Raw genomic sequence first — 111,595 nt, 5'->3', positions numbered from 1 at the left:
AAAAAATTATACATTGGGCAAAGTTTATAAAGTTTATATAGGAATGCCTATAATAACAGAAACACATAAAAAAGAGCTAATACACTCAATTAATCCAAGTTCTATATATGAATATAAAGCGTTAATAGATATACCGCCATTTATTAAAAAAGACAAAATATATTATTTATATAGCTATGACAAGTTTGTACCAGAATATCAATATCTGCTTTTGGGAGACTATAACGTACAATACAAAAGAAAAATATTTGTAAAAATAAATAAAAATGGGGATTTGATAGATGACAATATATATGATGTTTTTGGAAATATATTAATTTTTAACGCAATTAATACAAGCAATAATAAAGTTTTTGAAACACTAAGTTCCAAAAAATCAAAATATGTAGTATTAAAAACATTGGAGTCATTTAAAAAAGAGCTTTTATATATGGGGCTTTTAAATAATAATATAAAAATTGTGTATAGAGAATTTTATAACAATATGATAAGAAGCCCATTTACTCAAGAAGTGTTTTATCCTTTCAATAAAAATAAAATAATACGCTATCAAAACTATAAAATAAAAGTTCTTGATGCAAATAATGAATTTATAAAATATAAAGTTATAGAAGATTAAAAAAAGATCAAAGACATTTTGAGATATACGGGAAGGTTGTAAGGTGTATTATATAAATGTAATCCAAAACAAGGGTTAAAGATGAATGAAAGCGAATTTTATAATCTAAAAGAACAGGTAAGTAATCACAAAATATTTATTGAACAACAACTGGAAAAAATAGATATAAAAATCAATCATCTTGAAGAAAAAATTTCTGATATCAAGAATGATATCGGAGATATGAAAGCAATCCTAAAAGAGCTTGAAAATCTTAAAATTGATGTGGGCAATTTAATAAGAGACAATCGTAATGTAGATTATATTATTGATAAAAAAATTAACGACTTTAAAAAAGAGCTTGAAGAAAAAAAATATAAAGATTGGCGATTATGGACAGCAGTGGGTGGAGCGGTTGGTGGGTTTTTGTTTGGTGTTATATCTTTAATAATAAGTATTTACAAATAAGGATTTACAATGTATTACCCGATATTGAAAAATAAAACTAATGAAATGCTTGCCCTTGAAAATGTAAAGTCTCATAATTTCATTCCAATTATAGAGCTTGTAAGCGCAAATCGGATGAAGTATGATGAAGCCAAAAAGATTTTTGAAAAAATAAAACATGAAAATACTATTATGATTGATATACCAAATTATATGAATAACAAAGTTATAGATAAATATGATTTGATTGATCCAAGAAACAGAATAGATTTTTTTGTAAACTTCAAGAAAGAATATAACAATAATATGATTCCAATACTTAGTTTTTACTACACAGATAATATGAAAAAGAGTATAAAAGATAATATTACTGTTCTTAACGGACTGTTAAATGAATTTGATGAAATTGGAATTAGAATCCTTACTGATAAAACATTCAAAAAGGATGATATTGAAATTCTAGAGAACATAGATATATTTATGAATGGTATTTTGAAAAAAATTTACATAATATTAGAGTTTTCCCAAAGCACGGTCAATGAATTGAAATATTTCTTTGATAATTTTGAGATTGATAAATTTAAAAAGGTTATAGTAACTGGAGAGATTCATACCGCAGATTCTTTTTTGGAGAACGATGAACTCCAATGTACTTTGTTTAAAAACAAATTATTAGATTTAGTTCATTTATTGAAAGAAAAATATAGTTCTAAGCAAATAGAATATGGGGATTACACAGTAGTAGATAAAATCAACCAATTTGAAGATGAAGTGAGAGAAGGACCTGTATTTTATGTTCCTTTTTTAAGATGGACTACAAAACATGGAGATATATGTAAATATACAGCTCAAACTGTTGGAAATATGGAACAATATAAAGATCTTTGTAAGCTAATTATAAAACATCCAGATTTTGACCAGAACCATTGTAGTACTTGTAAAGATATATATACATTAGCTAATGGAGGAGATATAAATTATAAAGCAGGTGGAACATGGAAACATAGAATGATAACGCACCATATAACAACTATGGCAGATTACTTGGACTAAGCTTATCAGTGTACTCATATTCGATTTTGAATTTTGTAAATACTGAAATATCGCCAGTTTCTATGTATTTTTTATAGCAGCTTAAATATCGTTGTTTCATAAAAAAACGAAATGTTTTAACAATTTGTGTTTTGGTGCATGTTTTAAGTAAAATTTTCTCTATTTCTTTTCTGTCAAGTTTCTGTAATATTTTCTCATTATTAGATACGATGCCTGCTCGTTTGAAAAAAAGTCTTAATTCTTTCGACCATAATCTTGACAATAATTCGGATAAATCTAAATTTCTATTGATTCTAGCTTTTTTTATAATCTTGAACTCGATTCTATTTCCCTTTTTAAAAGCTTCTATTAAGCCTATTTTTTCATTCAAAAAATCAATTGTAAATTTATCTCTCCAATAAACTACATATATATAATCATAAAAGTTTGAAAAATGTGATATTTGATCCTCTAATCTTTTCAAATTATCTGCTTCACTTTTTAACTCAAATGCATATGTATGACCATTTGTTACTAATACGTCAACGATTCTCATGCGATTTTTATAAACAGTTCCTACTTCTGTAGCAATGCTTTTATTTTGAATTTTTTTGTCTATCCAAGCAATGAAAGCTTCTTTTAGTTCTTTTTCCTTTATCTTCCCCATAATATTATTATAAACAATATTCTATGAAATAATACTTATTCAATTCCTATTGTTACTTTACCCTCCTCACCTCAAACTTCTTATTTATCACAAACACAGCAATTCCATACTTTTTAGCTAATCTCTTTATTTTACCGATATATCTATTATCTCGCCTGGTCTCCTGAATTAGAACTATTCCAGGCTTTTTACCCGTCATCATTGCATAATATAGCGCCTGCCCTATACTCTCAAAAGCTTTTCGCCCAAAATCAACTTCAAAAGCATATGTATTTGTCAAGCAATCTACACGAGAACCTTCATACAGGCGATATTCCATTTTTCCATGCACTTTGTTGCAGAAGATCTCTTGATAGACTTTCTCTTTGTGGAGATGTTTGGCGTGGAGCAATAAACAAAATATAAAAAAAATAATATATTTATACATTATATTTTTGGGAGATTTATAATTAAGTTGTGTGCAAACCAGCTATCTATCCCATAAAAAGTTAAAGGTTTAGCATTGCCATTTTTTTGAATAGTGATCCCATTCTCAAAAGGCTCAGATGTAATTATGCTCTTAATTGGTATTTTTTTCTTTTCACTTTCACCTATAAAAAAAAGATTTTTAGAGCTTATTATAAACATACCATTGTCAACAACTTCTTTTGAAGATACTTTTACACGTTCTCCTTTAAAAGCTCCTTTTCTATAATAAAGTCCTTTTGCAATTCTGATACTAAATCCATCGGTGCCACCTACATATTTTGTTCTTGTTACTTCTTTTATCAATGAAACATTTTCTTTTAAATATAATATAACTTCATTATTTCCCAATATTACAGGAACATTACCTCTTAATTCAATATTAGGTATCTCGTGTTTGACAATTATACTGTATAATATTTTTGCATTATAAAGATCCGAATTATCTTTTAAATCAATATTATAATTTTTAGAAATACTAGCAATTATACACTCTTCATTTTCATCAAGCAATCCATCATTAAGTGATTCTTGTATATAATCATATAAGGCTTTTTTTATAACTTTATCTGGTTGTTTTGCACTAGATACACATTTGTTTATATTGTTTATTATTTCTTCTTCCTTTGTTTCTTTGCATTTATCCACCATCATATTTATAGCATTTTTTACACATTCAAAATTTTTGATATCATCTTTATTTACTTTTGTGTTATAGTCTTTTTTGCTTGCAGTTATACTACTTCCATATACTTTATCATGAGCTATTTTATAAGAAATATATATTAAAATCAGACTTATACCAAAAATCATAAAACTTGCAAAGCTGCTATTTGCTTGTTCTTTTGGAAGCGATTCAACAATAAATACAAGAATTAGAAACATAAATAAAAATAATATTATAAAGTACCACAAAAAAGATAATATTTTTTTTATTTTCTCCATATTCTTATCCTTATCACTTTTTTTATAGTCTATCAAAAATAATAATACGAATTGTATTATATTTAAGCAATATTTAATAATACATATCGTATCATTTCATTAGAGCAACACAAAAACGCTCTAAACTCTTTGACAACTCAACCCCTTTGGCAGGAAAGCACCTGGAGAGATTCCAGGAAGGGGTTAAATAACCGCTGGTAGCCGAGCCACGACAGCGGGACAAATCTTGAATCGCCGACTCTAAAATTAATCTTGCCAATCCATATATGACTCCTTTCTTTCATCCTAGAGTCGGCGCTTGAGGGTTTAATCTTTATCTATCCATTTTTGGATTGTTTTTCCAAAAATATCATGTTTGCGGAATTTTTGAGAATATTTTCCATAAATTATCCCAACCATTGTAATGAGAATATAAAGAGGAAGTAGATGTTTATTACTAAATACCCATATATATATGGCTGTAAGAATTATGGCAATTACAGATATTACAAACAAATCAATTAATAAATTCAGGAAAACGCCGATGAGATATTTTGTATTTTTTTTCATTCTTTTTCTTCTCCCATATATATTTGATTTTCTTGTAAAAGTTTTTGGATTGTCTTTTCTAATTTATCTTTTCTTAGGTTCGGCAGCATTATTAATGCTGATCTTAATGATTTCAGTGTGGCGATGCAAGTTAAAAGTTTACGACTTAAAAATCCAATTGCTCCTAAAAGCGTTGCAATTATTGCAGGAACAGAAATAATCTCAAATAATTCTTTTAACGTCATGATAAGCCTTTAAATTGAGCTAAAAAAATTATATCAAATCAAAGGAGAGAAACCATGAAAGCCACAAAACTACAAAAAACATTGTTAAAAATACTCTCTAAACATAAATTATCAGTAGGACAGGCTGCATGGTATTTCAATTTCTTGTTGAGAGGTGCATCATGTTAGATCTTACGGATTTCAGCTTTGCAGTTGATTATAAAAGAGATTTTAGACTGCAAATAAGAGAGGTGATACGTGAGAATGAACATTATGAAGAGAATGGCGAGGTTATCCAGGATGGATTATCAAAAATGGAAATGCTTGAAATATTCCTTGATGAGCTTGATATTGACGGCAAGGATGAGATTTTAAACTTTGCAAGAAAATATCAGCTTGAAGAGGAATTTAAAAGAATTAGAGCACATTTGGCTTATAAAGGATGAATTATGGAATGGATAGAGATTTTAACTCCGTTAGCAGGAGCAATGCTGTTTCTATATTTATTGGTTTCAGCAGCTGGAGAAAACAGCAATTGTAAAGATTTAGATGTTTATGAGCCATTTGGATATGACAAATGGAGAAAGGTAGAGAGATGAAAAACGAAAAAATAAGAGCTTCAATAGCTCATAAATGCACCAAATGTTTAGTTGATTATCTTTTGAACGGACAGGATGAAAGCCAAAGCGGAAGTGCTTTGATGGGGACGTTAATCCACAATGGCTTCATCCCATACTATGAAAAAATAATCGGTAGGCGTATAGTATATCGTGAAAAAGCTTTAGAAAACGAATATTTTACTGGACATATTGATGGATTTATCAAAGCAGAAAACAAGCTCTTTGAGCTAAAAACAGTAAACAGCTGGAAATTTCAAAAAATAAAAGAGCCACTAGATGAACATATAACACAGGTGCATATCTATATGTATATGCTAGGTATTAAAGAAGCTCATATTGTATATCTAAACCGTGATAATGGCGAACATAAAGCCTTTGATGTTAGTTTTACTCCTATTATATATAAAGCAATTGAGCATAAGGCAAAAGAAGCGATTGAACTTGCAAAGCAAGGAGTAGAACCAAATGAGATAGAACTTGATGAGTTTGAAACTTGCGATCCATACTGCAAATTCAAAACAAAAAGTCTTTATAAAAAGCCAGAGGATGAAAAAGAGTTGCAAGAACTGCAGCATAAAGATGAACTTGCGGAACTTTTTAACAAGCGCCAAACTTTGGCTTCACAAATTGCAGAACTTGATACACAAAAAAAAGAAGCGGAAGAGCGCATAAAACAGATAATGAGCGAGGAAAATGCAAAAAAGATAGTTGATCTAGGTATCAGCTTTATACAATCTAATAGAAGCTATTTTGACAGCAAAACATTTAAAGCTAAATATCCTGAACTTTACAGCAATTTTACAAAAACAAGCGTATCACAATCGCTTAGATTTCCAAAGATAGGAGCATAAAATGGGAGCAGTAACAACAATAACACAAGACAAACTTAATGAATATCTAAAGCTTAGCGGTATGGCTAATCTGCCATCAAAAGTAAAAGCAACTTTTCTTGAATTAGCAGGTTTACATGGATTAAATCCTTTTAAAAATGAGATTTATCTTTTGCCTTTTGAAACATACAACCCTAATACCAGGCAAAAAGAAACACAATATACAATCATTACTGGATATCAAACTTTTATCAAGAAAGCAAATCAAACTGGAAAGTTAACAGGATGGAAAGCTGAGATATTAAAAGATGGGCAAAATATAATAGGTGCAAAAGTAACTATCTGGCGCAAAGACTGGGAACATCCATTTGTATGGGAAGTTGATTTTGAGGAATTTGCAAGAAAGAAAAAAGACGGATCTCTTATGGGAAACTGGGCAACTATGCCTGGTTTTATGATTAGAAAAGTAGCTATTGCGCAGGCTTTTAGGCTCTGTTTTGAAGGTGAAGTAGATATGCACGGTCTTTATGAAGAGGCTGAAGTTGATAAGATGAAAGATGAGGCAATTGATGCTGAAATAGAAGAAAAACAAGATATTAAAAAAGAGTTCGCTAATTATCTTCTAAACAACTCTATACCAAAACAGGCATTGAAGCAATTTAGCGAATATGCAAAAGAAGCAGGTTTTGATTTGACAGATGACAAAGTAAAACAAAAACTTTTAGATGACAAAGAGAGTTTAAATAGACTTATTGAAAACTTTCTTGACAGTGTCTTAGAAGCTGAGGAGACAGCATGAGTTTCAATAAAATAATACTTCTGGGCAATATCACAAGAGACATAGAACTGCGCTACACACCAACAGGCACTGCGATAGCAAAAACAGCTATCGCTACCAATCGAAAGTACAAGACTCAAGCAGGCGAGCAAAAAGAGGAAGTTTGCTTTGTGGACCTCACTTTTTTTGGAAGATCTGCCGAAATTGCCAATCAATACCTTGGTAAAGGTAAGCAAGTATTGATTGAAGGAAGATTGGTGCAGGAGCATTGGGTAGATAACAGCGGACAAAAACGAAGTAAACACTCTGTACATGTTGAAACAATGCAGATGTTGGGAAACAAACAGGAAGCGCAAAAGCAGACAACTCAGCCAACGCAACCTGCTCAACAGCCAAAACAAAATATTCCAGAGATGGATATAGATGATGATTCAATTCCGTTCTGATAAGGCAGCCAATGAAACAAAAACAGATCGGAGGCAATCACTACATCAAACACAAAATCCAGGTGTGGGACATAGTAGATGAATACAACCTCGACTTCTATGAGGGCAACATCCTCAAGTATCTACTCAGATACAAAGACAAAAATGGAGTCGAGGATCTCAAAAAGATGCAGCACTATTTGGAGAAACTGATAGAAAGGGAGAGTAAAAAATAAGTGTGATTAGGATAAAATAAGTTAAATCATTCTGACACAAAATAATAGTTTTGTGTAAAATAAAAAGGAAAAGTTATGGCAGATATGAAAAACATTGAGCTTTTTGATATCTATGTAGGCTATATATTCAACAAGCTCTATGATGATTTTCCTGTATGCAAAGATTTTGATACAACAAAATGTGTAAAAGAAATCAATGGAGCTACTGCCAATATAGATACAAAAAGAAAAGAGTATGTATTTAGTGAAACACTCTTTTGGCTCAAAGAAAATGGAATTATTGAAATAGAAAAGCCACACCAAAGAACAATTACAATTGGTACTGGACTTGAGCCTTTTCCATATTTTACATGTGTTAGACTAACTGCCAAAGGCTTGGCAATATTAAAGAAAGTGCCAGACAGTATAAGCGATAAAAAAACAATAGGCGAAGAGATTACGGAGGCGGTTAAAAACGGCTTCAAAGAACGAGTTACTGATATGGTAAAACTGGCTCTTGAATATATTGTGAGTTAAAGGATGGATAATGAAGGAAAATGAAAGAATAATGCAATACTGGTATAATCACAAGTGTGAATTTTTTGAATTACTTGATAATTTATTAAAAAAATATAATATACACCCAATTCAACATGCAGGTGCAATATTTAATGATTTCCAACATTGGTTGCAATCACGTAACGATATTAAAAATACAAACCCTTATTTTATGGTGGATGAATGGCTTGCTATTAGAAAAAATACTGATAGATTGTTTGAAGAAGGCTATGATTCAACTCCAATTAATAAAATAAAAAGTGAATTTTGCATGGAAGAGAACAAACAAAATAATGAAAACATAGTAAAAAAAGTTTGTAAAGAGCTGGGACTAACCTATAAACAGCTTGGAGAGCGGATAGGTGTAAGCGAAAGTAGTTTAAGAAGTGCAGCTTCAACAGGTAAAATAAGTAATCAAGTAAAAAGAGCAATCGAACTATATCTTGAAAATCTCCAATTAAAACAAGAGCTTGAAAAATTTGAACAACTCAAAAAACTCCTAAAAGAGATAACTTCTTAAAGGTATTGTGTTTAAGCATAATACCTTTTTACAACATATATTTAATATAAATGTTGTAATTTTAAACAAAATCCCTTGACAAATATTGTAATTTTATATTATCATTTCAACTGATGATATAAAATTACAACAAAGGGATTAAAAATGAGTGCAAAATTACAACTTGTCAAATTCCATTCTGATATTATTGAGGTTGTTGAGGCTGAAGTTGTAGAGAATGATTTTGTTTCTATTGCAGCTAATAAAAGTGGGATTGTTAATGAAAAAGGCTATTTTATAGTTGTAAAGAGAGTTTGTGAAAATTTAAAGCTACATTATGAAACTCAGTTCAAAAAGTTAAAATCTAATCCTACATACAAAACACAGCTTGTAGAAGTTTCTACAAAAGGTGGAAAGCAAAAAGCATTTTGTATTCCCCTTTCAAAATTATATGCTTGGCTTTATACTATCAATCCAAAAAGAGTCAAGCCAGAAGTGAGAGAAAAACTTTTAAAATATCAAGAAGAGTGTCAAGATGTTCTTTACAATCACTTCATCCAAAAAGCCACAATGCATTGCCCAGCCTCAGACAACCTAAACACACGCATAGCAGGCTACAAAGGACAGCTTGCGTTAAGGAAAAAAGAGATTGAGCGATTGAGATTTGAGCTGCTTGCCTGTAAAGAAAAAAGTAGAGAAGATATCCTGCTCCAACACTCTATTCTTGATTTAGCAGGCTCACTTGCAAGACAGCAAGAAGAGCTACAGGAGTGGGCATTCCATCTTGAATATGTAGCCAAAAGAGTTAAAGATATAGCAAAAAGCACAGAGCACCATCTAAAAGCATTTGAAAAATATAAAAATGCAAAATCAAATGCAAAAGCTCAAAAGCAAAGAGCTAAAAAAGAAATGCAATGGGAGAGATATTTACTAAAACAAAAATCAAAAAAGGACAAATCTACAAACTAAAGGATAATGTCTATGGCTTTGACAAAGAGGCAAAAGTTGTAAGCATTGATAGTAAGCATATCAAGCTTATAGGACTAAATACTAAAGAAACTATGTTTATCTCAAGAGAAACATTTGAAAGGTGTTATGAGGAGATGAAGCAATGATAACCAAAACTCAACTACTCAATGAAATAGCTAACGAGCTAAGTCAGGAATACAAAGGTATGACAAAAAAAGCTATTAAGACAATAGCCTCTTCTATTTTAAACAAAATAAGCGAACACCTGCAAAATGGCGAAGATATAAGAATTATTGGTTTTGCAAGCTTCAGAGTGAGAAAAAAGAAAGGCGATAAGATAAAAGTTTTTGATTTTGAAACCGCTCAGATGAGAGAAATAACTTTAAAAAGAAACATTATAACCGCAAGAATATCTAAAAAGGCGAGATGATGAAAACACTACCAAAAGATTTTGAAAAAGCATACAAAGAGCTACCAGAAGCAGCAGCTTGCGGTACAGCAGATCCGATTTGGATTTTGTATGACTATATAGCTGAAATACCAGAAGCTGCATTTGAACAAATAGAATATGATGACAGAGTGGAATATAGAGGTGCTGATGATGAGCCAGGCATTTTTTACGCGGGAACTGATGAGCCTGTCAGTGATGAATGGCTCGTTGATAATGGTTATGCTGTTTGGGTGCCAAGATTTTATGGGGCATATACAACTAAAGAAGAAGCCTATAAAGCACTGGAAACAAGACCTTACGCCTTTAAAAAACCAGTAATTTACTGTGAATCTCTCTTTTATAGTGATCCTGCCTTAAAATGGCTAATTAGGAGTATACATTATGATATGCGAAGTATATGACTACTGCCCAATCCAAAAGGATTGCGAAAATTGCCCACAGTGGTATAAAAGCTATATAAAAACATGTAAAGAAGAAGGAAAAGAACCTACCGATATGAGACCGATACAGTTTCACAGCTATGATGTAACACCTACAAAAGGAGATGAGATGACTTGGGAAGAGACTGCTAAAAAAATAGACGAAGAGGCTATGGCTTTAGCTCAAAAATCGCTTAATAGAATCAGCTATGAAGATGCGGCAAAAGAGTTAGGCGTAAAAGAAAAAACAATTTATGACTATATATCAAAAGGAAGGCTTAAAAGCGATAAAAAAGGATATGTAACAAGAGAAAGTGTTGAAAAATATAAAGCAAAAAGAACAAAAAATTTAGAAGCGATAAAACAAAAAGAAATTAAACAAACTAATGAAACAACAGCGAAACAGATAAAGCCGATAGACGAAGCAACAAAAGAAGATAGCGCAGATACCGAATATATAGTAACAAAAGGCGAGCTAAAAGAAGCTCTAAATACAGCTATGAAACTTGGATATGAGAAAGGAAAGAGCGAATGCAAAAGAGAAAAAATAGATCTAAAAGGAATGCTAAATCTAATCGCTTCGTGAGAGAAATTTGTCTGCTTCATTTTGCATATTCGCAATTGATAACCGCATACGAACATGCTCAAAAGACATTCAAAGAGCTAAAAAAGCAAGAAATAGACGAAAAAAGCAAAAAAGTTATGGACCATGACGAGATAGTTTTGGGCTATCTAATGCGTGAAATGGGCATGAAAATGGCAGTATATCTAAAATATGCCGATACTGCCCACAATGTTTTTTTGAAAATTGCAAAAGGAATAACGGCAGATAAAATCTCAAACTTGGAAATGTTTGCAGCTGTGATGATAAAGTACTGGGAGCTTCCAGGAAAAAAACACATACATTTTAGCAAAATCTTTAAAGACTATGTTTACGAGATAGACATGATTGCTTTTGATGAAGTTGAAGATGAGAGAAAAAACATGGCAAAGACTTCAAAAGTCGCAGAGATAATTGTTAGGCAGTTTATGGCTGGGGATTATTTGGAGTTTAGATAAGGGAAGCAAAAAATTAAAAGGATTCCAATATGAATTTAACAAAATTATCAATTAAGTTTGGATTCCAAGAGGATTATTTAGGTTGTTTGAAGCGCAGAAATACAGAAAAATATAAAGCGATAGTCTCGAATCCAAAAGTATATATAGCAAAAGTAGAGAGCATGGTAAACAAAATGATGGAAATACATCAGGAATTGATAGAAAAAGAGAGCCTTTATAAGTTTTCAAAAATACTCGTGAAGCACAAGATAATCAAACACAGACAAAGCATTTATTCTTTTTTTGACAAATTTTACAGGGCAAGAACCAGTGATAGGGAAATTATTAGTATACCATGGAATCAAGTTAAAAAGATGGAGCAAGTGATTAGATTGTATAAAGGAGCAACTGATGATTAAAAAATACGATGATAACTACATTAATTTAAACAGCATAAGCGCGGTTACAAAAATATATAAATTCAAATTAGACAATGTGCAATATTGGAGCTTTGATGTAATTTTGAATGGCAAGAAAATTGAATTTGAAGATTATGACGAAATAAGAATCCAAATATTAAGAGAAAAAATAATAAACGATTGGATAAGGATTACCAATGCCAACTCTTGAAGAACTTTACGGCTGCACACTTGAAGAGTATGCAGTCTATCACGATACAACGATAGAGGTTTTGATAAAGAAAACTGAAAAAGATATAGAGCTTTTATAAGAAAACTATCAAGCAAATTATGCAAGCAGAAATGAAGAGCTAACACCAAGGGAGCTTGATATTGCTCAAGCAATACAACTAAAAATAGCTCAAAAAAGAAAACATCTTGAGAGATTGAAGATGTGGAAAGGATAACCCATGTCCTACGCAAAAAATAGAATGAAAATAGAATTAAACGATATCTATTTAACAATAGAGGAAGCAGCAGACTATATAAGAGTGCATCCAGACAGCATATATAAACTTATTAATGACGGTACTTTTGTCCTAAACAAACACTATTATCGCCCAAAAGGTCTAAAGATTATCCGCATCAAAAAAAGCGCTCTTGATGAATTTATGATGAACGCCGAAAGCGAAGCCGAAAAACTTGCTGAGGATCTTTTAAAGAATGTGTGCTAAAATAGCAAAGTCTGCTGGCACCTTAAAAGGAGGTGCAAAAATGGCTTCCGTTTTCACACGAAACGGCGTTCTTTACATTCAATATATGTTTAATGGGCGGAAAATTCAAAGAAGCACGAAGCTAAAAGATACAAAAGAGAACAGAAAGTATATAGAAAAAGAGGTTATCCCAGCTCTTGAGCGCAAACTTGCTCTTGGCATAACAGATGATAAAAGATTGATTAAGTATGCAAATCTGTATCTCAAAGAAAAGGAGCATCTTAAAACATATCCACAGCTTGAAAGAATAGTGGATGTGATATTGAATTATTTTGGAGCAAATACTGAGATAGATAAAATCAAAACGTCCCAAATAAGAATGTGGTTAAAATCTTTTAACAGAAAAAGATCCACTATCCAAAACTATAAAACTGCTCTCAAGGGTATTTTTGATATGGCTATTGAAGATGAAATAATTGATAGAAATCCAGTAACTGCCATACAAATTAAAACAAATGAACAAAAGCCAGAAATAACTCCATTCTCACCTGAAGAAGTAAGAGCCTTGCTTAAAAATTCTCAAGGCTGGTTTAGGAATTTTTTAGGGATAGCCTTTTATACTGGTATGCGTACAGGTGAGATAATGGGATTGCAAATCAATGATATACAGGATGATTATATCATAGTTAGGCGCTCAATACGAAATGGGATAATTTCTACTACAAAAACAAATAAAGAAAGAGTGGTTCCTATACTTGAGCCTGCAAGAATATTTATTATGGAGCAGTTAAAAATAGCTAAAGAAAAAAGGACTCTTTTTCTTTTTACTGATGAGAATAACAAACATTTTCATTCAGCTTGGCAGTTTAAAGCAAAATGGAAAAATTTGCTTCGTGCTTGCAAAATTGCTGACAGTAAAAGGATGTATAATACAAGGCATACTTTTATAGTTTCAATGCTTAAATCAAATAGTGTCTCAGTTATGGAATTAGCGCAGATTGTGGGACATGTAGGACCAGAAATGATATATAAAAATTACGCAAGATATATCAAAGGCGAACAGCTCAAAATCAATAGAAATTTAGACCCATTTGCTGACAATTTTGCTGACAGTTCAAACCTTAAACGAAAATTCAATGCTTAAGAAGCCCCGTAACACCGTGGCGCGCCCGAGAGGATTCGAACCTCTGGCCTACAGAACCGCAATCTGTTGCTCTATCCAGCTGAGCTACGGGCGCATCGCGATGAAATTATATCATAAATGATTTTTTGATAAAAGTTTCATTGGCCCAAAAAATTTATGAGCACTTCTGTTTTCAACAAAACTTACATTATATGGATGTTCAAATTTATATAATTTAAAATATTTTGAAACATCTAAATTTTCTATCTCTTTTGCTGCATTTCCAAACAGTATAATATCTATTTCATAATCTTTTATCTGATTTAATAAAGATTCAATAAAAGGTTTCCACATTTTTAAGTGCTTTTTGCTATCCTCTTTTTTAGTAAAAATTAATGCTCTATTTAAAAGTAAAACTCCATTTTTTTCAAAATTGCTTTTTAATTCAAAAATTGTATTTATCAATCCACTTTTATCAATTTTTTTAATAGCCTCTTTAGAGGTATCATCTATTAAATACCCTTGAGCTTTTAGAGCCATCTTTATAAAATTTCTAAGACTGACAGCCCTATTTACCTCTTTTGACAAACCATTTTTTTCATCAAAAATCTTTTTAACTTTTGCATCAATAAAAGCATAACCTATTGCACTTTCATATCTTGGATATGGATCTTGGCCAAAAAGTATATATTTAGTGTTTTCAAGAGGCAATGTTTTAAAAGCATTGAACATATTATTAAAATCTGGAAAATATGAACTATCTTTTTCCAAAAAATATCTATAATCTACATCTAATTTTCTATACGATTTTTCAATAATATCTTTCCAGTCATTATTTATATAATCCATAACTATTTACCAAAAATAGAGTCTAAAATTATTAAAAATAGAAAAATTATCCCTAAATATCCATTTACAGTAAAAAAAGCTTTATCAATTTTTCTAAAATCTTTATTTACTATTAAATGTTCATAATATAGCATTATTGCTGATACTAAAACGGCTAGATAACCAAATATTCCAAGTTTTGCTTCTATTGCAAAAAATAGCCAAAATAAAACTGTTAAAAAGTGAAAAATTTTTGAGATAAAAAGAGTACATTTTTCTCCATATTGAGATGGTATAGAAAAAAGTCCCATTTTTTTATCAAATTCTATATCTTGCAATGAATACAATAGATCAAAACCAGCAACCCAAAACATAACACCAATTGCTAAATAGATCGACCACATTGTAATAGCAGCTTTTACAGCAACAACTCCAGCAATAGGTGCTAATCCTAAAGATATTCCTAAAATTATATGAGCAAATTCACTAAATCTTTTAAAATATGAATAGGCCCCTAAAATCAATAAAATTGGAAAAGATAACCAAAAAGCTAAATCATTAATATAATAGGCTGTAATTATAAAAATAAGGGCATTTGCTATTATAAAAGATAATTGCCATTTCTCTTTTATCCTTCCATCTACACTTGGTCTATTTGCAGTTCTTGGATTTAATCTATCAATGTCTCTATCTAGATATCTATTTATCCCCATAGCAAAATTTCTCGCACTTGCAGCTGCAATAAGTCCCAAAAAAAATAGTCTCCAACCAAACCATCCATTTGCAGCAACAATCATGGCAATAAATATAAATGGAAGGCTAAAAATAGTATGTTTAAACATTACAAATTCATTAAAATCATTTAAAATTTTTGCTATTTTTTTCATATCTCCTCTTTTAGATTGTTAAAATAGTTAAAAAATTAAGTTGTTAAGTAATTAAAGTTATTAAGTTTTTTTTATCTACTCATCTACTTATCAACTCAACCACTCAACTAAACTGAAATTATACATTTTTAAAAATTAATAATTCATTGTATAATTTTGGCATGAAAGAGATAGCAATTATTGGCCCAACTGCAAGTGGTAAAAGCGATCTTGCTATAGAAGTTGCAAAAGAGTGCAATGCAATTATTTTATCACTTGATAGTTTATCAATTTATAAAGAGATAGATATAGTCTCTGCAAAACCATCTAAAGATGAATTGAAACAGATAAAACATTTTGGTATAAATGAGATATATCCAAATGAGCATTTCAGTGTTGATATTTTTATTAAAATTTATAAAAAAGCAAAAGAGTATGCTAAAAAATATGGTAAAAATCTAATAATTGTTGGTGGCTCTAGTTTTTATCTAAAAACTTTAATTGAAGGCATTTCACCACTTCCTAATATTTCACAAGAGATAAAAGAGAAAGTAAAATATATTTTAAAAGATTTAAAAAGTGCATATGAGTTATTAAAAGATATTGATGAAAAATTTGCTAAAAAAATATCATCTTATGATAAATATAGAATACAAAAAGCGTTAGAGATATACTTTTCAACCAATTTACCCCCATCAATCTATTTTATTAAAAATCCCAAAAAACCTATTATAAAAAATTTAGATATTTATGAAATAGGTATTGATAGAGATAAATTAAAAGAAAATATTTTAAAAAGAACAAAAAAAATGTTAGATTTAGGTCTTATAGATGAGATAGCATATTTAGAAAAAAAATATGGAAGAGATCTAAATCCAATGAAAGCTATTGGAATTAAAGAGACTCTTTTTTATCTTGATGGATTTATAGATAAAGATGAGCTTATTAAAAAAATTTCATTAAACACTTACCATCTTGCAAAAAGACAAATAACTTTTAATAAGACTCAATTTACTAAAAAAATAGTAGAAAATAAAGAGAGATTAAGAGATACAATTTTAAAAAATTTTTGTTAGTAAAGTGGTTTAAAAACCACTTACACTAACAAGATGAGTAATATAATCCATCATTGGAGAGATCAATATTGCAGAAAAAATAGTTGCAACAGCAGATAAACCTACTATTGTTTTTAATGATAAAGAAGCATTTTTAAAATATATAGTACTTCTATCTACAACTGGCTCTCTCATAAACATATAAACTATTAATTTTAAATAGTAATATGCACTTATAGCACTGTTTATAGCCATAATTAAAGCTAATATTATATATCCAGAATTTACTGCTGCACTCATAACATAAAGTTTGCCCCAAAAAAGACTAAATGGAGGAAGACCAGCAAGACTTAACATAAAAACTGCCATTATTGTTGCACCAACTGGCATTATTTGAACAAGGCCAGAAAATTTTTCATAAGGATGGTCAAATCTTTTATGCCATATTGCACTTTTGTGTCTTGAAATCCAAAGCATAGCAAAAGCACCAAGATTAGTGAATAAAAATAGTACCCAATATAAAAATAGAGCACTATTAGATTGAGTTGTTCCTATCATAATTGCGGCCATAACAAAACCAGCATGACTTATTGAGCTGTATGCAAGCATCCTTTTTACATCATCTTGAACTAAAGCCACAATATTAGCAAATGTCATAGTTAAAACTACTGCTGCATATAAAATATCTCTAACCCAAGTAATATCACTATGAATTAAAAATTCAAATAATCTCATAGCAACTATAAAACCAGCGATTTTTGGAACAACAGACATATAGCCTGCAAGAGCTGCACTAGCTCCCTCATATACATCTGGAGTCCATGTATGAAATGGAACCATAGATAACTTAAAACCAATAGCAGCTATCATAAAAGATACTGCAGCTAGTACTGCCCAAATTGGCTCATAACCACGTGCAGCTAATACTTCAGCTATTTTATAAATTTCTACACTACCAGTTAGTCCATATAAAATCATCGAACCCATTGCATAAAAACCAGCAGCTAATGCTCCCATTGTAAAATATTTAATTGCTGCTTCAAAACTCTTTTCTCTGTTATGCATTGCAATTAATGTATATAGCGCTAAACTTGCAGTTTCTAATCCAACAAATATTAAAATTAGATTATCTGTAGCAACCATAAATTGAAAACCTGAAATCATGAATAAAAATAGTGCAAAAAATTCTGGCAGACTGAATTCATGAAATCTTTTAGATGTTAATGCTAATGGTATAAAAAGCATAGATGCTACAACAATAATTATTTGTGAAAGAATTGCTATTCCATCTACAAGCATAACATCAAAAAATCCTCTTTGATTAACTTCTAGGCCTATAATTGCTCCTAAATCAATAAATAAAAACAGGATTGAGAGCATTACATATAAAGTTTTATGTAGATTTTTTGCAATCAAATCAATACATAAAATAACTAAACCACCAGCTATTGCAATTAGCATAGGTGCAAGGGTTATAAGATTTAAAGATTCTAAACTTACATTAATCGGGCTCATTTTCTTGCCTCCGCTTTAACTCTATTTGAGCTAAGAATATCTTTAGCCTCTTTTGTTACTGCTTTTTTCTCCATAAGAGATAGCATATTTTTCACACTAGTATCTATCGGTCCAAGGACAGGTTTTGGATAAACACCTAACCATATTACAACTAAAACCAATGGTACTAATGAAAATAGCTCTTTTGCATTTAAATCTATAAGTTTTTTATTCTCTTCTTTTGTGATTGGACCAAAAAAACTCTCTTTATAGAGTCTTAGCATATAAACAGCACCTAAAATTATTGAAGTTCCAGCTAACAGTGTTAATCCTGGAGATATTTTATAAAATCCAAGTAAACTTAAAAACTCACCAACAAAGCCTATAGTCAAAGGAAGTCCCACTGAAGCCATAAGCATTATTCCAAAAATAGTTGCATATTTTGGCATTACTGAAGCTAAACCTCCAAACTCACGAATAAGTTTTGTATGTTTTCTATCATAAATATTACCAACTAGCATAAATAGTGCACCACTTACAATACCGTGACTTATCATTAAAAATATTGAACCTGCAATTCCCTCCACATTCATTGCAAAAGTACCAAGAACTATAACACCCATATGAGAAATAGAGCTATATGCTATAACTTGCTTCATATCTTCTTGGGCATATGCTACCATAGCTGTATAAATTATCATTATTAAAGATAAAATTGCAACAGGTAAAATTGCTGCAACAGATGCATCAGGAAAAATTGGCAATGATAATCTAACAAATCCATATGTACCCATTTTAAGCAATACTGCAGCAAGTATAACTGAACCTATTGTTGGTGCTTGTCCATGTGCATAAGGAAGCCATGTATGAAATGGAAACATTGGCACCTTTATAGCTAGACCAATAAAAAAAGCGATGAATAGCCAAATTTGAGTATCATAAGGAAGAACTAAATTGTGCCAATCTGTAATAGCAAAACTTATACTTCCAGTAGCTTGATAGTATAAATAAGCAAGATATAACATACCAACTAACATTATCAATGATCCGGTAAAGGTATATAAGAAAAATTTAATAGATGCATATATTCTTAATTCACTACCCCAATATCCTATAATATATAACATAGGAACAAGTGAAAGCTCCCAAAATATATAAAACATAACTGCATCTAGAGCAACAAACACTCCAACCATTGTCATTTCTAAGAATAGCAAAGATACAATCAGATTTTTAAGATTTTTCTCAATTGTTAATGAAATCAATCCTATTAATGTTATAAAAGTTGAAAGTACAATTATAAAGAGTGATATACCATCTACTCCTAAATAATAATTAATACCATATTGTGGGATTAACGGAAGTAGCTCAACAAATTGAAAACCTCCATTTGTTCCGTCAAAACTAAACCATAGCCAAAGAGATAATAAAAATTCTATAGCAGCAACTGTTATACCATATGCTCTTATGCTATCTTTGTTTACTATAAAACCTAGCATTCCAGCAAGCGCTGGGAAAAATACCAGTATCGTTAGAATATGATCCATTTAATTTCTCCTTACCTTACCGGACTATATACGATAACTAAAACTAAAAGTGCAATCAGACCGATAACCATCCATCTAAGCATATTTGAAAGGTTACCACTTTGTACAACTCTACCTTTAAATCCAGATTTATAAATTACATTAGCAATAAAATCAACAGTTGCATCCACAACTCTTAAATCAAGTTCTTTCCATGCAATCTGAGATAACTCTTTATAAGGTTTTGCAAAAACTTTTTCGTAAATTATAGGAATATAATATTGATTAAAAAGAAGTTTATATATAAAAGTCTCTTTCCATTTTGGGCTAAAGCCACCAGTACTATATTTATAAACAGCAAAAATAATACCGCTAAGCGCAATTAATGTAGTAACACCTATTAAAGCAACAGTAGCTATACCATGTGTATGAAAATGATACTCTGGTAAAATCATTGTAACAAAATGTTCAAAGCTCTCTTCAAAAAATCCAGCAATAATAGCAAGTATTGCTAATGGGGCCATTGCAAGAAGCATATACCAATAAGCTTCGTGTGGGTGAAAACCAAATTTTTTATATCTCTCTTCACCAAAGAACACAAGCATAACAAGTCTAAAGCTATAAAATGCTGTCATACCTGCACCTGCCCATAACATAAACCATAATATGTAATGGTGAGAATCAAATGCTACTTCTAATATTTTATCTTTTGAGAAAAATCCTGCAAATGGATAGATACCTGCTAGGGCTAAAGATGCAATTATCATCATAATGGCAGTCCATTTCATAGTTTTTCCAAGACCACCCATTTTAAAAATATTAAGCTCATCATCCATAGCATGCATAACATTACCAGCGCCTAAAAATAGTAGTGCTTTAAAGAATGCATGTGTCATTAAATGAAAAAGTGCTATCCAATAAGCACCAAGTCCAGCTGCAACAAACATATATCCAAGCTGACTCAGTGTTGAGTATGCAATGATTCTTTTTAAATCTTGATTTACTAAAGCCATAGAAGCTGCAAAAACTGCTACAAATGCTCCAAGTGTTGCTATAAATAGTCCAACATCTGGTATTGTAGAATATATAGGATTTGCTCTAATAACCAAATATACACCAGCTGTAACCATTGTAGCAGCGTGTATAAGAGCTGAAACTGGTGTTGGACCCTCCATTGCATCTGCAAGCCATGTATGTAATGGAAACTGAGCAGATTTACCCATAGCACCTATAAATAGGAAAATACCTATAGATGTAACAAGAGCTATATTTAATGTAGATACATCTTTAAAAACAACATCATACTGTAAACTTCCAGTATTCCAATAGATTAAAAATAGGCCAATTAACATGCCAAGGTCAGCTATTCTATTCATAATAAAAGCTTCATTAGCTGCCCATGATGGACTTATTGAAGGGTTTATATCTCTTGTAACATCACCTTTTTGATACCAAAATCCAATCAATAACCAAGAACAAAGTCCAACACCTTCCCAACCTATAAATAATCCAGCAAAATTATCACTCATAACTAATATCATCATTGAAAAAACGAATGCTGAAAGGTATGAGAAGAATCTATTAAATCCTTTATCATGGTCCATATATCCAATAGAGTATACATGTACCAATGCTGAAACTGTAGTTACTGTTACCATCATGATAACAGATACATTATCTACAATAAAACCAAAAGGAATATCAAGACCCCCAACTGCTATCCAATCAAGCATTCTTACATGAATAATATTTCCTGTACTATTAATATAATATAAAAGATACAGTGAACTAAATAGTGATGCAAAAAGCAAAGCTGATGTAACTAAGCCTGTAAATATTTTTTTTGGCTTTGCACCAAAAATGGCTGCAAATAGTGAGCCAACAAGTGGTGAAAATAGTGCCAGATATAAGAATTTTTCCATGTTCTTCCCTTATCCGTGCATTGATTGCATCGTATCAAGATCGATGCTTCCAACTCTTTTATACCAAATTATCAATAGCCCTAAACCAACTGCAACTTCACTTGCTGCAATAGCTATAATAAAAAAGGCAAACATTTGTCCTGTAAGATCACCATAATATTTTGAAATTGCAGCAAATCCAATATTAACTGCATTTAAAAGCATCTCTGTTGCAAAAAAAAGCATAAGAAGATTTTTTCTTCTTAAAATACCTACCAAACCTATACAAAAAAGTATAGCTGATAAAATTAGGTAATGATTTAATGTAATCATTGTGCAACCTTTTCTTCTATTTCTTCATCCTCTTTTAGTGTTAAACTCTCATCCATTCTCTTGCTTGCTAAAACTATTCCTGCAATCATTGCAACTAAAAGCATAACTGCTGCCACTTCAAATGGAACTAGATATTTTGTAAAAAGAACAATACCAACGGCTTCAGCGTTACCCACATCCTCTTTCATAGGATATAGTGCTTGCACTTTTTCAGAAATAATTGGAGAAACAAAAATAACAACTAAAAGTACAGCTGCAATTCCACTTAATAAAAATACAATTTTATTACTTGTATTTTTTTCTTTAACATCTTTTAATGTGTCAAAAAACATCATACCAAATGCATAAAGAGCCATTACTGCGCCTGTATAAACTATTATTTGTACAACACCTAAAAAATCTGCATCAAGTAAAAAGAAAAAACCTGAAATGAAAATCATACCAGCAGCTAAAGCACTCATTGAATATAGTGCATTTTTACTCATTACAGTTATTGTAAACATTGCTATAGTTAAAGCTGCAAATAGATAAAATGCTATTGCTTCAAACATATCTATCCTTTTTAATATGCTAATGGTGTTTTTTTGATAAGCTTATCAGCTTCTGGTGTAGGAGCACCAAAACCTTGAAACTCTTTTTGCTCTTTTAACTTATCAATAGGAGTTAACATATCCTCTTTTAGTGCAAAATGAGCTCTTTGATCACTAGCATTTTCATAATCTGGTCCATGAACGATAGCAAGTTCAGGACATACTTCAGCACAATATCCACAAAAAATACATCTACCAAAATTTATTGTATATTCTGTTGGAACTTTTCTTCCATTTTCATCAAGTTTTGTATCTATTCTTATACAGTTAGCAATACATATCTTTTCACAAAGACCACAACCTATACATCTTTCATTTCCACTCTCAAGAAGTCTAAGTAGTTTATGTACAGCTCTGTATCTTGGTCCAATAGGCAATTTTTCTTTAGGATATTGAATTGTATGAATATTAAATCTCACCATCTCCATAAAAACTATTTTTAATCCAACAAATAGCTCTAATTTAAATGTTCTTTTTACAACTCTTTTAAATTTTTCCCATGGCGTTTTAGGATACTCTTCTATTTGAACAATTTTATAATTCTGTGATCCAACATATCTATTTTTAAACTGCTCTAAACTCATACTATCCCCCTCATATCATTAGAACAATACCGGTAATAACAACATTTATAACTGCTATAGGCATCAATACCTTCCAACATAACCACATAAGTTGATCTGGTCTGATATGAGGCCAAGCCGCTCTTGTCCATAAAAACAAAAATATAAAGAAAAATACTTTAATTAAAATAGCAATTGCTCCAGGAATAAATCCCCAATCATTAAAACCACCAAGGAAAATAATACTTGCCAAAAAGCCAACTGTAAACATATTTGCATATTCACCTATAAAAAACATTCCCCATCTCATTCCAGAATACTCTGTTGCATAACCTGAAACCACTTCTGCTTCATGCTCTAATAAATCAAAAGGTGTCCTGTTTGTTTCTGCATAACCAGATATAATAAATAGTAAAAATGCTACAGGTTGTGTCCATATAAGCCAATTTTGCATTCCACCTGCTTGATAATTGTTGATATCAATTAAAGATAAAGAACCTACTAACATTAATGGTGCTAAAACAGAAAGACCTGTTACAACTTCAAAGCTAAGAAGTTGAACAACTGTTCTTGCTGCACCAAGCAGTGACCATTTATTTCCAGAAGACATACCAGCTAATAGTGGTCCATACATACCAATTGCCATAACACCAAGAACAAAAAGAAGCCCAACATTTACATCAGATATAATTGGTCTTACAGTATATCCATTAACTGTAAACTCAGGAAACATTGGAATTGCTGCCATTGCTATAAAAGCTGTTGCAGCTGTAATTACTGGAGCTATCTTAAAAATTGGCTTTACTGCATTTTGAGGTATAAAGTCCTCTTTTGTAAAAAGCTTTATACCATCTGCTAATACTTGCAAAACTCCATATGGACCAACATGCATAGGCCCTAATCTTCTTTGCATAAATGCAAGCACTTTCCTTTCAACATATGTCGCAAATCCTGCTAATGCCGAAAAAAGGCCAAGAACAATTAATATTTTAATTATAGTCTCTATGATAAATGCACCTGTACTCATAGCTTACACCTTTTTAATATTTACTTGAGTAAATCTATAACCATTACCAAAAATCTTTTCACTTTCTATATTTTTATCAAAAGTTGAAATATAAGCACCACTTCCAATTTTGTCATCTAATTTGACTTCTAATGTAATAGTATTGTTTTCTTTTTGAATTTTTACTTTATCTCCCTCTTTTAATTCAAATTCATTCAAAAATGTTTCGCTTGCATACAATCCACCATTTTCATTCAACTGATGAGCTTTAGCAGTAAAAGGGCTAAATTGCAATACCGGCTCACATCTATATACCACTGTGCCATTAAACTCTGGCAACTCCTCTATCTCTTCTATCTTCTCTCTTGATTTATTAACTTTTTTTGTCTCTAATATATATCCTCTATTCTCACTTCCATCGTTTAAAAACTCATTTGGCAACTCATCAAAATCAACTTCTTTGTAACCTTTTTCTTCTGGCAACTCTTTTGTAAACTCTATTGTATACTCTTTATCACTAACTCCAAGAACCTTTGCTATATCATTTAATACATATCCATCATATGGCAAAGCCACATTTGTAGGTACAACTCTTTTATCTATATTTGTAAATGTCCCCTCTTGTTGATTTAATGCCGGCATATCTAAATCGCCATCACCCAAAGCACTCAATACAAAATCGCCCTTGCAGTTATACCCTATTGTATATTCACCTGCTTCTTCATCTAAATCGCATATTAAACTAACTCCAAGTGTATTTGTCCTTGGTGGTATTATTATTACTTTAAAATCTGTATATCTATCTATTAACCCAGCAAGTTTCGCAATATTCTTTGCCCTTGGATGTGTGTATAAATCCTCCCCAAGGATTAGAGTACTTGTTTCTCTTTTTGATAGCACTTTTTCTAATCTATCCATTAAATCTTCTGGAGCATCAAGCATATCAAGAAGTTTTGTATAATCAATCTTGATTGTTTTTTTAACTTTTTTAGGAACTAATTTCTCCTCTTCAACTTCTACCTCTTTCTCTTCGCCAGTCTCTTCATCTTTAATTTTTTTCTTAACTTTTTGTTTAACTTTTTCTCTTATTGTCTCTTCAATCTCTTTATCTTTTTCATAATGTAAAGATTCTAAATATTTAGCAATATTTTTTGGAAGCTTTTCATTATCGCCAAACATATCAAGAATTAGATATAGTGCAGCTTCCTCTTTCAAAGGTTTATGATTAACACTTACTACAGTTTTTCCAATAGAGTCAATAATTGGATCTTTTATTGGATGAAAATATATTCCTCCACCCTTATTCATTTTAACTGCATTATTAAATGCATATCTTACTCTTGGATTGTCACTTTTTAGTTGAGAGCCGATAGATACTACAAAATTTGATTTATGAACATCTTTAACATCACCACTATATAAAGACTCTCCACTATATTTTGAGTAGTTTTCTAAGAAATCTTTATAAGCTTTTGCCTCTTCATTTATTAGTTTATATCCAAATTTTTCTTTTAGCTTTTGTAATATTAGAGCCTCTTCATTTGTAATATATGAATTAAATCTAATTGTATCTGCCTTTTTAAAAGCATCAATTGCTTTTTCAAAAGCTTTTTTATCTTTTTTAGCTCTATTTTCAAAATCAAATCCAAATCTTCCAGCACCACATAATGGCTGATAATGAAACTCATTTGTAACTCTATATAATTTTGGTTCAGGATTTGAAATTGATGTGTGTTTTGTCTCATAATATAGATGGCAAGTAGCGCTACAATGTGCACATGAAGCTGGTATTTTATTTAACTCCCATGAATTTGTTGTATACATATAATCTTTACTAACTAACGCTCCAACAGGACATACAGATATACACTCTCCACACCATGTACAATCTAGTTCTTCTCCTGCAACTGCTCCGATAATAGACTTTTGCAACTTATTCCACATTGCATAAGCATCTTTGGGCATCTCATTTTTTAACTCTTTTGGAAGTTTATCTCCACCTCTTGGAACAGTTTTTAGAGCAGAATCTCCAATCATATCTTTACATGTTGTAACACATCTTTCACAAACAATACAAAGTGAAGCGTCATAATGAATAAAATTCCAATCCTTTATTGGGCGCATTGTATCTCTTATCGCATAATGCTGCTCATCTACACCCATCTCAAGAGTATAATTTTGCAGTTCACATTCACCGCTTTGATCACATACGCCACACTCAAGTGGATGGTTTACATCATAAACCTCCATAATTGCACGGCGCTCTTTTATAATATTTTCTGTTACAGTAACTATACTCATACCATCTTTTGCTTTTGCATTACAAGCATAAACCTGTTTACCGTCAGCTTCAACAAGGCATAATCTACAAGCAAGAGTCGGCGAACAACCTGTTAAATAGCATATTGCAGGAATAAATATATCATTTGCTCTAGCAATATTTAATATATATTCACCTTCCTTTGCTTCGCACTCTTTGCCATCAATAGTTATTTTAATTTTTTCGCTCATTTTCCGCTCACTTTTTCGATTTTTGTTACTTGATATCTATAAGCCGATAGTATATTAAAATAGCTTAATCCCATATCAAAACTCCCTAAAAGTGCAACTGTACCTTTTAGATTTGTATCAATTTTAAACACCCTTTTTAACTCTCCAAAACTGCTTTTTATCATAACTTCATCACCATCTTTAAGCTTTGCTGCAATAGCAAACTGTTCAGAACCAACTAGTTTTGATTTTTCATTCAACTGATGAGCTTTAGCAGTAAAAGGGCTAAATTGCAATACCGGCTCACATCTATATACTACTGTGCCATTAAACTCTGGCAACTCCTCTATCTCTTCTATCTTCTCTCTTGATTTATTAACTTTTTTTGTCTCTAATATATATCCTCTATTCTCACTTCCATCGTTTAAAAACTCATTTGGCAACTCATCAAAATCAACTTCTTTGTAACCTTTTTCTTCTGGCAACTCTTTTGTAAACTCTATTGTATACTCTTTATCACTAACTCCAAGAACCTTTGCTATATCATTTAATACATATCCATCATATGGCAAAGCCACATTTGTAGGTACAACTCTTTTATCTATATTTGTAAATGTCCCCTCTTGTTGATTTAATGCCGGCATATCTAAATCGCCATCACCCAAAGCACTCAATACAAAATCGCCCTTGCAGTTATACCCTATTGTATATTCACCTGCTTCTTCATCTAAATCGCATATTAAACTAACTCCAAGTGTATTTGTCCTTGGTGGTATTATTATTACTTTAAAATCTGTATATCTATCTATTAACCCAGCAAGTTTCGCAATATTCTTTGCCCTTGGATGTGTATATAAATCCTCCCCAAGGATTAAAGTTTGATTTTTTGCTCTAAGTCTTATTTTTCTATTTAATCTTTTTAACAGATCTTGTATCTCTTCTTCACCAACATTACTCTCAGCACTCAAATATCCAATATCTAAATCACTAAACCAATCTTTATCTATACTTTTTTTACTTTCTTCATCCAATAGGGCATCAGCTATCATTGCCATAACCCCTTCTTCTGTTCCTACTTCATATCTAATAAATTTTGTTACAACATTTTTCATTAGATCATCTTCAATTGGATGAAGATTTATAATTTCAGAATTTCTTCTTCTTTGAGATATAGTCATAGCATATCTAACTGCAGGGTTATCAGTTGCAACCATACTTCCAAAGACAATTATAAAATCACTATTTTTTACATCCTCTAAATTAGCACTATATAAAGATTCTCCACTATTTTTTGAGTAGTTTTCTAAGAAATCTTTAAAAGCTTTTGCCTCTTCATTTATTAGTTTATATCCAAATTTCTCTTTTAGCTTTTGTAATATTAGAGCCTCTTCATTTGTAATATATGAATTAAATCTAATTGTGTCTGCCTTTTTAAAAGCATCAATTGCTTTTTCAAAAGCTTTTTTGTCTTTTTTAGCTCTATTTTCAAAATCAAATCCAAATCTTCCAGCACCACAAAGATTTGAAAATTCATACTCATTTTTTACTCTATAAATTTTTGGTTCTGGATTTGAAATTGAAGTGTGTTTTGTTTCATAATATAGATGGCAAGCAGCGCTACAATGTGCACATGCAGCTGGGACCCTTTTTAATTCCCATGCATTAGAAGTGTATTGAAAATCTTGACTAATCAAAGCTCCAACAGGACATACTGCTATGCACTCTCCACAAAATGTACAATCAAGAGTTGGTGAATCTTTTGGAATTATTTGAGATTTATATCCCCCATATTCAATCTCAATAGCATCATCACCTATTACCTCGTTACAAACATGAACACACTTTTCACATAAAATACATAAAGATGGGTCATATTGGATAAAATTCCAATTCTTTATCTTTCTATTTTGATCACGTGCAGTAAATTCTTGAGAATTTACCATAAATTCTAAAGTTTTATTTTGAAGATCACATTCACCACTTTTATCGCAAACGCCACACTCAAGTGGATGGTTTACATCATAAAGTTTCATTATATTTTGTCTATGTAAAAAAAGTTCATCAGAATTTGTTTTAACTTTTATATCTGGTGTTGGTGGAGTCTGGCAACTTAAAACAAATCCATCAACTCCTTCAACTTCAACAACACAAAGGCGACAAGATTCAATTGGTTTAACTTTTGGCAAGTAGCACATTGTTGGAATATAGATTCCTTCCCTTCTTGCTACTTGTAAAATCGTTTCACCTTTATTAGCTGTAACTTCACGTCCATCTATATAAAACTTTATCATCTGCTCGCCCCTAAATAGCTACCATAGCGATATAATAACATCTCATACATCTCTCAGCTTCAGCAATTGCTTCTTCTTGAGTAAATCCTAAATTAACCTCTTTATTATTATCTTTTCTTTCATTTACATCTAATTTTTCACTAACAACTCTTGGAAGTCCTGGAAGCCAACCAGTAATTTTCTCTTTTTTGTCATAAACTTTCAAGTTTCTTAAATGGTCTTCCATTATCTCTTCATCTGTAAGAGTAATTTCTCCTGTTTGAACATATCTGCTAATAACTGAGGCTGCTCTTTTTGCTTGTCCTACTGCATTAACAATTGTCATAGGACCATATTCACAATCTCCAGCAGCAAATATCCCTTTTCTGGAAGTCATATATGTTTTACCATCAGTTTTAATTGTTCCCCAGCTAGTCATCTCTATCTTCCACTCCTCAGGAAGCAGTGACAAATCAGCACTTTGACTAACTGCAGGAATTAAATAATCACACTCTATTTCAAAATCGGCACCCTCAATTTTTACAAGATTAGGACGTCCGCCTTCTGGATTTGGAACAAGTTCAAATCTATTTACTTTTAGTTTTTTTAATCTATCCTCTTCATCAGTAATAATCTCTTCTACCGCTGAATAAAAAATAAATTCTACTCCCTCTTCTACTGCCTCATGATACTCTTCATATGTGGTATTTCTTATAATAGTTGCCTCATCTCTACGATAAAGCATTATAACTTTTTTAGCATTTGCTCTAACAGCACATCTAACAACATCCATTGAGGTAAAACCACCGCCTACACAAACAACAGTCTTTCCTGTTAAATCAACATAATCTTTATCAAGCATCTGCTGTTTTTTTACTTCTTCTGGAATAGTTATTCCATATTTAACATATAAATTTACACAATCTAAAAAGTTTATTGCTCCCCAATACCCTTTTATCTCATCTCTTTCATTTTTTGCTCTAACTTTTTTACTGATTCTTGTACCTGTTGCTACTAAAATTGCATCATACTCTTTTTCAAATTTTCTCATATCATCTGCAGTTACTCTTTTGCCAGTGATGAATCTAACACCTTCCAATGAGTTGACAAGTTCAATATCTTTATTATATTTATCTATTGGCATTCTATATTCAGGAACACCAACTGCAACTTCACCACCTAAAACAGGAAGCTCTTCATAAACATCACAAGCAATACCTTCAAGAGCTAAATAGTATGCACCTGTAAGTCCAGCAGGGCCGGCTCCAATAACTGCAACTTTTTTACCATTTAGCGGTTTTTGTTTCTTTGGATGCAACCAAAACAGAGAGTGATCATCTTCAAAATCTGCACCAATTCTTTTTAACTCCATAATAGAAATAGGCTCATCTAAATTTGCTCTTCTACAAGCATCTTCACATGGATGTGGACAAACTCTTCCACAAGTATGAGCTAAAGGCATAGTTTTTCTTGTGGCAGTTACGCTATCATCAAATCTTAAATCTCTAACACCTTCAATATATGCAGGAATATCTACATGAGCGGGACATGCATCCATACATGGAGCTGTAACTTTTGCTATATAATTTATATCTTTATCATAATGTTTTGATTTTTTCTTATTTTCTATTAAATCATTAATTTCATTTTCAAAATGCTCTAAAATATCTAAAAGAGGTTTTGGAACAGTTCTTCCAATTTCACATTTACTTGTTTGCATCATAGTAGAAGCAACCTCTTTTAGATGTTCTACATCACTTTTTTCACCCTCGCCTCTTGCGATTTTATCAAATAGATCATATAAAATTCTTCCACCCCAACGTCCTGGAGCGCATCTTCCGCAAGCTTCAGAATAAATTTGATACTGTTTTGCATATTCTGATGCAAGTTTTGCTACATCTACATCTTCATCAAAAAGTGCAAAACCATCCCATCCTATAAAAGCTTTTGAATTAATATCAATATTATAATTTACTGGAAAATTATATGCTGACTCAACCCATTCCTCTTTGGGCTTTCCTCTGTTGTCGATAAATTCATCTCTCCAACATGAAAAATAAACTCTGCTCACTATTTCACCTTTAAGCTTTTCTTCTAACCACTATAGTCCAATCTACTTGATTGAACTTTAATGAATTTAACAGTTCGTGACCAGCCTCTTTTACTAAATCAGCACTTTTTTGAATAGGTGAAAAATCTCCTACCTCAAAAAGAAATATAGCAACTTCACCAGGTTTTACCTCATTTTCCAATAGTTCCATCATTCGATCATAAAAACTGTCTTTTAAATGTCTCAAATCATATCTAACCATTTTCATCCTTTAGTTGAGTGTGGTGAATATGGTGAGTATGGTGAGTAAGATTTCATTACATACTCACCTTACTCAACTTACTTCCCCTACTCACCTTATCTATCAATTTCACCAAAAACAATATTTGTAGAACCTATAATTGTTACAACATCAGCCAAATAGTGACCAGGAAGTAGATCTTGTAAAATTCCTGTATGCCAAAAACTTGGAGCTCTAATTTTAAGTCTATAAGGATATGGTTCACCCTCGCTTCTTATATAAAATCCAAGTTCTCCTTTTGGAGATTCAGTTGGAACATATACTTCACCAACAGGCGGTCTCATTCCTTGAGTCACAAGTACAAAATGCTGCATCAAAGAGTAGTTTTGTGTCATAATATCCTCTTTTGGTGCAGAAATATATTGAGGAACATCTGCCATTAATCTTGGCTCTGTATCTTTATACATAGGAATTAACTGTCTTATTATTCTTATGCTTTGTCTCATCTCTTCCATATATAGCAAATATCTTCCATAACTATCACATGTTGTACTTATTGGAATATCAAAATCAAGCTCACTATATAGCTCATAAGGCTCTTCTTTTCTAATATCCCACTCTATTCCACTACCTCTTAGCATTATTCCACTACATCCCCAACTTTTTGCCATTTCTGGTGGAACAACACCCACATTTTCAAGCCTCATTCTCCAAATTCTATTCTCTGTTAACAAACCTTCATAAAGATCGATTTGACTTGGAAGATTATTTAAAAATACAGATAATTTTTCAAGCCATCCAGGAGGCAAATCCAAAGGAACACCACCAATCCTAACAGCACTATGGGTTAATCTTGCACCACAATAATCCTCCATCAAATCCATTGCATATTCACGCTCTCTAAAGCAGTATAAAAATACACTCATAGCGCCAACATCAAGTGCATGAGTAGCAAGCCAGAAAAGGTGTGAAATAATTCTGTTTAACTCAAGTAGAATAGTTCTGATAACTTTAGCGCGTCTTGGAACTTTATCCTCTATTCCAAGAAGTCTCTCAACAGCAAGTGCAAAGGCATAATTATTTGAAGTAGCAGCAATATAATCCATTCTATCTGTTGTTGGTAAAAATTCATTATATATCATATTTTCGCCCATCTTCTCCATTCCACGGTGAAGATAACCAATATCTGGAACTGCCTTTACAACTTGTTCTCCATCAAGTTCAAGTATAAGCCTTAATTGACCATGAGCTGATGGATGTTGTGGACCAAAGTTAATAACCATTGTATTATCATCTCTATCAAAAACCAGGTTTTCAAAAAATGGTTCTAATCTATTTCTTTGCTGCATCAAATTCTCCTATCTGTCTCTACTGACAATTTTTGACTTTTTAAGATCAAAAGTTTCTACAAGAGGTGCATCTTCATTAAATTTTTCTATCTCTATTGGCTCACTATCATATGGAGCACCTTTTGGTACTTCATGTTTAATTCTTGCAAAATTTATTGTATCTTTTACATCTATGAATGCAGAGTCTCTTTGCTCTGGCCCAATAATTTCTCTATACTCTTTTCCAAAAATTTTATCTACTTCATACCACTGAGCAGCTTCATCTCCATGAAGAGGATATGTTTTTCTAAGAGGATGTCCAACCCAATCTTCAGGCATAAGTATTCTTTTTAGATATGGATGGTTATTTACTTTTATACCAAACATATCATACATCTCTCTTTCGCTCCAGTCTGCACTTCTAAAAACTGGATTGACGCTCTCTATTGCTTCATCTTCTTTAATTCTACATTTAACTCTTAATCTTTTTCTCTTTTTCATAGATAGTAACTGATAAAATATCTCAAACTCTCCATCTTGAGCCAAATAATCTACTGCACTCATCTCCATGAGCATATCATATTCAAGCTCATCTCTTAAATAAAAAAGAAGCTCTTTATTGATAGAAGGATCAATATATATAACAAGTTGTCCTCTTTGTAAAAAAGCCTTTTTTATCTCAAATTTCTCTTTTATTTTTTCTAAATCTGCTGCAAAAACCTCATCATTAGAAACATCATCTTCAGGTATTTTTGGAGCAACCCAAAATCTATCGGTATAATAAGCCTTTTTTTGAACATTTTTCTTTGGTCTATATGGTCTCATCATATCAACCTTTTTGGTTTTTGTTTTTTAAATATTGTCTGTTTTCTAACCTTTTTTTGCAAAAGCATAACAGCATACTGCAATGTTTCTGGTCTTGGAGCACAGCCAGGTAGATATAAATCCACTGGAATTACTCTATCAACTCCTTGAACTGTTGCATATGTATTAAACATTCCACCAGTGTTTGCACAACTTCCCATTGAGATTACCCATTTAGGCTCTGCCATTTGATCATATAATCTTCTAATAAATTCAGCATGTTTTTTTGTCAAAGTACCAGCAACAATCATAACATCAGCTTGTCTTGGACTTGCTCTAAAGATAACACCAAATCTATCAAAATCATATCTACTTGCACCACTTGCCATCATCTCAATTGCGCAACATGCAAGACCATATGTTAAAGCCCAAAAAGAGTTTGTTCTACCCCAATTTACAATTTTATCTACTGTAGTTAATGCTACTGGAAGACCTCCACTTGCAGCATAATTTACTTGATGCTGTGCCATTCCAATGCTCCTTTCTTCCATGCATAAATAAATCCAATTGCAAGTAATAAAATAAACAAAATCATCTCAGCAAAACCAAACCAACCAAGAATTTTAAAATCTATTGCCCATGGAAACATAAATATAATTTCTACATCAAATAGAATAAAAAGTAAGGCAATAAGATAAAATTGAGCAGAAATTCTATTTGGCTGTTTTGTTACTTCAGGACCACACTCATAAATAGCAGCTTTTAATTTTTCAGTATCAAGTCTAGCTAGACTTCTACTTACAAATCTTGCTGCAGTAGTTGTGGCAATAAAAGCTACTGAAGTTATAACAAAAAGCAAAAAAGCCCCAAAATAGGGATGTGCCACATCCATATGACTCATCATAACAACTCCTTTAGTTTTCAAAAACAAATAACATTTGAAACAGACTAATACTCATTCTATTTGCAACTATATCAGAAAAAATTTAAAACCATTTTTATATTTTTAAATAGAAAAACTTAACTAAATATTTGTTTCTATAAGAAACAATAAATTGATATTTTTAACTTTCTAAAATTATCTATTAAATTCAACTTTTTTACTATTTTAAAAATCCCATAGATTTTTCATCACCAAAAGCTGAAGTTTTCTCTTTTTCAATCTCTTCTATAAAATCTTCTATTGTAAAAATAGGGATATCTTTTACAGCCACCTTATAAGCAGTATTTTTTATAATAAGATTTATCTGTCCACCAGTTAGATTATATTTAGCTAATTTTTCTATATCAAAGCCATTTTCATATTGAGCATTTTTTGGAAGCATCTTTTTCCAAAGAAGTACTCTATCTTTAAATGAGGGTTTTTGAAATTCAATCTTATAGTTAAATCTTCTTGAAAAAGCACTATCGATTGTCTCTAAAAGATTTGTTGTTGCAATCAATACACCTTCAAATTTTTCAATCTGTTCTAAAAAGATATTTTGCATCTGATTGTGCATTTTATCTGCACTACTTCCTGCACTTGTGCTTCTTGCACTCAAAAACTGGTCAGCTTCATTTAACAAAAGTACTGGTTCAATTTTTGCTTTTTGGCTTAAATCTTTATATGTATCGAAAATTTTTCTAACATTTTTTTCACTCTCACCTACATACATAGATAAAATTTTTGAGCAATCAAAACTAAGTATTGGTTTTTTTAAAGATTTTGCTAATGAAAGAGCTGTCATAGTTTTTCCGGTACCCGGAGGACCGTAAAATATTATTCTTGCATCTACACCTTTTTTCTTTGGCTTAATTCCCCACTCTTTTAATCTATTTGCTACTTTTTTATCCATCTGTTTTAAAAGAGCTGTTAAAGTTTCTCTTGTTTTGGGATGTAAAACAACATCATCAAGTGAAGTTTTTGGCTCAATCAGTTCAAAAATATCTTGATCTTTTATAAGCATATCTAGTTTTAACTTTTTGCTTTTTTTCTTTTTTTGAGGATGAATTATTCTTTGCAAAATATCTTCAAGAATAAAAAAAGATCTACTAATTCCTCCAAATGGTGTTAACATCTCATCATAATCTATAATTCTCTCTTCAATAAGTTTAGATCCATCTTCAAGAAGTGCTCTATTTTCAATCCTTTCATATTCATCAAAACTTACCATATCAATAAGAGTGTTCATATCTCTTAAATTTTCATCAGTTCCTGAATACTCCTCTTTTAAAAGAGCTAAAAATATAATTTTTTCTTTTTCATTAAATTCATACTCTTTAAAAAATTTCTCTATCTCAATCTCATTTTCTGTAACTTTTAATCTCTCTTCTATTCTTTTTTCTAAAAGTTTTAACTTGTTCTTTAGCCTATTTATATTTGGAGAATTTATATTAAAACTCTGTTTTGATATAGTAAGTTTTCTATATAGGTCAATTCTATAAAATTGATCTTGAAGATATTCAAGATGGTCTGTGTATGGTTTTATCTCTGGAAGAACTACTTCTAAATTTCCCTCTTCTAAAAGTTTTAAAAATGGTACACTTAAAGTTATATTTGAGTGAAGTATTTCAAGTTTTGTAGAATCACTCGTTTTAATATTTGAAAAACTTCCATGAACAATCCAGCCAAGGTCTAAAAGATTTTTTATAAGATCAAGCTTTATAATATATTCATACTCATTTTCATCATAAAGCTCAGTTAAAAGCTCATAAACATTTATCTCTTCACTTCCCTCAATATATTTTTTAGCCATTTTTTGTAAAATTTTTGCTTCCTCTTCACTGCATTTTAAATGAGGGAAAATCTTACTTTTTTTAATATCTTTCACCTTTATAAAATCGATTAAAAATTTCACTCATTTTCTCCTATAAAACTATATAAAAGTTCTATCTCTTTATCCCAAATAGTATCATCAATAGTTTCAAGTATCAATGGAATATCATCCATTCTTTTATCATTCATTATAAATCTAAATGCATCCAAACCAATTTCACCCTCTCCTAATGAGTGGTGTCTATCAACACGACTAGCAAATTTTGCTTTTGAATCATTTATATGCATACCTTTTAGATATTTAAATCCTACTATCTCATCAAACTCTTTCATAGTTTTATTATATGAATCTTTATCTCTTATATCATATCCTGCAGCAAACATATGGGCAGTATCTAAACATACACCGATTCTTTCTTTATCTTCGCACTTATCTATCAGATACGCTAAATGTTCAAATTTGTAACCAAGGTTGCTTCCCTGTCCTGCTGTATTTTCTATAACCAAAATTACACCTTTTGTAACATCTAAGGTTTTATTTATAGAATCTGCTATAAGATTTAAACACTCCTCTTCGCTAATCTCTCTTAAATGGCTTCCTGGATGGAAATTTAATTTATCTAAACCAAGGAGTGAACATCTGTTAACCTCATCTATAAAAGCATTTAAACTCTTTTCTCTCTTTTCTTTATCTGGATGTCCCAAATTTATAAGATAGCTATCGTGTGGCAAGATATGCTTTGGGTCAATGTTTGACTCTTCTAAATTTTTTAAAAAATTATCAATTGTTTTAGAATCATAAGGTTTTGCATTCCATTGTCTTTGATTTTTTGTAAAAAGAGCAAATGCACGTGCTCCTATTTTTTTTGCATTTTTTGGAGCGTTATATACTCCACCACTTGCACTCACATGAGCCCCAACAAATTTTTTCATTAATTTCCCTTCATTTTTTTTATTTTTATCAATATTTTATTTATTCTATCTTTAAAATAGACACTATCTTTATATACTTTATAAATTATATCCAAACTATTTTTTCTATATATTTTTTGTATAAAACCACTATTTTTTTTAATCAAATTTTCAGAATTAAATATGGGCTTACCCAAAACAACATTTTTTAAAAGTCCAGGCGGATAAAATTTTGATAAATATAAATTATTAAATTCCTTTTTAGAAAGACAACCTTCATCTGAACATATCTTATCATCAATAATTATCTCTTTTACTAAAACTCCGGTATTAAAAACCTTTATTTTAACCTCTTTATTACTATACTTTTCCAAAATTGCATAATCGCTAAATCTAAATTTTTTACTTTTAATTGTAATAATATAAGGTTCGCTTACAACAACTTTTTTAACTGTACAGCCAGTAAAAAATAGTATCATTATAAAAAGAAAAGTTTTTAACAATTTTTTCCTTTAAGGATATAAAATGTTTGAATATATCTTTTATCTGATTATTTTTAGCGCCATTTTAACATATATTGTTTGGGGATTTATAATCAGTTTTGAATCAATGCTTGCTTTAAATGATACAAAAAGTGCGATTGATTGGATAAAAAAACACCACAAACCAAATACATATAAAACACTTTTAATTATCTTCTTACCAATGCTTCATCTTGGATATATTTTCTTAGAACTGATTCCTTATTTCCTAGGAATCAATAAAAAATTAAGATCCTTTGATTTAGAAAAATTATATAAAAAGATATTTTATAAAAATGAGAAGCAATAAAGAGTTAGTTGAACATTTAATAAAAAGAGGGGTTTTAAAAACACCAAAGATTATAGAAGCATTTAAAAAAATTGATAGAAAAGATTTTGTAAAAGAAGAGTTTTTAGAAGAGGCATATTTTGATACTCCATTACCTATAGGTTTTGGTCAAACAATATCACAGCCATACACTGTTGCTTTTATGCTTGAATTACTAGAACCAAAAGAAGGAGATACAGTTTTAGATATAGGATCAGGCTCAGGATGGACAACTGCACTTTTGGCATATATAGTTGGTAATAAAGGAAAAGTTATTGGAGTTGAAAGAATTAAAGAACTTGTAGAGTTTGGCAAAAAAAATTTAGCAAAATATAAATTTAAAAATGCTCATATTGAGCTTGCAAAATCTTAAGGCAAACCGGGTTTTATATTTGACAAGATTTTAGTTTCAGCATCTGCCCCATATATTCCAAAAACATTAATTGAACAGCTAAAGATAGGCGGTATAATGGTTATCCCAGTAGTAGATTCAATTTACAAAGTTGAAAAAATTTCAAATGAAAATATAAAAAAAGTTAAATATTATGGTTTTTTATTTGTTCCATTAATAATCTAAAAGCTCTTTTATAAATTTTTCCATTTTTTCATAATGGCTTCCAAGCCAATATATTTGATGACATTTTGGACATATTTTAAAACTGTTATAAAATTTTTTAACTTTTGGAGGAAGCTTGTCTTCAATTTTACTTTTTTCAATATCTTCAAGTAAAGCATTATCTTTTATACATCTTGTAAAAGGTTTTGCATATTTTTTAAGATCAAAATGTTTTGCAATCTCTTTTATTTGCTCTATCGGTTTTTTTGATTTTACAAGATAGCAGCTTTTTTTTAATCTTTCGCAAAGTATCTTATCTTTAGTTAATACAATTCTATTTTCATTTTTTGCTATTTCTATAATCTTATTATCTTCAATATTTGTAAAATATAGAGTATCAAATCCAAGAAGTCTTAAATATTTTGCAACTCTCCCTAAATGAACATCTGCTAAAAATTTTATATCAGCCACGGTTTTTCTCTTTTTGCATAAATATTTTTTGCTTTAACTGATTCAAATCTATATGAAGGAATTATAACTTCATCATTTAATATATTAAAAATAACTGCAGTTAATCTGTTACCATAAACACATCCAGTATCAATTCCTATTGAAAATCTATCTATTTTTGGTTTTAAAAATGGTTGATGTCCATAAACTATAAAACCATCATGCCCATCATACACTTCACTCCAATAGCAGCAAGCTTTTTTAGAAATATCATTTAAGGAAACAAAATTTCCATATTCATCAACAAATCTTAATCTCATAACTTTTGCAAAATCTTTTTTCGTAGCATTTTCCAAAAAAATAGTATTTGTCACTCCTGCATGAACAACCGTTAAGTTTTTTATCTTTATGAAAAAAGGCTGTGATTTTAAAAATTTAATATCTTCAATTTTTAAATTTTGAAAAATTTTCTCTTCCAAGGAGTTTAATTTCATTGGATTTTTTTGACCAAACTCTTTTTTTAACTTTTCATGATCAAAATATCTTATAAATTTATCTTCATGATTTCCTCTAATAGCAGAAATATTATTAGATTTTATAAAATGAAGAGTTTCTATCGAAAAGGGGCCTTTATTTAAAAAATCTCCAACTATTATCTCAATATCATCTTTTTTTATTCCTATCTTTTCCCTAAGAGTTACAAACTCATCTAAACATCCGTGAATATCTCCATATATTATTAATCTTTTTATTTTTTCACCTCAACTCTGTTTCTACCATTTTCTTTTGCATAATAAAGGGCTTCATCAGCTCTTTTTATAAAACTCTCTATTGTATCATCATCTTTCAATGGTGTTACTCCAAAACTTGCAGTAACTTTTTTAACTTCAGGAAAAATATGATTTTCTATAGCTTTTCTTAATTTTTCTGCTACCATGGTACCATTATAAAGTGTTGTATTTTGAAGTAAAATGATAAACTCTTCACCACCCCATCTAACAAAAATTTCTGATTTTCTTATATTTCTTCTAATAACAGAAGCAAATTCAGATAAAACTTTATCCCCTACAGGATGTCCATATGTATCATTAATTTTTTTAAAAAGGTCTATATCAAAAATAATCATTGTAAGAGGCGTTTTAAAATGTTTAGATTCCATTATTTTATATCCAATTATCTCATTAAAAGCTCTCTTATTTAAAGCTCCTGTAAGAGCATCAAGCTTTCCTTTAATATTTAGTTCATGATTTTTTTGGATTGCTCTATCTCTTAATTTAATTCTTTTTTTATTGATATTTTCAATTTCCTCTTTTAAATCTCTATTTTTATATTCTAATATTGCAGGAAATATTGCAAGCAGAGCTGCTATTAAAATAGGAATAATAAAATAAATATATTTTATATAAAATGGAGGGTATAAAATATATTGCTGGATAAAACCAAGCATAAAAACAATTAAAAGATTGATAATAAAGTATTTAAAATATATTTTAAAAATCATAAGAAAATTTTACCTTTTAAATGTTACAAAAACGTTTCAAATAAAACTATTTAAAGCTTTTTTATAAAAATAAATATAGTTTTATAAACTATTTTACTATTTAAATCTTAAATATATTTTATAATTTTTCAACAGAACCTACGACCTTTCCTAATATTATTATTTCATCTATATTTATATTCTCCTTTGGATAGAGAGGATTTTCAGATATAAGTTCAACACTTCCATCTGTTTTTAAAACAACTCTTTTTATAAACACTCCTCCATTTGTAGAAATAACAAATACTCCACCTTTTTTTATATCTTTTTGTGTTCTATCTATAAAAACAATACTTCCATCTTTTAGCATAGGCTCCATTGAATCTCCAATAACATTTAAAGCCTCTATATTTTTAATATTCTCTTTTCCTAAAATCTTTATAATATTTTCATCCAAATAGAGTTTCTCCTCTTCTGAATCATAATTTATTGCACCTCCTCCAGCACTTGCATTTATATCTTTAAAATATTTTACATAAGCATATTTTTCTGTGGAATTACATAAACTTTTTGGATTTTGGTCAAATAAAATCCAGTTTATACTTATATCTCTTTTTGCACAAAAATTTGCAACTTCCTTTAAAGGAATCTTGCCTCTTTTTTTAAGCACACTAAAATGCTCTTTTGATAATCCAAGTATTTTTGCAACATCCTTATCATAAACCTTTTTATCTCCCATTTCACTTGATAAAATATCTTTTATCCTATCCATAACTTCAATAAAAGAAAGCATTGTTCTCCTTTTAACATTAGTCATTAGATATTGGTATATTGGGAATTGGCCGCTTCACAGCTTCACTGCTTCACACCTTCACAGCTTCACTGCTTACCTCCTTACCTCCTATTCCACTATACCTCTTCTCCACTTTCTAACTCTCCTACTTTCTCACTCACCTTACTCAATTAAATTTGACCGAAATCCAAATAGTTAACAAATTATTAACTTTTTTAGACAATTTTCATAATTATATTATTATTTTGTTAATTATTTATTAATAAATTATAAATTTTATAAAGGAGTTCTCATGAAAATACATCTTGATTTAGACTCCTTTTTTATATCAGCAGAAAGGATAAAAAATCCTAAACTAAGAGATATTCCAGCAGCGGTGGGAGGAAGAGGAGACCCTTTTATCTTTGATAAAAAAGGACAGAAAAAGGTTGAAATTGAACAAAAAAATGAAGGCGCCTTTGTGCCAAATATCTTTTATAACTCTAATACAACTTTTAAAAACTATTTTGTAGAAGGAAAAAAAATAAGAGGCATCATTATAACAGCAAGTTATGAAGCAAGAAAATATGGCATAAAAACAGGTATGAGTATAAAAGAGGCACTAAATATTTATCCTAAGTTAATTGTTGTACCACCAAATCATCTTTATTATCACTCTCTTTCTCATGAATTGAAAAATTTTTTAGAAAAAAAGATTCCTCTTGTTGAGCAATTTAGTATTGATGAATTTTTTGGCGATTTAAGTGGCTATATTGAAGAAAAGGATATTGAAATATTTTTAAAATCTCTCCAAAAAGAGATAAAAGAAAAGTTTGAGCTTCCTATATCTATAGGAGCCGCTAAAAGTAAATGGATAGCAAAACTTGCCACATCTTTTGCCAAACCAAATGGTATAAAAATTGTTAAAGATGTGGAAAATTTTATTAGAGATATTCCTATAGAGGAGTTTCCAGGAATTGGAAAAGGATTTGCAAAAAGACTTAATAGATTAAAAATATTTAATCTTGGAGATATTAAAAATGCAAAATCTCTTTTTTATAGCTGGAAAACTCCAGGTATCACACTATATAAAAGAGTTTTAGGTATTGATAATGAACCAATTTTAACTTCTCATCCAAGAAAATCGATAGGAATTTCAAGAACAATTGACCCTTTAAAAAATAGAGAAGAGATAAAAAGAAGAGTTATAATAATGAGTAGATTTTTAGCCTACTCTATTGAAAAACTAAATCTTTTTCCATCATATTACTATTTTTCTATAAAATATGATTTTAAAGAAAAATCAAAATCTCACAAAAGGGTATTAAAACCTTTTAATGAAAAACTTTTAAAAGATATTATGATAGATCTTTTTCAAAAAAGTGATATATATCCATACTCAAATATTATAAGATTGAGTATGAGTTGTTCAAAATTTTATGATAAAAAAATTTTTGATATTTTAAGTTATAAAGAAGATATAAAACAGCACAATCTATCGATACAAAATATGAAGATTAGAAATAGATATGGAACTGATATTTTAAAATGGGGGATTGAAATGATATGAGCGGAATAACCGCTCATACTAATGGAGAATATTAGTTAAATTCTCTTCTTGGTCTATTTTCTCTAGGTCTAGCTTCATTAACTCTTAAAGTTCTACCTTCAAACTCTTTACCATCAAGCGCTTCAATTGCTTTTAAAGCACCATCATCTTCCATCTCAACAAAACCAAATCCTCTTGGTCTTCCTGTTTCTCTATCTGTTATCAATTTAACAGAATTAACTTCACCATATTGAGAGAATAGTTCTCTAACTTCCTCTTCACCTGATCTGTAAGGTAAATTACCTACATAAATTTGCTTCATTGCGTTGTCCCTTTGAAATAAAATGCGTCTCTTTCAAAGATCAAAAGCCCAAGGGACTTTCAAAATTAAAAGAGTAAAACATTATACCACTTTTTAGTTAAATGTCAAAGCTTTAATTTTATAAATATTTAAGACTTTTTCTTTTTTTTGCTTTTTTTAGATGAGAAATCTTCAAGCATAGGTAAAAAAGTCTCTATAAGTTTTCTAGCTTCTATATGAACTCCCTGCGACAGTTTGGTACTTTCTCTTAAAGCCTCTTTTACTTCATCTTGAAGCTTTTCTATTTTTTCATCCTTCTCTTTTATTATGTTTTTTAACTCTTCAATCTCTAAATCTTTTTTCTCAATCTCATCCATAAAAAATTTAAAAAACATCTCATAATCATCAGCTTGCATTTTTTTATCACTATCATCTTCCAAAATTACATATATATGACCATTTTCTTTTACAGAATCTAATGTTCCTCTGCTTATTCTTTTTCTTACAGCTTGCTCTGAAATACCTAATATTTTTGAAGCCTCTTTTATTGATATTTTTTTCATTATAGCCCTTGCTCAAAATTAAAATTATAATTTAATATTATTATAATTTTTTATAGAAAATCCTTAAATTAGCAAAGGCAAATAATAATAAATATCAATAAGATACAGTTACATATATTTTTATTCTATTTAATGGTCTTTTACTAAATTTTACTATCTCTTTTCCATTATAATATGCATAATTTTTATATCCTCTTTGAACTCTCTCTTCATGTTCATCATACCTTGTTCTACATTTTCTTACTCTTTTATACTCTCTATCATAATATCTTCTCTCTTTTTTTGATAAATTTTTACCAACAATAGTACCAACTATCGCTCCTCCTATTGTAGCAGCAGTCTTTCCGCTTCCTTTTCCTATCTGATGTCCTATAACACCTCCTGCAATCCCACCTATTAATGGACCAATATTATCTTCTATTACATTTACATCTTCATCTATATCATATTCTACCGGTACATCTTCATACCAACACTCTTGATATGGTACTCTTTTTATAATGGTTCTAAAAACTGGTTCACTTCTTGAAACTTTTATATGTTCAACATAGCTAAAAGATTCTGCAAAAAGATTTATTGAAGCAAACAGAATCAAAAAAGTAAAAGGTATCCTTTTCATTTATCACCTCCTAAAACTTTTCTTTAAGAGATGATAAAAAAAAATTGGGGAAAAATTGTGGAAAAGTTAGGTTTTAAAATTAGAAAGAATTTGATTAAGATTTTGGGCGACTCTATTTATCTCTTCCACCATATCTTTCATTTCATCAACACTTTCTATATTCTCAAAAGATACATCTTTAATTTTTTCTATTTGTGAGAGAATCTCTTCAACTTCATTTGCAAGATTTTTAGATAGATTTAAAGACTCTTTACTAATTTTATCAACTTCATCCATAAATTTTGTTGTATTAACCATACTCTCTTCACTCTTTTTAGAAACTTCAGTTAATAGATTTAACTCTTTTGCATTTTCATTCATCATTTTGGATGTTTCTAAAATATCCTCTATTATTAGATTAATTGTCTCTTCAATATCACTTAAACTATCTTGAGACTGCTCTGCAAGTCTTCTAACTTCTTCAGCAACAACTGCAAAACCCTTTCCATGCTCTCCACTCCTTGCAGCCTCTATGGCAGCATTTAAAGCTAAAAGGTTTGTTTTATTTGCTATATCTGAAATTACACTAAGTATCTCTTTTACTGAATCTGCTCTATTGGTTAAATTGTTTAATTTTTCTGCCAATTTGAGACCATATTTTGATTGATTGTTTACTTTAGCAGATAGATTTGAAATCTCATTTTTAATATTTTCTATCTCTTCTTTTGCTCTATTAACATTTTCTTGAGAATTTTTTATACTATTTAAGCTATCATTTAAACTTATGTGAACACCTTTTCCTTTTTCAACACTTTTTTCTACAAGCTCAATTCCAAATTTAAGTCTATTTTCTATATCTTCAGACTCTTTTTTTAATTTTTGAGATATCTCTAAATTTTTACTGCTTGTATTTTTCGCATTTATTATTACATTTTGTATCTTTTCTATGAATCTATCTATCCAATTTCCAGCTTCAGCTATTTCATCTTTTTTTATAAAATTTAATCTTTTTGTTAAATCTCCTTCGCCACTTGCTATATCTTTCGCTCTAACAGTCAATATTTTCAAAGGTTTAAATACATTTTTATTAAAAAAATAGATAAAGATTAAAACAAGAAGTATTATTGCTCCAGCTATCCCAGAATATAAAGCAATTTTAAGACTATTTAATTGTGATTTTATACTACTAAGAGAAATATCAAGATCAATTACACCTAAAACATCACCTACTTTACTATTTGCATGGCAGCTTAAACACTCTTTTGTTGCAATGATTGGTTTTAACAGCCTTATCTCACTTTTTTCTTTATTTTCAAAATATTTAACTTTTTTTGTTTTAAAAATTTCCTTAATCTCTTTTGGATAACTTTCATATTGTGATTTTAATCCAAAAAGTTCTATAACTTTTTTTGATTTTGCTATATCAATATCTTTAATTCCCTTAATCTTTTTAATAGTTTTTAATGTTTTTTCTACCTCTTCACTGCTTCCAAGATTCATACTCGCTCTAATAGCTACAAATACGGAATCGCTTAAAGTTTTTAGATTGTCTTTTGCATTATTATTTATTATAGAATTGAAACTATTTAAAAGATATATAGAAAGAATTAAAAAAATTGTTATTAATGAGGAAAAAAGCATAAAAATAAATTTTGATCTTATAGTAGACAACATTGAAACCGACCTTTTGGATTTTATTAATTATAATTATAATCGTTTTATTTTAAATTATTTTTAATTTTAGCTGGTGTCCCGAGCGGGATTCGAACCCACGGCCTTCGGATTAGGAATCCGATGCTCTATCCAGCTGAGCTATCGGGACATTTTAAATAATATGGTATAAGTTAAAAAGAGGGAAAATTGTAGAATAGAAGTGTGAAGGAGAAAAAAAAGTAGTAAAAATTAATTGTTTTTACTTAACTCCTTCACTGCTTTTTAGCTTATATTAGCCGTGTCTTTTTTTGATAATCTCTTCAGCAACGTTTCTAGGAACCTCTTCATAATGATCAAATTCCATAGAATATGTTCCTCTACCTTGAGTAAAAGATCTTAAATCTGTTGAATATCCAAACATTTCAGCAAGTGGAACCATAGCAGTAACTATTTTATTACCTGCTCTATCTTCCATGCTTTGAACTTGACCTCTTCTTCTATTGATGTCTCCGATAACATCACCCATATACTCTTCAGGAACTTCCACTTCAACTTTCATAATAGGCTCTAGAAGAACTGGATTTGCTTTTTTTGCTGCCTCTTTAAAAGCCATAGACCCTGCAATTTTAAATGCCATTTCACTTGAGTCAACTTCATGATAACTTCCATCATAAAGTGTAGCTTTTACATCAACAACTGGATATCCAGCAACTACACCATTTTGCATAGCCTCTTGAATACCTTTATCAACTGCAGGAATATACTCTTTTGGAATCACACCACCAGTAATTTGATTAACAAACTCATAACCTTTTCCTGGCTCTTGAGGTTCTAATTTAATAAATACATGACCATATTGACCGCGTCCACCTGACTGTTTTGCATATTTATACTCTTGATCAACTGCTGATCTAATTGTTTCTCTGTATGCAACTTGCGGTGCTCCAACTTCAGCTTCTACTTTAAACTCTCTTTTCATTCTATCTACAATAATTTCAAGGTGCAATTCACCCATACCTGAAATAATTGTCTGACCTGTTTCTTCATCAGTATGAACTCTAAAGCTTGGATCCTCTTCTGCAAGTTTTGCTAAAGCAACACTCATTTTTTCTTGGTCAGCTTTTGTTTTTGGCTCAACTGCAACACTAATAACTGGCTCTGGGAATTCCATTCTCTCTAAAATTACTGGAGATTTTTCATCACATAAAGTATCACCAGTTAATGTATATTTTAGACCAACTACTGCTCCAATTTCACCAGCTGGTAGTTCTTTAACCTCTTCTCTTTTATTTGCATGCATCTTTAGAAGTCTACCAACTCTTTCTTTTTTCTCTTTTGTTGAGTTAAGCACATAGCTTCCGCTTTCTATTTTTCCTCTATAAACTCTTATAAATGAAAGTTGTCCAACAAATGGGTCAGTCATAATTTTAAAAGCAAGTGCTGCAAAAGGACCATCAACAGTTGATTCAACAGATACCTCTTCATTTGTTTTTGGATCAATTCCTTTTATCCAGCTAACTTCAGTTGGAGCTGGTAGAAAATCAACAACTGCATCTAAAAGTGTTTGAACACCTTTATTTTTAAAAGCACTACCACAAAGCATCGGAGTAATGCTCATATCAAGAGTTCCTTTTTTGATACCTTTTTTTATCTCTTCAACTGTTAACTCTTCGCCACCAAGATATTTTTCCATCAATTCATCATCAGTTTCTGCAACTGCTTCAATAAGTTTTTCTCTATACTCTTCAGCTTGATCTTTTAGCTCTTCTGGGATATCAATAACGTCGTATTTTGCTCCCATTGTTTCATCATCCCAGACAATTCCTCTCATTTCAATAAGATCAACAACACCTCTAAAATTATCTTCAGCACCTATTGGAATTTGAATAGGAACTGGATTTGCTTTTAATCTATCTCTTATTTGGTTTTCAACATTAAAAAAGTCTGCACCAATTCTATCCATTTTATTTACAAAAACTATTCTTGGAACATGATATTTATTTGCTTGTCTCCACACAGTCTCACTTTGTGGCTGAACACCACCAACAGCACAAAATACTGCAACTGCACCATCAAGAACCCTCATACTTCTTTCAACTTCAATTGTAAAGTCAACGTGTCCTGGAGTATCTATGATGTTTATTTGATGATCTTTCCAAAAACATGTAGTTGCAGCAGAAGTAATTGTAATACCTCTTTCTTTTTCCTGTTCCATCCAGTCCATTGTTGCTGCACCTTCATGAACCTCACCTATTTTATGAGAAATTCCTGTATAAAACAAAATTCTTTCTGTTGTTGTTGTTTTACCAGCATCGATATGTGCAGCGATACCTATATTTCTAATCATCTCTATAGGAGTTTTTTTCGCCATTTTCTATCCTTTGATTTTATAATTTTGAAGTAATAAGAAGGTAGGGGAAAACCCTACTTTCAAGAAGTTTTGTAAACTTATGTTTACAAATTTTAAATATTTTTCTAATTTTACCATCTGTAGTGTGCAAACGCCTTATTAGCTTCTGCCATTTTATATGTATCTTCTTTCTTCTTAAATGCTGCACCTCTTTTATTTGCAGCATCCATAAGCTCATTTGCTAATCTTTGTGCCATTGTTCTTTCATTTCTATTTCTTGCAGCATCTACAAGCCATCTAATAGCTAAAGATTGCTGTCTTACTGGTCTTACCTCAACTGGTACCTGATAAGTTGCACCACCTACACGTCTACTTTTAACTTCTAGTAATGGTTTAACATTTTCAATAGCTTCATTAAATACTTCTATACCTGGCTTTTCGCCTTTTTCATCAATTATTTTTAAAGCATTATAAAATATTTTTTCAGCTGTACTTTTCTTTCCGTCCCACATCAATTTGTTGATAAACTTTGTAACTACTTTACTGTTATAAATCGGATCAGGTAATACTTCTCTGACCGGTGCTCTTCTTCTTCTCACTTTTAGCTCCCTTCAATTTTTTTTAGATGTATACACATCCATTTACTCAAGCGATAAGCTCGCCTGTGGCTTGAAAGTGAGAAAGCAAAAAGTTTTTAAACTTTCTAACTTTCTAACTTTCTAACTTTCTAATTAATTACGATTATTTTGGTTTCTTAGTACCGTATTTAGATCTAGATTTTTTTCTATTTGCAACGCCTGCTGTATCAAGCGCACCCCTAACTATATGGTACTTAACACCTGGAAGGTCTTTTACCCTACCACCTCTTACAAGAACAATAGAGTGTTCTTGAAGATTGTGACCTTCACCTGGAATATAACTAATAACCTCATATCCACTTGTAAGTCTAACTTTTGCAACCTTTCTAAGTGCAGAGTTTGGTTTTTTTGGTGTTGTTGTATAAACTCTTGTACAAACACCTCTTCTTTGTGGACATTTAACCAAAGCAGGTGACTTTGATTTTTTAATTACCTTTTTTCTCTCTTTTCTTACCAACTGATTGATTGTAGGCACTTTCTTTCCTTTCTTATAAACTAATCGAGATTTTAGTGGCTAATAATACTAAAACAAAGCTTTAATTAAGCTTAATTTAAAGTTTATTTAATGTTTATTGAGTGGTGATTTTTTGTTGAGTCGTTAAAATTGTTAAAATGGTTGAGTGGTTTTATAACTTTTAGTCCTTCTCAACTACTCAACCACCCAACCACTCAACCAATCTTACCCTTCTTCTTTAATTAAATCTATCTTTTTCTCTCTATACATTCCAGTTCCAACAGGAATCAATCTACCGATGATAACATTTTCTTTTAGGTCTTCAAGTTTATCAATTTTTGCAGAAATACTTGCTTCAGTTAATACTTTTGTTGTATCTTGGAATGATGCTGCACTAATTACCGAATCTGAACTAACAGCTGCTCTTGTGATACCTACAAGTACAGGTTCTGCAATCGCAGGCTCTCCACCAAGTCTTAATATTTTTTCATTCTCTTCCATAAATGCTCTTTTGCTCACTAAATCACCAGCAATAAATTTTGTATCTCCACTTTCTACAATTTTAACTTGTCTTAGCATTTGAGAAATAATTATCTCAATATGTTTATCACTAATATTAACACCTTGTCTTCTATAGACTTGTTGTATCTCACTAACCATATAATATTGAAGTGCTTTTTCACCAAGAATTCTTAAAATATCATGGCTTGATACTGTACCATCAGTCAATACCTCACCAGCATGAACATATTCACCTTCATGAACAAGAATCTGTCTATTTTTATCTATTAAATACTCTGCTCTTTGGCCAGTTTCAGAAGAGATAATAATTCTTTGTTTTCCTCTGCTTGGTTTTCCAAAGCTTACAAATCCATCAATTTCTGCTACAACTGCTGGATTTTTTGGTCTTCTTGCTTCAAAAAGCTCGCTAACTCTTGGAAGACCACCGGTAATGTCTCTTGATTTTGCAACAGCTTTTGGCGTTTTAGCTAAAATATCTGCAAGAGCCACCTCTTGACCATTTTGTACATAAATCGCTGTTTTTGGCTCTAATGGATAAGTAATAATATTATCGCTTCCATGCTCAGCAAGGAGTATTTTTGGTTTATATTCAGGTGGAATATATTCATTTATTGTTAATCTACTCTCTCCCGTTAACTCATCAACCATTTCAACAGCTGTTACTCCTGGTATTACATCTTCTAATGTTATCACTCCAGCAGCTTCAGCGATTATTGGAATAGAGTATGGATCCCATTCAGCAATTACTGTTTTATCGCTCTTTGATGGAACAGCCAACAATGTATCTCTTTCTACCTCTTCATTATCATTAACTTCTATTATTGATCCTCTTGCAATATAGTGTCTAATAGCTTCTCTTCCTTCATTATCAGCTATTACAGCAAAAAGACCTTTTTCATCTACTTTTTGTCCTTTTTGGATATTTTCATATCTTTCTAGATAGTCACCTTTTAATAAGAAGAATTTAACTGTTCCTTTTGCACGAGCAACAATTTTTTGTGTTACTGGTGCTCCATCTTCTACTTTAAGCTCAGCAGCATAAGGGATTCTATTTGGAATATTCCAACCCTCTTTAATTATTTCAACAATTGAGTCACCCTCTTTAACACTATCTTTATCATTAAAAGGTAGATAAAGCTTACCTTCTATTTTACCGCTAACTCCTGCAAGCTCATTTGGTTTTGCTACATCAGACTTTCTTATTGAGTATCTAACTTTTTCTTTTTCATTTGTTAAAGTTATAAGTATCTCATCATGAACTGTTTTAATTTCTATTTTTCCATCATAAAGTGCTTTAATTTTTGGCTCTACAAGCAATACTGCCGCATTTCTTCTATTTGCTACAATAATTTTTCCATCTCTATTTTTATATGTTTTTAGATTGTAATATCTAATAAATCCCTCTTTACTTGCAGTAACTTGTCTCTCCTCTGCTGTTCTGCTTGCTGTACCACCAATATGGAAAGTTCTTAGTGTTAGCTGAGTTCCTGGCTCACCAATTGATTGAGCAGCAATGATTCCAACAGCTTCACCAGGTTTTACAAGTTTTCCTTCAGCCATATTTAGACCATAACATTTTGCACATACACCTTTTTTTGCTTTACAAGTAATAGGTGTTCTTATTACAACAGATTTAATTCCAGCCTCTTTTATTTTCCTTGCTTTTTCTTCATCAACTAAAGTTCCTTCACTATATAAAATCTCATTTGTTATTGGATCAATAACATCTTCAGCAAGAACTCTTCCTAAAATTCTATCTTCTAAAGGCTCAATCATCTCATTACCAATAGAGATATCAGTTACTTCAATACCTTCATGAGTTCCACAATCTTCCATTGTTACTTTTACATTTTGTGCAACATCAACAAGTTTTCTTGTTAAATATCCAGCATTTGCTGTTTTTAGTGCAGTATCTGCTAAACCTTTTCTTGCACCGTGAGTTGAGATGAAATATTCAAGAACATTAAGTCCCTCTTTAAAGTTTGAAATAATCGGAGTCTCAATAATTGTACCATCAGGTTTAGCCATAAGACCCCTCATACCCGCAAGCTGTCTAATCTGAGCTGAACTTCCTCTTGCTCCAGAATCAGCCATCATATAGATAGAATTAAATCCCTCTTTATCCTCTTTGATAAGCTTCATCATTGCTTCAGCAACTGCATTTGAAGTATCTGTCCAGATATCTATAATTTTATTGTATCTCTCTTGTTCTGTTAATAAACCAGCTTGGAATTGTTGCTGAATTTCTCTTACTTTTCTTTTTGCCTCTTCTATTAATGCTTTTTTCTCTTCAGGTACTTTTATATCATATTCACTTATAGAAATACCTGCTTGTGTAGCATATTTAAAACCAAGATTTTTTAGATTATCTAAAAATTCTGCTGTTATTTGAGGACCGCCATGTTTATAAACATAATCAACAAGTTCTGCAATATCTCTTTTTTTCATAACTCTGTTCCAAAGATTTGTTGGAACAAAATCTGGCAATATATTTTTAATAATTATTCTTCCGGCTGTTGTATAAATAATTCTATTATCTACTCTTGTTCTTATTTTTGCATTGATATGAAGATAACCACTCTCAAGTGCAGTCATTATTTCATTAACATCAGCAAAAAGTTTATTTGCACCTTTTACATCATCTTTTTCTTTACTTAAATAGTAAATTCCTAAAACCATATCTTGAGATGGAACAGCTATTGCACGTCCTGATGCTGGAAGTAAAATATTTAATGAGCTAAGCATCAATATTTTACACTCTGCAATAGCTTCCTCACTTAAAGGAACATGTACAGCCATCTGGTCACCATCAAAGTCTGCGTTAAATGCAGCACAAACAAGAGGATGAAGCTGAATCGCTTTTCCATCAATCAAAACTGGATGAAAAGCTTGAATTGACAATTTATGAAGAGTTGGAGCCCTGTTTAAAAGAACTGGATACTCTTCAACAATCTCTTGTAGACACTCCCAAACCTCATTTGCTCTATCTTCAATCAACTTCTTAGCAGCTTTTAAAGTTGTTGCATAACCTTTCTCTTCAAGTTTTGCTAAAAGATGAGGCTTAAATAGTTCTAATGCCATCAGTTTTGGAAGTCCGCACTGATCCATTCTTAAATTTGGTCCAACAACAATTACTGAACGTCCACTAAAATCAACCCTTTTTCCAAGAAGATTTTGTCTAAAACGTCCCTGCTTTCCTTTAATAATTTCACTTAAAGATTTTAGAGGCCTTTTATTTGCACCTTTTACTGCATTTCCACGTCTACCATTATCAATAAGTGCATCAACTGCTTCTTGAAGCATCCTTTTTTCATTTCTTACAATGATTTCTGGCGCATCTAGCTCCATTAATCTTTTTAATCTTTGGTTTCTATTTATTACTCTTCTATATAGATCATTTACATCACTAACTGCAAATTTTCCACCATCAAGAGCAACTAGAGGTCTAAGATCAGGTGGAAGAACTGGTACAACCGTTAGCATCATCCATTCAGGTTTATTGCCACTATTTAAAAAGCTCTCAATTACTTTTAATCTTTTAACGAGAGTTTTTCTTTTAGCTTCAGAAGTGGTCTCTTTCATCTGCTGTTTTAATTGGTTAAAAGCTTCAATTAAATCAAACTCTTCAAGCATATCTTTAATTACTTGACCACCCATATAAGCTTCAAAACCGGTATCTCCAAAATGCTGTTTTAATTGTTGATACTGCTCTTCATTTAAAACATCATATTTTTTAACTGGATTTTTCTTTTCAAAATCATAATATGCTTCACCTGGCTCTTTAACAATATATGCTTCATAATATAAAACTCTCTCTAAATCTTTCATTTTTACACCAAGCAGTGTTCCTATTCTACTTGGAAGAGAGTTTACATACCAGATATGCGCTACAGGTGTAACAAGCTCAATATGACCCATTCTAACACGTCTAACTTTGCTTGTTGTTACTTCAACACCACACTTTTCACACACTACACCTTTATAGCGCATCTTTTTATATTTTCCACATAAACACTCATAATCTTTAATAGGACCAAATATTTTTGCACAAAAAAGACCATCACGCTCTGGCTTTAAAGTCCTATAGTTAATAGTCTCAGGCTTTTTAACCTCGCCATGAGACCAACTTAAAATTTTTTCAGGACTTGCTAATCTAAATTGAAGTGCCTTAATATCTTTTGGTCTTTGAGTTTCTGCTATTTCAATTGGTACCAGTCTCTTCATCTTCTTTTTCCTCATCTAAAATTTCTACATCTATTCCAAGTGATTGAAGCTCTTTTGTTAAAACAAATAGTGTTTCTGGAATACCTGGTTCAGGAATAGGCTCACCTTTGGTAATAGCTTTATAAGCTTTTACCCTTCCTTCAACATCATCAGATTTTATAGTTAACATCTCTTTTAATGTATGAGCAGCACCATGAGCTTCAAGAGCCCAAACTTCCATCTCACCAAATCTTTGTCCACCAAATAGAGCTTTACCACCAACTGGCTGTTGTGTCACAAGTGAATATGGTCCAGTACTTCTTGCATGCACTTTTTCATCTACAAGGTGATGAAGTTTTAGCATATACATATATCCAACATTTACTCTCTCTTTGAACTTCTCACCAGTTCTTCCATCATAAAGCTCCATTTTGCCATCCATATCAACTTTGGCAAGTTCATAAAGCTTTTTAAACTCTTCTGCTGTAACACCTTCAAAAACAGGTGTTGCAAATTTTATTCCCTTACTCCAATCTCGTGCATACTTAATAAGCTCTTCATCGCTCATTTTAGAAATTGCCTCTTTTGCATTCATAAGTTTAGCAACATCGGCAATCTCTATCATTTTTTCTCTTAACTCTTTTATAAAATCAGCTCTTTTTGATTCAAAAATCTCTTGAATCTGCTCACCAAGTTTTTTACCAATCAAACCTAAATGAACCTCTAAAATCTGTCCTATATTCATACGAGAAGGAACCCCAAGAGGGTTTAATACAATATCAACAACTTTTCCATCTTTTGTATATGGCATATCAATTTCAGGGACTATCACTGAAACTATACCTTTGTTTCCGTGACGACCTGCCATTTTGTCGCCAACTTTAAGTTTTCTCTTTGTAGCAATAAAAACTTTTACAAGTTTTACAACACCGCTTGGCAGGATATCCTCTTTTTCCAAAATAGCTAGTTTTTCATCATGCTCTTCTGTTAGCTTTCTTTTTTCATTTTGGAAATATGTTTTTAATCTATTATATTCATCTTGTACATCTTGTGAATATGATTTCACTAAGAAATTTAGCGCAAATCTATTTATAGAAGATAGTTCCTCTTTTGGGATAAATTCACCCTCTTTATACTCTTTATCTTTTACTTTTGCCTCTTTTTGCAGTGGATGTTTTGAAAGTAAAGAGATAATTCTTAACATCTCTTCTCTATCAACCATTAAAAGTTTATCATGGTGTTCTCTATCTAATCTCTCTTTCTCTTTTTCGTATGCTTTTATAGCCCTTGGGTCTTTTTCATAACCTTTTTTTGTAAAAACCTTTACATCAACAACAACGCCTTCCATTGAAGGAGGACAATATAATGAGTTATTTACAACATGTCCTGCTTTTTCACCAAAAATTGCTCTTAATAGTCTCTCTTCTGGAGTTGGTTTTACTTCTCCTTTTGGAGATACTTTACCAACAAGAATCATTCCAGGCTTTACATATGTTCCAATTTTTACAATACCACTCTCATCTAGATGAGCGATATCTTCTTCTTTAACATTTGGTATATCTCTTGTAATCTCTTCTATACCATGCTTTAACTCTCTTGCTTCTATCTCTTTTTCATAAATATGAACTGAAGTGAATTCATCATCTCTTAAAATTCTCTCGCTCACAACAATAGCATCTTCAAAGTTATATCCATTCCAAGGCATAAATGCAACAAGCATATTTTTACCAAGTGCAAGTTCGCCTTGGTCCATATTTGGTCCATCAGCGATTATTTGGCCAGCTTCTACGAAGTCACCTTTTTTTACAATAGGAACTTGATTAAAACATGTATTTTGATTTGTTCTTAAATTTTTTTGTAAAGAGTAATGATCAATATAAGCTCCATTTTCATCTTCGCCAAGTATATATATATTGTTTGCATCTATTTTTTCAACAACACCGCTTCTTTTTGCTTTTACAGATTCCCATGCATCTCTAGCAACAACTTTTTCCATACCGGTTCCAACAATAGGTGCATCTGTTTTTAAAAGTGGAACTGCTTGTCTTTGCATGTTTGAACCCATCAAAGCCCTGTTTGCATCATCATGCTCTAAAAATGGGATTAAACTTGCTGCAACGCCAACAACCATTCTTGGTGTTAAGTCTATTAAATCTACTTTATTTTTTTCTACTAAAATTATCTCACCATCTTTTCTTGCTTCTACATAATCGCCTTTTATCTCATTTCCATCAATAATTTCTGTATTAGCAGGAGCAATAATTAAACCTTCTTCCTGGGCAGCAGTTAGATAAACAATCTCTTCACTGATTTTTCCATCTATAACTTTTTTATAAGCTGCTTCAATAAAACCTAAATCATTAACTTTAGCATAAGTAGATAGTGTATTAATAAGACCAATATTTTGACCTTCTGGTGTTTCAACAGGACAAATTCTTCCATAATGTGTTGGATGAACATCCCTTACTTCAAATCCGGCTCTCTCTTTAACAAGACCACCTTCACCTAAAGCTGAGAGTCTTCTTTTGTGAGTTATTTCACTCAATGGATTAGTTTGGTCCATAAATTGAGAAAGCTGACCAGTTGCAAAAAATTCTAAAATTGTATTTGTAATCATTTTTGAATTTATTAAATCATGCGGCATCAATTCATCAAGATTTCCACTAATTGTGGTCATCTTATCTCTGATTGCTTTTTGCATTTTTACAAGACCAGAATGAAGCTCATTTGCTAATAATTCACCAATGGCTCTAATTCTTCTATTCCCAAGATGGTCTCTATCATCTATATGGCCTTGCCCATTTTTAACTTTTATTAGATATTGAACAGATTTGATTATATCTTCACTTGTTAAAACAGTTACATACTCTGGAACTTTTAGTCCTAGTTTATGGTTCATTTTCATTCTACCAACACGGGTAATATCATATCTTTCAGGATCAAAAAATAGCTGTTTAACAAAAGCTTTTGCCGCCTCTTTTGTTACAGGCTCTCCTGGCCTCATAACTTTATAAATTCTAATAGCAGCTAAATCATTCTCATCTTCAATACCTTCAGTCTGCTTTAATAGTTTCAAACTCTCTTGGTCTGCAATAAAAGAGTTTATTATAGATCTATCTTTTCCGCTTGCAAGATCATTTGCTATATAAAGTTCTTCTACATTTAAATCTATTAATTTTTTAAGTTTATTTTCATCAAGTTGAGTTAAAGTATCAAATAATACTTCGCCGCTTGTTTGATCAATTATAGGCGATGCTAAAAATCTATCTATTAAAATATCTACAGGATATTCAACAAATTTTAATCCCTCTTCTTGGAGTTTTTTTGCTTTTTTCGAAGTTAATCTTTTTCCTGCAGCAATAATTAGATTTCCATCTTCATCTCTAACATCATAACTAACTCTTCCAACAAAATCTTCAGGATTAAATTCAGTAAAAAATTTGTTGTCTTTAATTATTATTTTTGTTATAGGATAAAAAAGTTTTAATATATCTTGCTTACTATATCCTAAAGCTCTAAAAAGAATCGTTGCAGGAATTTTTCTTCTTTTATTTATTCTTACATAAAGAATATCTTTTGGATCATACTCAAAATATAACCATGCACCACGGTCTGGTATAATTTGAGCGGTATATACAAGTTTACCACTAGCAGTAGCAGACTCTTCCTCTTTGAATATTACTCCTGGACTTCTGTGAAGCTGATTAACAACTATTCTTTCAACACCATTAATAATAAATGAGGTTCTATCTGTCATTAGAGGAATATCTCTAACATAGATAGACTGCTCTTTCATATCTTTTACACCAATTTTCTCTCCGGTCTTTTCATCTCTTTCCCAAAGAACCAATCTTATTTTCATCTTTAAAGAGACACTATATGTAAGACCTCTCTCCATACACTCACGAATTGTATATTTAGGCTTAGTAATTTCACTGCCAACATACTCTAATGTAAGTCTATTTTGAGCATCATGAATAGGGAAAATTGATCTAAAAACTTTTTCTATACCGCTACCACTTCTATCCTCTTTGTCAATCATCAAAAAGTTTTCATAACTGTTTTGTTGAAGTTGTAACAAATGAGGAATATCGATTTCTAATGGGATTTTTGAGAAATCTACTCTTAATCTATTTCCGGATTTTATACTGTTTAGCATAGGCACTAACCTCTGTCAAAGTAGTTTTAAGCCGTAGTTGGCTTTTTGTAGGGGGCAAGATAATATAATATCTAACTTTTTATTAAAGAGAGGATAAACCTCTCTTTTAATTTTATTTTGCAAAATTATTTAATCTCTACTTTTGCACCAGCTTCTTCAAATTGTTTTTTAATCTCTTCAGCTTCTTCTTTGCTTACACCTTCTTTTATTGTTGTAGGTGCACTTTCAACAGCTTCTTTTGCTTCTTTTAATCCAAGACCTGTAATAGCTCTAACAACTTTAATTGCATTTATTTTTTTAGCACCTGGATCAGTTAGAACTACATCAAATTCTGTTTTTTCTTCACCAGCAGCTCCACCTTCAGCTCCACCTGCAGCAACAGCTCCAGCTACAACAGTTGGCTGAGCACTAACACCAAATTTTTCTTCAAATTCTTTTACTAATTCACTTAATTCTAATACAGATAGATTAGATATATACTCAATTACATCTTCTTTAGTTATTGCCATTTTTCTCTCCTTATTTTTTTAAATTTTAAGCATTTTCTTTTTGTTGTTTAATATTTTCAAGCACAGTAACAAAATTTTGTTTAGGTGCATTCCATACATAAAGAAGGTTGCGCATTGGTGCTGTCCAAACAGATAGAAGCATACCAAGAAGCTCTTCTTTGCTTGGAAGTTTAGAGTATGCTTCAATTTTTGCAGCATCCGCAACTTCACCCTCAAAATATCCCTGTTTTATTTTAAATCCTTCAGGAGCTTCTTTAGCAAATTCAGTAACTGTTTTTGCTAATGTTACTAAATCATCTCCCCAAACAAGGATATTTGTATCTTTTAGTTGAAAATCTTCGATGCCAGAGTTTTTAAGAGCTATCATTGCAAGAGTGTTTTTTACAACTTGCGCTTTTAGCCCATTTTCTTTGGCTTTTTTTCTCAAAGATTCCAACTGTGATACACTCATTCCTTTATAATCACAGTCTATTATAGCTGCTGCATTTTTAAACTCTTCAGAGAGTTTAGCAACAACCTCTTCTTTTTGGGCTCTAGTCAATTTTTTAACCTCCTTTCCGACAGAAGACTTCAAGCAGGTCTTATCAAAATGCCCGCTATCTTCAGTCTAAGATAAAGTTTGAAAAAATTTTAAACTATTTTAAATCCATTAATTCTTGTGTATTTAATTCAATTGCCGGACTCATAGTTAGAGACAAAGCTGCATGTCTTATATATTTTCCTTTTGCAGCAGCTGGTTTTAACTTATTTATAGCTCTTATAAACTCTTCTAAATTCTCTTTTATTGCTTCTTCAGAAAAACTCACCTTTCCTATACCAGCGTGAATATTACCTTTTTTATCAACTCTAAAATTAACTTGACCACTTTTTGCATTTTTAACTGCTTTGCAAACATCCATAGTTACAGTACCAGTTTTAGGGTTAGGCATAAGCCCTTTTGGTCCTAAAATTCTACCTATTTTACCAACTAGACCCATCATATCTGGTGTTGCAATAGCTATATCAAAATCAATTTTTCCATTTTGAATATCTTCAACTAAATCTTCTGCTCCCACAACATCTGCACCACACTCTTTTGCTTCGTCAGCTTTAACACCTTTTGCAAATACTGCTACTCTTACTTTCTTTCCAGTACCATGTGGTAATACAACAGAGCCTCTAACCATTTGATCTGCATGTCTAGGATCAACACCAAGTCTTAAAGCAACTTCTACAGTTTCGTCAAATTTTGCAGATTTTAAATCTTTTACTTTATTTACTGCTTCTTCTAAAGAATAGATTTTACCTTTTTCAATCTTTTCTAATAATTGTTGATATCTTTTTGAATGTTTTTTTCCCATATTACTCTCCGCATTTTATTTGCTACCGCTTTATCCAAGCGGTCAGGATTATTAGTCAACTATCTCAACACCCATACTTCTACATGAACCAGCAATTGTTCTTTTTGCTGCTTCTAAATCATCAGTATTTAGATCTGGCATTTTAGTTTTTGCTATCTCTTCAAGTTGAGCTTGAGTTATTTTTCCAACTTTATTTTTAAGTGGGTTATCACTTCCTTTTTGAATACCTGCTGCTTTTTTGATTAAATCAGATGCAGGCGGCTGTTTTGTAATAAAAGTAAAGCTTCTATCAGCATATACAGTAATAATTACAGGGATATTAAATCCCATCATATCTTTAGTTTTTTCATTAAAAGCTTTACAAAATTCCATAATATTAACACCTCTTTGACCAAGAGCTGGTCCAACAGGAGGTGATGGATTTGCTTTTCCGGCTGGAATTTGCAGCTTTATTTCACCAACAACTTTTTTAGCCATCTATTTTCCTTTCTTGTTTGATTAGATTATTTTTTCAACTTGAGAATATAAAATTTCTACTGGCGTACTTCTTCCAAATATAGAAACATTTAATTTCAGTTTTCCATGTTCCATATCATACTCTTCAACAACACCAGTAAAATTTGCAAATGGACCTTCTATAATTCTAACAACTTCACCAGGTTCAAAAGAGATTTTTGGTTTTGGCGCAGTTTTTTGTTTTGCTTTTTCAAGTATTACTTTAACATCCTCTTCACTTAGAGGGGTTGGTTTTTTTGATTCTCCGATAAATCTTCCTACTTTAGGCATTGACTGAATTTTATGCCAAAGATCTAAATCCAAATCAATAAGTGCAAAAACATATCCAGGATACAAAGCACGCTGTGTTATTTTCTTTTTACCTTTTTTTACCTCAATAACATCTTCAGTAGGTACAATTACTTCTTTTATTTTGTCTTCTAAATGCTCATCTTTCGCTAAATTTTCAATAGCTTTTTTTACTGCTTGTTCACTTCCAGCGTAAACCTGGATTGCATACCATTTATGTGCCATCTAATTTTTTCCTTAAATTACATTATATGTGAAAGAGAAAATGACATTGTTAAATCTATCAATGCTAAAAATAGTGATACAATTAATACTACAACAAATACAGCTATATAAGCATTTTTTACTTGATCTTTAGTAGGAAAAATAACTTTTTGTATCTCTAACTTTGCTTCATTAAAATATTTTAAAAATTTTTCCATCATTTTCCTTTAGTGGCAGGGCAGGAGGGACTCGAACCCCCAACACGCGGTTTTGGAGACCGCCGCTCTACCATTGGAGCTACTGCCCTATATTAAGGTTGAAGGATGAAGGATTTGTTTCCTTCTACCTTCTTCCTTTATTAAAGTTTTGCTTCTTTATGAATTGTATGTTGTCTACAAAATTTACAATATTTTCTTATTTGAAATTTTTCAGTGTGTGTTTTTTTATTTTTAGTTGTGTGATAATTTCTTCTTTTGCACTTCTCACAAGCTAAATGAATAATTTCTCTCATTTTTTTGCCTTTTAATAGGGGCAAAGCCCCTTATAATTATTCGATTATTTTAGTTACAACTCCAGCACCTACAGTTCTACCGCCTTCTCTGATAGCAAATCTTGTTCCTTCTTCAAGAGCAATTGGTGCAATAAGTTCAGCTGTAATTTTTACATTATCTCCAGGCATAACCATTTCAGTTCCCTCTGGAAGGATAACACTACCAGTTACGTCAGTTGTTCTAACATAAAATTGTGGTCTATAACCACTGAAGAATGGAGTATGTCTTCCACCCTCTTCTTTTGTTAAAACATAAACTTCTGCTTCAAATTTTGTATGAGGTGTAATTGATCCTGGTTGGCAAAGTACCATACCTCTTTCAACATCCTCTTTTTTAGTACCTCTTAAAAGAACACCAACATTATCTCCAGCTTCACCTTGATCAAGCTCTTTTCTAAACATTTCAACGCCGGTAACTGTTGTTTTTTGAGTTGGTCTAATTCCAACTATTTCAACTTCGTCACCAACTTTTACAATACCTCTTTCAATTCTACCTGTAACAACAGTACCTCTACCAGAGATAGAGAAAACATCTTCAATTGGCATTAAGAAAGGTTTATCAATATCTCTTTCTGGTGTTGGAATATATTCATCAACAGCTTCCATTAGTTTTAAGATTTTTTCAGACCATGGTCCAATTTTTCCCTCTTTAGCTTCTTCTAAAGCTTTAAGAGCTGATCCAGCAATAACAGGAACATCATCGCCTGGGAAATCATATTCATTTAAAAGCTCTCTAACTTCCATTTCAACAAGTTCAAGAAGCTCTGGATCATCAACCATATCTTCTTTATTTAAAAATACAACAATGTAAGGAACTCCGACTTGTCTTGCAAGAAGGATATGCTCTCTTGTTTGTGGCATAGGACCGTCAGCAGCAGAAACAACTAATATAGCTCCATCCATTTGTGCTGCCCCAGTAATCATATTTTTAACATAGTCTGCGTGTCCTGGACAGTCAACGTGTGCATAGTGTCTTTTGTCAGTTTCATATTCAACGTGAGAAGTTGCTATTGTAATACCTCTTTCTCTCTCTTCAGGTGCATTGTCTATTTGGTCATAATCTCTTTTTTCTGCATAACCTTTTTCAGCAAGAACTGCAGTTATGGCAGCAGTTAGAGTAGTTTTACCATGGTCAACGTGACCGATTGTACCAATGTTAACGTGTGGCTTGGTTTTGACAAATTTTTCTTTAGCCATCTTTTCCTCCATTTAATTTAGATTAAAATTCGGGCTAATTCTACTAAAAATTACCCAAATATTTTCTTAAGAATTTATTTAATTTTGGATGGAGCCCAGAAGCGGGATTGAACCGCCGACCTCTTCCTTACCAAGGAAGTGCTCTGCCACTGAGCTATCTGGGCACACCTTATTATGTGACACTGATTTTCAATAACTATAATAATCTATTGGGAGGTGAAACTAATAAGTAGGAATGGAGTCTTTTTAGTTCAGCTCCCAGTTTATGGAGCGGGAGACGGGACTCGAACCCGCGACCCTCAGCTTGGAAGGCTGATGCTCTAGCCAACTGAGCTACTCCCGCATATGACACTAATGGTGGTGGGAGGAGGATTCGAACCTCCGAAGGCGAAAGCCAGCAGATTTACAGTCTGCCCTCGTTGACCACTTGAGTATCCCACCAGTGTCTTACTGGTCAAACACTGATTTAAAATGGAGCCGGTGAAGGGACTCGAACCCCCGACCTGCTGATTACAAATCAGCTGCTCTAGCCAACTGAGCTACACCGGCACATAATTTGGACTGAAATTTTACTAATTTTTTTCTAACTTGTCAATATTTCATAAACAATTTCTTGAAATTTTTTTCCTTTTTTTATCTCTACTATTGATAATTTTTCAATGTTAAGTCCCATAAATTCATCTATTGATTCAATTTTATTTTTTGCTAATTCTCTTAAAATAATTCCTCTATATGCTTTAGCAAAATGACTAACTACTTTTCCGTTTTTAATAAATTTCAGTTTTGTATAGTATTTATTTGGTATATAAAATTTCTCATAAAATCCTGCCCTAAGATCTAAAATATCTTCATCTTCTAAAAATTTATCTAAAATACTGCTACAACTCTCTTTATATATTTTTTCTATTTTTAGATCTTTTAATTTAGCACCCTGTTTAAATTTATAATTTGGTATTTTATCTTTTGCAAGTAATGGACCAAATAGGTTGGAAAAAATAATAACATTTTCATCAATAAAATTTTTCTCTTTCTCATTTAATGATTTATAATCTAAATATTTATAAGCTACGCCCAAATATCTCTCAATTGCCTTAGTTGTTTTTTCATTAAAAATATCAATTTTATATTTTTTGCATTCATTTATATCTTTTAGGCCAAAAAAATTACATAATTCTTCTATACAACTATTTTTTAAATAATTGTTATATTTTTCCAGTATTTCTAGTCTAGATTTGTTACACTCATTAAACTTAAACGAATCAATATTTAATTTTTTAAAATCTCCTCCACTTATTTTTGCTTCGCTTGGTGAAAATAGTATTTTCATAAATTCTCCTATGTTAAAATTATAAAAATATAAAGGTAGATATATGAAATATATAAAAATAATAATTTTAATATCTTTTATTTTAACAATTACTCTTATTTCAAAACATTTTCTAAAAGCTTCTAATCCTTTAGAAGAAGCACTAAGAAAAAAGGAGTATGCTCCAAAAAATGATGTGATTATAACAAAACCTTGCGATATTAATGATACATATTGTCAAATTGATCTGTTTAAAAATAGGCCAAAGGATCTTGATTCTCTTTTATTAGAAAAAAAATTAAAACAACCAATTCATTCATTAAATCTTGGTGTAATTAAAATAAAAAAGACTCAAAGAAAAATAGAAAAAGAGGTTAGTAAAGATATAAAAAAGCTGTTCTTTTTACCAAAAAAGATAAAAGTCAAATCTGAATTGAAAAAAGATAAAATTTATACAAGATTTATATATAGATTTGAAGATTAGTTTAGAACACCTATAGTTATAAATATTTAGAATAGTTGAGTAGTTAAAAAGGTTAAAATAGTTGAGTGGTTCAACCACTTAACCACCCAACTAATCAACCACTCAACTTCTCAACAACTTTTCAATTCTATCAATCACATTTTGTATAGTAAAACCATACTCTTTAAAAATTTCACTTGCCTTACCGCTTGCACCAAATCTATTTTCTATTGCTAAAACGTCATCGGCAAATCTATACCACTCAACTCCTGAAGCTGCTTCAATAGCCAAAACTTTTGTATTTTTATCAATTACACTATCTTGATACTCTTTTGACTGTTCTAAAAATAGCTCCATACAAGGCATACTAACAATATTTGCATTTATGCCTCTCTCTTCTAAATGGCATCCAGCCTGAAGCGCAAGCATTACTTCGCTTCCAGTTGCTATTAATGTTATTTTAGCATTATCTCTTTTTTTAATAATATATCCACCAAATTTTGGATCACCATAATCTCTTTGAGGTTTTAAAGTTTTCAGTTTCTGACGGCTAAGAACAAAACCGCATGGTTTATTTAGATTCAATGCAGCTTTCCAACATTCAACATTTTCAGTAGCATCTGCTGGCCTAAAAACATAAAAATTAGGCAAAGCTCTAAATTGGCTTAAATGCTCAATTGGTTGATGTGTAGGTCCATCTTCACCTACACCAATACTATCATGAGTCCATACAAAATAGTTTTTTAAATTTGATAAAGCAGCAATTCTAACTGCTGGTTTTTGATAATCGCTAAATACAAAAAATGTAGCATTAAATGGAATAACTAATCCATATGCAGCCATTCCATTTGAAATTGCTCCCATTGAATGCTCTCTTATTCCAAAATGAAAATTTTTCCCTTTTGGAAAATCTCCAAAGCCTTGAAGATATGTTTTATTTGATGGTGCTAAATCCGCGCTTCCTCCTACAAATCCAGGAAGAGCTTTAGCAATAGCATTTAAAATTTTTCCATTACTATCTCTTGTAGCAATTTCGCTTCCAGGCTCAAACTCAGGCCACTCAATTGAGCTAAAATCTGGATTTTGTAAAATATTTAAGAGTTCATTTTGCTCTTTATATGGCAATTCTAAAAGAAGTTTTTTCCACTCTTTTTCTGCAAGCTCGCCCTTTTCAACTGCACATCTAAATCTAACCAGTACATCTTCTGGTACAAAAAAGTGTTTATCTGGATCAAAACCCGCTTTCTCTTTTGCACATCTAATATCATCTTCTCCAAGAGGAGCACCATGAGAGTGTGGATCACCCTCATATTTACAGCTACCTTTTGCAATAACTGAATGTGATATTATTAAAACAGGTTTATCTCTTCTTTTTGCCCAATTTAAAGCAGAATCAATATCATCATAATTATGACCATCAACTTCAATAACATCCCAATTTTGAGCTTCAAATCTATCTCTAATATTTTCATTCCATGCTATAGATGTATCGCCTTCAATTGTAATATGATTACTATCATAAATCATTATCAAATTATTAAGTGCAAATCTTCCTGCAATGGCACATGCTTCATAACTTATTCCCTCTTCTAAATCTCCATCTCCACATAAACAGTAAACTTTATGATCAATTACTTTAGCACTTTCACTGTTTAAAAGATATTCTAAATATCTTTGTGCCATAGCCATACCAACAGCATTTGCAACACCTTGTCCAAGAGGACCGGTAGTGATTTCAACTCCTGGCGTATGACCATATTCTGGATGCCCTGGAGTCTTTGAACCAAACTGTCTAAACTCTTTTAAATCTTCTAAGCTTATATCATAACCCCAAAGATATAAAAGAGAATAAATTAAACCGGTGGCATGGCCTCCACTAAAAACTAATCTATCTCTATTTATCCATTTTGGATTTTTAGGATTATGTTTTAAATGCTCACTTAAAACTACAGCAACATCTGCTAGACCCAAAACTACTCCTGGATGCCCGCTGTTTGCCTTTTGTATCATGTCAAGACCTAAAAATCTTATAGTATCAGCCATCTTTTTTCGCATTTTATTATCCATGTTTACCTCACTTTTATTAGTCAATAGTCAATAGTCATTAGTCATTAGTTATTAGTTATTAGTGACTATTAGGATTTAGTGTTAGTGAATTAGTAATTATACTCTTATTTGTACTTAACTGTTAACACACTGATTCCCAATTCTCAATGACTAATGACTAATAACTATTTATTCATAAACTTCCGATGTCTAAAAATATATTCAGTTAAAAGATTTTCTAAACTCTCTTTTAGATTTTTATCAAAACTATTTAACTCATTTTCTAACTTCAATGCTAATTTTTCCGCTTCATTATATGCTCCATCAACACCAAGCAGATTTACAAAACTGTTTTTATTAGTATCATTGGAAGTTGTTTTTCCAGCACTCTTTTCATCTTCTAAAGAATCAATCAAATCATCTTGAATCTGAAATAAAAGTCCAAGGTCTATTCCAAAATTATAAAGCCTATTTTGAAAATCTTCATCTTTTTCACAAATAATTGCACCCATTTTCAAACTCGCAGCAATAAGTTTGGCAGTTTTATGAATATGTAAAAATTTTAATTTTTCAATATCTAATATTTTATTTTCAAAGTAGCAATCTATAGCTTGACCTAAAACCATTCCATATATTCCACCATTATATGATAATTCATAAGAAAGCTTCGTTTTTACATCTGAAGATAATGGTGCAGTTGAAATAAGATAAAATGAGTGTGTATTTAATGCATCACCAACTAATATTGCTGTAGTTTCATCATATTTTTTATGTAAAGTTTTATATCCTCTTCTAAGATCAGCATTATCCATACTTGGCAGATCATCATGTATTAAAGAGTAAGTGTGTAAAAATTCTATTGCTGCGGCTATTGGATATGAGTTTTTTAAAAGAAGAGGTTCATATGCTTTTACAACATTCAAAAGCAAAAGAGGCCTAAATCTTTTTCCCCCAGCTTTTAGCATATAATTTAAAGCTTCATTGAAATAGGGATGAAAACTCTCTACATTTATAAGATTTGACAGAAGATATTTTTCAAAATTTTCTTTTAGACTCATCTATTGTTGTCCAAAAGGATTTTGTCCACCCATAAGATTCATTGCAACTCTTTTCTTTTCTTCTTCAACCATTTTAAGAACATCATTTATTGCACTTATTAAGAGTATCTGTAAAGATTCTTTATCTTCAAGTAGTGAATCATCAATATCTATATCTATAATTTCACCTTTACCATTAGCACTTACTTTTACTAATCCACCACCACTTTTTGCAACAAATACTTTTTTTTCACTCTCTTCTTGTATTTTTTTGGCTTTTTCTTGTATCTCTTCTAATACTTTTCCTAAATCCCCAAGATTTAGTTTATCAAACATTCTTTCCCTTCTTTTATAATTAGTTGAGTAGTTAAAAAAGTTAAAATAGTTAAGTGATTCAACAAATACCACTTAACCACTCAACTATATCACATATAATTTAATATTTCATCAATATCATTATTTTCATTTACCAAAACTATTGTAGGCTCATAATTTTCCAACTCTTCTTCATTAAAAAGTGCATAGGCTACTATAATTATTTTATCTCCTGGATGAGCCTTTCTTGCAGCTGCTCCATTAAGACAAATATCTCTTTTGCCTCTTTCACCTTTAATTACATAAGTAGTAAATCTTTCTCCATTATTTATATTTAAAATTTCAACTTTTTGACCTACTCTTAGTTTTGCTGCTTCAAGAAGCTCTTCATCGATAGTAATTGATCCAACATAGTTTAAGTTTGCATCAGTTACTGTTGCTCGATGAATTTTGCTATAAAGCATCTCAATTTGCATATTATGCTCCACTACTCATTTTTATCATATCTGCTACACTTATTGGCTCATCCCAATACTCTTTTGGAATCAAATACTCTTCTACTGGTTTTCCACCAATAATATGTTCATCTATAATTTTATCAATTTTTTCCTTATTTAGTCCAACATACATAAAATGACCCGGTTCAACAAGCATAACAGGCCCTAATTGACATCTATTTAAACATCCAGTTCTTACTGGCTGAACAGTTGCAATAATTCCTTTTTCCATCAATTTTTGTGCCATATATTGAAAAAGTTGTTGAGATTCAGGATCATTTGCATTTACACAACTTGGCTTTGGAAAACCTGGAGGTGCTGATTGCTCACATTTGAATAAATAAAAAGCTGGTTGAGGCATTCCCATTTTTTTCTCCTTTAAATCATACTAAATTTGTCTGAATTTTAGCAATAATTCTTTAAATAGTTATTAGTTATTGGCAATTAGTTATTAGTAAAAGTTTCATTTAAGCCATTTAATAACCAATAACCAATAACCAATAACCAATAACCAATAACTAATGACTAATGACTAATGACTCTCTCACAATTTCTCTATCATCAAAAGGAATTTTTTTACCATTTATCTCTTGATATGTTTCATCCCCTTTTCCAAGAATAAGCAAAATTTCATCACTTTTTAAATTTTTAATTGCTTTTTTTATCGCCTCTTTTCTATCTTCAATTAGCTCTGCTTTATTCTTATCCACTACACCTTGATAAATATCATTTATAATATCAATTGGTTTTTCGCTTCTTGGATTGTCACTTGTAATATAAATTTTTTTGCAAAATCTTGAAGCAATATCACCCATTTTAGCTCTTTTATCTCTATCTCTATCTCCACCAGCACCAAAAACACAAACCAAATCTTTACCAGGAAAAGATTCAAAAACCTTTTTCATTCCATCAGGTGTGTGAGCAAAATCGATTATAATTAATGGTTCATAATTTATTACTTCCATTCTGCCACTAACACCTGCAAAATTTTCTACATTTTCGCAAATTTCATTTAATGGCATATTTTCTAAAATTTTAACTGCACTAACGGCTGCAGCGAGGTTATATACATTAAAAAGACCAATAAGAGGAGAGTGAAAATCTGCAATTTCATCTGCAAATTTTATAGCAGCACTAATACCATTTTCTAATGAGTAAGCCAATATTTGAAAAGTTGATGGATTATCAAGTCCATAACTATATGCATTTTTATAATTAAACTTTATTAATGGGTCATCTTTGTTTATAAGTTTTTTTGAATCGTCTAAAAAAAATGAATTTTTTATATCTACATAATTTTTAAAAGTTTTATGATAATCTAAATGGTCTTGAGTTATATTTGTATGAATTTTTAATGAAAAATTTAAATCTTCTATTCTATTTTGCTCAATCGCATGTGAACTAACTTCCATTACAAAATATTCACAATCTCTCTTTTTAGCTTGATATAGATGTTTAATAGTATTTAATATCGATGGTGTTGTTAATGATTTATCCTCAATTTTTTCATCATTTATAAAAAAACCTCTTGTTCCTTGCAAAGCACACTTTTTACCACTATCAATTAAAAGAGAATAAATTGCAGCACTTGTAGTTGTTTTACCATTAGTTCCAGTAACACCAATAATTTTTATATCTTCTAATGATAAAATTTTTATAAGCTCTTTTGGAGTAATAAAGTTTTTTATATTTTTATCTACATATTTACTATTTTGAGATGTTTTTAAAAAATAAATATTTTCATTATACTCTTTTGTATTATCTGTTACAGTTATATCTTTAAAATTAATTTTCATGATGGTCTATTCTTGGTTTAATTTTTTCAAACATTTCTCTGATTTTTGTATCTGTAGGATATAAAGAAGAGGCATCTTCAAGATAACTCATTGCCATCTCTTCATAGCCATTATCTATTAACTCTTCTAAAAAATCTAAAAAATCTTTTTTTTCATGAATTATAACTTTTGTACTAAACATTATATCTTCAAAGGCTCTTTTAAAACTTCCTCTATATTCTATATGTTTTTTAAAATCTTTATAGCTTATTCCCTCTTCAAACTCTTCATTATCTTCATTTATAAATTTAGAAATTTGATCAAGTGTTGTATCATGAGAATTTATAATATCTTCTATTATTTTTTCTGCATCTTTATTTTTCTCTTTTTTTAATGAATAGTAATAATCATAAAGAACATTTGCTTCATCATTCTCTTCAGTTGCTAAATCGCTAAGCAAAATTCCTATTTTTGCCTCTCTATTTTCAGGATCTTGTTTTAAAATTAAAGAGTAATAAAAAATTGCTTTTTTATAATCTCCATTCAAAAATGCTCTATTTGCTTTAGAAAAAAGTTTTTTAAACTCTTTTTTACTCATTTTCCCTCTTCTTTTGTTAACTGCTGTGCAATCTCTTCCCATTTGTCAATCATATCTGGAGCAATATTTATAACTTCTATTTCCGGATGTATATCAATTTTTAATTGTCTCTCTACTCCATATTTTAAAGTATTTCCACTTGCTGCACAACCAACACAAGCTCCTCCAAGTGAAACAAATACTTTTCCATTTTTTACACCTAAAAGTTTTATATCGCCACCATCTAAAGCTAACATTGGTCTTATTTTCTCAATAGATTTTTTTACTGCAGGCAAAAGATCCTCGTCACTAAAAGGTATCATTTTTACTCCTATAATTTTATGTAAAAGGAATATATGGTAAGTATGCTTTAATAAAGATTAAATATTTATTTTAATTGAGGAGAAAGTTCAGGCAAAGCCTGAACTATGATTATACAAGTTCTATGAAAGCCATAGGGGCAGCATCACCTCTTCTAATTCTTGTTTTTATAATTCTAGTATAGCCACCATTTCTTGACTCATACTTAGGTGCAATCTCATTAATAAGTTTTTTTGTTGCTTCTTTATCCTGCAAATAAGCAAAAACTTCTCTATGAGCATTAAAATCGCCCTTTTTAGCTTTTGTTATCAGTTTTTCTATATAGCTTCTTAAAGTTTTTGCTTTTGCAACTGTTGTTTCAATTTTTCCATTCATAATTAAAGCAATTGCTAAATTTTTTAGCAAAGCTTTTCTATGTGAACTCGTTCTTCCAAGTTTTCTGTAACCATGTTTATGTCTCATAAAACATCCTTTAAGACTTTAAATTTTCCAGCTTTTTCTTTAATTTTTCTAAAAGTTCTTCACTTAAATTTTCAGCTGTATAGCCTAATTCTTCAAGCTTTTCTTTAATTTCATCTAAAGATTTTTTTCCTAGATTTTTTATATTTTTAAGTTCATCTTCACTCATTAAAACAAGCTCGCCAACATATTTTATCCCTGCTCTTTCAAGACAGTTATGACTTCTTGCACTCAAATTCAAAGTATCAATTGAATCTAAAAATTTTTTTATCTCATTAGAACTTTTACTGTTTGTATTTTCTTCACTTACTTGAACATTAAGCTCATTATTAAAAACAGACATTTGGTTATACATAACGGCTAATGCATCTTTAAATGCAGTAAGTGGATCAACTTGTCCATCAGTTTCAATATTAAAAACAATCTTTTCAAAATTTGGATTATCTTCTACCAAAACTTTTTCTATATCATAAATGGCTTTTTTAACAGGTGTAAAAAATGCGTCAAGTGGAAGATAGCCTTCTGGCAAACCTTCTCTTATCTCTTCACTTGGCACATAACCTATTCCTTTATGGATAATTAAAGAGAATTTTAGATTCGCATCTTCATTTAGAGTTGCTAAAAAAGCATCAGGTGTAACAATCTCAATGTCCTCATTTTCAAGGTCTTTGCCATAGATCTCTTTTGGACCATTAAATTCGTAAGAAACCTCTTTTTTATCACTATCATCTCTTATTTTAAATCTTATATTTTTTAAATTGATTATAAAAACTGCAACATCTTCTAACATTCCTCTAACGCTATCAAATTCATGAGCAACTCCATCAATTTTGATAGCAACAGGCGCATAGCCTATAGAGCTACTAAGTAACAATCTTCTTAGAGGATGTGCAACAGAAATAGCAAATCCACTCTCATATGGATAAGCCTCAATTCTTATACTATTTTTGCCAGTTTGAAAAACTTCAACCTCTGTAGGCATATAAGGTGACGTTTTAATTTTTTTCATGCTTACTCTCTCTTTTTGAATTTTTTATACAGGATGAAGGTTGAAGGATGAAGGATAAAGGCAGAAGGAATATTATCCTTCCACCTTCTACCTCATTTCCTTCTACCTATTATTTAGAGTATAGCTCAACTATTAATCTTTCTTCAACAGGTATAACTACCTCTTCTCTTTCTGGAAGTCTTGTAAATATACCAAAAACTTTTTCTTTATCAACATCAACCCAAGGAACAATTCCAGTTTGATTAGAAAGTTCTATAGATCTTTGAATTTGAGGATTATTTTTGCTTTTCTCTCTTATTTCAATTTTTTGACCTGGTTTTACTCTGTATGAAGGAATATCAACTCTTTTCCCATCTACTAAAACATGTCCATGATTTACAAGCTGTCTTGCAAATCTTCTAGTTGAAGCAAAACCCATTCTATATACTACATTATCAAGACGTCTTTCAAGTAAAATTATTAAATTTTCCCCGGTATTGCCTTCCATTCTTGCAGCTTCTTTAAAAAGATTTCTAAACTGCTTTTCAGCAACACCATACATAAATTTAGCTTTTTGTTTTTCTCTTAATTGTAATCCATATTCACTAATTTTTGCTCTTCTTTGTCCATGCTGTCCTGGTGCATATGGTCTTTTATCAATTGCCGATTTTCCAGCTAATCTTCTTTCACCTTTTAATGCAAGGCTTACACCAAGACGTCTTTCAATCTTCTCAACCGGACCTCTATATCTTGCCATAGTTTCTCCTAACTTTAAATTCTATAACTTTTGCGTACCGTAATATTAAACTCTTCTTCTTTTTGGAGGTCTACATCCGTTGTGTGGTAATGGTGTTATATCTTTAAAGAAAAGTACTTTTATACCTTCAGTTGCACCTACAGTTTTTACTGCTGTATCTCTACCACTACCTGGCCCTTGTACTTTTATACCAACTTCTTTAATACCATGCTCTTTAGCTTTATTTAGAGCATCTTCAACTGCTTGTTGAGCTGCAAATGGAGTAGATTTTTTACTGCCTTTAAAACCAAGGCTACCAGCACTACTCCATGCGATTACATTACCCATTTCATCAGTTACAGTAACAACTGTATTATTAAAAGTTGCGTTTATATAAACTATACCTTTTGCAATATTTTTTTTAACTATCTTTTTTCTTACTCTTCTTTTTGCCATTTATCAATCCTTTATTTAGAACCTACAGTTTTCTTTTTACCTTTTCTTGTTCTGGCATTAGTTTTTGTTCTTTGTCCTCTTACAGGAAGACCACGTCTATGTCTTAAGCCTCTATAACAGCCTATATCCATAAGTGCTTTTATATCCATAGCAACTTTTCTTCTAAGGTCTCCCTCTACCATATAATTGTCTCTTATCTCTTTGTTTATTTTTGCAACTTCATCTTCTGTTAATTCATAAACTCTTTTATCATAGCTGATACCTGTAGCATCAAGAATTTTTCTAGAAGTTGCTAAACCTATACCATAAACATATGGTAATGCATACTCTATTCTTTTGTTTTTTGGTAAATCTACACCAGCAATCCTAGCCATTTACTATCCTTGTCTCTGTTTATGTTTTGGATTTACACATATTACTCTAACAACGCCTTTGCGTTTAATGATCTTACACTTTTCACACATCTTCTTAACAGATGGCCTTACTTTCATTGCATCTCCTTCAAAATAGGTAGAAGGGCGAAGGATGAAGGATGAAGGATGGAGGATGAAGGAATATTTTCCTTCTATCTTCTACCTTCTACCTTCTACCTCAACCCTAGTAACTGCACTTTATTACGGTACGCTTAGGTTTAATAATTTTATTAAACCAATCCTTGTAAAAAGAGTGCAACTTTTTACAAAGATTTTTCACTAGACTCCCAAAAAGGGACATAATTATACTGAAATAGAGCTTAATTTAAGATAAATTTTAAATTTTTAACTATTTATATCTAAATACTATTCTACCTTTATCAAGACTATATGGTGTTAATTCAACTTTAACTTTATCACCAGGTAATATTTTTATATAATGCATTCTCATCTTACCAGCAATATGACATAATACTGTATGTCCATTTTCAAGCTCTACTCTAAACATTGCATTTGGTAAAGCCTCTTTTACTATACCATCAACTTCAATTACATCATCTTTAGCCATTTATCCTCCTGATTTGATATATTAGTTAAAATGGTTAAAATGGATGAGTTCTTAAAAATGTTAATATATAGCCTATAAAGCCTTTTAACCACTCAACTACTCAACTACTTAACCACTCAACCACTTAACTACTTAACTTACTCAATCTTACTCAAAATTTCTGCTTTTCCATCAATTACAGCAACGGTATGCTCATAATGTGAGCCATTTAAACCATCAACACTTACAACAGACCATTTATCATCTAATATTTTTGGTGTTGAATCTTTTTGACAAATCATAGGTTCAATACAAAAAACCATACCGTTTTTTATTTTAGGTCCACTTTTAGGTGAACCATGTTCTAAATAGTTTGGAATTTCAGGTTCTTCATGAGGTTTTCTTCCTATTCCATGACCACAAAAATTATGTAAAGGAACAAAACCTCTTTTTTTAATAAATTTTTCAAGTTCATAACTTAGTTCTTTAAATCTAAGTCCAGGTTTTATAATATCTATAGCAAAATAAAGAGCATCTTTAGCACAATCTATAAGCTCTTTATCTTTTTTGCTTATTTCACCGACACCAACAGTTATGGCAGCATCACCATACCAACCATCCAATTCAGTCCCAATATCCAGACCTATTATGTCTCCCTCTTTCAATCTATAATCAGTAGGAATTCCATGAATAATTACTTGATTAACAGATGTACAAACAGAAGCTGGAAAGCCATATAAGCCTTTAAATGAAGGGCGTGCCCCATGGTCTTTAATAAACTCTTCACCAAGTTTATCCAACTCTTTTAAAGAGATACCAGGGACACATTTAGTTTTCAAAAATTCAAGAGTTTTAGCAACTATTATATTGGCTTTTCTTAAAGCCTCAATTTCACTTTTTTTTCTTATAGCTATAGACATTAAAGACCTACAGCACTTAATGTTTCATATTTGCTCATATAAATTTGAGCTTCTATTTTTCTCATTGTATCTAAAGCAACCTGCACAACAATCAATACAGCTGTACCACCAAAATAAAATGGCACTCCCATACCTTTTACTAATATCCAAGGAAGTGTTGAGATGATACCTAGATAAATTGCACCCCAAAATGTTAACCTACTTGCAACCTCATTTAAAAACTCTGCTGTACTTTCTCCTGGTCTAACTCCAGGAATAAATCCACCTTGACGTTTTAGATTTTCAGCAATATCTTTTGCATTAAATACAATAGAGGCATAAAAGTATGCAAAAAATATAACAAAAAAGAACATCAATATATTAAAAAAATATCCATTAGGATTTAAAATATCAGATATTTTTTGAATAATTGGATTCGTACTTGCTTGTAAAATTGTAGATGGAAACATTAATATTGCTGATGCAAAAATTGGTGGAATAACACCACTTAAATTTACTTTAATTGGAATATAATTCATTACTCTTTTTTTCTGATTTTGCATCATTACTTTTCTTGAATAAGAGACTGGTATTCTTCTTTCTCCAAGTTCTACATATATAATAAAACCTACTGTAATTAGGATAATAGCAAATATTGCTATTAGAACTAAAAAGTTTAATTCACCTGTATTAACAAGATTTACAGTACCAGCAATTGCAGATGGAATACCAGATACTATACCTGCAAAAATAATTAATGAGATACCATTACCAATACCTCTTTGGGTAATTTGCTCTCCTATCCACATTAAAATCATTGTTCCAGCTAACATTGATATTGCTGCAACTGTAACAAATGTAGGCATATCAATCATTATTGCACTCTCACCACCTTTTCCTGTAAGACTATTTAAACCAATTGATACACCTATAGCTTGCACTAAAGTAATAGCGATAGTAGCATATCTGATTATTTGCATATATTTAACCATTCCATCTCTCTCTTTTTTCATCTGTCCAAGAGATGGAAATGTTGCAGCAAGCAGTTCCATAATAATTGAAGCAGTAATATAAGGCATGATTCCCAAAGAGATTATACTTAATCTTCTAACAGCATTTCCACTAAACATATTAAACATTCCCAAGGCATTTCCAGCCTGGGAATCAAAAAACTCTTTAACAACATCTATATTTACGCCTGGAACTGGTATATAAGCCAAAACTCTATATAAAAATAGAAAACCAAGCGTGATAAGTATCTTATTTATAAGAGCTTTATTCATTATTTTTGTCCGCTATAAGTGATATTTTCATCTTTGATTTTATTAACTATATCTTTAACGGATGTTCCTATTAATTTAACTTTTTTAACAGTTTTAGCCATTTTATGAACACTTCTAATTGAATCTATTGTTATCTCATCTAATTGAGCAACTTTTTTAACTTTGTCAACATTAATTACATAAGGTTTTTCCACATGAGATCTAAATCCAACTTTAGGTAATCTTCTTTGAAGCGGCTGTTGTCCACCTTCAAAACCTCTTTTTTGTTTATAACCTGTTCTACTTTTTTGACCTTTTTGTCCTCTAGTAGCAGTTTTCCCCATACCGCTACCTTGTCCACGTCCAACTCTTTTTATTTTATGCGTACTTCCAGCTGCTGGTTGTAAATTATGAAGCGCCATATTTAATCCTTATTTTAATTTTGACTATGCTTTAATTCTACTAAGAGCTTCAACTGTTGCTCTTACTAAGTTTGAAGGATTGTTTGATCCAAGAGACTTAGTCAAAATATCTTTTATTCCTGCAAGTTCAATAACTGGTCTTGCTGCACCACCAGCAATAACACCAGTACCTTCACTTGCTGGCTTTAATATAATTTTGCTTGAATTATATTTATGTGTAATATCGTGGGCGATTGTTGAACCTTTAATATTAACTGTTGTAATATTTTTAAATGCATTATCGACTGCTTTTTTTATTGCGTCTGGAACCTCTTTTGCTTTACCGATTCCAAAACCAACATGTCCTTTTCTATCACCAACAACAACTAATGCACTAAATCTAAATCTTCTACCGCCCTTTACAACTTTTGTCACTCTTCCTATATTAACAACAACTTCTTCAAACTCTTCTCTATTCCACTTTTCCATGTGAACCTACCTTTAAAACTTAATTCCGTTTTCTCTTAATGCATCAGCAAATGATGCAACAACACCATGGTAAAGATATCCGTTTCTATCAAAAACGATTGTTTCTATACCTTTTTCTTTAAGTTGTTTAGCAAGTACTGCTGCAACTTTTTTAACATCTTCTCTATTGGCTTTTAAGCCCATTTTAGCACCATCAGCATAAGCTAATGTATGACCTTTGCTATCATCAATAGCTTGAGCATAAAAGTGTCTATTTGATTTAAAAACACTAACTCTAGGTCTATTTTCTGTACCTAGGATTTTTCCTCTTACTCTTCTTTTTCTTTTTATTCTAAGTCTATTTTTTCTTCTTTGAATTGATTCTCTCATGAGACAAGCCCCTTACTATTTCTTAGCTGTTTTACCAGCTTTTCTAATGATAACTTCATCCACATATTTAACACCTTTACCTTTATATGGTTCAGGTGGTCTAAAGCCTCTAATTTTTGCAGCAACTTGTCCAACTTGCTGTTTATCATGACCTTTTACAACTATTATATTTTTTTCAACTTTTATCTCAATTCCTTCAGGAATCGGGAAAATTATAGGGTGTGAAAAACCAAGTTGAAGTTCAAGGTTTTTTCCACTTACCTGAGCCCTATAACCAACACCATTGATTTCTAATCTTTTTTCAAAACCTTTTGTCAAACCTTCAATCATATTATTTGTTAAAGCTCTGTAAGTTCCCCAAAAAGCTCTGCTTTGTCTGTCATCTCCTTTTGGAGAAAAAACTACTTTATTATCTTTTATCTCAACATTAACAAAGCCTCTTGTATCTACTTCTTTTGTAATGTTACCTTTTTTAGCAACAATTTTATTACCATCAATCTTAACTTCAACTCCTGCAGGAATCTCTACAGGCTGCTTTCCAATTCTACTCATTTTTTTTCCTTTTACGATATTTCTACAATTAATGAATGGATATCGTTATTACCATACACTAAGAAGTACTTCACCACCTACACCGAGTCTGTAGGCTTCATCATTTGGAAGTACTCCTTTTGAAGTACTTACTATTATAGTTCCATATCCGTTTTTAAATCTTTTAATTTCATCTTTGCCTTTATAGATTCTTCTTCCAGGCTTAGAAATTCTTTTGATCTCATTAATTACATGTTTTTTAACTTTTCCGTTTTCTTCATATTTTAAAACAACATTTATAAATTTTTTGTTTCCCTCTTCAACAACTTTATAACTTTCTATATAGCCTTTATCTTGTAAAATTTTTACAATAGATTCAACAATTTTAGAGTATAAAAGTTTTGTTACTTCTTGTTTTCTCATTCCAGCATTTCTGATTCTTGTTATTGAATCTGCAATCATATCATTAATCAATTTTTTCTCCTTACTTAGAATATCAAATAGGGTTCGGAATTTCCGCTACCTATTTGTAAGTTACCAGCTAGCTTTTCTAACGCCTGGCAACAAGCCTTCGCTAGCCATTTTTCTCAAACAAATTCTACAAAGACCAAAATCTCTATAAACAGAATGTGGTCTACCACAAATTCTACATCGTGTATAAGCTCTTACTTTAAATTTAGGCTTTCTTTTAGCCTTAGCTATCATACTTTTTTTAGCCATTATGACCTTCCTTTAGCAAATGGAAATCCAAGAAGCTCTAACATTTTAGCTGCCTCTTTATCATTATCAGTTGTTGTAACTATTGTAATATTCATACCGTGAGTTTTTATAATGTTATCATAATCAACTTCTGGAAACATCAACTGCTCATCTAGACCGAAGTTATAGTTTCCTCTTCCATCAAAACCATTTCTTGGTAGACCTCTAAAATCTTTAACTCTTGGAAGAGCAATATAAATTAATTTTTCCAAAAAGTTCCACATTCTATCGCCTCTTAGTGTTACTTTTACACCAACAGGCATACCTTCACGGATTTTAAAACCAGCTTCACTCTTTTTAGCTTTTGTTACTACTGCATGCTGGCCAGCTATTAAAGAGATAGTGTCTTGAATATTTTGCATCAACTTACTATCTCTACTAGCTTCACCTGCACCAACACTAATAACAATTTTTTCAATTTTTGGTGTAAGCATAGGATTTTTAATATCAAGCTCTTTTTTAAGAGCTGGAACTACCTCTTCATTATATTTTTTCTTTAGCTCTAATATCATGATTTGCCACCTTCTACTTTACGTACATTTGAAATATGAATAGGCATCTCTTTATTTATAAATCCTCCTTGAGGATTCTCTTCTGTCGGTTTAACAGCTTTTTTAGCAATTTTGCATCCTGCAACAATAACTGCATCTTTTTTAGGTAAAACTTTTAAAACTTCACCTGTTTTACCTTTATCATCTCCAGTGATGATTTCTACGATATCACCTTTTTTAATTTTAAATTTTTTTGCCATTATAGCACCTCCGGTGCAAGTGAAACTATTTTCATATAATTTTTATATCTAACTTCCCTACTAACAGGACCAAAAATCCTTGTTCCAATAGGTTCACCTTTGTTATCTAAAATAACTGCTGCATTATCGTCAAATCTTATTAAAGATCCATTTTCTCTTTGAATCTCTTTTTTTGTTCTAACAACAACAGCTTTTACAACTTGACCTTTTTTAACTTTACCATTAGGCAAAGCTTTTTTAACAGATGCAACTATTACATCTCCTACAGAAGCATATCTTCTTTTACTTCCGCCTAACACTTTAATACACATAATCTCTTTTGCGCCGCTATTATCAGCAACGTTTAATCTTGTAAAACTCTGAATCATTACTTAACTCCTGTAGAGACTATTCTTTTCAATCGAAAAGATTTTCTCTTAGAGATTGGTCTGCATTCAACTGCTACAATTTCATCACCAACATTAACTTGGTTTTTTTCATCATGAACAAGATATTTTTTAAATCTTTTTACAATTTTATGGTATCTTGGATGTAAAACTTTTCTTTCAACAAGTAGTGATACAGTTTTATCACCACTCTTTTTTACAACAATACCTTGAATTTCTCTTTTATAAGCCATCTTTACGCCCTTTTCTTAGCCGCGATAGCTGTTTTTATTCTAGCAATATCGCGTCTTGTTTTTCTAATTTCACTAGTATCTTGAAGCTGCATTGTTTTCAACTTGGCTCTTAGTTGAAAAAGCAGCAACTTTTTATCCCTTAACATCCCTTCGAGCTCTTGTAAGCTCTTATCTTTAATCTCAGTATATTTCATTTTCACTCTCTTGCGTTACAATTTTTGTTTTAAATGGTAGTTTGTATCTTGCAAGATCAAGAGCTTCTCTTGCTAAGCTCTCTTCAACACCAGCCATTTCATAAATGATACGACCAGGTTTAATATTCATAACCCATTTTTCAACACCACCTTTACCTTTACCCATCCTTGTCTCCAATGGTTTTTTAGTTAAAGGCTTATCTGGGAAAACTCTTATCCAAATTTTTCCAGTTCTTTTTACTTTTCTTGTCATAGCAACCCTAGCAGCTTCAATCTGGCGAGAATCAATTCTGCCATGCTCAACTGCTTTGATTCCAATTGTTCCAAAAGCAAGGCTGTTTCCTTTATAGGCCTTACCTCTATTTCTACCTTTTTGCTGTTTTCTAAACTTTGTTTTCTTTGGCATCAACATGGCTATTTACCTCTCCTTCTTGGAGCTCTTCTTCTTGGTCTTTCCTTTTTCTCAGGCTGAATACCTTTTTGAAGTACTTCACCTTTGAAGATCCAGACCTTAACTCCAATTACTCCATAAGTTGTATGAGCTTCTGCAAAACCATAATCAATTTTTGCTCTTAATGTATGAAGAGGAACTCTCCCTTCAAGATACCATTCTGTTCTTGCCATCTCAGCACCACCAAGACGACCTGCAACAGAAACTTTGATACCTTTTGCTCCAGCTTTTTGAGCTGCTTGAATAACTTTTTTCATAGCTCTTCTGAATGCAACCCTTCTCTCAAGCTGAGTTGCAACATTTTCTGCAGCAAGCTGTGCTGATGCTTGTGGTCTTTTTTGCTCTTTTATATTTATAGAGATATCTTTATTTACAAGTTTTTGAACTTTTTCTTTAATTTTTTCTATATCAGCACCTTTTTTACCAATGATAATTCCAGGTCTTGCTGCAACTATAGTTACTCTAAGTCTCTTTGCTGTTCTTTCGATTATAATATCACTAATGCCAGCATAATAAAGCTCTTTTTTAAGAAAATTTCTTATTTTATAATCTTCTTCTACAAAATCTGGCATTCTATTATAATCTGGATACCACCTACTACCCCAGTTCCTATTTATACCTAATCTTAGTCCAATTGGATTAACTTTTTGACCCATTAGCTATCCTTCTTTTGTGCAACTTCTACATAAATATGAGAGGTTGGTTTTTCAATTCTACTTGCTCTACCTCTTGCTCTTGGTCTAAATCTTTTTAGTACTGGTCCTTTATCTACTCTGCAAGAAGTTATAACTACCTCTTCTGGCTCATAACCACCATTTGCAACTGCACTTGCAATAACTTTAGAGATAATTTTTGCAGCCTTATTTGGCATAAATTCTAAACTAGCTAGAGCTAGCTCTGCATTCATTCCCTGAACTTCTCTTGCAACCAATCTTGCTTTTGTTGGTGAGAGCCTTACAAATCTTAATATCGCTTTACTCATGGCCTACCCTTATTTACCTATCTTTTTCTGAACTGAGCCTTTGTGGCCTCTAAAAGTTCTTGTTGGTGCAAACTCACCAAGTTTAAAACCAACATGATTTTCAGTGATATAAACTGGTACAAACTGTCTACCATTGTGTACATTTATAGTAAGACCTATCATTTCAGGAATAATAGTACTTCTTCTTGACCAAGTTTTGATAGGTTTTTTATCACCACTCTCTTTTGCTTTGATCACTTTTTTCATTAAATGATCATCAACAAATGGTCCCTTTTTAATACTTCTTGCCATTTTGCCCTACCTTATTTTTTTCTTCTTGAAATTATTAATTTATCACTAGCTTTTTTCTTTCTAGTTTTATAACCTTTTGTAGGTACACCCCATGGTGTAACTGGGTTTCTACTTGGACCAGTTTTACCCTCACCACCACCGTGTGGGTGATCAACAGGGTTCATAGCAGAACCTCTTGTTTGAGGTCTTATACCTCTATGTCTATTTCTTCCAGCTTTTCCTATTGTCACATTTATAAAATCTTCATTTCCAACAGTTCCAACTGTTGCCATACACTCACCAAGTACATATCTCATTTCACCACTTGGAAGTCTTAAAATAACATATTTATCTTCTCTACCCATAATTTGCGCATAGCTTCCTGCACTTCTTGCTAATTGTCCGCCATGGCCTGGGCTTAGTTCAATGTTATGTACAAGTGTACCAACTGGAATATTTTTAAGTTTCATTGCATTTCCTGGCAATACATCAAGACCACCTTCTGCGGCCATAACTGTATCACCAACTTTTAAACCTTTTGGTTGAATGATATATCTTTTATCACCATCTTTGTAAACAACAAGACAAATTCTACAGTTTCTGTATGGATCATATTCAACTGTTGCAACTCTTCCTGGTACACCAAACTTATTTCTTTTAAAATCTATTATTCTATAAAGCTTTTTAGCACCAGCTTCTTTATGTCTTGATGTAATTCTTCCATAACTATTTCTACCTGCTTTTGCAGGAAGTTTTTTAAGTAGTTTTCTAACTGTTGGTCTACTTGTTATATCGCTATTATCAAGCGTAGTCATAAATCTACGACTAGGTGTATACGGTTTATATGTTTTTATCGCCATTTTCTATCCTTACACCGCTAAACTTTCTATCTGAGTGCCCTCTGGCAACTTCACATAGAATTTTTTATAGTTTGTTCTTCTACCTTCAATCCCTCTAAATCTTTTCTTTTTTCCATTTACTTTTAAAGAATTGATTTTAACAGGATTGACACCAAAATACTCTTTTAATACCTCTTTTAGTTGATTCTTTGTCATCTTTTCAGATGTTTGAATCACTATATATCCCTCTTCTTGAAGGCCCAAAGTTTTTTCTGTATATATTATTGATTTGATATCTGTTATATCTGCCATCTTAGCCCTCTTTTACTAAATTTTCCCAAACAGCTTTCTCAATAACAATCGCATTATATGCTGCTGCCAAATATGCATTCAATTCATTTGGCTCTATTAAGTAAGCATTTGGAAGATTTCTAAATGCAAGAAATGTTTTTTCATCAATTAAATCTTTTACAATTAAAGCATCTCTTACATTTAACTTTTTCATAATTGCTGCTGCATCTTTTGTTTTTCCAGACTCTACATTTACTGAATCAACAACAAACAGTTTTCCATCTTGTGCTTTTTCAAAAAGAGCATACTCTAATGCTAGTCTTTTCTGTTTTTTATTGATTTTTTGAGTATAGTTTCTATCATTGCTTGGACCAAAAACAACACCCCCACCTACAAATAATGGAGATCTAATTGATCCTGCTCTTGCTCCACCTCTACCTTTTTGTTGCCATGGTTTTCTACCACCGCCGCTAACTGCGCTTCTATTTTTTGTTTGAGCATTGTTTGCTCTTAAAGAAGCTGCATATGATTTTACATATAGGTAAAGATTATGCGGATTTATTTGTGCATATTTTTCAGGTAATGCTATATCACCAGATTTTTCATAATTTTCATTCAATACTATAGCTTTACTCATTTTACTATCCTTATTCTTCCTAGTGCCCCATTAGGACCTGGGATTGAGCCTTTTACAACCAAGATTTTATTTTCTGGATCAAAACTTACAATCTCATTTTGAACAGTAATCTTTTCATTTCCATAATGTCCAGGCATCTTTTGTCCAGGCTGAATTCTTCCTGGCCATTCACAGTTACCAACTGAACCTGTACGTCTATGAAATCTTGAACCGTGGCTTCTTGGACCACCACCAAAATTCCATCTTTTCATAACACCAGCAAAACCTCTACCTTTAGAGGTAAAAGAGCTTTTTATCTTTTTTGCATTCTCTAAAACGCTTATATCAATATCACCAGCTTCGCTATTTGCAACTTTTAGTGTCGCAAATCTATTATATTCTGGAGATAATCCATATTTTTTTTGCTGTCCCTCAATAGGCTTATTTTTTCTTTTTCCATGCGAATAAGCAACTATAGCTCTTCCATCTTCAAAAATTTCGCAAACTTTTGCATCTTTTACTTTTAGCAGTGTAACAGGTACACTTGGTACACTTATTGTTCTGCTCATTCCTATTTTTTCTACTATAAATTCCATCTACTACTCCCTTATTGACCCATTGACCTAACTTCTACATCCACTTCAGGAGCCAAGTCTAACTTCATTAGCGAATCTACCGTATCTGGTGTCGCCGACACTATGTCAATAAGTCTTGAATGAATTCTAATTTCAAATTGTTCTCTTGAATCTTTATTGATGTGTGGAGATCTAAGAACTGTATATCTTCTTATTTTTGTAGGTAGTGGAATCGGACCACGAATCTCTGCACCTGTTCTCTTAACAGCCTCTACAATCGCTGCAACACTTCTATCTAAAACCCTGTGATCATAAGCGCGTAGCTTAAGTCTAATCTTTTCCATTAACTTCCCTTGTAAAAAGAACTCGGCATTAAATGCCCAATTTTGGAGTGGAAATTATAAGAGTTTTTTTTCAAATAGTCAATATTTTATGGTAAAATTTTTAAAATTTATTTCCTTCTAAAAAGGAAAGGATTACAAATGGAGCAATTAGAGTTTCTTTTTGAGAAAAAAATTAAAAAATTACCATATATAGAGAGAAAAATCAAACTATCTGATAATAAAAATTATATTATTACAGGTGTAAAATTTTGTGGAAAAAGTTTTTTAATCAAAGATTATATTTATAGATCTAATAAAAACTATTTATATATTGATTTAAATGATTTTAGAATAGATTTAAATTCTCTACAACAAAATCTTCAAAAATTTATAAATGATAATAATATTAAATTAGTTGTATTAGAAAATTTGAAAGATAAAAATTTTAAAATACCAAAAGCTGAACAGATAATTATTTCATCACAAGAAAATATTGATATAAATGGTTTTGAAAAGATAAAATTAAATCTTTTAGATTTTGAAGAGTATATTGCTTTTGATAGAGCTACAGATATAAAAACTGTATTTAATAATTTTTTGAAAAATGGAACTTTTCCCGAAATTTCAAATATATTAGAATATAAAAAAGAGGAAAGATTTTTTGAAATTTTACACTTAACATTTTCAAATGATGAATTGATGATATTTAAAGAACTCTCACAATTTCAGGGACACAAAACAAGTGCATACCATATTTTTACAAAGTTAAAATCAAAAATGAAGATTTCTAAAGATAGATTTTATGAAAAATTTGAAAATCTACAAAACAGATATTTTTATTTGATACAAAAATATAAACATCCAGCAGCAGCAAAAAAGATTTATCTATACGATTTTGCAATCAAAAATTATCTTAGTTTATCAAAAGAGTTTCCAAAAATTTTCGAAAATATGGTTTTTTTAGAGCTATATAAAAAAATTGAGGATATATTTTATTATGATCAGATAGATTTTTATATTCCTTCAAAAAATGAGGCAATTTTTTCTATTCCCTTTGGAAATGAAGTAACAATAGAAAAAAAAGTAATCAAAGCTTACAAATATCTAAAAGAACTGGATGTGCAAAAAATAAAAGTTGTATCAGTAACAAATAGTTTCTCTTTTTATGAAAAAGATATAAAAGTTGATGTTGTACCTTTTTATGAATGGGCATTAAGTGAATTTGAATAATAGATTTTGATATAATCAACTAAAAAGAATAATAAAATGATTATCTGTGGTATAGATGAAGCTGGACGTGGACCACTTGCTGGACCTTTAGTTGTTGCTGGTGTAATTTTGAACAATGATATAGATAATTTAAATGATTCAAAAAAAATCACTCCAAAAAAAAGAGAAGAGCTTTTTGAAAAGATAAAAAAATCTTCCAAATATAAAATCGTAATAATTGAAAATCAAGAGATTGATTCCTTTGGACTTTCAGCATGCATTAATAAGGCTTTAAAAGAGATTATATCTTCATTAAAAGCTCATAAATATATATTCGATGGAAACTCAAAATTTGGTGTAGAAAAAGTTGAACCAATAATAAAAGCAGATTCTAAAATAAAAGAGGTTATGGCAGCTTCAATCTTAGCCAAAGTTACTAGAGATAAAATAATGTGTGATTTAGAAAAAAAATATCCAAATTTTAAATTTTGCAAACATAAAGGGTATGGAACAAAAGAGCATATAGACGAGATAAAAAAGTATGGATTAACAAGCGTTCATAGAAAAAGCTTTAAGCCAAAATCTCTTCAACCCACACTTTTTTAATTTAATATTAAAGATATATTTTTTTTATATTTTCAAGTTTTGAAGTGGTATTTAATAAAAGCATATCTACCAAAACCAAAGCCATCATAGCCTCACACACAACACTTCCTCTAATCGCAACACAAGGATCATGTCTTCCTTTTAGTTCAAATTCAACTTCATTTCCATAAATATCTATTGTTTTTTGTTTTTTAAATATGGATGGAGTTGGCTTAAAATATACTTTTAACTCAATTGGCTCTCCATTACTAATACCACCTAGAATTCCTCCAGCATTATTGCTTAAAAAACCATTTTTGTTTATTTGATCATTGTTTTGACTGCCTTTTATCCTTGAACTCTCAATTCCTAATCCAATCTCTACAGCTTTTGCTGCATTAATACTCATCATTGCTTCAGCTAAGACTGCATCAAGTTTATAATAGATTGGCTCGCCAAGGCCAATTGGGACATTTTTTGCTCTTACAAAAACTGCTCCACCAACACTATCATGCTCTTTTTTCGCTTCAATTATAGCTCTTTTTTGCTCCTCTTCAACATCTTTATCAAGTGCATATATTTCACTTTTTTTTGCATACTCAAAATCGAGTTTTTTTGCTTTTATTCCAGCAATCTCAAAAATACCAGCTTCAATCTCAACACCAATCTCTTTTAAAATAAGCTTTGCAATAGCACCAGCAGCTACTCTTGCAGCTGTCTCTCTTGCACTGCTTCTTCCTCCACCCCTATAATCTCTGATGCCATATTTATGCCAATATGTAAAATCTGCATGACCTGGTCTAAAAATATCTTTTATATTTGAGTAATCTTTGCTTTTTTGGTTTTTATTGAAAATAACCATAGCAATCGGAGAACCTGTAGATTTTCCTTCAAAAACTCCACTTAAAATTTCAACTTTGTCTTCTTCTTTTCTTTGGGTTGCAAACTCATTCTTTCCAGGTCTTCTTCTATCAAGCTCACTTTGGATAAAATCTTCATCTATATTAAGCCCTGCAGGAACTCCATCAACAACACATCCAATTGCCTTGCCGTGTGATTCTCCAAAAGTTGTAAATCTAAAACGAATACCAAAACTATTCATAATTTCCTCTCAAAAATGCATATTCACTATCACTAAAACTAATCTCTTTTCTTCAAAATTTCAAGTGCTTTTTTAGCTGCTTCTTGCTGGGCAGCTTTTTTACTTTTTCCTTTTGCTACAGATAGCTCTTCACCATGTAATAAAACTGCAACTTCAAACTCTTTTTTATGATCAGGTCCATAAGAGCTAACAAGTTTATATTCAGGAGTTGTTCCAAATTTTGCTTGCGTTAATTCTTGCAATGAAGTTTTATAATCTTTAAACAAAGAGTCAAGATCAATTTTTGGATAAATCTTTTCAAGAAGTTTTAATGTAATCTTTTTTACCTCATCTAAACCACTCTCAAGATATATAGCACCCATAACAGCTTCAAAAGCATTTGATAATAAAGATGGCTTATTTCTACCATTATTATTCTCTTCTGCAGCTGAAATAAAGATATATTTTCCTAAATCCAGCTCTTTAGCAAGCTTAGCAAACCCTTCTTCATTAACTAAAGAGGCTCTCATTTTAGAAAGCTCTCCCTCATTTGCATTTGGAAATTTAAAATAAAGATATTCTCCAACTACAAGGTCTAATACTGCATCGCCTAAAAATTCAAGTCTTTCATTATTATAAGGCTTTTTATAGCTTTTGTGGGTTAAAGCTTCTATTAATAGCTGCTTATTTTTAAATCTATATCCAAGTTTCTCTTCAAAATCTTTTAAATTTTGTGGCATTTTTTCTCCTCACACTATGTGAGAAAGTAAGAGAGTTAGAGAGTGAGAAAAAAAATTTCTAACTTTCTAACTTTCCAACTTTCTAACTTTTATATTTTGCTGCAATCTCTCTTGCAATTTTATCACATATTTCATTCTCTGTATGACCACTATGTCCTTTTACCCAATATGCTTTGATTTTATGGGGTTTACTATATTTTAAAAACTCTTTCCACAAATCAACATTTTTAACATTTTTAAAATCTTTTTTTATCCAACTATCAAGCCACTCATTAATTGCTTTAACAACATAATTTGAATCACTATAAAGCTCTATTTCACAAGGCTCTTTTAGCTGCTTTAAAGCTTCAATAACTGCTTTTAGCTCCATCCTATTGTTTGTTGTCTCTTTCTCTCCTCCTTTTATGATTTTTTCATGATTTTTATATCTTAATATTGCACAATATCCTCCAGGACCAGGATTTCCTAAAGAGGAGCCATCACTAAATAGATATATTTTCTTCATTTATTGCTCTTTTTTTTGTTAGGATAAATTCAACTGTTGGACTCTTTGGACTTAAGCAGTTAGGACATCTTGTAAAAGAGATTGGAAAGATACTTTTACACTCATTGCAAAGATATTCAAAATCCAAATCTGCAATATCATTTTTTAAATTAAGTAAAACATTTAATTCAAATATTTTACTGCTTTTTTTTGTATCAATATACCCTTTTGCACTATAAAGCTCAGATAAAAATTGATCTTTTTTTACATATTTAAAATCTATTTTTTCAAAAGGGAGATGCCATAATATGTCACTTATATAAATCAAATCTTTACTTTTAATATTTTTCCATGCAATTTGTGGATAATAATCAAAAAGATATTTAAAAACAACCCTTACAAGCTCATTGCATTCATTATATATATTTATAAGTTTGTCTGTATCTGAAGTAGAATTTTTTACTAAATAAAGTGCTTTTATATATTCACTCTCATATTTTTCAATTCCAAGCTCTTCTAAAGATTCTAATATTTCAATAGCTTTATCATATTGTTGAAGTTTTTCATAAATAACCATCAAATATTTTAAAGACTCTTTATCTCTTGGAAAGAATTTCAATGTTTTTATAAATATCTCTTTTGATTTCTCTAAAAAACCTATTTTAAAATATATAAATCCCAATCTTTTCAAAATCTCTTCTTTTTCAAAACTATCTTTTGATAATTTTGAAAGATTAAGATATATTGCGATAGCCTTTTCAAAATCACCACTTTTTTCAAATGCATTTGCCAAAAGTAAAAAAGCCTTTTTTGTATCTGTTTTTTGAATATTTAAAATCTCTTCATCTGCATTTTCTTCAAATTTTGAAAAAAATTTTGATATTTCGCTCTCTTGCTCTTTTCTTTTATAATAAGCCCACCAATAACTGAAAAAAGAGACTATAAAAACAAGAATAAAAAATATCAAAATTCCAAAAAGCGGGTCTCTATATTCAATCAAAAAATTATCCAAATATCACCTTTGAATTTTTTGATTTAATTATACAATGATTATGCTATAATCTATATATGATAGATAAGACTTCAATTGAACAATTAAAAAATCGTATAGATATTGTAGATGTTATTGGAAACTATATTGAGCTGAAAAAGAGTGGAGCAAATTTTAAAGCACTTTGCCCTTTCCATGATGAAGATACTCCAAGTTTTGTAGTAAGTCCATCAAAACAGATTTTTCACTGTTTTGGATGTGGTGCTGGAGGAGACGCTATAAAATTTGTAATGGAATATGAAAAACTCTCCTACCCTGAAGCGATAGAAAAACTTGCATCTTTATATAATATTCATTTAAATTATACAGATGAAAAAAATGGCTCTAAGGATTTATATAAAGTATTAAAAGAGATAAACAGATTTTATAAAAAAATGCTTGATAGCAATAAAGAGGCTCAAAAATATCTAAAAGAAAGAGGAGTATATGAATCAAGCATAGAAAAATTTGAAATAGGTTATGCACCAGATTCACAAAAAACAATAAACTATTTAAAAAGCCGTCATATTCCTTTGCAAGAAGCGATAGATAGCGGAATATTAGCACTTCAAGACAATAGAGTATATGCAAGATTTATAGAAAGAATCACATTTCCTATATACACTCCAAATGGACAAATTGTTGGATTCGGAGGAAGAACTATATCAAATCATCCTGCAAAATATATCAACTCGCCGCAAACCAAACTTTTTAACAAATCCAAGCTTTTATATGGCTACACAAAAGCTAAAGAGAAAATTTTCAAAACAAAAAAAATGATAATCACAGAAGGATATTTAGATGTTGTAATGCTCCATCAAGCAGGTTTTACAAATGCAGTTGCCACTCTTGGAACAGCTTTAACAAAAGATCATCTACCTCTTTTAAGAAGAGGTGAGCCAAAAATAGTACTAGCATATGATGGAGATTCAGCTGGAATTGCAGCTGCAATTAAAGCAGCAAAACTGCTCTCTTCATCTGATATAGAAGGAGGAGTTGTTCTTTTTGAAAATGGAATGGATCCAGCTGATATGGTAAAAGAGAATAAAATAGATGAACTTGAAAAAATTTTTAGAAATCCTAAACCTTTTATAGAGTTTGTTATAGAAAAAACTATATCTTTATATGATATAAAAAATCCTATCGAAAAAGAGAAAGCATTAAATGAAGCTATAAACTATTTAAAATCTTTATCACCTATTATTCAAGAAGAGTATAAAAGCTATGTTGCAGCACTATTAAATATCCCTTCAACATTCATAAAGCTCAGCAGAAACTCTTTTCAACAACAAAAAATAACACAAAACAAAGATACAAAAGAGATAACTATAATAAAAACAATTCTGGAAAATCCAAAACTTATTGATACCGTGCTTGATTTTATAAGTCCAAAACATTTTAAATATCATCAAGAAGAGTTTAAATTGGCAATAGAAAAAAAGAGCGATCATCCCCAATTAATGAATATTCTTCTTGATGAAGATATAAAAACATATAATGAAGAGGAGTTAAAAAGCGAGTTATTAATTTTTTTGATAAAATTCTATGAGCAAAAATTAAAAAATCTTATCAAAGAAAAAAATATATCATTTTCTCAAAAAAGCTTTTGGATAAGAAAATATAAAGAGATAATAAATAGACTTAAAAAAGGAGAATTGGTAATTGAAGAAGATTAGAGCATTAGCACTTTTTAGTGGCGGGCTTGATAGCCTTCTTGCAATGAAACTTATAATTGAGCAAGGAGTTGAAGTAATTGGATTATATTTTGATACAGGATTTGGAGGCAAAGCTGAAGAGGAAAAAAAGAGATATTTAAAAGATATAGCTGATAAAATTGGAGCTAAACTCGAGATAATAAATATAAAAGAGCAATTTATAAAAGAGATTTTATTTAATCCAAAATATGGATATGGAAAAAATTTTAATCCTTGTATAGATTGTCATGCAAATATGATTAGAGTAGCTAAAGCGCTACTTCCAAAATATGATGCACATTTTATTATAAGTGGCGAAGTTGCAGGACAAAGACCAATGAGTCAAAGAATGGATGCACTTAAAAAAGTTGAAGAGTTAAGCACAGCTGATAGATTAATACTAAGACCACTTAGTGCAAAACTTTTACCTATCACAATTCCTGAAGAAAAAGGGTGGGTAGATAGAGAAAAACTTCTTGATATTCATGGAAGAAGCAGAGAAGTACAGATTAACTTAGCTAAAAAATGGGGGATAGAAAATTATGAGTCTCCAAGTGGAGGCTGTTTATTGACTGATGAGAATTTTTCTAAAAAAATCAAAGATCATATAAAATTTGACAAATTCGAAACTGAAGATATTGATGTTTTAAAATGGGGAAGACATTTTAGACTACCAGATTCTGCAAAATTGGTTGTTAGCAGAAACAAAGATGAAAATGAAAAAATAAAGGAGTTAAATTTAAATAAATATATAAAATTTTCTCTGCCACTTCCTGGACCACTTAGTTTAATAAATAAAGATGCTTCAAATGAAGATAAAAAAATGGCTGCAAAAATTGCTCTAACTTACTCAAAAGCAAAGCCAGATGAAGTTTATGAAGTTGAAATTGGAAATGAAAAATTTAAAACAAGCCCATTTGAAAATAAAAAAGAGGCTCAAAAATATTTTGTAAAATGATAAATAAACCAAAATATTCACTTTTTAAAAATGCAAAATATGCAATAGATGGACTTATTGAAGCATTTAAAAATGAAGTATCTTTTAAAATAGAAATTGTTTTTTTTACTATTTTAACAATTGTAATATGGTTTTTACCCATTTCTCTTTTATCAAAAACTATATTGCAAACATCTATATTTATTCCATTAATAGTTGAGCTAATTAATAGTGCAATTGAAAGAGTTGTAGATTTAGTAACAAAAGATTTTCATCCTTTAGCAAAATATGCAAAAGATGCAGGCGCAGCTGCAGTTTTACTATCTCTATTTTTAACTCTTGGAATATGGATAGCTGTTTTTATATATGAATTTTTTTGATATAATTTTTCTAACCAGAAACCAAAAACTATAAACCATAAACTAATTTTGGGGCATTAGCTCAGCTGGGAGAGCGCCACGCTGGCAGCGTGGAGGTCGCCGGTTCGAGCCCGGCATGCTCCACTTATGTAAGCCATCTTTTCCTCTTTTGATATAATCTTTTTATGAATTATTATATAAAACTTATTATTTTTTTATCAATTATCATTTTTATCTATTTTCTTATATTACTTTTCCAATATATAAAAACAGATTTTTTATACTATCTATATCAAAAGAGAAAGCTTCCAAAACATATTGAAGAGATACTTTTAAAAGAGTTTCCTTTATATAAAAAAATCCCAAAAATTTTAAGAAAAAGATTAATAGCTTGTATTTTAGTTTTCATAAAAAATAAAGAGTTTATAGGAAAAGGAGTAGTTATTGATGATAGAAAAAAGATTTTAATTGCTGCAAATGCATGTATTTTAACAATCGGTCACAATAGATGTGAATACAAAAATGTAAAAACCATATACATATATCCTGATACAATTTTTAAAAAAGAAAATATTCAAAATGGCTGGATAGTAACTCAACAAAATGAGATATTACTCGGTGAAGCTTGGCAGGGTGGAGAAGTAGTCATATCTTGGAAGGATCTTGTTTTAGGAGATAAAAATCCAAATGATGGAAAAAATGTTGGTATTCATGAATTTGCTCATCAGCTTGATTTTGCTGATTTTGTAGCAGATGGCACACCTGAGCTTCCGCCAAAACTTTATCCAAAATGGACAAAAATTATGAAAAAAGAGTTTAAAAAATTAAAAGAGTTATATAAAAAACATAAAAAAGGATTTTTAGACTATTATGCTATAAATAGTGAAGCAGAATTTTTCGCTGTTGCAACAGAGGCTTTTTTTGAAAAACCTATAAATTTAAAAAAAAGCGAACCAAATCTTTATAATATTTTAAAAGAGTATTACAAATTAGACCCAGCTACCTGGGTCTAAATTTAGGAGTTTTCTATCAATTCTTTAACAGCTTTTGGCAGTTCAGCTTCCATATCTTTAACTTCGCCACTGCTGATATGTTTTTTTAGAAAATGAAAAACTTTTTTCACAATATCATTTGCTTGCTCTTCGTCACCAAAATCATTCTCTGATGCTCTTTTATCTTCATCCATAACCGCTTTTATAAAATCTTCAGCACTTTTTATATTTTTATCAGGAAAAGATGATAGCTTCCAACCATCTACTGCCATTGCTTTAATACACATTGGTAGCTGAGCTATAAAATCCATATACTCTTCTGGAGAAACTCTTCTTCTTAAAACCCTTAGTACTGCTCTTAAAACTCTTCCAGCTCTTCTTTCATCACCTGCGCATCCTATCTCTTGTGATAACTCTTTTAAAAACTCATGAGCTTTTTGAACATCTTTTTCAAAATTCATCTCTTCCTCCTTCTTTTTAATTTATATATATTTTAACTCATTTTTATTAGTTATTAATTAATTTAAAAAATTAACTTTATCTAACTTTTAAACTTAGTTTAACTTTATTCTATTTTTATATTATTTTTCTCAATATCAATCTCTAAATTCAAATACAGCCCAATAATGGCATAATATAGATAATATTTATTAAGAACAAGGAATTATGAAAGAGTTAATTATTATTTTTCTTTCTGCTTTTGGAGCAGCTACAATTCTTCCTATATATAGCGAAGCAACTGTTTTATATTATTTAAATAGTGGCTATCCTAAAATATTAATATTAATTAGTGCAGGCTTTGGAAATACACTAGGTTCACTACTTAATTTTTTTATTGGTAAAAAAGGAGTTGATTATCTTCTAAAAAAGGGTTATGTAAAAGAAAAAAATCTTTTAAAAGCTGAAAAATTTTTTAAAAAGTATGGCGGTTTTGCACTTCTTTTTTCTTGGGCTCCAATAATTGGCGATCCATTAACTTTTATAGCAGGCTCTTTGCATTATGATATAAAAAAATTTATAATAATTGTTGCAATTGCAAAATTTGCAAGATACTATCTTTTAATAGAAGGGTTTAATATATTTATAAAATGAATACTAAATTAGAAAAATTTTTAGAAAGCCAACATATAATGACAATTTGTACTTCATCTGAAAATATTCCCTATTGTGCAACATGTTTTTATGTGTATGATAAAAAAAGAGATATTTTAATTTTTGCATCAGATGAAGATACTCTTCATATAAAACTTCTTAAAAAGAATATTTATGCAAGTGGCACAATTTTTTTAGATACAAAAAAAGTATCAAAAATAGAAGGTGTGCAATTTCAAGGTAGTCTATTAGAAGATATTGATAAAGAGAGTCAAAAAATATATTTTGAAAAATTTCCATTTACAAAAGCTATTAATCCAAAACTTTGGGGAATAAAAATAAAATTTTTAAAATATACAAATAACAGTTTTGGTTTTGGTAAAAAGATAATTATTGGTAAAACTTTTTTTGAAAATAGTTAAATATACTATACATTTTACATCCTACACAATAGCTAAAAACTGCTTCTAAGAATGCACATATTAAAAATATTAAAATTAATAAATCAGAGATATTTTTATCCAATTTATAAAATATTAAAGATAATAAAATTATTACAATCCCTATCTTTGATGCAAATTTTTTAGGGGCATTATCTTCATAAATTGGTTTTAGGTTTAAAATTTTAGAAATAGTACTTGATACAATAAATATAGGAGCATATCTTTTATCTATATTTTTAAGTACTAAATCTAATAAAATTAAAGCTAAAAATAATGCATTTTGAAAAATAAAAAAATAGATAATTAAAAAAGAGTAAATAAATGCGCTTATTCTAACTTTTATCGAATCTACCTTAGAAAATGATACTGGACAACTTTGATTCATTATAAACTTTTCTTATTTTTTGAAAGAATGTTATCATAAGAAAATATTATTGTCAATCGTTTTCTACAAGTCTATCTAAAATATATCTTTCTAACTCATATTTTGGAATATCTTTATCAATTGCCTCAGCATATATTTGAGCTACTTTTTCTTTATATTTATCATAATCAAAATGTGGTAAATGATTTTGCCAAGCCTTTTTTATAACTTTTTGAGATACTCTATCAATAAGCCACTCTTTAAAAATTTGTAAAGTTCCAAAAAATAGTAATGTAAAAATAATTGCCAAAATTATAGACAAGTGACAATCAAGTTTTGCTAAAAAATTGTGAAAAATCAAAGATGCAGGTATTATAATAATATTCCATAACACAAAATATACAATATATAATCTAATAATTGAGAGTTTAAAACCTGGTATTGTATATGATGGGTCAAGACCATCAACAAAAGCCTTATTTGCCTTTAACAATTCTAGAAATCTCATTGGATGAGAAGAGCATGTAAATACATAAGGAATTATTTTCTTATCTACAAACTTCTCCCACATTTTTTTAATCATTGTATAGCCTTTTAAAATAATCTATCTCTTTTTTGCCCTCTTTCAAACCTATATCATATATCTTATCAAAATTTTTCATATCAAAAATACTAAAATTGCCACACTCTTTAAATTCTAAATATTTATGTGCTTTTTGTTTTGAATATTTTATATTGTTATTTAACATTATATATCCGGCTTTATAAAAATTACCAAAAAAACTATTTTTGACTTTTATAGGTGGGTTAACATTTATAGCACATATAAAATCTGCATCTAGACATGGTGCTGTTGGAAGATTATCTGTAAATCCTCCATCTATATAATATTTCCCATCTATATTATATGGCTCGAAGATTGGAATTAATGAAGAAGATGCAAGCAAAAAATGAGATAGTTTTCCGCCATCTATATATAAAGTTTCATAAGTATCATAATCAGTTACACAAATATATAGTTTTTTCTCAAGATTTGAAAAATCATCTAAATTAAATGAGTCTAAAAGTTTATCTGCATTTTTAAAAGAAAAAATTGATCTTTTAAAAAAGTTAAACTTTATAAATTTTTTAAAATCTATATCTTTTAAAATTTCAAATATCTCTTTTGGTCTATATCCTTTTGCCAAAAATGCAGCAATTATTGCTCCACCACTAGAACCACTAAAAATATCAAAAAAAATTCCATTTTCATATAAAACTTCAATAAATCCAAGTTGAGCAATACATCTTGCCCCTCCCCCACTTAAAACCAAAGCTTTTTTCATATAGGTTTTATTACAACCATTATCACTATTATTATCATTAAAATTGTAGGTACTTCATTATAAACTCTAAAAAATTTCCCGCTTTTTGTACATTCATCATTTAAAAGTTTTTTTCTAAAATATCCCAAACTTAAATGGTATAAAATCAAAAAAATAACTGCAGTAAGTTTTATATGAAGCCATATTCCACTTTTAAAAAGAGCAGGATTTAAAACTATTAAAGCCCCTCCACTTAATATTGTAGCCCAAAAAGCTGGAATACCTATAAATTTATAAAGCTTTTCTTCTTGAATTTTTACAACCTCTACAAAATCATAATTATCTTTAAATTCTGTATGATAAACATACAATCTTGGCAGATAAAAAAGCATAGCCATCCAACTAATAAAACTCATAACATGAAATGCTAAAATCCAATTGTAATACTCCATAAGCCTCCCCTATTTTTTTAAAAATTATAACAATATTTTTATAAATTAACTAAATTTGATATAATTTCATCCAAATTTTCACAAGGAGACTAAAATGCCAGGCATTGTAGTAAATCCTAATGAGAGTTTTGAAGAAGCATATAGAAGATTTAAAAAACAGGTTGATAGAAACCTAATAGTTACTGAGGCAAGAGCAAGAAGATTTTATAAACCTCCTACAGAGATAAGAAAAGAAGAAAAAATTAAAGCAAGAAAAAAAGCTTTAAGAAGACTTTGGATGCTAAGAAGATACGAAGCAAAACTTTAATAGATATCGGGCTTTTATGTTATAATTATTTAGCCTTAGAATTCATAAAAGCCCGAGGTCTTTATGTCTTTAGAAATTGAAAAAAAATTTCTCCTAAAACCTTTCAATATTAAAAACTTTCTAAAAAAATATAAAATTCCTTATAAAAAAATCAAAATAAAGCAAATTTATCTTGCAAAAAATCCCCCTATTAGAATCAGAAAATATGGGAAAAAGTATATTTTAACAACAAAAAAGGGATCTGGACTTATTAGAAAAGAGTATGAAAAAAATATAAACAAAAAAGAGTTTTTGCAATATCTAAAAAATTATAAAAAAATAGGAGAACTAAAAAAAATTAGATATATTTTTAAAATAAAAAATTTTACTTACGAATTAGATATTTTTAAAAAAGATTTAAAGGGACTCTTTTTTTTAGAGGTTGAATTTAAAAATAAAAAAAGTGCAAATAAATTTAGAATTGATAAAAGATTTAAAGATTTTCTAATTGAAGATGTTACAGAAAATAGAGAATTTTCAAATTTTTCATTAGCAAAAAATAAAAAAATTCCATCAAAAAATTGTAATAATATATTAGAAGTGGAATTAATTGATCCTCTTTGTTCAACAAAAGACTCTTTAAAAACTCTGTTTCATTCATTTAATAGGAATATTATCTATTATCAAAAAAAATTTTTAGAAGATAATGATCCAGAACATATTCATAAGATAAGAGTTAATTTAAGAAAAACAAGAGTATTTCTAAAAGAGTATAAAAAATATTTAAATGAAGAAGAAAATAAAAACTTTTCAAGTTTTTTCAAAAATTTTATGCAAAAAAGCAATAAAAAAAGAGATATTGATGTTTTAAAAGAAAACTTTTTTAAATATAAAATATCAATTCCAAAAGATTTAAAAAAATATTTAGAAAATCTACTATTAGAAGAAACCAATAAAATTAAAAATCTATTAAAAAGTGATGAATTTGAAAAATTAAAAGAGATCTATTCTAACATGCAAAAAGAGTCTTTTTATAATCAAAATAGTAATGTCCCAATAATAATTTCATCTTATAATATTATAGAAAAAAAGATTTCTAAAATATTTGATATTACAAAAAAATTAAATCAAAATAGTCCAGCAGATGAATTTCATAAACTAAGAATTGAATTTAAAAAATTTAGATACCTTTTAGAAGCTTTTAGCCATTTTTACAATATAAAAGAGATTGAAAATCTTATAAAAAAGACAAAAAATATACAAGATATATTGGGCTCTCTTCAAGATATCGAAACAGGAATAAAACTTCTAAATGAAATAGCCAATACAGCTTTTCAAAATGAAAATAAAATTATTGAAGATATTACAATTAGATTAGAAGATGAAAAAATCATAAATAAAAAACTTTTTTTCAAAAAGTATAAAAATTTAAAAAAATATCTAAAAAACTCTATCATATTTTAAAGGTGCCCTAACTCTATATATCTTCCTGCTCCACCTAAAATAAAATTTTTTCCAAACTTTTTCTCAAATATTTTTATAGCTGTTTCACCACTGCAGTGTGTTGGAGTAATATACTTAACTCCTAAACTTTTTAGCTCTTCAGCTATTTTTTCAATATGAGCCAAACTCTCATTATATAAATGAAAGCCACCTATTACATAAACAATCTCTTTATTGATAATATTTATTGCTCTTTTTACAATATTAACAATACCAGGATGAGAACATCCAACTACCAAAACACCTCCATCAATAGTATCAATTATCATAGACTCTTCACCAATTTCTCCCATTGAGCCAGTTGAATATATTCCATTTTCTATCTGTAAAGGGTGACTTCCAACAACTATTACCTCTTTAGCCATTGATTTTAAATCATCTATCAATTTTTTAGAAAACGACTCCGGAAGCACTATTGTTAAATCACTATTTTCTTCCAAAACTGTATCCAATCCACCAATATGGTCCCAATGAGGATGAGATAAAAACAGCAATGATACATCTTTTAAATTGAGTCCTAATTTTTTAATGTTTTTTAATAAAACTCTACCATTGCTTCCTGTATCAAAAAGTATATTTTTTTTCAAAATATTTATAAAGCATGAAAAGCCCCATAATGATTGAAAATCATCTTTATAACTATAATTGTCAAAGGGAATATAAAATTTTATTGCAGAAAGTTTCATATATTTTCCTTTAAAAATATTCTACCATAATATAAATTGATGATATTTATGAAAAATTTTTATAAGCTTTTTATTATATAAAAACTTTATTGATTGAAAAATATTGCGGTTTTGAAAGAAATAATTAATACACATTAAATTAAAGATATATAAACTAAAAGAAATTATTTTTATGCTATTGCTATATTTTTTGAAGATTAAAATATTTTACAAGCTTATAACTAATAAAGAGAGGATAAATTTAAAATTTCAGTGGTGCGGGAGAGACGCACCGAATTAAGGTTTATCTAAGTTTCCTTAAGGATATTTTACCCCTTTATAATTCCTATTTTATGGTACTTTTAAACTATTGTGGTTTATTTAAGTTTATTATAAGTAAAATTTTTATGCGGTACATTATGCGGTACAAAATTTCGGTACGCGATAAAAAATAAGCGAGGTAACTAATGCCAAAAAAGATAAATGCTCTTAATGATTTGCAGATTAAGAATGCAAAGCCAAAAGAAAAAAATTATAAATTAATTGATGGTGAAAACCTCTATATCCTTATAAAAAGTAATGGCAAAAAAATTTTTAGATTAGATTATAGTTACTTAGGAAAAAGAAATACCTACACTATTGGAGAATATCCCCAAATAACTCTATCACAAGCAAGAAAAATAAAATATGAACTAAAAGAGATGATAAGACAAGGAATAGATCCAAACAGACATAAAAAAGAGCAAAGAATAAAACAGCAATTGCAAGCCAATAAAAAGAGCTGCAAATATGTAATAGATAAATTCATTGAGCATAAAGCAAAAGAGGTAAGTGAAGCAAGATTAAAGAAAAATTATATTGGTACATTTAATAACTACATCATCCCTTTTATAGGAAATTTACCAATAGATGAAATTAATAAAGAGGATATTTTAAAAATAGTCAAAAATACATATAAAACAAAACTTCCAAATGATTATAGAAGCAATGATAAAACCTATAAAGCAAGAGAAGTTTTTAGGATTATTAACAATCTTTTTGATTTTGCTATCCATAACGATTTTATACAAAGCAATCCAGCCAGCAAGATAGATATTGATAAAGTAATACCAAAGCACAAGCCAATTAAATTAAAAGCTATAACCGATGACAGGATAAAAACGATTTATAAAAAGATAATCTCTTTGAAAAATCCTTATATATCTTTGCCTCTTCAATATTTGGCACTAACTGCGGTTAGATTTGGGAATGTATCCAATTTAAAATGGAGCTATATTGATTTTGATAAGAAGGTAATAATATATCCAGCTGAAGCAATGAAAACGAAAAAAGAGCCTTTTCGTATTCCTATAACTGATGAAATAAAAAAGGTACTAAAAGAAGCTGCGAAATTAAATAATTATAGCGATATTGTTTTTTGCAGCCCTATCAGTATTTACAAGCCAATTTCAAGTAATACTTTAAGAAAAACCCTAAAAATAGATTTAAACGAACCTCAGCAGGACTTACATGGCTTTAGAAGCAGCTTTGAAACTATTGCATTAGAAAGGCAAAAAGAGCATAAATTTAGCTTTGAAGCAATAGAGGCACAACTGCACCATAACATAGGAAATAAAGTTACACAAAGCTATTTAAGAAGCGATTTTTTAGAGGAAAGAAGAAAACTTTTAAAATGGTGGGAAGAATATTTAAAAGGTTAAATACTATTATATACTTTGATATAATATTATAAACAATACGATTAAAAGGATAGATAATGATTACTGCAAACGATTTAAAGGTAAAAGGAATAAAAGCTATTGAGAGTGAATTACAAGCTAAAGATGAAGCGGTTATTACCTTTAGAGGAAAGCCAAAGTATATTGTTTTAGATTTTGAAAGATATGAACAGATTAGAGCAGCTGAGCTTGATGCTGCATACCAAGATCTAATGGAGAAAAAAAGAGCTGGAAAAGTACATGTAAGCAATGCAGATGAATTAATGAAAAGAATAGAGAATGAGCTATAAGCTAATCTATGATGATACATTTGTTAAAAAGGCTGCAAAAATTATAAAGAAAAATCCCTCTATGAAGGATAGAATTAATAAAACTCTCCACTTATTAGAGGATAATCCCTACCATCCCAGCCTTAGACTGCACAAATTACAAGGCAAATTAAGCAGATACTATTCAATATCAATATCTATGAGCTATAGAATTATTATAGATTTAATTATCACCGATAAGGAGATAATTTTGCTTGATATTGGAAGTCATGATGAGGTTTATTGATGGTTATAAAATATAGTGATTTTATTTTTATATGTGAAAACCTCTATATTCAAACAACACTTATAAATCAAGCAAAGAAGCATATAACGAGATAGAGAAGATTTTAGATGTAAATTTTATTTAATAGCAACAAAATTAACAAGCGAGGTAAGAAATGAATAAAAACAAAAATGAAAAAGAAAAAGCAATATATGAAACAATGAATAAAATTTTCACTCATAAAATTTTAGATGATTTTTTTGATAGAACATATTATAGAAATTTTATTATATATGTTAGCAGCGATGAAGAAAGTGCAAATTATTATCTTAATGAGGTTAAAAGCTTTTTTATTGGAAAAGAGATAAATAGAAAAAATCAAAATACCCTTTATCGTTTTTTGAACCATAGCTCTTTATATATCTTAGAAGAGTTTAGAAATATTAATATAAGAAAAAAAGCAAAAAAAATTTCTTATATTAATAAATCAAAAAAAGAACAAATAGAATGGATTAGAAACAAAGCAAAAGATTTTAAAGAATTTTTATCATTGTTTGATTTTGATATGTTTTCAAAAAATAAGCTTTACCATTTATTTGAAATTAAAGACTTTTTAGATTTTATGATAGAAAACCCAGAAAATTTTGTTCATACTAAATATAGCCCAATTACAAAAAAATTTTTAAAAGAAAATCTTTTAGATTTACAGCCAGCACCATTAAAAAAAGATATAGATGCTTTTTTAACTATTACTTTAGATAGTGTCATTAATATAAATAAAGATTTTAATAATGTAATATTCAAGGCTTATAATATACAAGACGCACTCTTTACTACTCCACTTATACAAAAATAATTACACTACCAAATTTTTGGTAACTATTTGTTGCCACTATCAAGGTAAAACATTAATGCCTTTTAAACTACAGATAAAAAACACCATAAAATTGACATTTTAATATTTTTATTTTGCTCTATATTTATTTCATAATTACTCCAATAAACAAAAAAATCCATAAGGAGCAATTATGATACTACCATCTACTACACAGGACAAGCTAATCACAATCAAAGAGGTTTCATCTCTTATTGGTATGAAAAAACCAACTATCTATAAATACATCCGAGATGGCAAGTTTCCTAAACCTATAAAAATAGGAGTTAGAGCTTCGCGCTGGAGTTTTAATGATGTTATGAACTGGATAGAAGAGCAAAAGAGATAAAAATTTCATACTTTGATTTTAAGAGCTTTTTTCTTTAAAAGGATAAATAACTCAATTGAAATTAAAAAATTCAAATATAACTAAATTTGAAAGGATTTTGATGGATTTTTACAAGGCAGACAATATTAATAATATATTAGGCAAAGAGATTTTTAAAAATAGATTGAATGTAAGCAATGATGAGGTTAAAAAAGTGACAGGCTTAACGATTAGCGAACTTTTAAGAGCTTTTATCTTTAGCAGGAAAAACAACTTTAAACAAGAGCTTAGAAAATGGCAAGAGACAAAAGAGCCAATGAACATAGAAGCCATTTTTAATAAATAGTTACATTATAACAAGTTTTTAATAAAGCTCATATTTTGATTTTAAGCGAGGTTTTGAATGGGAAGTATATTTATATTAGATGATGTTAAAGAAAACAATAGAGGGCTAAATAGAAATGAATTATTTATCATTTTTATTTGCTGGAGAGCTTTTATCAGTAGAAGTATTAGAAGCTTTATCTTCATCATCACATACAACATCTTTAACATTATCAAGAGTTTTAGCTTTGATGTAGTTTTGAAGCCAGCTATCCACCCATTGAGGAACTTCATTTTTAGACTTCCAAGATGTAGAAATAGAATTAGGATTAAGGCCACATATTTTAGCAAACTCTTTTATGGTGAGATTGCATTTTTTAAGAGTTTTTTTAAAAGATTGAAAATCCATAGCAAAACCTTTGAACTCAGAATTATTGAAAATTATAACATAAAAACTAAATATTTCTTTGTTTTATTGTTGACATATTCTAAAATATTATTGTATTATTTTCTCAATAAACTCAACAATTTAGAGTTTATAAATAATTTTCACTACACCAAAAAGGAGACCAAATGACACTATCCCAACTATTAAGAGAGGCTTTAAGAGCCAGAGAGAGCAAGGCAAAGAGTGTTTATCTTTTATTAGGAGTAGATGAGTTTTTGGAATTTGTGGATGTCTTGTCCAATAAAGAGTGTGATGACTCCAGCTTAGAAGAGATACTAAAAAATGCAAAAGTTGGAACTATCAAAACCTTAGACAAAGAAGAGATAACAAAAATTCTTAACAACATCAAAAGGGGGCAAAAATGACACTAAAAGATATTAGAAAACAAACAGAACAAAATATAAATAAAAGCAACGAACAAAAAATATCCATCCAAGATTATGAGGCAGATATAGCAACAGTTAGAAAAGTTGCTTCTCAACTATGGTATGTAATTCAATCTTTAGATGATGATATGTTGATTGATGCATTATCATTAATGCAAGCGGATCTATGGATGAGTGCTGAGAGAATAGAAGAGTTGTATAACAAACTTAAAAAAATAGAGAGCAAAAATGAACCTAAAAGATATTAGAAACCAGATAAAGCAAAGTTTAGATAGGGAAAAAGTTAGAGCAATGTTAGAAGCTTTAGGATATGAGATTAACAGAGATTACAAATTTAAAATAAGAGATGAGAGAACGCCATCAACTTCTATTAGAAGAGATGGCTATATTAAAGATTTTGGCAGCGGATGGGGAGGCGATATTGTAGCTTTTATTCACGAACACCATAACACACCATTAAAAGAAGCTACCCTTTGGGTAGCTGAGTGTTTAGGGATAAGATATGAATAATTTACCTCAGCCTATCAACCTATCCCAACCACTGCACAACACATTACCAAGACAAAATTATACCAATAAAGAGGAAAAGCAAAGCTTTAATTTGAATGAGTGGCATATCAACTTTAAAAAAGTATTGAAAAAACAAGAAGAGACAGCAATAACATCTATTGAGTTGCCAGATGGATTTATAAATACAACAACTTTAATGTATGAGCTAATAGATAGAGATATTTGGAGATTAGCAAAAGGAAAAGAAGTTAAGGATAGATATTTGGGATATAGCAGCAAATATAAAAGCTTGACTATCTCACTATTTAAAGATGATGAGGTTAAGACAATCTGTATAAGAGAAGCAACAGATAAAGAAGGAAATCCTATTAAGTGGAAAACATACGGAAGCAAAAGGTTTATCCCTTATAGGATTTTTGATGAAGATGATCCAAGCATATTTGTAGGTTATGGAATAGGAGAATTTTTATTGCTGGAGTTATTAGAGCTAAACTATATGATACTTCAAAGCGATAGCATAGCTTTAAATCTTGCTAATAATCCATATACACCAGATATTAAAGATAGATACATATTTGCTTTGCTTGATAATGATGAGAGTTGCAAGAAAACAATAAATCATTTAAAAGAGCATTTTAAAAGCTGCAAAGTGTATCCAATAGATTTTGAAAATATTTTAGATAAAGAGTTGCCAAAAGGTTATGATTTTAGGGACTTTTGCAATGATGTAGCAAAGAAAGTTAGAAGTGATAAATCTATGGCTAATTCTTTAAAGGTAAAAGAGAGAATTTTAAACTATCTATCAAATGAGATTAAATTAGTTATAGGGGGTAAATAATGGCAAATATTATTAAAGATACATTGAAAGAGTTAGAGGCTCAAGAAAAAACCCTTGAGCCAGTAAGTGAGACATGCGAGGTAACTAATAATATTATACCGAAAAAACGCCCAAATTACCAGCTTTTCAAGGCAAACAATTGGAAAAAATTAAACTCTAATGAATATATAAATCTTATAGATGAAAAAGGCGGAGCATTATGGCTTAGCAATGATGGAGATATTTATTTCCGAACTTCTCCACACATCAAACCAGTTAAAAAAGAGCCAAGCAAAGCCGAAAAGGTATTAAGTAATATCATTAATAAACGCTTGCGACTAATGAGAGCAAGTGAACCTGATATATCCGAGTTAGATTTATTATTGATAAGTGAGGAGGTATTTGACCCGCAAATTAATCAAGAATTTTTTAAAAAAAATGGAATATGGTATCGCAATGTATTTAAACCTACAGAATTTATGAAAATGACTCAAGAGCCTACAAAAGAACCTCTAACTATTTTAAGACTTATAAAACATCTTGTTAGTGATAATGAGAAATATTTTGAACACTTCATAAATTGGTTAGCCTATTTTTGGCAAACGATGGAAAAACCAAATACTGCTATAGTATTAATAGGAGAGCAAGGAACAGGCAAAGGAATTTTTTTTGACTACATTATACGCCCACTTTTTGGAGAAGAACAAACAATCCAAATAAACAATAGTATTTTAAGAAATACATATATTGCCCCATTTTTCAAAAATAAACTTTTTTATAACCTTGATGAAATATCACAAGGAACATTCAAGGAAAACAAAAAGATAAAAAACTTCATTAAGCCACTTATTACAAATCAATCTATTACCCTTGATGAAAAATTTGTCTCGCTTAATAAATCTATACTGATTAAAGGAGCAACACTTATCACTTCTAACGAACATATACCACTTGAAATTGAAATAGGAGATAGGCGCTTTAATGTTTTTCCTTCAAAAATTAAAATAATGCAAAAAGGTTTTTTAGGTTTTGGAACATTTGATAATTTTAAATATCAAATAGAGCAAGAATTGGCAGATTTTGCAAAATATTTATATTACTATCCAGTAGATCCAATCAAAGCAAATACAGCTATTATAACACCAGAGAAACAAGCACTTATAGAAGCCACTAATGATAAATACACACTATTTGTAACATCACTTATACAAAAAAATCTTAAATTTTTTGAAAAAATAGAAGATGATAAACCTATTCTTTATCTTGAATTGAAAGCAGATTTTGAAAAAAATAGAATACGCAAAGAAAATATCAAACTATATTTTAATACAGTATTTGATGAGAATAAAAGCACCCAGCAAATTATGAAAGAACTCAAGCTGCGCTATCCTCAAATTTTTAATCAAACTCCTATAAAAAGTAATGGGCAACGCTTCTATATAATTTCATAAATTTTTCATTTATTACAAAAATGGGCTAATTTTTGCCCTTTTTGATTTAAAAGCCCTATTTTATGGTATATATAACAGGGCTTTTTATTTTTTAATTTTGCCCTTTATATTTTTAAAATCCCTATTTTACCGATATTTACAAAGGGCTTTTTTAAAATAAATTTTGCCCTTATTTTTATATAGTTTTGCCCTTTTTAACTTTATAGGAATTTATTCATAATTATATTAAATTTATAATATTTACTTAAGATAATAGTATTTTAAGATATTTTAGGGCATAAAAAGGGCATTTTTCAAAAAAAAAGCCCTGCTAATCAGAAAAAAAAAGCCCTGCTAAAACTCCATATTTATGGGAAAGTTATCTTGAAAAGGGCAAAAAAACAGGGCTTTTTTCAAAAAAGTACTTTTATTTTTTTTCTCATATTTTTTCTTTTTTTTTGCAGTTTTTCTTAATATAATCTTAATTTATAACCACTTCGATTTTGGAAACTTGCATATATTTAAACGCTATTGCTAAAAAGCACTCTTTTGCTTTTGAAAAAGAAATCCATTAAAAAAGTAAAGTAGCTAACTCAATAACGCATAAAAAGATAGCTTTTATATAAACATACAAAAATAACTCATTACTATAAAATCTATGATACCCTACCCCCTCAAAAATGGATTTTTTGAAAAGTTGACTGCCCGCTCGGTGAAGATGTTAAAAGTAAAAAATTTTAACACTGCCCCAGTCTCCATATATAAATTATCACTTTTACCTTTTATTAGGTATACAAATCTTTCAAGATGTAATTTGATTTATTGATACAATCTTCGCTTAATCAATACTTAGCATGAGTGTAAATCCATACAAAAATATAAGTGTCAACCATGTTGGCGCCCTAAAAACTAAATAAATTTTGAGGTTCAGAAGATCCAATAACAACCTCATCTTAAAGGAGTTATTAAATCCAGGGGGAGTGGGGGCAATATCATAATAACTTCAATCCAGCCAAACTGCTTATAAATAGCTTTTATCATAAAAAAGCTGCAATACTGCCCCATCTCCCTATAAATAAAAAAGCTGCTAGGCTTATAGAGCATTTATTTAAAGCTCAATAATCAAAGTGTAAATAGTTTAAGTTTTAAAAAATTAATTGTATTGAAAATCAGAGTTTTCAATACTAAAAACCGCTGTTTTTTATCTTATAGGAGCTAAAATAATGTAGTTTAAGTTTTGTAACCTTAAAGAGCCTATTTTTTACTTTATACACTTAAGAAAATTAGAAAAATTATATATTTTTTGGCTAAAACTTAAAAGTTTTAATTAACTTCAATATATTATAATAAACTTCTAAATACTTTAATAAATTAATAAAATCTATCAAAATCATTATAGCATTTTCGTCTATAAAAGTATATTTATGTTGATTATTTTTTGCGGTATATTTTGCGGTACAAACGGCTTTTGAGTTTTCTTAAAGTTCGATTTTATGGGGCTTCCGAAGGTTTACATGGTGCGGGAGAGAGGACTTGAACCTCCACACCTTGCGGTACCAGATCCTAAGTCTGGCGCGTCTGCCAATTCCGCCACTCCCGCATTTTGTAAAACAGAAGAAAAATAAAGTGGTACGCCCGCCAGGATTCGAACCTGGGACCTACGGCTTAGAAGGCCGTTGCTCTATCCAGCTGAGCTACGAGCGCATACTCTCTCTTTGGCACGCCCGAGAGGAGTCGAACCTCTAACCTACGGATCCGAAGTCCGTTGCTCTATCCAATTGAGCTACGGGCGCACTGATTAGGTCTTCAGCCACGCCCTAGCAAAAGACCCATAGGTTAAAATTATATCAATTCTTTTATTTACTTTTCAAAGGCTCTCAAACTAATGGGGTGGATGACCGGATTCGAACCGGCGACCCCCAGAGCCACAATCTGGTGCTCTAACCAACTGAGCTACACCCACCATATTTTTAGTGGAAAATGGTCGGGGTGGAGGGATTCGAACCCCCGACCCCCTGGTCCCAAACCAGGTGCGCTAACCAGACTGCGCTACACCCCGAACTCAATTTGGATTGAAATTATATTTAAAAATGTTTTATTTGTCAATAATTTATATAAAACTTTGTTACATAATTTTTTACATTTTATAAAATAGGCTATTTTTTATAAGATTATAAACTCTTTTAAATATAATTTAATCAATATATTAACTAAGGAGACCAAGTGAAAATTCAACGCTTTTCACGAATAGGTTTTATTATGGCTGCAGCAGGTAGTGCAGTTGGGCTTGGAAATATATGGAAATTTCCATATATGACTGGAGAATATGGAGGAGGAGCATTTGTTTTAGTATATCTTATAACCATAGCTTTTATAGGATTTTCTGTTATGGTAGCAGAGATGCTAATTGGAGCTCTTGGAAGAAAAGATACAGTAGGAAGTTTTGAAGAGCTTGCTCCACCAAATAGAAAATATTGGAAATATGCAGGTTTTATGGGATTTAATGGAATTATTATTATGACATTTTATTCAGTTGTAATAGGCTGGATTTTCTATTATTTAGTAAAACTGCTTTTTGGATTACCATCTACAACTGATGAAGCAAAACAGATATTTAACACTTTAGTTGGAGATAACGAAATAATAGCAATAGTCTGTCATACTATATCAGTTATAATCGTTGCATGGATTGTTAATAAAGGTATAAAAAGCGGTATAGAAAAAATAAATCTTATTTTAATGCCATCTTTGATGATTATACTTTTTGGTCTTTTAATATATGCATTCAGTTTGGATGGATTTTCAAAAGCTTTTGCTTTTATGTTTGAACCAAAATGGGAAAAACTAAATTCTGAAGCTATAGTTAGAGCAGTTGGACACTCATTTTTTACACTCTCTCTTGGAATGGGAGCGATTTTAACATATGCTGCTTCACTTCCTAAAGAGGCAAGTATTCCAAAAACAGCTTTTATAGTTACTTTCATGGATACTTTGATAGCCCTTGTAGCTGGACTTGTTATATTTAGTTTTCTTTTCCAGTTTGGCGCAAAACCTGGACAAGGACCTGGTCTTGTTTTTATTTCGCTACCAACAATTTTAAATAATTTCGGAACTTTAGGCATATTTTTTGCACTTCTGTTTTTCTTAGCTTTAGCATTTGCAGGAATAACTTCTGCTATAAGTTTAGTAGAACCTGTTGTTCAATATCTAATCGATAGATTTAATCAAACAAGAACAAAAGCTGTATTTTTAACAAGTTTAATATATTGGGTTATTGGAATAGGCGCACTTTTATCTTATACAAATTCTTGGGGAAAAATTTTCAGTCTTGGTGGAAAACCACTATTTGATATATTAGAATATACAACAGATTCTATTTTACTTCCTCTTGGAGGACTTTTAATAGCAATCTTTGTAGGTTATGAGCTTCATAAAGATAGAGTAAAAGCAGCTTTAGAAAACAGTATGGGAGATACAATATTTCATATTTGGAGATTTTCAATAAGATATATAGCCCCAATTGCACTAATTTTTATGATGTTAAATCTCATGGGAATTATAAAAATATAACATTATTAAAAAATAAATCTTTATATTATAATTTTATATCCCATAATTGGATACTAATATAAATAAAAGAGGTGATAGATGGGGGCTTTATTATCCTTTATATCCCATAATTGGATACTAATATATAGTGATGAGGTAGCTTATAAGATGTAAAATCTTCCTTTATATCCCATAATTGGATACTAATATCTCAAATTCAATTGTATAACCCTTTTCAATTAACA

Annotated in this window: 141 protein-coding genes, 13 tRNA genes, 1 pseudogene and 1 CRISPR repeat array (2 of these 156 running past the window's edge); of the genes and pseudogenes, 48 read left to right on the top strand and 107 right to left on the bottom strand. The window is 30.4% G+C overall.

Going from position 1 to position 111,595, the window contains the following annotated elements; genetic code table 11:
- The 3 genes from QML81_RS04705 to QML81_RS04695 form a co-directional block, all read left to right on the top strand.
- Window positions 1-619: the 3' portion of a hypothetical protein gene (locus QML81_RS04705; protein WP_281952022.1), read on the top strand. It extends 137 nt beyond the left edge of the window; the window shows 619 of its 756 coding nt (coding positions 138-756); its start codon lies off the left edge, out of view; the stop codon is at window positions 617-619.
- Between the two features lie 81 nt (window positions 620-700).
- Window positions 701-1,066 carry a hypothetical protein gene (locus tag QML81_RS04700; protein ID WP_281952021.1) on the top strand — a complete coding sequence of 122 codons (366 nt, stop codon included), beginning with the start codon at window positions 701-703 and terminating at the stop codon, window positions 1,064-1,066.
- 9 nt (window positions 1,067-1,075) lie between these two features.
- Entirely contained in the window at window positions 1,076-2,098 is a 1,023-nt protein-coding gene (locus QML81_RS04695; protein ID WP_281952020.1) for a beta family protein, read from the top strand.
- On the opposite strand, the gene QML81_RS04690 is transcribed toward QML81_RS04695, so the two are convergent.
- From QML81_RS04690 to QML81_RS04670, 5 genes are all read right to left on the bottom strand, one after another.
- Complete coding sequence (locus tag QML81_RS04690) at window positions 2,076-2,744, bottom strand: sce7726 family protein (RefSeq protein ID WP_281952019.1); 669 nt, start codon at window positions 2,742-2,744, stop codon at window positions 2,076-2,078. The genes QML81_RS04695 and QML81_RS04690 overlap by 23 nt on opposite strands.
- A 52-nt stretch (window positions 2,745-2,796) precedes the next feature.
- Window positions 2,797-3,024, bottom strand: a complete 228-nt coding sequence (locus QML81_RS04685) for a hypothetical protein (protein ID WP_281952018.1) — start codon at window positions 3,022-3,024, stop codon at window positions 2,797-2,799.
- A 146-nt stretch (window positions 3,025-3,170) separates the two neighbouring features.
- Window positions 3,171-4,154: a hypothetical protein gene (locus tag QML81_RS04680; protein WP_281952017.1), complete on the bottom strand. Its 984-nt coding sequence runs from the start codon at window positions 4,152-4,154 to the stop codon at window positions 3,171-3,173.
- A gap of 306 nt (window positions 4,155-4,460) precedes the next feature.
- Window positions 4,461-4,703: a hypothetical protein gene (locus tag QML81_RS04675; protein ID WP_281952016.1), complete on the bottom strand. Its 243-nt coding sequence runs from the start codon at window positions 4,701-4,703 to the stop codon at window positions 4,461-4,463.
- On the bottom strand, window positions 4,700-4,927 hold the full coding sequence (locus tag QML81_RS04670) for a hypothetical protein (protein WP_281952015.1): 228 nt from the start codon (window positions 4,925-4,927) through the stop codon (window positions 4,700-4,702). Before QML81_RS04670 ends, QML81_RS04675 begins: the two co-directional genes overlap by 4 nt.
- Window positions 4,928-5,088: 161 nt before the next feature.
- Between QML81_RS04670 and QML81_RS04665 the strand changes: the two genes are divergently transcribed.
- The 17 genes from QML81_RS04665 (at window position 5,089) to QML81_RS04585 (ending at window position 13,963) form a co-directional block, all read left to right on the top strand.
- Window positions 5,089-5,352 (top strand): hypothetical protein, encoded by a 264-nt coding sequence (locus QML81_RS04665; protein ID WP_281952014.1) that lies wholly within the window; start codon window positions 5,089-5,091, stop codon window positions 5,350-5,352.
- Between the two features lie 3 nt (window positions 5,353-5,355).
- A complete protein-coding gene (locus tag QML81_RS04660; protein ID WP_281952013.1) occupies window positions 5,356-5,505 on the top strand; it encodes a hypothetical protein in 150 nt (49 codons plus the stop codon).
- A complete protein-coding gene (locus QML81_RS04655) occupies window positions 5,502-6,377 on the top strand; it encodes a hypothetical protein (RefSeq protein ID WP_281952012.1) in 876 nt (291 codons plus the stop codon). The genes QML81_RS04660 and QML81_RS04655 overlap by 4 nt, the downstream gene beginning before the upstream one ends.
- 1 nt (window position 6,378) lies before the next feature.
- Window positions 6,379-7,155: a RecT family recombinase gene (locus tag QML81_RS04650; RefSeq protein ID WP_281952011.1), complete on the top strand. Its 777-nt coding sequence runs from the start codon at window positions 6,379-6,381 to the stop codon at window positions 7,153-7,155.
- Window positions 7,152-7,580, top strand: a complete 429-nt coding sequence (gene ssb, locus QML81_RS04645; RefSeq protein ID WP_281952010.1) for a single-stranded DNA-binding protein — start codon at window positions 7,152-7,154, stop codon at window positions 7,578-7,580. The genes QML81_RS04650 and ssb overlap by 4 nt, the downstream gene beginning before the upstream one ends.
- A gap of 11 nt (window positions 7,581-7,591) precedes the next feature.
- Window positions 7,592-7,795 (top strand): DUF3310 domain-containing protein, encoded by a 204-nt coding sequence (locus tag QML81_RS04640; protein WP_281952009.1) that lies wholly within the window; start codon window positions 7,592-7,594, stop codon window positions 7,793-7,795.
- Between the two features lie 75 nt (window positions 7,796-7,870).
- Entirely contained in the window at window positions 7,871-8,311 is a 441-nt protein-coding gene (locus QML81_RS04635; protein WP_281952008.1) for a hypothetical protein, read from the top strand.
- Between the two features lie 10 nt (window positions 8,312-8,321).
- A complete protein-coding gene (locus QML81_RS04630; protein WP_281952007.1) occupies window positions 8,322-8,852 on the top strand; it encodes a helix-turn-helix domain-containing protein in 531 nt (176 codons plus the stop codon).
- Between the two features lie 144 nt (window positions 8,853-8,996).
- A complete protein-coding gene (locus tag QML81_RS04625; protein ID WP_281952006.1) occupies window positions 8,997-9,800 on the top strand; it encodes a phage antirepressor N-terminal domain-containing protein in 804 nt (267 codons plus the stop codon).
- A 142-nt stretch (window positions 9,801-9,942) separates the two neighbouring features.
- A complete protein-coding gene (locus QML81_RS04620) occupies window positions 9,943-10,230 on the top strand; it encodes an HU family DNA-binding protein (protein WP_281952005.1) in 288 nt (95 codons plus the stop codon).
- The gene (locus tag QML81_RS04615) at window positions 10,230-10,652 is read left to right on the top strand and encodes a hypothetical protein (protein ID WP_281952004.1); all 423 of its coding nucleotides are present in this window, start codon (window positions 10,230-10,232) and stop codon (window positions 10,650-10,652) included. The genes QML81_RS04620 and QML81_RS04615 overlap by 1 nt, the downstream gene beginning before the upstream one ends.
- A 94-nt stretch (window positions 10,653-10,746) precedes the next feature.
- Window positions 10,747-11,256 carry a helix-turn-helix domain-containing protein gene (locus QML81_RS04610; protein ID WP_281952003.1) on the top strand — a complete coding sequence of 170 codons (510 nt, stop codon included), beginning with the start codon at window positions 10,747-10,749 and terminating at the stop codon, window positions 11,254-11,256.
- Window positions 11,202-11,729, top strand: a complete 528-nt coding sequence (locus QML81_RS04605) for a hypothetical protein (RefSeq protein ID WP_281952002.1) — start codon at window positions 11,202-11,204, stop codon at window positions 11,727-11,729. Before QML81_RS04610 ends, QML81_RS04605 begins: the two co-directional genes overlap by 55 nt.
- A 29-nt stretch (window positions 11,730-11,758) precedes the next feature.
- A complete protein-coding gene (locus tag QML81_RS04600; protein WP_281952001.1) occupies window positions 11,759-12,127 on the top strand; it encodes a hypothetical protein in 369 nt (122 codons plus the stop codon).
- Window positions 12,120-12,338, top strand: a complete 219-nt coding sequence (locus QML81_RS04595) for a hypothetical protein (protein ID WP_281952000.1) — start codon at window positions 12,120-12,122, stop codon at window positions 12,336-12,338. The genes QML81_RS04600 and QML81_RS04595 overlap by 8 nt, the downstream gene beginning before the upstream one ends.
- A gap of 238 nt (window positions 12,339-12,576) precedes the next feature.
- On the top strand, window positions 12,577-12,840 hold the full coding sequence (locus QML81_RS04590) for a helix-turn-helix domain-containing protein (protein WP_281951999.1): 264 nt from the start codon (window positions 12,577-12,579) through the stop codon (window positions 12,838-12,840).
- Between the two features lie 40 nt (window positions 12,841-12,880).
- Window positions 12,881-13,963, top strand: coding sequence for a tyrosine-type recombinase/integrase (locus tag QML81_RS04585; protein ID WP_281951998.1), 1,083 nt, complete (start codon window positions 12,881-12,883; stop codon window positions 13,961-13,963).
- Between the two features lie 17 nt (window positions 13,964-13,980).
- On the opposite strand, the gene QML81_RS04580 is transcribed toward QML81_RS04585, so the two are convergent.
- The 3 genes from QML81_RS04580 to mqnP all read right to left on the bottom strand — a co-directional run bounded on the left by QML81_RS04580 (window position 13,981) and on the right by mqnP (window position 15,657).
- Window positions 13,981-14,057 (bottom strand) — tRNA-Arg (locus QML81_RS04580).
- Window positions 14,058-14,074: 17 nt separating this feature from the next.
- The gene (locus tag QML81_RS04575; protein ID WP_281951997.1) at window positions 14,075-14,791 is read right to left on the bottom strand and encodes a uracil-DNA glycosylase family protein; all 717 of its coding nucleotides are present in this window, start codon (window positions 14,789-14,791) and stop codon (window positions 14,075-14,077) included.
- 2 nt (window positions 14,792-14,793) lie between these two features.
- Window positions 14,794-15,657, bottom strand: a complete 864-nt coding sequence (gene mqnP / locus QML81_RS04570) for a menaquinone biosynthesis prenyltransferase MqnP (RefSeq protein WP_281951996.1) — start codon at window positions 15,655-15,657, stop codon at window positions 14,794-14,796.
- A 161-nt stretch (window positions 15,658-15,818) separates the two neighbouring features.
- On the opposite strand from mqnP, the gene miaA reads away from it, so the two are divergent.
- Window positions 15,819-16,712, top strand: a complete 894-nt coding sequence (miaA, locus tag QML81_RS04565) for a tRNA (adenosine(37)-N6)-dimethylallyltransferase MiaA (protein WP_281951995.1) — start codon at window positions 15,819-15,821, stop codon at window positions 16,710-16,712.
- Between the two features lie 9 nt (window positions 16,713-16,721).
- Here miaA and nuoN read toward each other — a convergent pair whose 3' ends face one another.
- The 18 genes from nuoN to QML81_RS04475 all read right to left on the bottom strand — a co-directional run bounded on the left by nuoN (window position 16,722) and on the right by QML81_RS04475 (window position 37,457).
- Window positions 16,722-18,206, bottom strand: coding sequence for an NADH-quinone oxidoreductase subunit NuoN (gene nuoN / locus QML81_RS04560; RefSeq protein WP_281951994.1), 1,485 nt, complete (start codon window positions 18,204-18,206; stop codon window positions 16,722-16,724).
- The gene (locus QML81_RS04555; RefSeq protein ID WP_281951993.1) at window positions 18,203-19,732 is read right to left on the bottom strand and encodes an NADH-quinone oxidoreductase subunit M; all 1,530 of its coding nucleotides are present in this window, start codon (window positions 19,730-19,732) and stop codon (window positions 18,203-18,205) included. Before QML81_RS04555 ends, nuoN begins: the two co-directional genes overlap by 4 nt.
- Before the next feature lie 11 nt (window positions 19,733-19,743).
- Window positions 19,744-21,633, bottom strand: a complete 1,890-nt coding sequence (gene nuoL / locus QML81_RS04550) for an NADH-quinone oxidoreductase subunit L (RefSeq protein WP_281951992.1) — start codon at window positions 21,631-21,633, stop codon at window positions 19,744-19,746.
- Between the two features lie 9 nt (window positions 21,634-21,642).
- Window positions 21,643-21,945 (bottom strand): NADH-quinone oxidoreductase subunit NuoK, encoded by a 303-nt coding sequence (gene nuoK, locus QML81_RS04545; protein WP_281951991.1) that lies wholly within the window; start codon window positions 21,943-21,945, stop codon window positions 21,643-21,645.
- Window positions 21,942-22,496 carry an NADH-quinone oxidoreductase subunit J gene (locus QML81_RS04540; protein ID WP_281951990.1) on the bottom strand — a complete coding sequence of 185 codons (555 nt, stop codon included), beginning with the start codon at window positions 22,494-22,496 and terminating at the stop codon, window positions 21,942-21,944. The genes nuoK and QML81_RS04540 overlap by 4 nt, the downstream gene beginning before the upstream one ends.
- Before the next feature lie 11 nt (window positions 22,497-22,507).
- The gene (gene nuoI, locus QML81_RS04535; protein ID WP_281951989.1) at window positions 22,508-23,119 is read right to left on the bottom strand and encodes an NADH-quinone oxidoreductase subunit NuoI; all 612 of its coding nucleotides are present in this window, start codon (window positions 23,117-23,119) and stop codon (window positions 22,508-22,510) included.
- A 10-nt stretch (window positions 23,120-23,129) separates the two neighbouring features.
- Entirely contained in the window at window positions 23,130-24,125 is a 996-nt protein-coding gene (gene nuoH / locus QML81_RS04530) for an NADH-quinone oxidoreductase subunit NuoH (protein ID WP_281951988.1), read from the bottom strand.
- Window positions 24,126-24,128: 3 nt separating this feature from the next.
- Window positions 24,129-26,615 (bottom strand): NADH-quinone oxidoreductase subunit G, encoded by a 2,487-nt coding sequence (locus QML81_RS04525; protein WP_281951987.1) that lies wholly within the window; start codon window positions 26,613-26,615, stop codon window positions 24,129-24,131.
- Complete coding sequence (locus tag QML81_RS04520; RefSeq protein WP_281951986.1) at window positions 26,612-28,885, bottom strand: NADH-quinone oxidoreductase subunit G; 2,274 nt, start codon at window positions 28,883-28,885, stop codon at window positions 26,612-26,614. Before QML81_RS04520 ends, QML81_RS04525 begins: the two co-directional genes overlap by 4 nt.
- 10 nt (window positions 28,886-28,895) lie before the next feature.
- On the bottom strand, window positions 28,896-30,935 hold the full coding sequence (locus QML81_RS04515) for an FAD-dependent oxidoreductase (protein WP_281951985.1): 2,040 nt from the start codon (window positions 30,933-30,935) through the stop codon (window positions 28,896-28,898).
- A 10-nt stretch (window positions 30,936-30,945) separates the two neighbouring features.
- A complete protein-coding gene (locus tag QML81_RS04510) occupies window positions 30,946-31,176 on the bottom strand; it encodes an NADH-ubiquinone oxidoreductase subunit E family protein (protein ID WP_281951984.1) in 231 nt (76 codons plus the stop codon).
- 95 nt (window positions 31,177-31,271) lie between these two features.
- The gene (nuoD, locus tag QML81_RS04505; protein ID WP_281951983.1) at window positions 31,272-32,504 is read right to left on the bottom strand and encodes an NADH dehydrogenase (quinone) subunit D; all 1,233 of its coding nucleotides are present in this window, start codon (window positions 32,502-32,504) and stop codon (window positions 31,272-31,274) included.
- Between the two features lie 9 nt (window positions 32,505-32,513).
- Window positions 32,514-33,308 (bottom strand): NADH-quinone oxidoreductase subunit C, encoded by a 795-nt coding sequence (locus QML81_RS04500; protein ID WP_281951982.1) that lies wholly within the window; start codon window positions 33,306-33,308, stop codon window positions 32,514-32,516.
- Complete coding sequence (locus tag QML81_RS04495) at window positions 33,308-33,817, bottom strand: NuoB/complex I 20 kDa subunit family protein (RefSeq protein ID WP_281951981.1); 510 nt, start codon at window positions 33,815-33,817, stop codon at window positions 33,308-33,310. The genes QML81_RS04500 and QML81_RS04495 overlap by 1 nt, the downstream gene beginning before the upstream one ends.
- A complete protein-coding gene (locus QML81_RS04490; RefSeq protein WP_345741161.1) occupies window positions 33,799-34,188 on the bottom strand; it encodes an NAD(P)H-quinone oxidoreductase subunit 3 in 390 nt (129 codons plus the stop codon). The genes QML81_RS04495 and QML81_RS04490 overlap by 19 nt, the downstream gene beginning before the upstream one ends.
- A gap of 202 nt (window positions 34,189-34,390) precedes the next feature.
- Window positions 34,391-36,124 (bottom strand): ATP-binding protein, encoded by a 1,734-nt coding sequence (locus QML81_RS04485; protein WP_281951979.1) that lies wholly within the window; start codon window positions 36,122-36,124, stop codon window positions 34,391-34,393.
- Entirely contained in the window at window positions 36,121-36,975 is an 855-nt protein-coding gene (gene nfo / locus QML81_RS04480) for a deoxyribonuclease IV (RefSeq protein WP_281951978.1), read from the bottom strand. The genes QML81_RS04485 and nfo overlap by 4 nt, the downstream gene beginning before the upstream one ends.
- Window positions 36,975-37,457, bottom strand: a complete 483-nt coding sequence (locus QML81_RS04475) for a hypothetical protein (RefSeq protein ID WP_281951977.1) — start codon at window positions 37,455-37,457, stop codon at window positions 36,975-36,977. Before QML81_RS04475 ends, nfo begins: the two co-directional genes overlap by 1 nt.
- A 22-nt stretch (window positions 37,458-37,479) precedes the next feature.
- Here QML81_RS04475 and QML81_RS04470 point away from each other — a divergent pair, with 22 nt between their 5' ends.
- The gene (locus QML81_RS04470) at window positions 37,480-37,785 is read left to right on the top strand and encodes a hypothetical protein (RefSeq protein ID WP_281951976.1); all 306 of its coding nucleotides are present in this window, start codon (window positions 37,480-37,482) and stop codon (window positions 37,783-37,785) included.
- Window positions 37,772-38,380, top strand: a pseudogene (locus QML81_RS04465) (protein-L-isoaspartate(D-aspartate) O-methyltransferase). Before QML81_RS04470 ends, QML81_RS04465 begins: the two are co-directional and overlap by 14 nt.
- Here QML81_RS04465 and QML81_RS04460 read toward each other — a convergent pair.
- From QML81_RS04460 to QML81_RS04445, 4 genes are all read right to left on the bottom strand, one after another.
- Entirely contained in the window at window positions 38,369-38,830 is a 462-nt protein-coding gene (locus QML81_RS04460; RefSeq protein WP_281951975.1) for a DUF5615 family PIN-like protein, read from the bottom strand. The pseudogene QML81_RS04465 and the gene QML81_RS04460 sit on opposite strands and share 12 nt — an antisense overlap.
- Window positions 38,818-39,546, bottom strand: a complete 729-nt coding sequence (locus QML81_RS04455) for a metallophosphoesterase (protein WP_281952034.1) — start codon at window positions 39,544-39,546, stop codon at window positions 38,818-38,820. Before QML81_RS04455 ends, QML81_RS04460 begins: the two co-directional genes overlap by 13 nt.
- Before the next feature lie 11 nt (window positions 39,547-39,557).
- Complete coding sequence (locus QML81_RS04450) at window positions 39,558-40,310, bottom strand: GGDEF domain-containing protein (RefSeq protein ID WP_281951974.1); 753 nt, start codon at window positions 40,308-40,310, stop codon at window positions 39,558-39,560.
- A 118-nt stretch (window positions 40,311-40,428) separates the two neighbouring features.
- Window positions 40,429-41,082 (bottom strand): S24 family peptidase, encoded by a 654-nt coding sequence (locus tag QML81_RS04445; protein WP_281951973.1) that lies wholly within the window; start codon window positions 41,080-41,082, stop codon window positions 40,429-40,431.
- Window positions 41,083-41,374: 292 nt separating this feature from the next.
- On the opposite strand from QML81_RS04445, the gene QML81_RS04440 reads away from it, so the two are divergent.
- The gene (locus QML81_RS04440; RefSeq protein WP_281951972.1) at window positions 41,375-42,631 is read left to right on the top strand and encodes a Y-family DNA polymerase; all 1,257 of its coding nucleotides are present in this window, start codon (window positions 41,375-41,377) and stop codon (window positions 42,629-42,631) included.
- A gap of 31 nt (window positions 42,632-42,662) precedes the next feature.
- On the opposite strand, the gene QML81_RS04435 is transcribed toward QML81_RS04440, so the two are convergent.
- The 24 genes from QML81_RS04435 to QML81_RS04320 form a co-directional block, all read right to left on the bottom strand.
- Window positions 42,663-42,932, bottom strand: a complete 270-nt coding sequence (locus tag QML81_RS04435) for an RNA-binding regulator (RefSeq protein ID WP_281951971.1) — start codon at window positions 42,930-42,932, stop codon at window positions 42,663-42,665.
- 128 nt (window positions 42,933-43,060) lie between these two features.
- Window positions 43,061-43,474: a helix-turn-helix domain-containing protein gene (locus tag QML81_RS04430; protein WP_281951970.1), complete on the bottom strand. Its 414-nt coding sequence runs from the start codon at window positions 43,472-43,474 to the stop codon at window positions 43,061-43,063.
- A 94-nt stretch (window positions 43,475-43,568) separates the two neighbouring features.
- Window positions 43,569-44,093, bottom strand: coding sequence for a glycine zipper 2TM domain-containing protein (locus QML81_RS04425; RefSeq protein WP_281951969.1), 525 nt, complete (start codon window positions 44,091-44,093; stop codon window positions 43,569-43,571).
- 66 nt (window positions 44,094-44,159) lie between these two features.
- Complete coding sequence (locus tag QML81_RS04420) at window positions 44,160-45,746, bottom strand: methyl-accepting chemotaxis protein (RefSeq protein ID WP_281951968.1); 1,587 nt, start codon at window positions 45,744-45,746, stop codon at window positions 44,160-44,162.
- 71 nt (window positions 45,747-45,817) lie between these two features.
- Window positions 45,818-45,894: transfer RNA gene (locus QML81_RS04415), tRNA-Arg, on the bottom strand.
- A 123-nt stretch (window positions 45,895-46,017) separates the two neighbouring features.
- Window positions 46,018-48,096 (bottom strand): elongation factor G, encoded by a 2,079-nt coding sequence (gene fusA / locus QML81_RS04410; RefSeq protein ID WP_281951967.1) that lies wholly within the window; start codon window positions 48,094-48,096, stop codon window positions 46,018-46,020.
- 110 nt (window positions 48,097-48,206) lie between these two features.
- Complete coding sequence (gene rpsG, locus QML81_RS04405; protein WP_281951966.1) at window positions 48,207-48,674, bottom strand: 30S ribosomal protein S7; 468 nt, start codon at window positions 48,672-48,674, stop codon at window positions 48,207-48,209.
- Window positions 48,675-48,816: 142 nt separating this feature from the next.
- Window positions 48,817-49,188, bottom strand: coding sequence for a 30S ribosomal protein S12 (gene rpsL, locus QML81_RS04400; RefSeq protein ID WP_084275204.1), 372 nt, complete (start codon window positions 49,186-49,188; stop codon window positions 48,817-48,819).
- A gap of 204 nt (window positions 49,189-49,392) precedes the next feature.
- A complete protein-coding gene (gene rpoC, locus QML81_RS04395; RefSeq protein ID WP_281951965.1) occupies window positions 49,393-53,913 on the bottom strand; it encodes a DNA-directed RNA polymerase subunit beta' in 4,521 nt (1,506 codons plus the stop codon).
- Window positions 53,891-58,051 carry a DNA-directed RNA polymerase subunit beta gene (gene rpoB / locus QML81_RS04390; RefSeq protein ID WP_281951964.1) on the bottom strand — a complete coding sequence of 1,387 codons (4,161 nt, stop codon included), beginning with the start codon at window positions 58,049-58,051 and terminating at the stop codon, window positions 53,891-53,893. The genes rpoC and rpoB overlap by 23 nt, the downstream gene beginning before the upstream one ends.
- A 125-nt stretch (window positions 58,052-58,176) precedes the next feature.
- Window positions 58,177-58,560, bottom strand: a complete 384-nt coding sequence (gene rplL, locus QML81_RS04385) for a 50S ribosomal protein L7/L12 (protein ID WP_281951963.1) — start codon at window positions 58,558-58,560, stop codon at window positions 58,177-58,179.
- 25 nt (window positions 58,561-58,585) lie between these two features.
- Window positions 58,586-59,101: a 50S ribosomal protein L10 gene (rplJ, locus tag QML81_RS04380; RefSeq protein ID WP_281951962.1), complete on the bottom strand. Its 516-nt coding sequence runs from the start codon at window positions 59,099-59,101 to the stop codon at window positions 58,586-58,588.
- A gap of 94 nt (window positions 59,102-59,195) precedes the next feature.
- Window positions 59,196-59,900 carry a 50S ribosomal protein L1 gene (gene rplA / locus QML81_RS04375; RefSeq protein ID WP_281951961.1) on the bottom strand — a complete coding sequence of 235 codons (705 nt, stop codon included), beginning with the start codon at window positions 59,898-59,900 and terminating at the stop codon, window positions 59,196-59,198.
- A 51-nt stretch (window positions 59,901-59,951) separates the two neighbouring features.
- Entirely contained in the window at window positions 59,952-60,377 is a 426-nt protein-coding gene (rplK, locus tag QML81_RS04370) for a 50S ribosomal protein L11 (protein ID WP_281951960.1), read from the bottom strand.
- 21 nt (window positions 60,378-60,398) lie between these two features.
- Window positions 60,399-60,929: a transcription termination/antitermination protein NusG gene (gene nusG / locus QML81_RS04365; protein ID WP_281951959.1), complete on the bottom strand. Its 531-nt coding sequence runs from the start codon at window positions 60,927-60,929 to the stop codon at window positions 60,399-60,401.
- A gap of 17 nt (window positions 60,930-60,946) precedes the next feature.
- A complete protein-coding gene (gene secE, locus QML81_RS04360) occupies window positions 60,947-61,126 on the bottom strand; it encodes a preprotein translocase subunit SecE (protein ID WP_281951958.1) in 180 nt (59 codons plus the stop codon).
- 13 nt (window positions 61,127-61,139) lie between these two features.
- Window positions 61,140-61,215 (bottom strand) — tRNA-Trp (locus QML81_RS04355).
- 51 nt (window positions 61,216-61,266) lie between these two features.
- Window positions 61,267-61,419, bottom strand: a complete 153-nt coding sequence (gene rpmG / locus QML81_RS04350; RefSeq protein ID WP_281951957.1) for a 50S ribosomal protein L33 — start codon at window positions 61,417-61,419, stop codon at window positions 61,267-61,269.
- Between the two features lie 36 nt (window positions 61,420-61,455).
- Window positions 61,456-62,655: an elongation factor Tu gene (gene tuf / locus QML81_RS04345; RefSeq protein ID WP_281951956.1), complete on the bottom strand. Its 1,200-nt coding sequence runs from the start codon at window positions 62,653-62,655 to the stop codon at window positions 61,456-61,458.
- A gap of 89 nt (window positions 62,656-62,744) precedes the next feature.
- Window positions 62,745-62,819 (bottom strand) — tRNA-Thr (locus QML81_RS04340).
- Window positions 62,820-62,921: 102 nt separating this feature from the next.
- A tRNA-Gly gene (locus tag QML81_RS04335) sits at window positions 62,922-62,998 on the bottom strand.
- Window positions 62,999-63,010: 12 nt separating this feature from the next.
- Window positions 63,011-63,096: transfer RNA gene (locus tag QML81_RS04330), tRNA-Tyr, on the bottom strand.
- Between the two features lie 31 nt (window positions 63,097-63,127).
- A tRNA-Thr gene (locus QML81_RS04325) sits at window positions 63,128-63,204 on the bottom strand.
- Window positions 63,205-63,238: 34 nt separating this feature from the next.
- Window positions 63,239-63,982 carry a YaaA family protein gene (locus QML81_RS04320; protein WP_281951955.1) on the bottom strand — a complete coding sequence of 248 codons (744 nt, stop codon included), beginning with the start codon at window positions 63,980-63,982 and terminating at the stop codon, window positions 63,239-63,241.
- A gap of 43 nt (window positions 63,983-64,025) precedes the next feature.
- Here QML81_RS04320 and QML81_RS04315 point away from each other — a divergent pair, with 43 nt between their 5' ends.
- Window positions 64,026-64,445 (top strand): hypothetical protein, encoded by a 420-nt coding sequence (locus QML81_RS04315; RefSeq protein WP_281951954.1) that lies wholly within the window; start codon window positions 64,026-64,028, stop codon window positions 64,443-64,445.
- A gap of 102 nt (window positions 64,446-64,547) precedes the next feature.
- Here QML81_RS04315 and tkt read toward each other — a convergent pair whose 3' ends face one another.
- From tkt to rpsJ, 37 genes are all read right to left on the bottom strand, one after another.
- Window positions 64,548-66,491: a transketolase gene (gene tkt, locus QML81_RS04310; RefSeq protein ID WP_345741147.1), complete on the bottom strand. Its 1,944-nt coding sequence runs from the start codon at window positions 66,489-66,491 to the stop codon at window positions 64,548-64,550.
- Between the two features lie 164 nt (window positions 66,492-66,655).
- A complete protein-coding gene (locus tag QML81_RS04305; RefSeq protein ID WP_281951952.1) occupies window positions 66,656-67,528 on the bottom strand; it encodes a polyprenyl synthetase family protein in 873 nt (290 codons plus the stop codon).
- On the bottom strand, window positions 67,529-67,843 hold the full coding sequence (locus tag QML81_RS04300) for a YbaB/EbfC family nucleoid-associated protein (protein WP_281951951.1): 315 nt from the start codon (window positions 67,841-67,843) through the stop codon (window positions 67,529-67,531).
- 89 nt (window positions 67,844-67,932) lie between these two features.
- Window positions 67,933-68,298 (bottom strand): aspartate 1-decarboxylase, encoded by a 366-nt coding sequence (panD, locus tag QML81_RS04295; RefSeq protein ID WP_281951950.1) that lies wholly within the window; start codon window positions 68,296-68,298, stop codon window positions 67,933-67,935.
- Between the two features lies 1 nt (window position 68,299).
- The gene (locus QML81_RS04290; RefSeq protein ID WP_281951949.1) at window positions 68,300-68,686 is read right to left on the bottom strand and encodes a (2Fe-2S) ferredoxin domain-containing protein; all 387 of its coding nucleotides are present in this window, start codon (window positions 68,684-68,686) and stop codon (window positions 68,300-68,302) included.
- Window positions 68,687-68,837: 151 nt separating this feature from the next.
- On the bottom strand, window positions 68,838-70,115 hold the full coding sequence (locus tag QML81_RS04285) for a UDP-N-acetylmuramoyl-L-alanyl-D-glutamate--2,6-diaminopimelate ligase (protein ID WP_281951948.1): 1,278 nt from the start codon (window positions 70,113-70,115) through the stop codon (window positions 68,838-68,840).
- Window positions 70,105-70,692: a hypothetical protein gene (locus QML81_RS04280; protein ID WP_281951947.1), complete on the bottom strand. Its 588-nt coding sequence runs from the start codon at window positions 70,690-70,692 to the stop codon at window positions 70,105-70,107. The genes QML81_RS04285 and QML81_RS04280 overlap by 11 nt, the downstream gene beginning before the upstream one ends.
- Window positions 70,689-70,994, bottom strand: a complete 306-nt coding sequence (locus QML81_RS04275; RefSeq protein WP_281951946.1) for a NifU family protein — start codon at window positions 70,992-70,994, stop codon at window positions 70,689-70,691. The genes QML81_RS04280 and QML81_RS04275 overlap by 4 nt, the downstream gene beginning before the upstream one ends.
- Before the next feature lie 109 nt (window positions 70,995-71,103).
- Window positions 71,104-71,454: a 50S ribosomal protein L17 gene (rplQ, locus tag QML81_RS04270; RefSeq protein WP_281951945.1), complete on the bottom strand. Its 351-nt coding sequence runs from the start codon at window positions 71,452-71,454 to the stop codon at window positions 71,104-71,106.
- A 10-nt stretch (window positions 71,455-71,464) separates the two neighbouring features.
- Window positions 71,465-72,460: a DNA-directed RNA polymerase subunit alpha gene (locus QML81_RS04265; protein WP_281951944.1), complete on the bottom strand. Its 996-nt coding sequence runs from the start codon at window positions 72,458-72,460 to the stop codon at window positions 71,465-71,467.
- A 109-nt stretch (window positions 72,461-72,569) separates the two neighbouring features.
- Window positions 72,570-73,196: a 30S ribosomal protein S4 gene (gene rpsD / locus QML81_RS04260; protein WP_281951943.1), complete on the bottom strand. Its 627-nt coding sequence runs from the start codon at window positions 73,194-73,196 to the stop codon at window positions 72,570-72,572.
- Window positions 73,197-73,241: 45 nt separating this feature from the next.
- Complete coding sequence (rpsK, locus tag QML81_RS04255) at window positions 73,242-73,631, bottom strand: 30S ribosomal protein S11 (RefSeq protein WP_281951942.1); 390 nt, start codon at window positions 73,629-73,631, stop codon at window positions 73,242-73,244.
- 11 nt (window positions 73,632-73,642) lie between these two features.
- Window positions 73,643-74,005 carry a 30S ribosomal protein S13 gene (gene rpsM / locus QML81_RS04250; protein WP_281951941.1) on the bottom strand — a complete coding sequence of 121 codons (363 nt, stop codon included), beginning with the start codon at window positions 74,003-74,005 and terminating at the stop codon, window positions 73,643-73,645.
- A gap of 3 nt (window positions 74,006-74,008) precedes the next feature.
- The gene (rpmJ, locus tag QML81_RS04245; RefSeq protein WP_012081622.1) at window positions 74,009-74,122 is read right to left on the bottom strand and encodes a 50S ribosomal protein L36; all 114 of its coding nucleotides are present in this window, start codon (window positions 74,120-74,122) and stop codon (window positions 74,009-74,011) included.
- A gap of 271 nt (window positions 74,123-74,393) precedes the next feature.
- Window positions 74,394-74,612, bottom strand: coding sequence for a translation initiation factor IF-1 (gene infA, locus QML81_RS04240; protein ID WP_281951940.1), 219 nt, complete (start codon window positions 74,610-74,612; stop codon window positions 74,394-74,396).
- Between the two features lie 137 nt (window positions 74,613-74,749).
- Window positions 74,750-75,511, bottom strand: coding sequence for a type I methionyl aminopeptidase (gene map / locus QML81_RS04235; protein WP_281951939.1), 762 nt, complete (start codon window positions 75,509-75,511; stop codon window positions 74,750-74,752).
- Window positions 75,511-76,773 carry a preprotein translocase subunit SecY gene (gene secY, locus QML81_RS04230; protein WP_281951938.1) on the bottom strand — a complete coding sequence of 421 codons (1,263 nt, stop codon included), beginning with the start codon at window positions 76,771-76,773 and terminating at the stop codon, window positions 75,511-75,513. Before secY ends, map begins: the two co-directional genes overlap by 1 nt.
- Window positions 76,773-77,174 (bottom strand): 50S ribosomal protein L15, encoded by a 402-nt coding sequence (gene rplO, locus QML81_RS04225; RefSeq protein WP_281951937.1) that lies wholly within the window; start codon window positions 77,172-77,174, stop codon window positions 76,773-76,775. Before rplO ends, secY begins: the two co-directional genes overlap by 1 nt.
- Before the next feature lie 24 nt (window positions 77,175-77,198).
- Window positions 77,199-77,642, bottom strand: coding sequence for a 30S ribosomal protein S5 (gene rpsE / locus QML81_RS04220; protein ID WP_281951936.1), 444 nt, complete (start codon window positions 77,640-77,642; stop codon window positions 77,199-77,201).
- A 12-nt stretch (window positions 77,643-77,654) separates the two neighbouring features.
- Window positions 77,655-78,011, bottom strand: coding sequence for a 50S ribosomal protein L18 (rplR, locus tag QML81_RS04215; RefSeq protein WP_281951935.1), 357 nt, complete (start codon window positions 78,009-78,011; stop codon window positions 77,655-77,657).
- A gap of 15 nt (window positions 78,012-78,026) precedes the next feature.
- Complete coding sequence (gene rplF, locus QML81_RS04210) at window positions 78,027-78,563, bottom strand: 50S ribosomal protein L6 (protein WP_281951934.1); 537 nt, start codon at window positions 78,561-78,563, stop codon at window positions 78,027-78,029.
- Window positions 78,564-78,611: 48 nt separating this feature from the next.
- Window positions 78,612-79,016, bottom strand: a complete 405-nt coding sequence (gene rpsH, locus QML81_RS04205; RefSeq protein ID WP_281951933.1) for a 30S ribosomal protein S8 — start codon at window positions 79,014-79,016, stop codon at window positions 78,612-78,614.
- A 60-nt stretch (window positions 79,017-79,076) separates the two neighbouring features.
- Complete coding sequence (locus QML81_RS04200) at window positions 79,077-79,262, bottom strand: type Z 30S ribosomal protein S14 (RefSeq protein ID WP_187647502.1); 186 nt, start codon at window positions 79,260-79,262, stop codon at window positions 79,077-79,079.
- Complete coding sequence (gene rplE / locus QML81_RS04195; protein ID WP_345741160.1) at window positions 79,262-79,810, bottom strand: 50S ribosomal protein L5; 549 nt, start codon at window positions 79,808-79,810, stop codon at window positions 79,262-79,264. The genes QML81_RS04200 and rplE overlap by 1 nt, the downstream gene beginning before the upstream one ends.
- On the bottom strand, window positions 79,810-80,052 hold the full coding sequence (gene rplX, locus QML81_RS04190; protein ID WP_281951931.1) for a 50S ribosomal protein L24: 243 nt from the start codon (window positions 80,050-80,052) through the stop codon (window positions 79,810-79,812). The genes rplE and rplX overlap by 1 nt, the downstream gene beginning before the upstream one ends.
- A complete protein-coding gene (rplN, locus tag QML81_RS04185; RefSeq protein WP_187647505.1) occupies window positions 80,052-80,420 on the bottom strand; it encodes a 50S ribosomal protein L14 in 369 nt (122 codons plus the stop codon). Before rplN ends, rplX begins: the two co-directional genes overlap by 1 nt.
- Window positions 80,420-80,671: a 30S ribosomal protein S17 gene (gene rpsQ / locus QML81_RS04180; protein ID WP_281951930.1), complete on the bottom strand. Its 252-nt coding sequence runs from the start codon at window positions 80,669-80,671 to the stop codon at window positions 80,420-80,422. Before rpsQ ends, rplN begins: the two co-directional genes overlap by 1 nt.
- Window positions 80,672-80,673: 2 nt before the next feature.
- A complete protein-coding gene (gene rpmC / locus QML81_RS04175; RefSeq protein WP_281951929.1) occupies window positions 80,674-80,865 on the bottom strand; it encodes a 50S ribosomal protein L29 in 192 nt (63 codons plus the stop codon).
- The gene (rplP, locus tag QML81_RS04170; RefSeq protein WP_281951928.1) at window positions 80,852-81,277 is read right to left on the bottom strand and encodes a 50S ribosomal protein L16; all 426 of its coding nucleotides are present in this window, start codon (window positions 81,275-81,277) and stop codon (window positions 80,852-80,854) included. Before rplP ends, rpmC begins: the two co-directional genes overlap by 14 nt.
- Window positions 81,278-81,279: 2 nt before the next feature.
- Window positions 81,280-81,972, bottom strand: coding sequence for a 30S ribosomal protein S3 (rpsC, locus tag QML81_RS04165; protein WP_281951927.1), 693 nt, complete (start codon window positions 81,970-81,972; stop codon window positions 81,280-81,282).
- Complete coding sequence (gene rplV / locus QML81_RS04160; RefSeq protein WP_281951926.1) at window positions 81,972-82,298, bottom strand: 50S ribosomal protein L22; 327 nt, start codon at window positions 82,296-82,298, stop codon at window positions 81,972-81,974. The genes rpsC and rplV overlap by 1 nt, the downstream gene beginning before the upstream one ends.
- Before the next feature lie 9 nt (window positions 82,299-82,307).
- The gene (gene rpsS / locus QML81_RS04155) at window positions 82,308-82,589 is read right to left on the bottom strand and encodes a 30S ribosomal protein S19 (protein ID WP_281951925.1); all 282 of its coding nucleotides are present in this window, start codon (window positions 82,587-82,589) and stop codon (window positions 82,308-82,310) included.
- Between the two features lie 11 nt (window positions 82,590-82,600).
- Complete coding sequence (gene rplB, locus QML81_RS04150) at window positions 82,601-83,428, bottom strand: 50S ribosomal protein L2 (RefSeq protein WP_281951924.1); 828 nt, start codon at window positions 83,426-83,428, stop codon at window positions 82,601-82,603.
- A gap of 9 nt (window positions 83,429-83,437) precedes the next feature.
- Window positions 83,438-83,719 (bottom strand): 50S ribosomal protein L23, encoded by a 282-nt coding sequence (locus QML81_RS04145; RefSeq protein WP_281951923.1) that lies wholly within the window; start codon window positions 83,717-83,719, stop codon window positions 83,438-83,440.
- A gap of 1 nt (window position 83,720) precedes the next feature.
- Window positions 83,721-84,335 carry a 50S ribosomal protein L4 gene (gene rplD / locus QML81_RS04140; RefSeq protein WP_281951922.1) on the bottom strand — a complete coding sequence of 205 codons (615 nt, stop codon included), beginning with the start codon at window positions 84,333-84,335 and terminating at the stop codon, window positions 83,721-83,723.
- Window positions 84,332-84,910, bottom strand: coding sequence for a 50S ribosomal protein L3 (gene rplC, locus QML81_RS04135; protein WP_281951921.1), 579 nt, complete (start codon window positions 84,908-84,910; stop codon window positions 84,332-84,334). Before rplC ends, rplD begins: the two co-directional genes overlap by 4 nt.
- Before the next feature lie 11 nt (window positions 84,911-84,921).
- On the bottom strand, window positions 84,922-85,233 hold the full coding sequence (gene rpsJ / locus QML81_RS04130; protein WP_187647516.1) for a 30S ribosomal protein S10: 312 nt from the start codon (window positions 85,231-85,233) through the stop codon (window positions 84,922-84,924).
- A gap of 138 nt (window positions 85,234-85,371) precedes the next feature.
- Here rpsJ and QML81_RS04125 point away from each other — a divergent pair, with 138 nt between their 5' ends.
- Together QML81_RS04125 and QML81_RS04120 are read left to right on the top strand one after the other, a co-directional pair.
- Complete coding sequence (locus QML81_RS04125) at window positions 85,372-86,442, top strand: AAA family ATPase (RefSeq protein ID WP_281951920.1); 1,071 nt, start codon at window positions 85,372-85,374, stop codon at window positions 86,440-86,442.
- A 36-nt stretch (window positions 86,443-86,478) separates the two neighbouring features.
- Entirely contained in the window at window positions 86,479-87,027 is a 549-nt protein-coding gene (locus tag QML81_RS04120; RefSeq protein WP_281951919.1) for a ribonuclease HII, read from the top strand.
- Window positions 87,028-87,034: 7 nt separating this feature from the next.
- Here QML81_RS04120 and aroC read toward each other — a convergent pair whose 3' ends face one another.
- From aroC to QML81_RS04100, 4 genes are all read right to left on the bottom strand, one after another.
- Window positions 87,035-88,108, bottom strand: a complete 1,074-nt coding sequence (gene aroC / locus QML81_RS04115; RefSeq protein WP_281951918.1) for a chorismate synthase — start codon at window positions 88,106-88,108, stop codon at window positions 87,035-87,037.
- Window positions 88,109-88,146: 38 nt separating this feature from the next.
- Window positions 88,147-88,827 carry a ribonuclease III gene (rnc, locus tag QML81_RS04110; RefSeq protein WP_281951917.1) on the bottom strand — a complete coding sequence of 227 codons (681 nt, stop codon included), beginning with the start codon at window positions 88,825-88,827 and terminating at the stop codon, window positions 88,147-88,149.
- Between the two features lie 82 nt (window positions 88,828-88,909).
- On the bottom strand, window positions 88,910-89,332 hold the full coding sequence (gene rnhA, locus QML81_RS04105; RefSeq protein WP_281951916.1) for a ribonuclease HI: 423 nt from the start codon (window positions 89,330-89,332) through the stop codon (window positions 88,910-88,912).
- Window positions 89,310-90,323 (bottom strand): tetratricopeptide repeat protein, encoded by a 1,014-nt coding sequence (locus QML81_RS04100; protein WP_281951915.1) that lies wholly within the window; start codon window positions 90,321-90,323, stop codon window positions 89,310-89,312. The genes rnhA and QML81_RS04100 overlap by 23 nt, the downstream gene beginning before the upstream one ends.
- A 56-nt stretch (window positions 90,324-90,379) precedes the next feature.
- On the opposite strand from QML81_RS04100, the gene dnaG reads away from it, so the two are divergent.
- The 5 genes from dnaG to QML81_RS04075 all read left to right on the top strand — a co-directional run bounded on the left by dnaG (window position 90,380) and on the right by QML81_RS04075 (window position 94,344).
- On the top strand, window positions 90,380-92,017 hold the full coding sequence (gene dnaG, locus QML81_RS04095) for a DNA primase (RefSeq protein WP_281951914.1): 1,638 nt from the start codon (window positions 90,380-90,382) through the stop codon (window positions 92,015-92,017).
- Entirely contained in the window at window positions 92,004-92,993 is a 990-nt protein-coding gene (locus QML81_RS04090; RefSeq protein ID WP_281951913.1) for an argininosuccinate synthase domain-containing protein, read from the top strand. The genes dnaG and QML81_RS04090 overlap by 14 nt, the downstream gene beginning before the upstream one ends.
- On the top strand, window positions 92,990-93,352 hold the full coding sequence (locus QML81_RS04085) for a diacylglycerol kinase (RefSeq protein WP_281951912.1): 363 nt from the start codon (window positions 92,990-92,992) through the stop codon (window positions 93,350-93,352). The genes QML81_RS04090 and QML81_RS04085 overlap by 4 nt, the downstream gene beginning before the upstream one ends.
- 50 nt (window positions 93,353-93,402) lie before the next feature.
- Window positions 93,403-93,475, top strand: a tRNA-Ala gene (locus QML81_RS04080).
- Between the two features lie 41 nt (window positions 93,476-93,516).
- Window positions 93,517-94,344, top strand: a complete 828-nt coding sequence (locus tag QML81_RS04075) for a M90 family metallopeptidase (protein WP_281951911.1) — start codon at window positions 93,517-93,519, stop codon at window positions 94,342-94,344.
- 2 nt (window positions 94,345-94,346) lie between these two features.
- Here the strand turns inward: QML81_RS04075 and QML81_RS04070 are convergent, their stop codons facing one another.
- Window positions 94,347-94,784: a DUF2267 domain-containing protein gene (locus tag QML81_RS04070; protein WP_281951910.1), complete on the bottom strand. Its 438-nt coding sequence runs from the start codon at window positions 94,782-94,784 to the stop codon at window positions 94,347-94,349.
- 205 nt (window positions 94,785-94,989) lie between these two features.
- On the opposite strand from QML81_RS04070, the gene QML81_RS04065 reads away from it, so the two are divergent.
- Window positions 94,990-95,415, top strand: coding sequence for a YqaA family protein (locus QML81_RS04065; protein WP_281951909.1), 426 nt, complete (start codon window positions 94,990-94,992; stop codon window positions 95,413-95,415).
- A complete protein-coding gene (locus QML81_RS04060) occupies window positions 95,412-95,837 on the top strand; it encodes a pyridoxamine 5'-phosphate oxidase family protein (RefSeq protein WP_281951908.1) in 426 nt (141 codons plus the stop codon). Before QML81_RS04065 ends, QML81_RS04060 begins: the two co-directional genes overlap by 4 nt.
- Here the strand turns inward: QML81_RS04060 and QML81_RS04055 are convergent.
- Genes QML81_RS04055 through hemJ form a run of 4 tightly spaced genes read right to left on the bottom strand, consistent with a single transcriptional unit; the run spans window position 95,806 to window position 97,978 of the window.
- Entirely contained in the window at window positions 95,806-96,243 is a 438-nt protein-coding gene (locus QML81_RS04055; RefSeq protein WP_281951907.1) for a DUF4395 domain-containing protein, read from the bottom strand. The genes QML81_RS04060 and QML81_RS04055 overlap by 32 nt on opposite strands.
- A 52-nt stretch (window positions 96,244-96,295) precedes the next feature.
- Window positions 96,296-96,805, bottom strand: coding sequence for a hypothetical protein (locus QML81_RS04050; protein ID WP_281951906.1), 510 nt, complete (start codon window positions 96,803-96,805; stop codon window positions 96,296-96,298).
- Window positions 96,798-97,547, bottom strand: a complete 750-nt coding sequence (locus QML81_RS04045; protein ID WP_281951905.1) for a patatin-like phospholipase family protein — start codon at window positions 97,545-97,547, stop codon at window positions 96,798-96,800. Before QML81_RS04045 ends, QML81_RS04050 begins: the two co-directional genes overlap by 8 nt.
- Window positions 97,544-97,978: a protoporphyrinogen oxidase HemJ gene (gene hemJ / locus QML81_RS04040; RefSeq protein WP_281951904.1), complete on the bottom strand. Its 435-nt coding sequence runs from the start codon at window positions 97,976-97,978 to the stop codon at window positions 97,544-97,546. The genes QML81_RS04045 and hemJ overlap by 4 nt, the downstream gene beginning before the upstream one ends.
- A 94-nt stretch (window positions 97,979-98,072) precedes the next feature.
- Here hemJ and rpsU point away from each other — a divergent pair, with 94 nt between their 5' ends.
- Window positions 98,073-98,285: a 30S ribosomal protein S21 gene (gene rpsU / locus QML81_RS04035; RefSeq protein WP_281951903.1), complete on the top strand. Its 213-nt coding sequence runs from the start codon at window positions 98,073-98,075 to the stop codon at window positions 98,283-98,285.
- Window positions 98,286-98,348: 63 nt separating this feature from the next.
- Window positions 98,349-99,728: a CYTH and CHAD domain-containing protein gene (locus QML81_RS04030; RefSeq protein ID WP_281951902.1), complete on the top strand. Its 1,380-nt coding sequence runs from the start codon at window positions 98,349-98,351 to the stop codon at window positions 99,726-99,728.
- On the opposite strand, the gene QML81_RS04025 is transcribed toward QML81_RS04030, so the two are convergent.
- Complete coding sequence (locus QML81_RS04025; protein WP_281951901.1) at window positions 99,725-100,453, bottom strand: MBL fold metallo-hydrolase; 729 nt, start codon at window positions 100,451-100,453, stop codon at window positions 99,725-99,727. The genes QML81_RS04030 and QML81_RS04025 overlap by 4 nt on opposite strands.
- Window positions 100,454-100,899: 446 nt before the next feature.
- Between QML81_RS04025 and QML81_RS04020 the strand changes: the two genes are divergently transcribed.
- The 6 genes from QML81_RS04020 (at window position 100,900) to QML81_RS03995 (ending at window position 104,232) form a co-directional block, all read left to right on the top strand.
- Window positions 100,900-102,132: a tyrosine-type recombinase/integrase gene (locus QML81_RS04020; RefSeq protein WP_281951900.1), complete on the top strand. Its 1,233-nt coding sequence runs from the start codon at window positions 100,900-100,902 to the stop codon at window positions 102,130-102,132.
- Window positions 102,133-102,188: 56 nt separating this feature from the next.
- Window positions 102,189-102,440, top strand: a complete 252-nt coding sequence (locus QML81_RS04015) for a hypothetical protein (RefSeq protein WP_281951899.1) — start codon at window positions 102,189-102,191, stop codon at window positions 102,438-102,440.
- Window positions 102,430-102,705 (top strand): type II toxin-antitoxin system RelE/ParE family toxin, encoded by a 276-nt coding sequence (locus tag QML81_RS04010; RefSeq protein ID WP_281951898.1) that lies wholly within the window; start codon window positions 102,430-102,432, stop codon window positions 102,703-102,705. The genes QML81_RS04015 and QML81_RS04010 overlap by 11 nt, the downstream gene beginning before the upstream one ends.
- Window positions 102,706-102,859: 154 nt before the next feature.
- Complete coding sequence (locus QML81_RS04005) at window positions 102,860-103,540, top strand: hypothetical protein (protein WP_281951897.1); 681 nt, start codon at window positions 102,860-102,862, stop codon at window positions 103,538-103,540.
- 172 nt (window positions 103,541-103,712) lie between these two features.
- Window positions 103,713-103,907 (top strand): helix-turn-helix transcriptional regulator, encoded by a 195-nt coding sequence (locus QML81_RS04000; RefSeq protein WP_281951896.1) that lies wholly within the window; start codon window positions 103,713-103,715, stop codon window positions 103,905-103,907.
- A gap of 100 nt (window positions 103,908-104,007) precedes the next feature.
- A complete protein-coding gene (locus QML81_RS03995) occupies window positions 104,008-104,232 on the top strand; it encodes a hypothetical protein (RefSeq protein ID WP_281951895.1) in 225 nt (74 codons plus the stop codon).
- 120 nt (window positions 104,233-104,352) lie between these two features.
- Here the strand turns inward: QML81_RS03995 and QML81_RS03990 are convergent, their stop codons facing one another.
- On the bottom strand, window positions 104,353-104,619 hold the full coding sequence (locus QML81_RS03990; RefSeq protein WP_281951894.1) for a hypothetical protein: 267 nt from the start codon (window positions 104,617-104,619) through the stop codon (window positions 104,353-104,355).
- Window positions 104,620-104,783: 164 nt separating this feature from the next.
- Here QML81_RS03990 and QML81_RS03985 point away from each other — a divergent pair, with 164 nt between their 5' ends.
- From QML81_RS03985 to QML81_RS03965, 5 genes are read left to right on the top strand one after another with little or no spacing between them, the layout of a single operon-like run.
- The gene (locus QML81_RS03985) at window positions 104,784-105,023 is read left to right on the top strand and encodes a hypothetical protein (RefSeq protein WP_281951893.1); all 240 of its coding nucleotides are present in this window, start codon (window positions 104,784-104,786) and stop codon (window positions 105,021-105,023) included.
- The gene (locus QML81_RS03980; RefSeq protein ID WP_281951892.1) at window positions 105,020-105,292 is read left to right on the top strand and encodes a hypothetical protein; all 273 of its coding nucleotides are present in this window, start codon (window positions 105,020-105,022) and stop codon (window positions 105,290-105,292) included. Before QML81_RS03985 ends, QML81_RS03980 begins: the two co-directional genes overlap by 4 nt.
- On the top strand, window positions 105,273-105,554 hold the full coding sequence (locus QML81_RS03975) for a hypothetical protein (protein WP_281951891.1): 282 nt from the start codon (window positions 105,273-105,275) through the stop codon (window positions 105,552-105,554). The genes QML81_RS03980 and QML81_RS03975 overlap by 20 nt, the downstream gene beginning before the upstream one ends.
- Window positions 105,547-106,392, top strand: coding sequence for a hypothetical protein (locus tag QML81_RS03970; RefSeq protein ID WP_281951890.1), 846 nt, complete (start codon window positions 105,547-105,549; stop codon window positions 106,390-106,392). The genes QML81_RS03975 and QML81_RS03970 overlap by 8 nt, the downstream gene beginning before the upstream one ends.
- Entirely contained in the window at window positions 106,392-107,822 is a 1,431-nt protein-coding gene (locus QML81_RS03965; RefSeq protein ID WP_281951889.1) for a primase-helicase family protein, read from the top strand. Before QML81_RS03970 ends, QML81_RS03965 begins: the two co-directional genes overlap by 1 nt.
- Window positions 107,823-109,316: 1,494 nt before the next feature.
- Here QML81_RS03965 and QML81_RS03960 read toward each other — a convergent pair.
- From QML81_RS03960 to QML81_RS03940, 5 genes are all read right to left on the bottom strand, one after another.
- Window positions 109,317-109,401: transfer RNA gene (locus QML81_RS03960), tRNA-Leu, on the bottom strand.
- A gap of 27 nt (window positions 109,402-109,428) precedes the next feature.
- Window positions 109,429-109,505 (bottom strand) — tRNA-Arg (locus QML81_RS03955).
- 12 nt (window positions 109,506-109,517) lie between these two features.
- Window positions 109,518-109,594, bottom strand: a tRNA-Arg gene (locus QML81_RS03950).
- 93 nt (window positions 109,595-109,687) lie between these two features.
- Window positions 109,688-109,764: transfer RNA gene (locus QML81_RS03945), tRNA-His, on the bottom strand.
- Window positions 109,765-109,782: 18 nt separating this feature from the next.
- A tRNA-Pro gene (locus QML81_RS03940) sits at window positions 109,783-109,860 on the bottom strand.
- A gap of 164 nt (window positions 109,861-110,024) precedes the next feature.
- On the opposite strand from QML81_RS03940, the gene QML81_RS03935 reads away from it, so the two are divergent.
- Complete coding sequence (locus tag QML81_RS03935) at window positions 110,025-111,371, top strand: sodium-dependent transporter (RefSeq protein WP_281951888.1); 1,347 nt, start codon at window positions 110,025-110,027, stop codon at window positions 111,369-111,371.
- Between the two features lie 31 nt (window positions 111,372-111,402).
- Window positions 111,403-111,595: direct repeats of the CRISPR family, unit length 29 nt; unit sequence CTTTATATCCCATAATTGGATACTAATAT (it continues 1,735 nt past the right edge of the window).

The organism is Nitrosophilus kaiyonis, assembly GCF_027943725.1.
GTDB classification, from domain to species: Bacteria; Campylobacterota; Campylobacteria; order Campylobacterales; family Nitratiruptoraceae; genus Nitrosophilus_A; species Nitrosophilus_A kaiyonis.
Note: the sequence above shows the minus strand (reverse complement) of the source record. Positions and strands in the feature narration are given on the sequence as shown.

Bases quoted from the DNA above. Each gene is read 5' to 3' on its own strand.
- QML81_RS04700 (WP_281952021.1), top strand. From the start codon at position 701: ATGAATGAAAGCGAATTTTATAATCTAAAAGAACAGGTAAGTAATCAC.
- QML81_RS04695 (WP_281952020.1), top strand. From the start codon at position 1,076: ATGTATTACCCGATATTGAAAAATAAAACTAATGAAATGCTTGCCCTT.
- QML81_RS04690 (WP_281952019.1), bottom strand. From the start codon at position 2,744: ATGGGGAAGATAAAGGAAAAAGAACTAAAAGAAGCTTTCATTGCTTGG.
- QML81_RS04680 (WP_281952017.1), bottom strand. From the start codon at position 4,154: ATGGAGAAAATAAAAAAAATATTATCTTTTTTGTGGTACTTTATAATA.
- QML81_RS04675 (WP_281952016.1), bottom strand. From the start codon at position 4,703: ATGAAAAAAAATACAAAATATCTCATCGGCGTTTTCCTGAATTTATTA.
- QML81_RS04670 (WP_281952015.1), bottom strand. From the start codon at position 4,927: ATGACGTTAAAAGAATTATTTGAGATTATTTCTGTTCCTGCAATAATT.
- QML81_RS04665 (WP_281952014.1), top strand. From the start codon at position 5,089: ATGTTAGATCTTACGGATTTCAGCTTTGCAGTTGATTATAAAAGAGAT.
- QML81_RS04660 (WP_281952013.1), top strand. From the start codon at position 5,356: ATGGAATGGATAGAGATTTTAACTCCGTTAGCAGGAGCAATGCTGTTT.
- QML81_RS04655 (WP_281952012.1), top strand. From the start codon at position 5,502: ATGAAAAACGAAAAAATAAGAGCTTCAATAGCTCATAAATGCACCAAA.
- QML81_RS04650 (WP_281952011.1), top strand. From the start codon at position 6,379: ATGGGAGCAGTAACAACAATAACACAAGACAAACTTAATGAATATCTA.
- ssb (WP_281952010.1), top strand. From the start codon at position 7,152: ATGAGTTTCAATAAAATAATACTTCTGGGCAATATCACAAGAGACATA.
- QML81_RS04640 (WP_281952009.1), top strand. From the start codon at position 7,592: ATGAAACAAAAACAGATCGGAGGCAATCACTACATCAAACACAAAATC.
- QML81_RS04635 (WP_281952008.1), top strand. From the start codon at position 7,871: ATGGCAGATATGAAAAACATTGAGCTTTTTGATATCTATGTAGGCTAT.
- QML81_RS04630 (WP_281952007.1), top strand. From the start codon at position 8,322: ATGAAGGAAAATGAAAGAATAATGCAATACTGGTATAATCACAAGTGT.
- QML81_RS04625 (WP_281952006.1), top strand. From the start codon at position 8,997: ATGAGTGCAAAATTACAACTTGTCAAATTCCATTCTGATATTATTGAG.
- QML81_RS04620 (WP_281952005.1), top strand. From the start codon at position 9,943: ATGATAACCAAAACTCAACTACTCAATGAAATAGCTAACGAGCTAAGT.
- QML81_RS04615 (WP_281952004.1), top strand. From the start codon at position 10,230: ATGAAAACACTACCAAAAGATTTTGAAAAAGCATACAAAGAGCTACCA.
- QML81_RS04610 (WP_281952003.1), top strand. From the start codon at position 10,747: ATGAGACCGATACAGTTTCACAGCTATGATGTAACACCTACAAAAGGA.
- QML81_RS04605 (WP_281952002.1), top strand. From the start codon at position 11,202: ATGCAAAAGAGAAAAAATAGATCTAAAAGGAATGCTAAATCTAATCGC.
- QML81_RS04600 (WP_281952001.1), top strand. From the start codon at position 11,759: ATGAATTTAACAAAATTATCAATTAAGTTTGGATTCCAAGAGGATTAT.
- QML81_RS04595 (WP_281952000.1), top strand. From the start codon at position 12,120: ATGATTAAAAAATACGATGATAACTACATTAATTTAAACAGCATAAGC.
- QML81_RS04590 (WP_281951999.1), top strand. From the start codon at position 12,577: ATGTCCTACGCAAAAAATAGAATGAAAATAGAATTAAACGATATCTAT.
- QML81_RS04585 (WP_281951998.1), top strand. From the start codon at position 12,881: ATGGCTTCCGTTTTCACACGAAACGGCGTTCTTTACATTCAATATATG.
- QML81_RS04575 (WP_281951997.1), bottom strand. From the start codon at position 14,791: ATGGATTATATAAATAATGACTGGAAAGATATTATTGAAAAATCGTAT.
- mqnP (WP_281951996.1), bottom strand. From the start codon at position 15,657: ATGAAAAAAATAGCAAAAATTTTAAATGATTTTAATGAATTTGTAATG.
- miaA (WP_281951995.1), top strand. From the start codon at position 15,819: ATGAAAGAGATAGCAATTATTGGCCCAACTGCAAGTGGTAAAAGCGAT.
- nuoN (WP_281951994.1), bottom strand. From the start codon at position 18,206: ATGAGCCCGATTAATGTAAGTTTAGAATCTTTAAATCTTATAACCCTT.
- QML81_RS04555 (WP_281951993.1), bottom strand. From the start codon at position 19,732: ATGGATCATATTCTAACGATACTGGTATTTTTCCCAGCGCTTGCTGGA.
- nuoL (WP_281951992.1), bottom strand. From the start codon at position 21,633: ATGGAAAAATTCTTATATCTGGCACTATTTTCACCACTTGTTGGCTCA.
- nuoK (WP_281951991.1), bottom strand. From the start codon at position 21,945: ATGATTACATTAAATCATTACCTAATTTTATCAGCTATACTTTTTTGT.
- QML81_RS04540 (WP_281951990.1), bottom strand. From the start codon at position 22,496: ATGTTTGAAGCAATAGCATTTTATCTATTTGCAGCTTTAACTATAGCA.
- nuoI (WP_281951989.1), bottom strand. From the start codon at position 23,119: ATGAGTTTAGAGCAGTTTAAAAATAGATATGTTGGATCACAGAATTAT.
- nuoH (WP_281951988.1), bottom strand. From the start codon at position 24,125: ATGAGTACAGGTGCATTTATCATAGAGACTATAATTAAAATATTAATT.
- QML81_RS04525 (WP_281951987.1), bottom strand. From the start codon at position 26,615: ATGAGCGAAAAAATTAAAATAACTATTGATGGCAAAGAGTGCGAAGCA.
- QML81_RS04520 (WP_281951986.1), bottom strand. From the start codon at position 28,885: ATGATAAAGTTTTATATAGATGGACGTGAAGTTACAGCTAATAAAGGT.
- QML81_RS04510 (WP_281951984.1), bottom strand. From the start codon at position 31,176: ATGGTTAGATATGATTTGAGACATTTAAAAGACAGTTTTTATGATCGA.
- nuoD (WP_281951983.1), bottom strand. From the start codon at position 32,504: ATGCAGCAAAGAAATAGATTAGAACCATTTTTTGAAAACCTGGTTTTT.
- QML81_RS04500 (WP_281951982.1), bottom strand. From the start codon at position 33,308: ATGAGACCATATAGACCAAAGAAAAATGTTCAAAAAAAGGCTTATTAT.
- QML81_RS04495 (WP_281951981.1), bottom strand. From the start codon at position 33,817: ATGGCACAGCATCAAGTAAATTATGCTGCAAGTGGAGGTCTTCCAGTA.
- QML81_RS04490 (WP_345741161.1), bottom strand. From the start codon at position 34,188: ATGAGTCATATGGATGTGGCACATCCCTATTTTGGGGCTTTTTTGCTT.
- nfo (WP_281951978.1), bottom strand. From the start codon at position 36,975: ATGAAAAAATTTGTTGGGGCTCATGTGAGTGCAAGTGGTGGAGTATAT.
- QML81_RS04470 (WP_281951976.1), top strand. From the start codon at position 37,480: ATGTTTGAATATATCTTTTATCTGATTATTTTTAGCGCCATTTTAACA.
- QML81_RS04450 (WP_281951974.1), bottom strand. From the start codon at position 40,310: ATGATTTTTAAAATATATTTTAAATACTTTATTATCAATCTTTTAATT.
- QML81_RS04445 (WP_281951973.1), bottom strand. From the start codon at position 41,082: ATGCTTTCTTTTATTGAAGTTATGGATAGGATAAAAGATATTTTATCA.
- QML81_RS04440 (WP_281951972.1), top strand. From the start codon at position 41,375: ATGAAAATACATCTTGATTTAGACTCCTTTTTTATATCAGCAGAAAGG.
- QML81_RS04435 (WP_281951971.1), bottom strand. From the start codon at position 42,932: ATGAAGCAAATTTATGTAGGTAATTTACCTTACAGATCAGGTGAAGAG.
- QML81_RS04430 (WP_281951970.1), bottom strand. From the start codon at position 43,474: ATGAAAAAAATATCAATAAAAGAGGCTTCAAAAATATTAGGTATTTCA.
- QML81_RS04425 (WP_281951969.1), bottom strand. From the start codon at position 44,093: ATGAAAAGGATACCTTTTACTTTTTTGATTCTGTTTGCTTCAATAAAT.
- QML81_RS04420 (WP_281951968.1), bottom strand. From the start codon at position 45,746: ATGTTGTCTACTATAAGATCAAAATTTATTTTTATGCTTTTTTCCTCA.
- fusA (WP_281951967.1), bottom strand. From the start codon at position 48,096: ATGGCGAAAAAAACTCCTATAGAGATGATTAGAAATATAGGTATCGCT.
- rpoC (WP_281951965.1), bottom strand. From the start codon at position 53,913: ATGAAGAGACTGGTACCAATTGAAATAGCAGAAACTCAAAGACCAAAA.
- rpoB (WP_281951964.1), bottom strand. From the start codon at position 58,051: ATGCTAAACAGTATAAAATCCGGAAATAGATTAAGAGTAGATTTCTCA.
- rplL (WP_281951963.1), bottom strand. From the start codon at position 58,560: ATGGCAATAACTAAAGAAGATGTAATTGAGTATATATCTAATCTATCT.
- rplA (WP_281951961.1), bottom strand. From the start codon at position 59,900: ATGGGAAAAAAACATTCAAAAAGATATCAACAATTATTAGAAAAGATT.
- rplK (WP_281951960.1), bottom strand. From the start codon at position 60,377: ATGGCTAAAAAAGTTGTTGGTGAAATAAAGCTGCAAATTCCAGCCGGA.
- nusG (WP_281951959.1), bottom strand. From the start codon at position 60,929: ATGGCACATAAATGGTATGCAATCCAGGTTTACGCTGGAAGTGAACAA.
- secE (WP_281951958.1), bottom strand. From the start codon at position 61,126: ATGGAAAAATTTTTAAAATATTTTAATGAAGCAAAGTTAGAGATACAA.
- rpmG (WP_281951957.1), bottom strand. From the start codon at position 61,419: ATGAGAGAAATTATTCATTTAGCTTGTGAGAAGTGCAAAAGAAGAAAT.
- tuf (WP_281951956.1), bottom strand. From the start codon at position 62,655: ATGGCTAAAGAAAAATTTGTCAAAACCAAGCCACACGTTAACATTGGT.
- QML81_RS04320 (WP_281951955.1), bottom strand. From the start codon at position 63,982: ATGAAAATACTATTTTCACCAAGCGAAGCAAAAATAAGTGGAGGAGAT.
- QML81_RS04315 (WP_281951954.1), top strand. From the start codon at position 64,026: ATGAAATATATAAAAATAATAATTTTAATATCTTTTATTTTAACAATT.
- tkt (WP_345741147.1), bottom strand. From the start codon at position 66,491: ATGGATAATAAAATGCGAAAAAAGATGGCTGATACTATAAGATTTTTA.
- QML81_RS04305 (WP_281951952.1), bottom strand. From the start codon at position 67,528: ATGAGTCTAAAAGAAAATTTTGAAAAATATCTTCTGTCAAATCTTATA.
- QML81_RS04300 (WP_281951951.1), bottom strand. From the start codon at position 67,843: ATGTTTGATAAACTAAATCTTGGGGATTTAGGAAAAGTATTAGAAGAG.
- panD (WP_281951950.1), bottom strand. From the start codon at position 68,298: ATGCAAATTGAGATGCTTTATAGCAAAATTCATCGAGCAACAGTAACT.
- QML81_RS04290 (WP_281951949.1), bottom strand. From the start codon at position 68,686: ATGGGAATGCCTCAACCAGCTTTTTATTTATTCAAATGTGAGCAATCA.
- QML81_RS04285 (WP_281951948.1), bottom strand. From the start codon at position 70,115: ATGAAAATTAATTTTAAAGATATAACTGTAACAGATAATACAAAAGAG.
- QML81_RS04280 (WP_281951947.1), bottom strand. From the start codon at position 70,692: ATGAGTAAAAAAGAGTTTAAAAAACTTTTTTCTAAAGCAAATAGAGCA.
- QML81_RS04275 (WP_281951946.1), bottom strand. From the start codon at position 70,994: ATGATACCTTTTAGTGACGAGGATCTTTTGCCTGCAGTAAAAAAATCT.
- rplQ (WP_281951945.1), bottom strand. From the start codon at position 71,454: ATGAGACATAAACATGGTTACAGAAAACTTGGAAGAACGAGTTCACAT.
- QML81_RS04265 (WP_281951944.1), bottom strand. From the start codon at position 72,460: ATGAAAAAAATTAAAACGTCACCTTATATGCCTACAGAGGTTGAAGTT.
- rpsD (WP_281951943.1), bottom strand. From the start codon at position 73,196: ATGGCAAGATATAGAGGTCCGGTTGAGAAGATTGAAAGACGTCTTGGT.
- rpsK (WP_281951942.1), bottom strand. From the start codon at position 73,631: ATGGCAAAAAGAAGAGTAAGAAAAAAGATAGTTAAAAAAAATATTGCA.
- rpsM (WP_281951941.1), bottom strand. From the start codon at position 74,005: ATGGCTAGGATTGCTGGTGTAGATTTACCAAAAAACAAAAGAATAGAG.
- rpmJ (WP_012081622.1), bottom strand. From the start codon at position 74,122: ATGAAAGTAAGGCCATCTGTTAAGAAGATGTGTGAAAAGTGTAAGATC.
- infA (WP_281951940.1), bottom strand. From the start codon at position 74,612: ATGGCTAAAGATGATGTAATTGAAGTTGATGGTATAGTAAAAGAGGCT.
- map (WP_281951939.1), bottom strand. From the start codon at position 75,511: ATGTCTATAGCTATAAGAAAAAAAAGTGAAATTGAGGCTTTAAGAAAA.
- secY (WP_281951938.1), bottom strand. From the start codon at position 76,773: ATGAATAAAGCTCTTATAAATAAGATACTTATCACGCTTGGTTTTCTA.
- rplO (WP_281951937.1), bottom strand. From the start codon at position 77,174: ATGGCGCTTCATAATTTACAACCAGCAGCTGGAAGTACGCATAAAATA.
- rpsE (WP_281951936.1), bottom strand. From the start codon at position 77,642: ATGGAAAAGTGGAATAGAGAAGAGTTTGAAGAAGTTGTTGTTAATATA.
- rplR (WP_281951935.1), bottom strand. From the start codon at position 78,011: ATGAGAGAATCAATTCAAAGAAGAAAAAATAGACTTAGAATAAAAAGA.
- rplF (WP_281951934.1), bottom strand. From the start codon at position 78,563: ATGAGTAGAATTGGAAAGCAGCCTGTAGAGATTCCTGCAGGAGTTGAA.
- QML81_RS04200 (WP_187647502.1), bottom strand. From the start codon at position 79,262: ATGGCTAAAAAAAGTATGATAGCTAAGGCTAAAAGAAAGCCTAAATTT.
- rplX (WP_281951931.1), bottom strand. From the start codon at position 80,052: ATGGCAAAAAAATTTAAAATTAAAAAAGGTGATATCGTAGAAATCATC.
- rplN (WP_187647505.1), bottom strand. From the start codon at position 80,420: ATGATTCAGAGTTTTACAAGATTAAACGTTGCTGATAATAGCGGCGCA.
- rpsQ (WP_281951930.1), bottom strand. From the start codon at position 80,671: ATGGCTTATAAAAGAGAAATTCAAGGTATTGTTGTAAAAAAGAGTGGT.
- rpmC (WP_281951929.1), bottom strand. From the start codon at position 80,865: ATGAAATATACTGAGATTAAAGATAAGAGCTTACAAGAGCTCGAAGGG.
- rplP (WP_281951928.1), bottom strand. From the start codon at position 81,277: ATGTTGATGCCAAAGAAAACAAAGTTTAGAAAACAGCAAAAAGGTAGA.
- rpsC (WP_281951927.1), bottom strand. From the start codon at position 81,972: ATGGGTCAAAAAGTTAATCCAATTGGACTAAGATTAGGTATAAATAGG.
- rplV (WP_281951926.1), bottom strand. From the start codon at position 82,298: ATGAGTAAAGCGATATTAAGATTTGTAAGGCTCTCACCAACAAAAGCA.
- rpsS (WP_281951925.1), bottom strand. From the start codon at position 82,589: ATGGCAAGAAGTATTAAAAAGGGACCATTTGTTGATGATCATTTAATG.
- rplB (WP_281951924.1), bottom strand. From the start codon at position 83,428: ATGGCGATAAAAACATATAAACCGTATACACCTAGTCGTAGATTTATG.
- QML81_RS04145 (WP_281951923.1), bottom strand. From the start codon at position 83,719: ATGGCAGATATAACAGATATCAAATCAATAATATATACAGAAAAAACT.
- rplD (WP_281951922.1), bottom strand. From the start codon at position 84,335: ATGAGTAAAGCTATAGTATTGAATGAAAATTATGAAAAATCTGGTGAT.
- rplC (WP_281951921.1), bottom strand. From the start codon at position 84,910: ATGGAATTTATAGTAGAAAAAATAGGAATGAGCAGAACAATAAGTGTA.
- rpsJ (WP_187647516.1), bottom strand. From the start codon at position 85,233: ATGGAAAAGATTAGACTTAAGCTACGCGCTTATGATCACAGGGTTTTA.
- QML81_RS04125 (WP_281951920.1), top strand. From the start codon at position 85,372: ATGGAGCAATTAGAGTTTCTTTTTGAGAAAAAAATTAAAAAATTACCA.
- QML81_RS04120 (WP_281951919.1), top strand. From the start codon at position 86,479: ATGATTATCTGTGGTATAGATGAAGCTGGACGTGGACCACTTGCTGGA.
- aroC (WP_281951918.1), bottom strand. From the start codon at position 88,108: ATGAATAGTTTTGGTATTCGTTTTAGATTTACAACTTTTGGAGAATCA.
- rnc (WP_281951917.1), bottom strand. From the start codon at position 88,827: ATGCCACAAAATTTAAAAGATTTTGAAGAGAAACTTGGATATAGATTT.
- rnhA (WP_281951916.1), bottom strand. From the start codon at position 89,332: ATGAAGAAAATATATCTATTTAGTGATGGCTCCTCTTTAGGAAATCCT.
- dnaG (WP_281951914.1), top strand. From the start codon at position 90,380: ATGATAGATAAGACTTCAATTGAACAATTAAAAAATCGTATAGATATT.
- QML81_RS04085 (WP_281951912.1), top strand. From the start codon at position 92,990: ATGATAAATAAACCAAAATATTCACTTTTTAAAAATGCAAAATATGCA.
- QML81_RS04075 (WP_281951911.1), top strand. From the start codon at position 93,517: ATGAATTATTATATAAAACTTATTATTTTTTTATCAATTATCATTTTT.
- QML81_RS04070 (WP_281951910.1), bottom strand. From the start codon at position 94,784: ATGAATTTTGAAAAAGATGTTCAAAAAGCTCATGAGTTTTTAAAAGAG.
- QML81_RS04065 (WP_281951909.1), top strand. From the start codon at position 94,990: ATGAAAGAGTTAATTATTATTTTTCTTTCTGCTTTTGGAGCAGCTACA.
- QML81_RS04060 (WP_281951908.1), top strand. From the start codon at position 95,412: ATGAATACTAAATTAGAAAAATTTTTAGAAAGCCAACATATAATGACA.
- QML81_RS04055 (WP_281951907.1), bottom strand. From the start codon at position 96,243: ATGAATCAAAGTTGTCCAGTATCATTTTCTAAGGTAGATTCGATAAAA.
- QML81_RS04050 (WP_281951906.1), bottom strand. From the start codon at position 96,805: ATGATTAAAAAAATGTGGGAGAAGTTTGTAGATAAGAAAATAATTCCT.
- QML81_RS04045 (WP_281951905.1), bottom strand. From the start codon at position 97,547: ATGAAAAAAGCTTTGGTTTTAAGTGGGGGAGGGGCAAGATGTATTGCT.
- hemJ (WP_281951904.1), bottom strand. From the start codon at position 97,978: ATGGAGTATTACAATTGGATTTTAGCATTTCATGTTATGAGTTTTATT.
- rpsU (WP_281951903.1), top strand. From the start codon at position 98,073: ATGCCAGGCATTGTAGTAAATCCTAATGAGAGTTTTGAAGAAGCATAT.
- QML81_RS04030 (WP_281951902.1), top strand. From the start codon at position 98,349: ATGTCTTTAGAAATTGAAAAAAAATTTCTCCTAAAACCTTTCAATATT.
- QML81_RS04025 (WP_281951901.1), bottom strand. From the start codon at position 100,453: ATGAAACTTTCTGCAATAAAATTTTATATTCCCTTTGACAATTATAGT.
- QML81_RS04020 (WP_281951900.1), top strand. From the start codon at position 100,900: ATGCCAAAAAAGATAAATGCTCTTAATGATTTGCAGATTAAGAATGCA.
- QML81_RS04015 (WP_281951899.1), top strand. From the start codon at position 102,189: ATGATTACTGCAAACGATTTAAAGGTAAAAGGAATAAAAGCTATTGAG.
- QML81_RS04010 (WP_281951898.1), top strand. From the start codon at position 102,430: ATGAGCTATAAGCTAATCTATGATGATACATTTGTTAAAAAGGCTGCA.
- QML81_RS04005 (WP_281951897.1), top strand. From the start codon at position 102,860: ATGAATAAAAACAAAAATGAAAAAGAAAAAGCAATATATGAAACAATG.
- QML81_RS04000 (WP_281951896.1), top strand. From the start codon at position 103,713: ATGATACTACCATCTACTACACAGGACAAGCTAATCACAATCAAAGAG.
- QML81_RS03995 (WP_281951895.1), top strand. From the start codon at position 104,008: ATGGATTTTTACAAGGCAGACAATATTAATAATATATTAGGCAAAGAG.
- QML81_RS03990 (WP_281951894.1), bottom strand. From the start codon at position 104,619: ATGGATTTTCAATCTTTTAAAAAAACTCTTAAAAAATGCAATCTCACC.
- QML81_RS03985 (WP_281951893.1), top strand. From the start codon at position 104,784: ATGACACTATCCCAACTATTAAGAGAGGCTTTAAGAGCCAGAGAGAGC.
- QML81_RS03980 (WP_281951892.1), top strand. From the start codon at position 105,020: ATGACACTAAAAGATATTAGAAAACAAACAGAACAAAATATAAATAAA.
- QML81_RS03975 (WP_281951891.1), top strand. From the start codon at position 105,273: ATGAACCTAAAAGATATTAGAAACCAGATAAAGCAAAGTTTAGATAGG.
- QML81_RS03970 (WP_281951890.1), top strand. From the start codon at position 105,547: ATGAATAATTTACCTCAGCCTATCAACCTATCCCAACCACTGCACAAC.
- QML81_RS03965 (WP_281951889.1), top strand. From the start codon at position 106,392: ATGGCAAATATTATTAAAGATACATTGAAAGAGTTAGAGGCTCAAGAA.